The 109,298-nt window shown below is 64.1% G+C and carries 93 protein-coding genes, 2 pseudogenes and 1 riboswitch; of the genes and pseudogenes, 48 read left to right on the top strand and 47 right to left on the bottom strand.

Features of this window, described 5'->3' with window-relative positions:
* Nucleotides 1-114: 114 nt before the first annotated feature.
* Together M2S36_RS22580 and M2S36_RS22575 are read right to left on the bottom strand one after the other, a co-directional pair.
* Complete coding sequence (locus tag M2S36_RS22580) at nt 115-378, bottom strand: DUF3077 domain-containing protein (protein WP_019473937.1); 264 nt, start codon at nt 376-378, stop codon at nt 115-117.
* A gap of 1,089 nt (nt 379-1,467) precedes the next feature.
* The gene (locus M2S36_RS22575; protein ID WP_333957876.1) at nt 1,468-2,154 is read right to left on the bottom strand and encodes a hypothetical protein; all 687 of its coding nucleotides are present in this window, start codon (nt 2,152-2,154) and stop codon (nt 1,468-1,470) included.
* Between the two features lie 237 nt (nt 2,155-2,391).
* Here M2S36_RS22575 and M2S36_RS22570 point away from each other — a divergent pair, with 237 nt between their 5' ends.
* The 7 genes from M2S36_RS22570 (at nt 2,392) to yccS (ending at nt 13,562) form a co-directional block, all read left to right on the top strand.
* Nucleotides 2,392-4,194, top strand: a complete 1,803-nt coding sequence (locus tag M2S36_RS22570) for an acyl-CoA dehydrogenase (RefSeq protein WP_207828591.1) — start codon at nt 2,392-2,394, stop codon at nt 4,192-4,194.
* A gap of 31 nt (nt 4,195-4,225) precedes the next feature.
* A complete protein-coding gene (locus M2S36_RS22565) occupies nt 4,226-5,668 on the top strand; it encodes a TldD/PmbA family protein (protein WP_333957875.1) in 1,443 nt (480 codons plus the stop codon).
* A complete protein-coding gene (locus M2S36_RS22560; RefSeq protein WP_333957873.1) occupies nt 5,668-6,987 on the top strand; it encodes a TldD/PmbA family protein in 1,320 nt (439 codons plus the stop codon). Before M2S36_RS22565 ends, M2S36_RS22560 begins: the two co-directional genes overlap by 1 nt.
* A 127-nt stretch (nt 6,988-7,114) precedes the next feature.
* On the top strand, nt 7,115-8,542 hold the full coding sequence (mdtD, locus tag M2S36_RS22555) for a multidrug transporter subunit MdtD (RefSeq protein WP_207828585.1): 1,428 nt from the start codon (nt 7,115-7,117) through the stop codon (nt 8,540-8,542).
* Nucleotides 8,543-8,654: 112 nt separating this feature from the next.
* Complete coding sequence (gene dbpA / locus M2S36_RS22550; protein ID WP_233687397.1) at nt 8,655-9,992, top strand: ATP-dependent RNA helicase DbpA; 1,338 nt, start codon at nt 8,655-8,657, stop codon at nt 9,990-9,992.
* Nucleotides 9,993-10,113: 121 nt separating this feature from the next.
* Nucleotides 10,114-11,295, top strand: coding sequence for an NAD(P)/FAD-dependent oxidoreductase (locus M2S36_RS22545; protein WP_207828583.1), 1,182 nt, complete (start codon nt 10,114-10,116; stop codon nt 11,293-11,295).
* 83 nt (nt 11,296-11,378) lie between these two features.
* Nucleotides 11,379-13,562 (top strand): YccS family putative transporter, encoded by a 2,184-nt coding sequence (gene yccS, locus M2S36_RS22540; RefSeq protein WP_207828580.1) that lies wholly within the window; start codon nt 11,379-11,381, stop codon nt 13,560-13,562.
* Nucleotides 13,563-13,693: 131 nt separating this feature from the next.
* Here yccS and M2S36_RS22535 read toward each other — a convergent pair whose 3' ends face one another.
* From M2S36_RS22535 to tkt, 10 genes are all read right to left on the bottom strand, one after another.
* Nucleotides 13,694-14,431, bottom strand: a complete 738-nt coding sequence (locus M2S36_RS22535) for a substrate-binding periplasmic protein (protein ID WP_207828577.1) — start codon at nt 14,429-14,431, stop codon at nt 13,694-13,696.
* Between the two features lie 119 nt (nt 14,432-14,550).
* Entirely contained in the window at nt 14,551-14,847 is a 297-nt protein-coding gene (locus M2S36_RS22530; protein ID WP_016395304.1) for a winged helix-turn-helix domain-containing protein, read from the bottom strand.
* A 12-nt stretch (nt 14,848-14,859) separates the two neighbouring features.
* The gene (locus tag M2S36_RS22525) at nt 14,860-15,360 is read right to left on the bottom strand and encodes a M48 metallopeptidase family protein (RefSeq protein ID WP_207828575.1); all 501 of its coding nucleotides are present in this window, start codon (nt 15,358-15,360) and stop codon (nt 14,860-14,862) included.
* Between the two features lie 39 nt (nt 15,361-15,399).
* A complete protein-coding gene (locus M2S36_RS22520) occupies nt 15,400-17,526 on the bottom strand; it encodes a putative bifunctional diguanylate cyclase/phosphodiesterase (RefSeq protein WP_233694667.1) in 2,127 nt (708 codons plus the stop codon).
* Between the two features lie 323 nt (nt 17,527-17,849).
* A complete protein-coding gene (fba, locus tag M2S36_RS22515) occupies nt 17,850-18,914 on the bottom strand; it encodes a class II fructose-bisphosphate aldolase (RefSeq protein ID WP_016712383.1) in 1,065 nt (354 codons plus the stop codon).
* Between the two features lie 100 nt (nt 18,915-19,014).
* Entirely contained in the window at nt 19,015-19,344 is a 330-nt protein-coding gene (locus M2S36_RS22510; RefSeq protein WP_063911976.1) for an MliC family protein, read from the bottom strand.
* A 63-nt stretch (nt 19,345-19,407) separates the two neighbouring features.
* A complete protein-coding gene (locus M2S36_RS22505) occupies nt 19,408-19,659 on the bottom strand; it encodes a hypothetical protein (protein WP_025340881.1) in 252 nt (83 codons plus the stop codon).
* Complete coding sequence (locus M2S36_RS22500; protein ID WP_024087831.1) at nt 19,659-20,822, bottom strand: phosphoglycerate kinase; 1,164 nt, start codon at nt 20,820-20,822, stop codon at nt 19,659-19,661. The genes M2S36_RS22505 and M2S36_RS22500 overlap by 1 nt, the downstream gene beginning before the upstream one ends.
* 12 nt (nt 20,823-20,834) lie before the next feature.
* The gene (epd, locus tag M2S36_RS22495) at nt 20,835-21,896 is read right to left on the bottom strand and encodes an erythrose-4-phosphate dehydrogenase (RefSeq protein WP_207828569.1); all 1,062 of its coding nucleotides are present in this window, start codon (nt 21,894-21,896) and stop codon (nt 20,835-20,837) included.
* A gap of 180 nt (nt 21,897-22,076) precedes the next feature.
* A complete protein-coding gene (tkt, locus tag M2S36_RS22490) occupies nt 22,077-24,074 on the bottom strand; it encodes a transketolase (protein ID WP_207828567.1) in 1,998 nt (665 codons plus the stop codon).
* Between the two features lie 344 nt (nt 24,075-24,418).
* On the opposite strand from tkt, the gene M2S36_RS22485 reads away from it, so the two are divergent.
* The 3 genes from M2S36_RS22485 (at nt 24,419) to M2S36_RS22475 (ending at nt 27,271) form a co-directional block, all read left to right on the top strand.
* Complete coding sequence (locus M2S36_RS22485) at nt 24,419-25,411, top strand: ArsR/SmtB family transcription factor (RefSeq protein WP_207828564.1); 993 nt, start codon at nt 24,419-24,421, stop codon at nt 25,409-25,411.
* An 18-nt stretch (nt 25,412-25,429) separates the two neighbouring features.
* The gene (gene metK, locus M2S36_RS22480) at nt 25,430-26,620 is read left to right on the top strand and encodes a methionine adenosyltransferase (RefSeq protein WP_063911980.1); all 1,191 of its coding nucleotides are present in this window, start codon (nt 25,430-25,432) and stop codon (nt 26,618-26,620) included.
* Between the two features lie 258 nt (nt 26,621-26,878).
* The gene (locus tag M2S36_RS22475; RefSeq protein ID WP_207828561.1) at nt 26,879-27,271 is read left to right on the top strand and encodes a DUF1090 domain-containing protein; all 393 of its coding nucleotides are present in this window, start codon (nt 26,879-26,881) and stop codon (nt 27,269-27,271) included.
* 183 nt (nt 27,272-27,454) lie between these two features.
* Here the strand turns inward: M2S36_RS22475 and M2S36_RS22470 are convergent, their stop codons facing one another.
* Nucleotides 27,455-27,901, bottom strand: coding sequence for a c-type cytochrome (locus M2S36_RS22470; protein WP_025340887.1), 447 nt, complete (start codon nt 27,899-27,901; stop codon nt 27,455-27,457).
* Between the two features lie 119 nt (nt 27,902-28,020).
* On the opposite strand from M2S36_RS22470, the gene mltA reads away from it, so the two are divergent.
* Nucleotides 28,021-29,172, top strand: coding sequence for a murein transglycosylase A (gene mltA, locus M2S36_RS22465; RefSeq protein WP_207828559.1), 1,152 nt, complete (start codon nt 28,021-28,023; stop codon nt 29,170-29,172).
* Between the two features lie 111 nt (nt 29,173-29,283).
* On the opposite strand, the gene M2S36_RS22460 is transcribed toward mltA, so the two are convergent.
* Both M2S36_RS22460 and M2S36_RS22455 read right to left on the bottom strand, forming a co-directional pair.
* On the bottom strand, nt 29,284-29,670 hold the full coding sequence (locus M2S36_RS22460) for an MAPEG family protein (RefSeq protein WP_207828557.1): 387 nt from the start codon (nt 29,668-29,670) through the stop codon (nt 29,284-29,286).
* Nucleotides 29,671-29,700: 30 nt separating this feature from the next.
* Complete coding sequence (locus M2S36_RS22455; RefSeq protein WP_063911985.1) at nt 29,701-30,534, bottom strand: EamA family transporter; 834 nt, start codon at nt 30,532-30,534, stop codon at nt 29,701-29,703.
* Between the two features lie 190 nt (nt 30,535-30,724).
* On the opposite strand from M2S36_RS22455, the gene M2S36_RS22450 reads away from it, so the two are divergent.
* Nucleotides 30,725-31,960, top strand: coding sequence for a cation:proton antiporter (locus M2S36_RS22450; RefSeq protein ID WP_207828556.1), 1,236 nt, complete (start codon nt 30,725-30,727; stop codon nt 31,958-31,960).
* Nucleotides 31,961-32,012: 52 nt separating this feature from the next.
* Here the strand turns inward: M2S36_RS22450 and M2S36_RS22445 are convergent, their stop codons facing one another.
* Nucleotides 32,013-32,414, bottom strand: coding sequence for an acyl-CoA thioesterase (locus M2S36_RS22445; RefSeq protein WP_003257757.1), 402 nt, complete (start codon nt 32,412-32,414; stop codon nt 32,013-32,015).
* Nucleotides 32,415-32,592: 178 nt separating this feature from the next.
* Nucleotides 32,593-32,689: riboswitch (S-adenosyl-L-homocysteine riboswitch) on the top strand.
* A 20-nt stretch (nt 32,690-32,709) separates the two neighbouring features.
* Between M2S36_RS22445 and ahcY the strand changes: the two genes are divergently transcribed.
* The 5 genes from ahcY (at nt 32,710) to M2S36_RS22420 (ending at nt 39,340) form a co-directional block, all read left to right on the top strand.
* Nucleotides 32,710-34,119 (top strand): adenosylhomocysteinase, encoded by a 1,410-nt coding sequence (gene ahcY, locus M2S36_RS22440; RefSeq protein ID WP_207828553.1) that lies wholly within the window; start codon nt 32,710-32,712, stop codon nt 34,117-34,119.
* A gap of 149 nt (nt 34,120-34,268) precedes the next feature.
* Nucleotides 34,269-35,114: a methylenetetrahydrofolate reductase [NAD(P)H] gene (gene metF, locus M2S36_RS22435; RefSeq protein WP_085621759.1), complete on the top strand. Its 846-nt coding sequence runs from the start codon at nt 34,269-34,271 to the stop codon at nt 35,112-35,114.
* Between the two features lie 92 nt (nt 35,115-35,206).
* The gene (locus tag M2S36_RS22430) at nt 35,207-36,283 is read left to right on the top strand and encodes a hypothetical protein (RefSeq protein WP_207828551.1); all 1,077 of its coding nucleotides are present in this window, start codon (nt 35,207-35,209) and stop codon (nt 36,281-36,283) included.
* 165 nt (nt 36,284-36,448) lie between these two features.
* On the top strand, nt 36,449-37,237 hold the full coding sequence (locus M2S36_RS22425) for a substrate-binding periplasmic protein (protein WP_333957869.1): 789 nt from the start codon (nt 36,449-36,451) through the stop codon (nt 37,235-37,237).
* 219 nt (nt 37,238-37,456) lie between these two features.
* Entirely contained in the window at nt 37,457-39,340 is a 1,884-nt protein-coding gene (locus M2S36_RS22420; protein ID WP_207828545.1) for a DEAD/DEAH box helicase, read from the top strand.
* 158 nt (nt 39,341-39,498) lie between these two features.
* On the opposite strand, the gene M2S36_RS22415 is transcribed toward M2S36_RS22420, so the two are convergent.
* The 3 genes from M2S36_RS22415 to M2S36_RS22405 form a co-directional block, all read right to left on the bottom strand.
* Entirely contained in the window at nt 39,499-40,077 is a 579-nt protein-coding gene (locus M2S36_RS22415; protein WP_233687320.1) for a YceI family protein, read from the bottom strand.
* Between the two features lie 34 nt (nt 40,078-40,111).
* A complete protein-coding gene (locus M2S36_RS22410; protein ID WP_207828532.1) occupies nt 40,112-40,663 on the bottom strand; it encodes a cytochrome b in 552 nt (183 codons plus the stop codon).
* Between the two features lie 273 nt (nt 40,664-40,936).
* On the bottom strand, nt 40,937-42,802 hold the full coding sequence (locus M2S36_RS22405) for a flavin monoamine oxidase family protein (RefSeq protein ID WP_233694669.1): 1,866 nt from the start codon (nt 42,800-42,802) through the stop codon (nt 40,937-40,939).
* A 264-nt stretch (nt 42,803-43,066) separates the two neighbouring features.
* Here M2S36_RS22405 and M2S36_RS22400 point away from each other — a divergent pair, with 264 nt between their 5' ends.
* The gene (locus M2S36_RS22400; protein ID WP_333957868.1) at nt 43,067-44,473 is read left to right on the top strand and encodes an adenosylmethionine--8-amino-7-oxononanoate transaminase; all 1,407 of its coding nucleotides are present in this window, start codon (nt 43,067-43,069) and stop codon (nt 44,471-44,473) included.
* Nucleotides 44,474-44,603: 130 nt separating this feature from the next.
* Complete coding sequence (locus M2S36_RS22395; protein WP_207828526.1) at nt 44,604-45,323, top strand: 16S rRNA (uracil(1498)-N(3))-methyltransferase; 720 nt, start codon at nt 44,604-44,606, stop codon at nt 45,321-45,323.
* On the opposite strand, the gene trhA is transcribed toward M2S36_RS22395, so the two are convergent.
* The 7 genes from trhA to M2S36_RS22360 all read right to left on the bottom strand — a co-directional run bounded on the left by trhA (nt 45,324) and on the right by M2S36_RS22360 (nt 54,972).
* Complete coding sequence (gene trhA, locus M2S36_RS22390; RefSeq protein WP_063911994.1) at nt 45,324-45,941, bottom strand: PAQR family membrane homeostasis protein TrhA; 618 nt, start codon at nt 45,939-45,941, stop codon at nt 45,324-45,326. It lies immediately after the preceding gene.
* Between the two features lie 158 nt (nt 45,942-46,099).
* The gene (locus M2S36_RS22385) at nt 46,100-46,573 is read right to left on the bottom strand and encodes a chemotaxis protein CheW (RefSeq protein WP_207828523.1); all 474 of its coding nucleotides are present in this window, start codon (nt 46,571-46,573) and stop codon (nt 46,100-46,102) included.
* A complete protein-coding gene (locus tag M2S36_RS22380; protein WP_333957866.1) occupies nt 46,566-51,518 on the bottom strand; it encodes a hybrid sensor histidine kinase/response regulator in 4,953 nt (1,650 codons plus the stop codon). The genes M2S36_RS22385 and M2S36_RS22380 overlap by 8 nt, the downstream gene beginning before the upstream one ends.
* A 22-nt stretch (nt 51,519-51,540) precedes the next feature.
* Nucleotides 51,541-53,595, bottom strand: coding sequence for a methyl-accepting chemotaxis protein (locus tag M2S36_RS22375; RefSeq protein ID WP_207828510.1), 2,055 nt, complete (start codon nt 53,593-53,595; stop codon nt 51,541-51,543).
* Between the two features lie 11 nt (nt 53,596-53,606).
* Nucleotides 53,607-54,161, bottom strand: a complete 555-nt coding sequence (locus M2S36_RS22370) for a chemotaxis protein CheW (RefSeq protein WP_003257767.1) — start codon at nt 54,159-54,161, stop codon at nt 53,607-53,609.
* Nucleotides 54,158-54,523 carry a twitching motility response regulator PilH gene (gene pilH, locus M2S36_RS22365; protein WP_025340906.1) on the bottom strand — a complete coding sequence of 122 codons (366 nt, stop codon included), beginning with the start codon at nt 54,521-54,523 and terminating at the stop codon, nt 54,158-54,160. Before pilH ends, M2S36_RS22370 begins: the two co-directional genes overlap by 4 nt.
* A gap of 47 nt (nt 54,524-54,570) precedes the next feature.
* Nucleotides 54,571-54,972: a response regulator gene (locus M2S36_RS22360; RefSeq protein ID WP_003257770.1), complete on the bottom strand. Its 402-nt coding sequence runs from the start codon at nt 54,970-54,972 to the stop codon at nt 54,571-54,573.
* Between the two features lie 237 nt (nt 54,973-55,209).
* Between M2S36_RS22360 and gshB the strand changes: the two genes are divergently transcribed.
* The 14 genes from gshB (at nt 55,210) to M2S36_RS22290 (ending at nt 69,259) form a co-directional block, all read left to right on the top strand.
* Nucleotides 55,210-56,163, top strand: coding sequence for a glutathione synthase (gene gshB, locus M2S36_RS22355; RefSeq protein WP_333957865.1), 954 nt, complete (start codon nt 55,210-55,212; stop codon nt 56,161-56,163).
* Nucleotides 56,164-56,254: 91 nt separating this feature from the next.
* The gene (locus M2S36_RS22350) at nt 56,255-57,160 is read left to right on the top strand and encodes an energy transducer TonB (RefSeq protein ID WP_207828502.1); all 906 of its coding nucleotides are present in this window, start codon (nt 56,255-56,257) and stop codon (nt 57,158-57,160) included.
* A 171-nt stretch (nt 57,161-57,331) separates the two neighbouring features.
* Nucleotides 57,332-57,901, top strand: coding sequence for a YqgE/AlgH family protein (locus M2S36_RS22345; protein WP_207828494.1), 570 nt, complete (start codon nt 57,332-57,334; stop codon nt 57,899-57,901).
* Nucleotides 57,901-58,338: a Holliday junction resolvase RuvX gene (gene ruvX / locus M2S36_RS22340; RefSeq protein WP_013974530.1), complete on the top strand. Its 438-nt coding sequence runs from the start codon at nt 57,901-57,903 to the stop codon at nt 58,336-58,338. Before M2S36_RS22345 ends, ruvX begins: the two co-directional genes overlap by 1 nt.
* Before the next feature lie 49 nt (nt 58,339-58,387).
* Nucleotides 58,388-58,906, top strand: coding sequence for a bifunctional pyr operon transcriptional regulator/uracil phosphoribosyltransferase PyrR (gene pyrR / locus M2S36_RS22335; protein WP_063912001.1), 519 nt, complete (start codon nt 58,388-58,390; stop codon nt 58,904-58,906).
* Between the two features lie 12 nt (nt 58,907-58,918).
* Complete coding sequence (locus tag M2S36_RS22330; RefSeq protein WP_046613439.1) at nt 58,919-59,923, top strand: aspartate carbamoyltransferase catalytic subunit; 1,005 nt, start codon at nt 58,919-58,921, stop codon at nt 59,921-59,923.
* On the top strand, nt 59,920-61,191 hold the full coding sequence (locus M2S36_RS22325; RefSeq protein WP_207828492.1) for a dihydroorotase: 1,272 nt from the start codon (nt 59,920-59,922) through the stop codon (nt 61,189-61,191). The genes M2S36_RS22330 and M2S36_RS22325 overlap by 4 nt, the downstream gene beginning before the upstream one ends.
* A gap of 245 nt (nt 61,192-61,436) precedes the next feature.
* The gene (hslV, locus tag M2S36_RS22320) at nt 61,437-61,967 is read left to right on the top strand and encodes an ATP-dependent protease subunit HslV (RefSeq protein ID WP_207828483.1); all 531 of its coding nucleotides are present in this window, start codon (nt 61,437-61,439) and stop codon (nt 61,965-61,967) included.
* Between the two features lie 76 nt (nt 61,968-62,043).
* A complete protein-coding gene (gene hslU, locus M2S36_RS22315) occupies nt 62,044-63,387 on the top strand; it encodes an ATP-dependent protease ATPase subunit HslU (protein WP_015272084.1) in 1,344 nt (447 codons plus the stop codon).
* A 163-nt stretch (nt 63,388-63,550) separates the two neighbouring features.
* A complete protein-coding gene (locus tag M2S36_RS22310; protein WP_207828480.1) occupies nt 63,551-63,928 on the top strand; it encodes a gamma-butyrobetaine hydroxylase-like domain-containing protein in 378 nt (125 codons plus the stop codon).
* A 269-nt stretch (nt 63,929-64,197) separates the two neighbouring features.
* Complete coding sequence (gene phaC / locus M2S36_RS22305) at nt 64,198-65,877, top strand: class II poly(R)-hydroxyalkanoic acid synthase (RefSeq protein ID WP_087499673.1); 1,680 nt, start codon at nt 64,198-64,200, stop codon at nt 65,875-65,877.
* Between the two features lie 61 nt (nt 65,878-65,938).
* Nucleotides 65,939-66,790, top strand: coding sequence for a poly(3-hydroxyalkanoate) depolymerase (gene phaZ, locus M2S36_RS22300; protein WP_085587802.1), 852 nt, complete (start codon nt 65,939-65,941; stop codon nt 66,788-66,790).
* Nucleotides 66,791-66,948: 158 nt separating this feature from the next.
* Nucleotides 66,949-68,631, top strand: a complete 1,683-nt coding sequence (phaC, locus tag M2S36_RS22295) for a class II poly(R)-hydroxyalkanoic acid synthase (RefSeq protein WP_207828477.1) — start codon at nt 66,949-66,951, stop codon at nt 68,629-68,631.
* A 13-nt stretch (nt 68,632-68,644) separates the two neighbouring features.
* Nucleotides 68,645-69,259: a TetR/AcrR family transcriptional regulator gene (locus tag M2S36_RS22290; protein ID WP_063912008.1), complete on the top strand. Its 615-nt coding sequence runs from the start codon at nt 68,645-68,647 to the stop codon at nt 69,257-69,259.
* Nucleotides 69,260-69,389: 130 nt separating this feature from the next.
* On the opposite strand, the gene M2S36_RS22285 is transcribed toward M2S36_RS22290, so the two are convergent.
* The 3 genes from M2S36_RS22285 to M2S36_RS22275 all read right to left on the bottom strand — a co-directional run bounded on the left by M2S36_RS22285 (nt 69,390) and on the right by M2S36_RS22275 (nt 71,007).
* A complete protein-coding gene (locus M2S36_RS22285; RefSeq protein ID WP_207828474.1) occupies nt 69,390-70,178 on the bottom strand; it encodes a phasin family protein in 789 nt (262 codons plus the stop codon).
* Nucleotides 70,179-70,188: 10 nt separating this feature from the next.
* Nucleotides 70,189-70,608, bottom strand: coding sequence for a phasin family protein (locus M2S36_RS22280; protein WP_023663112.1), 420 nt, complete (start codon nt 70,606-70,608; stop codon nt 70,189-70,191).
* A 123-nt stretch (nt 70,609-70,731) separates the two neighbouring features.
* Nucleotides 70,732-71,007 carry a polyhydroxyalkanoic acid system family protein gene (locus tag M2S36_RS22275; protein WP_015272091.1) on the bottom strand — a complete coding sequence of 92 codons (276 nt, stop codon included), beginning with the start codon at nt 71,005-71,007 and terminating at the stop codon, nt 70,732-70,734.
* Nucleotides 71,008-71,131: 124 nt separating this feature from the next.
* Between M2S36_RS22275 and ubiE the strand changes: the two genes are divergently transcribed.
* The 13 genes and pseudogenes from ubiE (at nt 71,132) to M2S36_RS25180 (ending at nt 81,464) form a co-directional block, all read left to right on the top strand.
* A complete protein-coding gene (gene ubiE, locus M2S36_RS22270) occupies nt 71,132-71,902 on the top strand; it encodes a bifunctional demethylmenaquinone methyltransferase/2-methoxy-6-polyprenyl-1,4-benzoquinol methylase UbiE (RefSeq protein WP_013974541.1) in 771 nt (256 codons plus the stop codon).
* Nucleotides 71,902-72,525: a ubiquinone biosynthesis accessory factor UbiJ gene (locus tag M2S36_RS22265; RefSeq protein WP_233687315.1), complete on the top strand. Its 624-nt coding sequence runs from the start codon at nt 71,902-71,904 to the stop codon at nt 72,523-72,525. Before ubiE ends, M2S36_RS22265 begins: the two co-directional genes overlap by 1 nt.
* Entirely contained in the window at nt 72,522-74,141 is a 1,620-nt protein-coding gene (ubiB, locus tag M2S36_RS22260; RefSeq protein ID WP_233687314.1) for a ubiquinone biosynthesis regulatory protein kinase UbiB, read from the top strand. The genes M2S36_RS22265 and ubiB overlap by 4 nt, the downstream gene beginning before the upstream one ends.
* A gap of 72 nt (nt 74,142-74,213) precedes the next feature.
* Nucleotides 74,214-74,606, top strand: a complete 393-nt coding sequence (gene hisI / locus M2S36_RS22255; protein ID WP_013974544.1) for a phosphoribosyl-AMP cyclohydrolase — start codon at nt 74,214-74,216, stop codon at nt 74,604-74,606.
* A 1-nt stretch (nt 74,607) separates the two neighbouring features.
* A complete protein-coding gene (locus tag M2S36_RS22250; RefSeq protein ID WP_207828456.1) occupies nt 74,608-74,943 on the top strand; it encodes a phosphoribosyl-ATP diphosphatase in 336 nt (111 codons plus the stop codon).
* 154 nt (nt 74,944-75,097) lie between these two features.
* On the top strand, nt 75,098-75,370 hold the full coding sequence (locus M2S36_RS22245; protein ID WP_003259853.1) for a twin-arginine translocase TatA/TatE family subunit: 273 nt from the start codon (nt 75,098-75,100) through the stop codon (nt 75,368-75,370).
* A 3-nt stretch (nt 75,371-75,373) separates the two neighbouring features.
* Nucleotides 75,374-75,751 carry a Sec-independent protein translocase protein TatB gene (gene tatB / locus M2S36_RS22240; RefSeq protein WP_207828454.1) on the top strand — a complete coding sequence of 126 codons (378 nt, stop codon included), beginning with the start codon at nt 75,374-75,376 and terminating at the stop codon, nt 75,749-75,751.
* Nucleotides 75,748-76,536 (top strand): twin-arginine translocase subunit TatC, encoded by a 789-nt coding sequence (gene tatC, locus M2S36_RS22235; protein WP_013974546.1) that lies wholly within the window; start codon nt 75,748-75,750, stop codon nt 76,534-76,536. The genes tatB and tatC overlap by 4 nt, the downstream gene beginning before the upstream one ends.
* Nucleotides 76,533-77,240: a 16S rRNA (uracil(1498)-N(3))-methyltransferase gene (locus M2S36_RS22230; RefSeq protein ID WP_207828445.1), complete on the top strand. Its 708-nt coding sequence runs from the start codon at nt 76,533-76,535 to the stop codon at nt 77,238-77,240. The genes tatC and M2S36_RS22230 overlap by 4 nt, the downstream gene beginning before the upstream one ends.
* Before the next feature lie 101 nt (nt 77,241-77,341).
* Nucleotides 77,342-78,403: pseudogene (locus M2S36_RS25195) on the top strand (methyl-accepting chemotaxis protein); the annotation flags it as partial.
* Nucleotides 78,386-79,258 carry a methyl-accepting chemotaxis protein gene (locus M2S36_RS25190; protein WP_416774524.1) on the top strand — a complete coding sequence of 291 codons (873 nt, stop codon included), beginning with the start codon at nt 78,386-78,388 and terminating at the stop codon, nt 79,256-79,258. The pseudogene M2S36_RS25195 and the gene M2S36_RS25190, both read left to right, overlap by 18 nt.
* 262 nt (nt 79,259-79,520) lie before the next feature.
* Nucleotides 79,521-80,609: pseudogene (locus M2S36_RS25185) on the top strand (methyl-accepting chemotaxis protein); the annotation flags it as partial.
* Nucleotides 80,592-81,464, top strand: a complete 873-nt coding sequence (locus M2S36_RS25180) for a methyl-accepting chemotaxis protein (RefSeq protein WP_416774522.1) — start codon at nt 80,592-80,594, stop codon at nt 81,462-81,464. The pseudogene M2S36_RS25185 and the gene M2S36_RS25180, both read left to right, overlap by 18 nt.
* 111 nt (nt 81,465-81,575) lie before the next feature.
* On the opposite strand, the gene M2S36_RS22215 is transcribed toward M2S36_RS25180, so the two are convergent.
* From M2S36_RS22215 to pip, 7 genes are all read right to left on the bottom strand, one after another.
* Nucleotides 81,576-82,310 (bottom strand): amino acid ABC transporter ATP-binding protein, encoded by a 735-nt coding sequence (locus tag M2S36_RS22215; protein WP_063912406.1) that lies wholly within the window; start codon nt 82,308-82,310, stop codon nt 81,576-81,578.
* Nucleotides 82,303-83,265 (bottom strand): amino acid ABC transporter permease, encoded by a 963-nt coding sequence (locus M2S36_RS22210; protein WP_087499690.1) that lies wholly within the window; start codon nt 83,263-83,265, stop codon nt 82,303-82,305. Before M2S36_RS22210 ends, M2S36_RS22215 begins: the two co-directional genes overlap by 8 nt.
* A gap of 79 nt (nt 83,266-83,344) precedes the next feature.
* Nucleotides 83,345-84,142 carry a transporter substrate-binding domain-containing protein gene (locus tag M2S36_RS22205; protein WP_024087841.1) on the bottom strand — a complete coding sequence of 266 codons (798 nt, stop codon included), beginning with the start codon at nt 84,140-84,142 and terminating at the stop codon, nt 83,345-83,347.
* 252 nt (nt 84,143-84,394) lie between these two features.
* Nucleotides 84,395-86,968 (bottom strand): glucans biosynthesis glucosyltransferase MdoH, encoded by a 2,574-nt coding sequence (gene mdoH, locus M2S36_RS22200; RefSeq protein WP_207828402.1) that lies wholly within the window; start codon nt 86,966-86,968, stop codon nt 84,395-84,397.
* Nucleotides 86,961-88,673, bottom strand: coding sequence for a glucan biosynthesis protein G (locus M2S36_RS22195; protein ID WP_207828394.1), 1,713 nt, complete (start codon nt 88,671-88,673; stop codon nt 86,961-86,963). The genes mdoH and M2S36_RS22195 overlap by 8 nt, the downstream gene beginning before the upstream one ends.
* A gap of 263 nt (nt 88,674-88,936) precedes the next feature.
* The gene (gene dtd, locus M2S36_RS22190; protein WP_207828391.1) at nt 88,937-89,374 is read right to left on the bottom strand and encodes a D-aminoacyl-tRNA deacylase; all 438 of its coding nucleotides are present in this window, start codon (nt 89,372-89,374) and stop codon (nt 88,937-88,939) included.
* Nucleotides 89,371-90,342, bottom strand: a complete 972-nt coding sequence (gene pip / locus M2S36_RS22185; RefSeq protein ID WP_207828389.1) for a prolyl aminopeptidase — start codon at nt 90,340-90,342, stop codon at nt 89,371-89,373. Before pip ends, dtd begins: the two co-directional genes overlap by 4 nt.
* Before the next feature lie 152 nt (nt 90,343-90,494).
* Between pip and M2S36_RS22180 the strand changes: the two genes are divergently transcribed.
* Complete coding sequence (locus M2S36_RS22180; protein WP_333957857.1) at nt 90,495-96,023, top strand: dermonecrotic toxin domain-containing protein; 5,529 nt, start codon at nt 90,495-90,497, stop codon at nt 96,021-96,023.
* 59 nt (nt 96,024-96,082) lie between these two features.
* On the opposite strand, the gene hutG is transcribed toward M2S36_RS22180, so the two are convergent.
* The 7 genes from hutG to hutC form a co-directional block, all read right to left on the bottom strand.
* Entirely contained in the window at nt 96,083-96,886 is an 804-nt protein-coding gene (gene hutG, locus M2S36_RS22175) for an N-formylglutamate deformylase (RefSeq protein ID WP_207828386.1), read from the bottom strand.
* A 10-nt stretch (nt 96,887-96,896) separates the two neighbouring features.
* Entirely contained in the window at nt 96,897-98,102 is a 1,206-nt protein-coding gene (gene hutI, locus M2S36_RS22170; RefSeq protein ID WP_207828384.1) for an imidazolonepropionase, read from the bottom strand.
* 15 nt (nt 98,103-98,117) lie between these two features.
* Nucleotides 98,118-99,521, bottom strand: coding sequence for an amino acid permease (locus tag M2S36_RS22165; RefSeq protein WP_207828382.1), 1,404 nt, complete (start codon nt 99,519-99,521; stop codon nt 98,118-98,120).
* A 148-nt stretch (nt 99,522-99,669) separates the two neighbouring features.
* The gene (gene hutH / locus M2S36_RS22160) at nt 99,670-101,202 is read right to left on the bottom strand and encodes a histidine ammonia-lyase (protein ID WP_063912025.1); all 1,533 of its coding nucleotides are present in this window, start codon (nt 101,200-101,202) and stop codon (nt 99,670-99,672) included.
* 106 nt (nt 101,203-101,308) lie between these two features.
* Nucleotides 101,309-102,982 (bottom strand): urocanate hydratase, encoded by a 1,674-nt coding sequence (hutU, locus tag M2S36_RS22155; RefSeq protein ID WP_207828380.1) that lies wholly within the window; start codon nt 102,980-102,982, stop codon nt 101,309-101,311.
* 466 nt (nt 102,983-103,448) lie between these two features.
* Nucleotides 103,449-104,021: a HutD/Ves family protein gene (locus M2S36_RS22150; RefSeq protein WP_333957854.1), complete on the bottom strand. Its 573-nt coding sequence runs from the start codon at nt 104,019-104,021 to the stop codon at nt 103,449-103,451.
* Nucleotides 104,018-104,728, bottom strand: coding sequence for a histidine utilization repressor (gene hutC / locus M2S36_RS22145; RefSeq protein WP_177328482.1), 711 nt, complete (start codon nt 104,726-104,728; stop codon nt 104,018-104,020). The genes M2S36_RS22150 and hutC overlap by 4 nt, the downstream gene beginning before the upstream one ends.
* Before the next feature lie 145 nt (nt 104,729-104,873).
* Here hutC and M2S36_RS22140 point away from each other — a divergent pair, with 145 nt between their 5' ends.
* On the top strand, nt 104,874-106,238 hold the full coding sequence (locus tag M2S36_RS22140) for a formimidoylglutamate deiminase (protein WP_207828369.1): 1,365 nt from the start codon (nt 104,874-104,876) through the stop codon (nt 106,236-106,238).
* A 157-nt stretch (nt 106,239-106,395) separates the two neighbouring features.
* Here M2S36_RS22140 and M2S36_RS22135 read toward each other — a convergent pair whose 3' ends face one another.
* The 4 genes from M2S36_RS22135 to M2S36_RS22120 form a co-directional block, all read right to left on the bottom strand.
* On the bottom strand, nt 106,396-106,968 hold the full coding sequence (locus tag M2S36_RS22135; protein WP_207828367.1) for a lipocalin family protein: 573 nt from the start codon (nt 106,966-106,968) through the stop codon (nt 106,396-106,398).
* The gene (gene bamE / locus M2S36_RS22130; RefSeq protein WP_003249234.1) at nt 106,965-107,219 is read right to left on the bottom strand and encodes an outer membrane protein assembly factor BamE domain-containing protein; all 255 of its coding nucleotides are present in this window, start codon (nt 107,217-107,219) and stop codon (nt 106,965-106,967) included. Before bamE ends, M2S36_RS22135 begins: the two co-directional genes overlap by 4 nt.
* Before the next feature lie 224 nt (nt 107,220-107,443).
* Entirely contained in the window at nt 107,444-108,040 is a 597-nt protein-coding gene (locus M2S36_RS22125) for a DUF924 family protein (protein ID WP_063912031.1), read from the bottom strand.
* Nucleotides 108,041-108,043: 3 nt separating this feature from the next.
* Nucleotides 108,044-109,054, bottom strand: a complete 1,011-nt coding sequence (locus M2S36_RS22120) for a class 1 fructose-bisphosphatase (RefSeq protein ID WP_016712457.1) — start codon at nt 109,052-109,054, stop codon at nt 108,044-108,046.
* Nucleotides 109,055-109,298 lie beyond the last annotated feature (244 nt).

Below are 109,298 nucleotides of genomic sequence, written 5' to 3'. Positions count from 1 at the left end.
ATGTGGGAGCGGGCTTGCCCCGCGAAGCGCCGCGCGGGCGGCGCTCGATCTCATAGGCGCAGGAATTGTTGTGGCGAACACATGGCGGCCTTCATTCAACCTGAAGCCAAACCCTCACTGCTTCATCCCCAACTCAGCATCATCCATCAGTGCCTTGGCCATCGCACTCAGGTAATGGGCAGCCCAGATCATCATCGGCTTCTCATCCATCAGCCCGGTAATGGTCAATTCACGGACATAACCCATCAACTCCGAAGACTGCTCGCGGGCGTCCCTGCACGGGATGCCAGGCTCGATGCGGAAAAGCGGGTGTGTGCCATTCTCGCCCTGGTAGAAGGTAGTCTTGCCGACGGTGAATTGGGTGTCTTCTGTTGTCATTGTTCAATCCCCTGATAATTCTCGACTGCCTGGACCGGCCCTTTCGCGGGCACGCCCGCTCCCACAGGTACGGTGTAACTCTTGAAGCCTGTGGAGATCCTGTGGGAGCGGGTTTACCCGCGAAAGGGCCAGCCCAGGCGACGTATCAACGAAGCCGTACAGCAGGCATCGGGCTGCCTTCATGGAAAGGGGGATAGCGAGGTGGATCGGGGACATTCTTCAGCATTGGTATTTTTCTCGGTAAGGGCCACCACCATCTGCTGTCAAACAGGAGGGTGGCAGCTGTGCATGGGTTGACAGACCGGTAGAAAAATCCAAAAAGCCCGGCGCACGCGAGGTGCCCCATACACAGCCGCCATAAAGGCGAGAGCCATGAGAATTTTCTGGACGGCCTGTCAAAGCCGGTCACTGATTCGCCAGCGACCACCCGAGACTAGGGCCCTACCCAGAGCACCGCAATGACTAAAAGGGGGCTGGGAGTATGTTTGGGAAATGGACTACATGGAATAGGCAAAAACCTAAAAAACTGCCGGGGTGCTGACTGAAATGCGGTAGGGCTGGCAGGTCTCACCTCGCCCTTTGCAGCGCGCCTGTGCGACCGAGCGCCGCTCGGTCGCACAGATACAGAAAGAACCGAAGCAAGCCCCTTTAATGCCCTCGCTCATCCGAGCCTTCGCCAGAACCACCAAAGGCTTAGGATTTTAGCCCCTTCAGAAGCTGCGAAAAGGCTCAACCAAACCCACGTACTGGTATCTGGCAATAATAGAAACAAAGAAAACGACGGAACTATAAACAAGACACGAAATGGAAATTGAACGAAAGCCAGATAACGCCCTGATCTTCTCCCCATACAAAGCAATATGCTACTGGCAACAAGGGATACCTGGACAATCAGTCCCATCCACACCATGAACTCAAGCCCTCCCCCCCACTGTTCCATGTTTGCAAGGGCGGAATTGAAATCACTCACAAAGGGGGTCAAACCTCTATTCAGGCTACTGACCACAACGAAAGAAATGTAAAAAGCATCCATACCACCCCAAAACAAACCGACCAAACGCGTTGACCTTATCAAGCCGATGCTCCAGCTCATTTATCTTTTAACTCATATTCTTCATTTGCGATTACTGGTCGCCAATGCCATGAGGAGCCCGACACATCCCAGGCATCATCAGCCTCCACATAAATTTGGGCTACTTTGCGTTCCATTCCATATCTGTGGATTGCGGAGGACGGCGAAAAATTCTGCTCCTCTTCATCTAGCGGTACCCATTCCTGCGTAACTGTTCTCGTCGTATTCGCAAAATCTTTCCCTGACGACAAGAAGACTCGCCCCTCATCTCCTCTTGATGTAAGGAAATTCGCAACAAAGGCAGCACTCGAAGCAAGTTTATTAACACGCATAGCTGTTATCTTCCACTTGCCCGGCCCACTCATCGCAGAAACAGTGTTAATCAGAAAATCGCCACCGCCCCTCTCACGACAACTTCTCGCATACCAATTCTCTTCGAGATTTATCGGCTTGAATGGCCTATCTCTAATCAGCATCCACTCACCTGATGCAACCGGCCTAAGCGCTCTATCAATTTGATCACTCGCCAGTCTAACCGAGCCATACAAACCGCACTCCTTTAAGAGTTCTGTTACGCCGAATATTTCTTGTACGTAGCCCCTACTTTGCAAATAATCTCTAATTATCCCGGCCGAAAAGAATGGGGCTTCGACCCTACACAGGTCATCCGTTCGAACGTTCGTCCAGCGAGTGAGCTTTTCCATTGCCAATCCTCCATTCAGAACACCGACGTTTACATTCGCTAGATCAAAAAATCTGTAGGACCACTTCTGATAACGCTGTGGGAAATTTCTCTATCTTTCATGGAAAGCAACACCTGTACGGATGCCAGACCGCAGGTCTCATTACACTTTCTCAACCCATATCACCCAAACCTATTAACCTGTCGCCCACCCCACCACCCTCCTACACTCGCAGCATCCCGCCTCAGGACTGCGACCATGCCCGAGACCCTGCTCAGCCCCCGCAACCTCGCCTTCGAACTCTACGAAGTCCTCGACGCCGAAGCCCTGACACAGCGCCCACGCTTCGCCGAGCACAACCGCGAAACCTTCGATGCGGCGCTATCAACTGCCCGCACCATTGCCGAGAAGTTCTTCGCCCCGCACAACCGCAAGGCCGACGAAAACGAGCCGCGTTACGTCGACGGCCGTGCAGAGCTGATCCCCGAAGTAAAACCCGCCGTCGACGCCTTTCTCGAAGCCGGCTTCCTCAACGCCAACCGTGACTTCGAGGTCGGTGGCATGCAGCTGCCGAGCCTGGTCTCACAGGCCTGCTTCGCCCACTTCCAGGCCGCCAACGCCGGCACCACGGCCTACCCGTTCCTGACCATGGGCGCGGCCAACCTGATCGAGAGTTTCGGCAGCGAAGAACAGAAGCGCCTGTTCCTCCAGCCGATGATCGAAGGCCGCTACTTCGGCACCATGGCCCTGACCGAACCCCACGCCGGCTCGTCACTGGCCGATATCCGCACCCGCGCCGAACCCGCCAGTGACGGCAGCTACCGACTCAAGGGCAACAAGATCTTCATCTCCGGCGGCGACCACGAGCTGTCGGAAAACATCGTGCACATGGTCCTGGCCAAGCTGCCGGACGCACCGCCCGGGGTGAAGGGCATTTCGCTGTTCATCGTGCCGAAGTACCTGGTCAACCCGGACGGCAGCCGTGGCCCGCGCAACGATGTGCTGCTGGCCGGCTTGTTCCACAAGATGGGCTGGCGCGGCACCACCTCCACCGCGCTGAACTTCGGCGACAACGGCCAGTGCGTCGGCTACCTGGTCGGCCAGCCGCACCAGGGCCTGGCCTGCATGTTCCAGATGATGAACGAAGCACGCATCGGTGTCGGCATGGGCGCGGTGATGCTCGGCTACGCCGGCTACCTGTATTCGCTGGAATACGCCCGCCAGCGCCCGCAGGGCCGGTTGCCGGACAACAAGGACCCGCACAGCCCGGCAGTGCCGATCATCGAACACACCGATGTGAAACGCATGCTGCTGGCACAGAAGGCCTACGTGGAAGGCGCCTTCGACCTGGGCCTGTATGCCGCGCGCCTGTTCGACGACACCCAGACTGCCAGCGACGACAGCGCCCGCAAGCAGGCGCAGGAGCTGCTCGACCTGCTGACCCCGATCGTCAAGTCCTGGCCCTCGGCCTTCTGCCTCAAGGCCAACGAACTGGCGATCCAGATCCTCGGCGGCCACGGCTACACCCGCGAATACCCGGTGGAGCAGTACTACCGCGACAACCGCCTGAACCCGATCCACGAGGGTACCGAGGGCATCCAGTCGCTCGACCTGCTCGGCCGCAAACTGGCGCAGAACAATGGTGCCGGCCTCAAACAGCTGATCCGCCTGATCGCCGCCACCGGCGAGCGCGCCAGCCACCACCCGAACCTCGACCCACTGCGCCAGCCGCTGGAGCAACTGGTCAACCGCCTGCAAGGTGTGACCCTGGCCTTGCTGGGTGACCTGGCCCAGGGCAAAGTCGCCGGTACCCTGGCCAACTCCGCCCTGTACCTCAAGGCCTTCGGCCACTGCGTGATCGGCTGGCGCTGGCTGGAGCAGGCGATTCATGCCGAGCTTGGACTGCTCAAGGGCAACCCTGCCGACCGCGACTTCTACCTCGGCAAGCTACAGGCCGCGCGTTATTTCCTGACCTGGGAAGTACCGGGCTGCCATAATGAGCTGGCATTGCTCGAGGCGCGCGACGATACCTGCCTCGCCATGCAAGACGGGTGGTTCTAGGGGGAGCCACCGTGTACACGGAGGCTTCCGAATGTTCGATTCCAGCGCCCTGCTGCGCCAGCGTTTCGCTGCGCTGCGCAGTACGGCCGAGTTGTTTTCCCTGCGCCATGTGAAACAGTCGCACCAGGCGCTGTCGGTGCGCCGCAATGTCGCCGAACCGCCGCTGTTCAGCCAGGACGAAGGCGCCATGCTCACCGTGCGGCTCAATGGCGTGGAGGCCTACGCGGCCACCGCCGACCTGTCCCAGGCCGGCCTGCAGCGCGCCCTGGAGCAAGCCGAGGCGCTGGCCCGGCAGGTCGCCCGGCACAGCCTGCTGGACCTGCGCGAACAGCCCGTCACCAGCGCCCGCCATGACCACATCTCGCCCAACTTCGACCAGCCCGTACCTACCCTCGCCGATTGCCTCGGCCTGCTCGCGGCCGAATCGGCCAGCGTGCCCAAGGACAGCCGCCTGGTGGACTGGCAGGCCAGCCTGGGCCTGAGCCTGGTCGAGCAGACCTACCTGAACTCGGCCGGCGCCGAGTTGCGCCACGCCCAGCGCTTCCTGTTCCCGGGCCTGGGCGTGACCGCCAGCGACGGCCAGGACAGCCAGAGCCGCAGCCTGGGCCGCGACAACTTCGGCCAGCAGGGCGGCTTCGAGATCATCGAGCGCTGCGGCCTGGTCGGCGCGGCCCGCCGGGTGGCCGACGAAGCGCTACAGCTGCTGCTGGCACCGAACACCCCCAGCGGCACGCGCGACCTGCTGTTGATGCCGGACCAGATGATGCTGCAGATCCACGAATCCATCGGCCACCCGTTGGAGATGGACCGCATCCTCGGCGACGAGCGCAACTACGCTGGCACCAGCTTCGTCAAAGCCAGCGACTTCGGCCGCCTGCAATACGGCTCCAGCCTGCTGAACGTGACCTTCGACCCGACCATCGGCGAAGAGCTGGCCAGCTACAGCCATGACGACGACGGCACCCCGGCCAGCAAGCAGTTCCTGATCCGAAACGGCCTGCTGCTACGCCCGCTGGGTGGCGCGCTGTCGCAGTTCCGCTCCGGCCTGGATGGCGTGGCCAACAGCCGCGCCTGCGGCTGGAACCGTGCGCCGATCGACCGCATGGCCAACCTCAACATCGAGCCGGGCGACCAGAGCCTGGATCAACTGGTAAAGGGCATCGAACACGGCATCCTGATGCGCACCAACCGCTCCTGGTCCATCGACGATGCACGCAACAAGTTCCAGTTCGGCTGCGAGTGGGGTCAGCTGATTGAAAACGGCGAGCTCAAGGGCATCGTCAAGAACCCCAACTACCGCGGTATCTCCGCGCAGTTCTGGCGCAACCTGGCGGCAGTCGGCGACCGCAGTACCTTCCAGGTGCTGGGCACACCCAACTGCGGCAAGGGCGAACCCAACCAGGTGGTGCGGGTGGGGCATGCCTCGCCGGCCTGTGTGTTCCGCCAGATCGACGTATTCGGAGGAGATGCCTGATGAAACACACTTTCGAAGCCTTGGTCGGGGATGTGCACAAAGCCCTGCAAGCGAGCGAACAGTTCACCCTTGGCTACAGCGCCGAACAGTCGCAATTCGTGCGTTTCAATCACGCCAAGGTGCGCCAGGCTGGCGAAGTGAGCCAGGCCAGTGCGCAGCTACGGCTGATCCGCGATGGCCGCCAGGCAGAGCAACAGCTGACCTTGAGTGGTGACACGCAACTGGATAGCCGGCGCCTGATCGCGGCCCTGGAGCAACTGCGCCAGACCTTGCCACTGCTGGCTGTCGACCCCTACCTGCGTCTGGACGAAAGTGCCTGGCACAGCCAAAGCCAGCAGGCGCAGCCGCTGCCCGAACTGAGCGAAGTACTGGCCCTGCTCGACCGCGAGGCCGGCGACCTCGACTTGGTCGGCATCTACGCCGCCGGCCCCATCTGCCGGGGCTTCGCCAGCTCGTTCGGGGCCTTCGGCTGGCACCAGGCCAACAGCTTCAACTTCGACTGGAGCCTGTTCCACGAAAACGGCGAGGCGGTGAAGGCCAACTACGCCGGACAGGTGTGGAGCGCCGACGACTTCACCGCACGCCTGCGCCAGGCGCGGGAGCAACTGGGCTTCCTTGGCCGCCCGGTAGTCACGCTAAAACCTGGGAGCTACCGCGCCTACCTGGCCCCGGCGGCCATGGACGAAATAGCCGGCATGCTGTGCTGGGGCGGTTTTTCCGCACAGGCCTTGGCCACCGGCAACAGCGCCCTGCAGCGCCTGTACAACGGCGATGCGCGGCTGAGCCCGCTGGTAAGTTTCACCGAGCAGGTCAGCGGCTCGCTGAGCCCGGCGTTTTCCGATGAAGGCTCGCCGCGCCTGGATGTGCCGTTGATCCAGCATGGCACGGCCCTGCAGCGCCTGATCAGTGCGCGCAGTGCGGCCGAGTTCGAGTTGCTGGCCAATGGTGCCGACAGCTACGAGTCCCCGTGTGCGCTCAGCCTGGCAGCAGGCAGCCTGCCCAGTGACCAGGTCCTGGAGCGGCTCGGCACCGGGCTGTACATCAGCAACCTGTGGTACCTGAACTATTCCGACCTGCCGGCTGCACGCATGACCGGGCTGACCCGCTTCGCCACATTCTGGGTGGAGAACGGGCAGATCCAGGGGCCGGTGAGGACGATGCGCTTCGATGACAGCCTTTACAGCTTGTTGGGTAGCCAGCTGGAAGACCTGACCCAGGAGCGCGAGATGATTCTGTCGACCAGTACTTATGGACAGCGCAGTACCGGGTCGAGTCATTTGCCAGGTGCACTGGTCAAAGGCCTGACTCTGACATTGTGACTGGACTTGCCGGCCCTTTCGCGGCTAAAGCCGCTCCCACAGGAACTCCACTGCCCTTGAATGTAGTGATATCCCTGTGGGAGCGGGTTCACCCGCGAAGAGGCCGGCACTGACAAACGAGGAAGTCATGCCCGAACGCGCTCCGCTGGACCCTGTCACCGCCCGCTGGATCCCTTGGGTGGTGGCCATCGCCTTCTTCATGCAGTCTCTGGACGGCACCATACTCAACACCGCACTGCCGGCCATGGCCCGCTCGCTGGCCGAAGACCCGTTGCGCATGCAGGGCGTGATCATCGCCTACATGCTCACCGTGGCCCTGCTGATCCCCGCCTCGGGCTGGATCGCCGACCGCTTCGGCACCAAGCGCATCTTCTTCAGCGCCATCCTGCTGTTCAGCTTCGGCTCGCTGCTGTGCGCCGCCGCCAACAGCCTCGGCTTCCTGATCTTCGCCCGCGTCGTGCAGGGGCTGGGCGGTGCGCTGATGTTGCCGGTCGGGCGGCTGGTGGTACTGCGTGCCTACCCGCGCACCGAACTGGTGCGCATCATGAGCTTCATCACCATCCCCGGCCTGCTTGGGCCACTGCTGGGCCCAACGGTTGGCGGCTGGCTGGTGGAAATTCTGAGTTGGCACTGGATCTTCCTGCTCAACCTGCCGGTTGGCCTGATCGGCTGCTACGCCGTATGGAAGTTCATCCCCGACCTGCGCGGCGCCGAGCGCACCACGTTCGACGGCCCGGGCTTTCTGCTATTCGGCGCAGCAATGGTACTGATCACCATCGCCATGGAAGGCCTTGGCGAACTGCACCTGCCGCACCTGCGGGTGATGTTGCTGCTGTTCGCCGGCATGGCCTGCCTGGCGGCCTACTGGCTGCGTGCCGGGCGCGACCCGGAGCCACTGTTCTCGCCCAGCCTGTTCCGCGTGCGCACCTTTGCCATCGGTATCCTCGGCAACCTGTTCGCCCGCCTGGGCAGCGGCGCCCTGCCGTTCCTGGTGCCGTTGCTGCTGCAGGTGGCGCTGGGCTACTCGCCGGCCCAGGCCGGCATGAGCATGATCCCGCTGGCGGCGGCGGCGATGCTGGCCAAGTCCATTGCCCGGCCGCTGATCGAACGGTTCGGCTACCGCATCATCCTCACCGGCAATACCTTGCTGCTGGGCATACTGCTGGCCAGCCTGGGGCTGGTGGACGAGCAGACACCCTATTGGCTGTTGCTGGTGCAACTCGGTCTTCTGGGCGCAGTGAACTCCATGCAGTTCACCGCGATGAACACCGTTACGCTCATCGACCTCGACGACGCCAGTGCCAGCAGCGGCAACAGCCTGCTGTCGGTGGTCGCGCAGTTGGCCCTGAGCCTCGGCGTGGCATGTGCGGGTGCCTTGCTCGGCGGCTTCACCGCGGCGGGCAGCGCCGAGGGTGTGGAAACCACCTTGGGCGCGTTCCAGCTGACCTTCGTCACCATCGGCGTGATGGCCATGCTGGCGGCGGCGATCTTCCTGCAACTGGCGCCGACGGACGGAAGGCGTGCCCGTCGTCCGGAACAACACATGGAGTCGTAGGGCGAATGGCCACGAGGCTGGTAGACTGTGCGGCATTTTTCGCTTCGCACCGCAGGCCCGCCTCGTGACCACCGAATCCACCGCCTTTGCCACCTTGCCGCTGTCCACCGCCATGCTGGCCAACCTGGACGCCCTCGGCTATGCCTCGATGACGCCGATCCAGGCCCAGAGCCTGCCGGTCATCCTCAAGGGCCAGGACCTGATCGCCCAGGCCAAGACCGGCAGCGGCAAGACCGCCGCCTTCGGCATCGGCCTGCTCAACCCGATCAACCCGCGCTACTTCGGCTGCCAGGCGCTGGTGCTGTGCCCCACCCGCGAGCTCGCCGACCAGGTGGCCAAGGAGCTGCGCCGCCTGGCCCGCGCCGAGGACAACATCAAGATCCTGACCCTGTGCGGCGGCGTTTCGCTTGGCCCGCAGATCGCTTCGCTGGAGCATGGCGCACACATCATCGTCGGCACCCCGGGGCGCATCCAGCAGCACCTGGACAAGGGCACCCTGGTGCTCGACGGGCTGAACACCCTGGTGCTGGACGAAGCCGACCGCATGCTCGACATGGGCTTCTTCGATGCCATCGCCAGCATCATCGGCAAGACCCCGTCGCGGCGCCAGACCCTGCTGTTCTCGGCCACCTACCCGGCCGGCATCAAGCAACTGGCCGCTGATTTCATGCGCAACCCGCAGCAGGTCAAGGTCGAGAGCCTGCACGCCGACAACCAGATCGAGCAGCGCTTCATCGAGATCGACCCGCAACAACGCCTCGAGGCCGTCACCCGCGTGCTCGGCCACTACCGCCCGCAGTCCTGCGTGGCGTTCTGCTTCACCAAGCAGCAGTGCGAGGATGTGGTCGCCCACCTGACCGCCAAGGGCATCGTAGCCCAGGCCCTGCACGGCGACCTGGAACAGCGCGACCGTGACCAGGTGCTGACCATGTTCGCCAACCGCAGCAGCTCGGTGCTGGTAGCTACCGACGTGGCCGCGCGCGGTCTGGACATCGATGGCCTGGACATGGTCATCAACGTCGAACTGGCGCGTGATGCAGAAATCCATGTGCACCGTGTGGGCCGTACTGGCCGTGCCGGCGAGAAAGGTATTGCCGTCAGCCTGGTGGCTCCAGCCGAGGGCCACCGCGCCCAGGCCATCGAAGACCTGCAGAAGAGCCCGCTGCGTTGGGACCAGCTGGACAGCCTGAAGCACAAGGGCGGCGAGCCGCTGCTGCCGCTGATGAGCACCCTGTGCATCGCTGCCGGGCGCAAGGACAAGCTGCGCCCGGGCGATATCCTCGGGGCGCTGACCGGTGATGCCGGGATCCCGGGCAAGCAGGTGGGCAAGATCGCGATCTTCGATTTCCAGGCCTTCGTGGCCGTGGAGCGGCCGCTGGCCAAACAGGCCATGCAACGCTTGAACAGCGGCAAGATCAAGGGGCGTTCCCTGAAAGTCCGCATTATCTAAAGCCAGCCAAGGTCCCTGGGGAGCGGGTTTACCCGCGAATGCGATGGTGGGCTCACGGCCGCCTTCGCGGGTGAACCCGCTCCCACAGGGTTCTGTGTTTCTTTCTCATAAGGTTTACACCGTGCACTCCACCGACGTGATCATCCTCGGCGCCGGCGCCGCCGGCCTGATGTGCGCCCAGCTCAGCGCCCGCCGTGGCCGCCGGGTACTGGTGCTCGACCACGCCAACAAACCGGGCAAGAAGATCCTCATGTCCGGCGGCGGCCGCTGCAACTTCACCAACATGTATACCGAGCCAGCCAACTTCCTCTCGCAGAACGCACACTTCTGCAAGTCGGCCCTGGCCCGCTACACCCAGTGGGACTTCATCGAGCTGGTGTGCAAGCACGGCGTGGCCTACCACGAGAAGAAGCTCGGCCAGCTGTTCTGCGACAACAAGGCCAGCGACATCCTCGACATGCTGCTGGCCGAATGCGACGAGGCCGGTGCCGAGATCCGCATGCACACCAGCATCGAACAGATCGAAAAGACCGAAAGCGGCTACCTGCTGCAGACCAGCGGCGGCCAGTTCGCCTGCCAGTCGCTGGTGATCGCCACCGGCGGCCTGTCGATCCCGACCCTGGGCGCCACCGGCTTCGGCTACCAGGTGGCCCGCCAGTTCGGCCACACCTTGCTGCCGACCCGCGCCGGGCTGGTACCCTTCACCATCACCGAGCCCCAGCTCAAGGCACTGTGCACCGAGTTGTCCGGCACCTCGCTGGATTGCACCGCCAGCTGCAACGGCACCAGCTTCCGCGAAAACCTGCTGTTCACCCACCGCGGCCTGAGCGGCCCGGCGATCTTGCAGATTTCGTCGTTCTGGGAAGCCGGTGACACGGTCGAGATCAACCTGCTGCCCGACCGCGATGCACTGACCTGGCTGCAACAGATGCAGGCCGAACGCGCCAACGCCGAGCTGAAGACCGTGCTGGGCGAGGTATTTACCCGCAAGCTGGCCAACCTGCTGGCCGAGCAGTGGTTCGAGTCCCGGCCCATGAAGCAGTACACCCCGGCGGAACTGGCACAGATCGCCGAGAAGCTGGCGAACTGGCAAGTGGTGCCGGCCGGCACCGAGGGCTACCGTACCGCCGAAGTGACCCTGGGCGGCGTGGACACACGCGAGGTGTCGTCCAAGACCATGGAATCGCTGAAGAGCCCCGGTTTGTACTTCATCGGTGAAGTGCTGGATGTGACTGGCCACCTGGGTGGTTTCAATTTCCAGTGGGCCTGGGCATCGGCCAACGCCGCAGCGCAGTTCGTGTAGAGTAGAATCCATTCAGCAGCACGGAACGCTTCTTGCTGGCCGTGCTGCAATGCATTCATTCGCTCACTGCCTAGCAGGCCATCATGTCATCGAGCTCGTTCCGTCAGTCACTGCGTCGCCTGTGGGGCCAAGACAAGTTCAGCTACAGCATCCGGGTGACCATCGCCCTCACCGGCAGCCTGGCCCTGTGCTGGTACCAGAACGAGATGGCCCTGCTGATTCCACTGTTCCTCGGCATCATCGCCAGCGCCCTGGCCGAAACCGATGACAGCTGGCAGGGCCGCCTCAGCGCCCTGGCCGTCACCCTGGTGTGTTTTGCCATCGCCGCGCTGGCGGTCGAGTTGCTGTTCCCCTACCCCTGGATCTTCGTCATCGCCCTGGCCTTGGCTGCCTTCGGCCTGACCATGCTCGGCGCCCTGGGCGAGCGCTATGGCGCCATCGCTTCGGCGACCTTGATCACGGCGGTGTACACCATGATCGGCGTGGACCAGCGCGGCGGCCAGGTCACCGACTTCTGGCACGAACCGCTGCTGCTGGTGGCGGGTGCAGCCTGGTACGGGCTGCTGTCGGTACTGTGGCAGGCGCTGTTTTCCAACCAGCCGGTGCAGCAGAGCCTGGCCAAGCTGTTCTTCGAGCTGGGCAGCTACCTCAAGCTCAAGGCCAGCCTGTTCGAACCCATCCGCACCCTTGACGTAGAAGCCCGGCGTCTGGAGCTGGCCCAGCAGAACGGCAAGGTGGTGGCAGCGCTGAACGCGGCCAAGGAAATCATCCTGCACCGGGTGGGCAACAGCCAGCCCAACTCCAAGGTCAGCCGCTACCTCAAGCTGTACTTCCTGGCCCAGGACATCCATGAACGGGTCAGTGCTTCGCACTATCCCTACAACGCCCTGACCGAGGCTTTTTTCCACAGCGACGTGATGTTCCGCTGCCAGCGTCTGCTGCGAAAACAAGGCTCGTCCTGCCAGGAGCTGGCCCGCTCGATCCGCCTGCGTCAGCCGTTCGTGCTGGCCAGCGGCTATCCCGAAGCCCTCGAAGACCTCAACGCCTCGCTGGAGCACCTGCGCATCCAGAGCAACCCGGCCTGGCGCGGCCTGTTGCGTTCGCTGCGAGCGCTAGCCGCCAACCTGGCGACGCTGGACCGCCTGCTCAGCGCCGCCAGCAACCCGGACAGCCTGGCCGACGCCAGCGACAGTAGCCTGCTCGACCGCTCACCACGCTCACTGAAGGACGTGTGGACCCGCCTGCGCACTCAGCTGACACCGACCTCGCTGCTGTTCCGCCATGCCCTGCGCCTGCCGCTGGCGCTGTCGATCGGCTATGGCATGGTGCACCTGATCCACCCGACCCAGGGTTACTGGATCATCCTCACCACACTGTTCGTGTGCCAGCCCAACTACGGTGCGACCCGGCGCAAGCTGGTGCAGCGGGTAGTCGGCACCGCCGTCGGCCTGACGGTGGGCTGGGCGTTGTTCGACCTGTTCCCCAGCCCGCTCATCCAGTCGTTGTTCGCCGTGGTCGCCGGGGTGGTGTTCTTCGTCAACCGCACCACCCGCTACACCTTGGCCACGGCTGCGATCACCCTGATGGTGCTGTTCTGCTTCAACCAGATCGGCGATGGCTATGGGCTGTTCCTGCCGCGCCTGTTCGATACCCTGGTCGGCAGCCTGATCGCCATCCTCGCGGTGTTCCTGTTCCTCCCCGACTGGCAGGGGCGGCGGCTGAACAAGGCGCTGGCCAATACCCTGGCCTGCGCCAGCGTATACCTGCGCCAGATCATGCAGCAGTATGCCCATGGCAAGCGCGACGACCTGGCCTACCGCCTGGCCCGGCGCAATGCCCACAACGCCGACGCGGCGCTGTCCACCACCCTGGCCAACATGCTGATGGAGCCGGGGCATTTCCGGAAGGAGGCCGACGTCGGCTTCCGCTTCCTGGTGCTGTCGCACACCTTGCTCAGCTACCTCTCGGGGTTGGGCGCACACCGCGACACGGCTTTGCCGGCGGAGGTGCAGGAGCAGTTGATCGAAGGCGCCGGGCAAAGCCTGGCCCGCAGCCTGGACGAGATTGCCAATGGCCTGGCGGCGCGGCTGCCGGTGGCGATTCACAGTGATGCCGAAGAGGCGCTGGCCAATGCCCTGGAGCAGATGCCGGAGGAGCTGGACGAGCATCAGCGGTTGGTGCAGACGCAGTTGGCGTTGATCTGCCGACAGTTGGGGCCGTTGCGGACCTTGGCTGCACACCTGATCAAGGAAGGTGCGCCGGCCTGAGTTGTACTATCGCCTGTGCCGGCCTCTTCGCGGGTAAACCCGCTCCCACAGGTATCTCACAGGACTTGAGGCTTGTGGTGTTCCTGTGGGAGCGGGTTCACCCGCGAAGAGGCCGGCACAGGCTGTAGAAATCAGAAGCCATACTGGCGCAGCAACCGCGCAAAACTGCCATCCGCCTTCATTGCCGCAATCGCCTGCTCGAACCGCTCGACGATCCGCTCATGCTCCGGGTGCTTCAGGCTGACCAGGATATGCAAGGTGTTCTCTCCCAGCGGCGGCTCAACCAGCATCACCCCGTCGCGTACCTCCGGCAGCTCGCGTTGCAAGTTGTAACGGGCCACATACTCGTCCTCCACTGCCAGGTTCACCCGCCCTGCCGCCAGCATGCGTACCGCAGAGGAAAAGTTGCGCACCGGCACCTTGTGCAGGCGGGTGTCGCGGTCGAACTCGGGGGAATAGGCGTAATCCCGCACCACGGCGATGCTATAGGGATACAAGTCCGACAGGCTCTTGTAGCGGAACGCCTCGCCCTTGCGCTGCAGCAAGCGAATGCGGTTAGTCAGGTAGGCCGTGGAAAACTGCCCGATGCGGGCGCGCGAGTCGTTGTACCAGGCGTTGATCAGCACGTCATAGCGCCCTTCACTCACCCCCAGCAACGCCCGCGCCCAAGGCACTTCTTCGAACCCACTGGTGTAGCCGGCCCTGGCCAGCGCCGTGGTGACGATGCTGGTCGCCAGGCCGCCGCCCGGCATGCTGGCATCGGTAAACGGCGGCCAGCTGTCCGCCACCAAACGCAACTTGTCCTGAGCCAGAACAGGTGTTGCCAGCATCAATGCCAGAAATCCCAGAACACAAAGCAGTGGCCGCATGCTCACGTCCTTTCGCAATGGAGGGGCACACACTGCCGATGAGATTACACAAAGCCATTGCCGAGGGCAGCGGCCAATAGTGTCATTTTGCCTCTATTTTGGCCGCGATCGTAGATTGCTCACGGATACCCCAGCACTTCGCGAATCTGCCGCAGGTGCTGGATGATCCACTGCTTGTCGATCGCCCCCCAGTCATGAATGCGGTAATGCCCGGCGTGGTTACGCGCGCCTTCCTGCTGTTCGAACTCGCAGACGATATCCAGGTCGGCCAGCGCCGCAATGGTGTCCTGGGCGGTACGCCGGGGCATACCGGTGGCCTCCATCAGGGCGGGCACGCTGGTCGCGGTCTGGCTGTCGATCAGCCAGGCTACGTACAGGCGGCGGTAGAAGCTGCTCTTGGTCTTGCTCACTTCCATGCTGCGTGGTCCTTAACAGTTGCCCGGCAGCTCCCGATAGGTCAGGTAGACGCGCAGGTCGAATTCCAGTTGGTGATAGTCCGGCTCCATGTGCTGGCAGAGCTGGTAGAACGCCTTGTTGTGCTCGCGCTCGCGCAGGTGTGCCAGTTCGTGCACCACGATCATGCGCAAGAACTGCGGCGCGGCCTCCTTGAACAGCGAGGCAATGCGGATTTCCTTTTTTGCCTTGAGCTTGCCGCCCTGCACCCTTGATACCGCCGTGTTCAGGCCCAGGGCCCGATGGGTCAGGTCGAGACGATTGTCGAACAGTACCTTGTCCAGGTTTGGCGCGCTGCGCAGGTATTGCTGGCGCAAATCCTGGGCATAGCCGTACAACGCCTTGTCGCTCTGCACGTCATGGCGGTCAGGGTAGCGGCGCTGCAGGTACTCGCCCAGGCGGCCGCTGTCGATCATCTGCCGCACTTGCTGCTGAAGGTGCGGGGGGTAGGCTTGCAAGTAACGTAATACGTTCATGGCGCTGCATTCGGTGTAACGAACGCCGATTCTAGCCAATCATGGCCCTGGCCAGGAGAAAATCGCCGGGAAGGCACTGGCATCCGTAGCGGTCATCGGGTGAGCCACCAGGAAGCCCTGCACGTACTCACAGCCATTGGCCTTGAGCCAGGCCGCCTGGGCCGAGGTTTCCACGCCCTCGGCGATCACCGTGATACGGTAGTCGGCGCACAGGCTGATAACGCTGCGCACCAACGCCGCATCCACCGCCGAGTCGGGCAAGCGCGCCACCAGGTGGCGGTCGAGCTTGAGGGTATCGATCGGCAGGTCGCGCAACATGCGCAGCGAACAGTCACCGGCACCAAAATCATCCAGCGCCACCCGCACGCCCAGCTCGCGCAAACGGTGAATCTGTTTCACGGCCGCATCGATGTTGTACATCAGCGAGGTTTCCGCCACTTCCACTTCCAGCTGCGCCGGGTCCAGCTGGTAAAGCTGGATGACCCGATGCAGTTCGTCGACCAGGTTGGGCATGACGAACTGCGCGCGGCTCAGGCTGATACCCAGCACCAGTTCCGCCGGAAAACGCTGGCACCAGGCCTGGCGCTGGGCCGCGCCCTGGCGGTAGATCCAGCTGGCCAGGCGGTTGATCAGGCGCGCCTCTTCCAGCAACGGGATGAACAGCCCCGGCGGTACGTCGCCGACACTGGGATGCTGCCAGCGCAACAAAGCCTCGAAGCCACGCAGGCGGCCATCGTTGAAGCCAACCTGCGGCTGGTAAACCAACGTGAAGTCTTGCTGCTCGACAGCCGTGCGTACGCTGTCTTCAAGCATCAGCCGCGAACGTGCCCGGCCGTTGAGCTCCTGATCGTAGAAGCGATACTGCTGGCGCCCGGCCTGCTTGGCCGCGTACATCGCCGCATCGGCCGCACGCAGCAGGCCTTCGACATTGGCCCCGCAGTCCGGATAGGTGGCGATGCCGATGCTCACCCCAAGGCTCACATCCAGCCCTTCCACCTGGTGGCTGATGGAAATGCGTTCCAGCAACCGCTCGGCATAGCGCCCGGCCTGCTCCGGATAAGGCAGGCCGTCGAACAGCGCGGTGAACTCATCGCCGCCCATGCGCGCCAGCAGCGCTTCACTGCCCAGGCAATCCTTGAGCTGTTCGGCCACCCAGTGCAGCACCCGGTCACCCGCGTCGTGGCCGAGCGAGTCGTTGATGCGCTTGAAGCCATCCAGGTCCATGTACATCAGTGCCTGTGCCTTGTCCGAGCGCTCGTTGCGCAGCAACGCACCTTCGGCGGCCTGGTAGAAGCCGCGGCGGTTGAGCAGGCCGGTGAGCGGGTCGGTGACGGCCTGGTATTCCAGCTGCTGGTGCAGGCTGCGCACCGCCGACATGTCCAGTACGGTGACCACCATGGCCTGCTGGTCGGCCGGCAGCGGCGCGCAGGACAACGCCACCGGCACCAGTTCGCCGCCCTGGGTGCGCAGCTGGGCATCGTGCACACGGAAGATGCGCCGCCCCAGATAGGCCTGGTAGAAGTCCGACTCATTCCACAGGCTGGTACTGGTCAGTTGCACCAGGTCAAGCAGATGGGCGCCCTGCAACTGCTGCACCGACGCTGACAACAAACGGGAAATGGCCGGGTTGGCAAAGCTGATGACGCCTTGGGCATCCACCACCAGAATGCCCTCGGCGGCGTTCTCCAGGATTGAGGCATTGAACGCCCTGGCTGCTTCCAGCTCGCGGGTCAGGCGCTGCAGCATGCGGCGGTTGCGCTGCTGGTCGAGCAGGGCCTGGACCTTGGGCTTGAGGATTTGCGGGTCGAACGGTTTGAACATGTAGTCCACCGCGCCGCTGGCGTAGCCTTTGAGCACGGCCGCTTCGGACTGTTCGTTGGCGGTGAGGAAAATGATCGGGGTCAGCCGGGTGCGCTGGCTGCCGCGCATCAGCCGGGCGACTTCGAAGCCATCCATCTCCGGCATCTGTACATCCAGCAAAACCAGGTCGACATCGTGTTCGAGCAACGCGCTCAGGGCTTCCATTCCTGAGTTTGCCGTCAATACTTGCCAATCCTGACGGGCCAGCAATGCCCGCATGCTGATGAGGTTTTCGGGGTAATCGTCTACCACCAGAAGAACCGAGTTGCCATCCAGTGGCTGAGGGTGAGGGTGAGCGCCATCCATGCTGCTTCTCTATTTTGTGACCGACTTCAAGATACGCTTGGATCCACTTGTACTCTAGACCTGAGCGGGTAACACGCAATGCAATCAGAACGCTATCAATGCCTCAACTGTACGGTAGCCGACTAACGGTCGGTTTGCCGGGAATATGTGCCGCCCTCTTCGCGGGTAAACCCGTTCCCACAGGTTCATCACTGTTTTCCAGGCCAGTGAGTACCCTGTGGGAGCGGGTTTACCCGCGAAGAGGCCGGCACAGGCGGAAGGTTCCATCACCCGAAAATGAAAAAGCCCGCATCGCTGCGGGCTTTTTCATTAATACCGGAAGATCAGTTGACCTTGGCGGCCAGCTCACCTTTCAGGTAGCGCTGGTACATGCCTTCCAGGGAGATCGGCTTGATCTTCGAGGCATTGCCAGCAGTGCCGAAGGCTTCGTAACGGGCGATGCACACGTCACGCATGGCCTTGACGGTTTCACCGAAGAACTTGCGCGGGTCGAACTCGCTCGGGTTCTGCGCCATCAGGCGGCGCATGGCACCGGTGGAAGCCAGGCGCAGGTCGGTGTCGATGTTGACCTTGCGCACGCCGTACTTGATACCTTCGACGATTTCCTCGACCGGTACACCATAGGTTTCCTTGATGTCGCCGCCGTACTGGTTGATGATCGCCAGCCACTCTTGCGGTACCGAGGACGAACCGTGCATCACCAGGTGGGTGTTGGGGATGCGCTTGTGGATTTCCTTGATGCGGTCGATGGCCAGCACGTCACCGGTTGGTGGCTTGGTGAACTTGTAGGCACCGTGGCTGGTACCGATGGCGATCGCCAAGGCATCGACCTGGGTCTTCTTGACGAAGTCGGCGGCTTCTTCCGGGTCGGTCAGCATCTGGCTGTGGTCCAGCACGCCTTCGGCGCCGATACCGTCTTCTTCACCGGCCATGCCGGTTTCCAGCGAACCCAGGCAACCCAGTTCGCCTTCTACCGAAACGCCACAGGCATGTGCCATGGCAACGGTCTGCTGGGTAACGCGGACGTTGTACTCGTAGTCGGTCGGGGTCTTGCCGTCTTCACCCAGCGAGCCGTCCATCATGACCGAGCTGAAGCCCAGCTGAATCGAGCGCTGGCAAACGTCAGGGCTGGTGCCGTGGTCCTGGTGCATGCACACCGGGATATGCGGGAACTCTTCGATGGCAGCCAGGATCAGGTGGCGCAGGAACGGAGCACCGGCGTATTTGCGGGCACCGGCCGAAGCCTGGACGATCACCGGGGAGTCGGTCTTGTCGGCCGCTTCCATGATGGCGCGCATCTGCTCGAGGTTGTTGACGTTGAAAGCTGGTACGCCGTAACCGAACTCGGCGGCGTGGTCCAGCATCTGGCGCATGCTAATGAGTGCCATTGTGTATCTCTCTCCCGACAAGCGTCGTTTGTTTCGTGCAAGCCTGCCGCAGGGGCGGTTGCTGTTCAAGTAGTGTGGGCCACCCTCGCGGCCCGGCCAGTCACGGTGCCTTGCAGCCCCGCCCAATCAGATCGTTGGTTGCCACCCAGTACACCAGGCCTTCTTCGCCTTTGGTGTGAAAGGCCAGCATGCCATCGCTGTACAGCGCACCCGATGCCCCCGGCTCGGCCTTGAGCCGGTAGACCTGGTCGCCGCCACCAAGGCGCACATCGACCTGGTCGCGCTGCGCATCGGCGAAACGCCATAGCACTTCAGCCTGGGTGTCGCAGACCCAACGGGTCCAGTCGTCTGCCGGGGCGGGTTGCGCCGGCTGCAGCAGTGAGCATCCTGCCAGTGTCGCCAGGGCCGTCACGGCCAAAAGCGCTTTCATTACATATCCTCTAGATGACCACGCAGCGTCCGCTTGGTTGCCTGGCCCGACGAAATGTCGGGATCAAGGGCAACCCGGCGCCTTGCGCTGGTGGTCTTCGTCGTACTTTTCCAGGCCCTCCGGGCCCACGCGCTTGCTGATGACCGGCACGGTCTCGGCCTGCCACTCGGACTGGTAGCAACCGCCCTTGGGCGGCTGCGCCGGATCGGCATCCGAAGCCGGGCTGCCGGCGCAGGCGCTCAGCAGACCAGCCAGCATCATCACAGGCAATTGCTTGACCATCAGGCCACTCCCTTTGCCAAGCGCCGACGTCATCAGGCCTTGGCCCGCTCTTCCAGGATTGCCACGGCTGGCAGGACCTTGCCCTCGACAAACTCGAGGAAAGCGCCACCACCGGTAGAAATGTAGGAGATATCGGCGCCAACGCCATATTTGTCGATGGCTGCCAGGGTGTCACCGCCGCCGGCGATGGAGAACGCAGCACTGTCGGCGATGGCCTTGGCCAGCACCTTGGTGCCGTTGCCGAACTGGTCGAACTCGAACACGCCAACCGGGCCGTTCCACAGGATGGTCTTCGACGACTTCAGCAGCTCGGCGAAGTTGGCTGCGGTTTGCGGGCCGATGTCCAGGATCATGTCGTCAGCGGCAACGTCGGCAATGGCCTTGACGGTAGCTTCGGCGCTCTCGGCGAACTCCTTGGCAACCACCACGTCGACCGGCAGAGGTACGCTGACCTTGGCGGCGATGGCCTTGGCGGTGTCGACCAGGTCAGGCTCGTACAGCGACTTGCCCACCGGGTGGCCGGCTGCAGCCAGGAAGGTGTTGGCGATGCCGCCACCGACGATCAGCTGGTCGCAGACCGAGCTCAGGCTGTTCAGCACGTCCAGCTTGGTGGAGACCTTGGAGCCGGCAACGATGGCCGCCATCGGCTTGGCCGGGGCCTTCAGGGCCTTGCCCAGGGCATCCAGCTCGGCTGCCAGCAGCGGGCCGGCAGCGGCGACCTTGGCAAACTTGGCAACGCCATGGGTCGAACCTTCGGCACGGTGTGCAGTACCGAAAGCGTCCATGACGAACACGTCGCACAGGGCAGCGTATTTCTGCGCCAGTTCGTCGGCGTTCTTCTTCTCGCCCTTGTTGAAGCGCACGTTCTCGAACAGCACCAGGTCACCAGCCTTGACCTCGACACCGTCGAGGTAGTCGGCAACCAGCGGCACGTCGCGGCCCAGGGCCTTGCTCAGGTAGTCAGCGACCGGCTTGAGGCTGTTCTCGGCAGAGAACTCACCCTCGGTCGGGCGACCCAGGTGCGAGCAGACCATTACCGCCGCGCCCTTCTCCAGGGCCAGCTTGATGGTCGGCAGCGCTGCCAGGATACGCGCGTCGCTGGCTACCACACCGTCCTTCACAGGCACGTTGAGGTCTTCGCGGATCAGTACGCGCTTACCTTGCAGGTCGAGGTCGGTCATCTTCAACACGGTCATGAATGCAGTCCTTCAGGGCTGTTTGTTGCGGGTTGGGTGAACGACGTGCAGATAGTGTTCGGCAACGTCGAGCATACGGTTGGCAAACCCCCATTCGTTGTCGAACCAGGCCAGCAGGTTCACCAGGCGGGGGCCGGAAACACGGGTCTGGCTGGCATCGACGATCGCCGAATGCGGGTCATGGTTGAAATCACAGCTGGCATGCGGCAACTCGGTGTAGGCCAGCAAGCCTTTCAGCGGGCCTTCCAGCGCCGCCTCGCGCAGCACCCGGTTGACTTCGGCCGCGCTGGTATCGCGGGCGGTCTGCAGGGTGATGTCCAGGCACGAGACGTTGACGGTCGGTACGCGTACCGCTTTGGCCTGGATTCGCCCGGCAAGTTCCGGAAGCAGGCGCTCGATGCCACGCGCCAGCCCCGTGGACACCGGGATCACCGACTGGAAGGCCGAACGCGTGCGGCGCAGGTCTTCGTGGTGGTAGGCGTCGATCACCGGCTGGTCGTTCATCGCCGAGTGGATGGTGGTGATCTGCACGTATTCGATGCCGAACGCCTGGTCCAGCACACGCAGCAGCGGCACGCCACAGTTGGTGGTGCACGAGGCATTGGACACCAGGCGCTCGCTGCCCGTCAGGCAGGCCTGGTTGACACCGTAGACCACCGTGGCATCGACGTCGGCCTCGCTGGCCATCGGCTGCGAGAACAGCACCCGCGGCGCGCCGGCATCGAGGAAGCGCTGGCCATCGGCGCGGGTGTGGTAGGCGCCGGAGCACTCCAGCACCAGGTCGATGTCCAGGGCAGCCCAGTCGATGCCTTCGGGGGTGGCACTGCGCATCACCTTCACGCAGTCGCCATTGATATGCAGACAGTCGCCGTCGACCTTCACCTCACCGGGGAAGCGCCCGTGGGTGGAGTCGAAGCGTGTCAGGTATTCCAGGCTGGCCTGGTCGGCCAGGTCGTTCAGCGCAACGATCTCGAAACCGGCCTTTGCCCCCCGCTCGAACAGCGCGCGCAGGACACAGCGGCCGATACGGCCATAACCGTTGAGTGCAACTTTGTAGGGACGCAGGTGGGACATTCGTTGGCTCGCTAACGCATGATGGCTGTTGGGGCCGCGTTGCGGCCCATCGCGGCACAAGGCCGCTCCTACAAGGGGCTGCATGCGCAATACCCTGTAGGAGCGGCCTTGTGTCGCGATGGAGGGCGAAGCCCTCCCCCTTGCACGACCTGGAGGGCGTCACTGCCCTCCATATTTACATCAGTCTTCCAGCAGCTCTTCGGCAGTACCGAGGATGTTCTCCACGGTGAAACCGAACTCTTCGAACAGGGCCGAAGCCGGCGCCGACTCACCATAGGTGGTCATGCCGATGACGCGGCCTTCCAGACCAACGTACTTGTACCAGAAGTCGGCGTGGGCGGCTTCGATGGCGATGCGCGCCCCCACTTCCAGCGGCAGAACCGACTGCTTGTAGGCCGCGTCCTGGGCATCGAACACGCTGGTGCATGGCATGGAAACCACGCGCACCTTGCGGCCTTGCTCGGTCAGCTTGGCGTGCGCCTGCACAGCCAGGCCCACTTCGGAACCGGTAGCGATCAGGATCAGCTCAGGCTCGCCGGCGCAGTCCTTGAGCACGTAGCCGCCGCGGCTGATATCAGCGATCTGCTGGGCGTCGCGGTCCTGGTGCTGCAGGTTCTGGCGCGAGAAGATCAGCGCCGAAGGGCCGTCCTTGCGCTCCAGGGCGTTTTTCCAGGACACGGCGGATTCCACCGCGTCGGCCGGGCGCCAGGTGTCCAGGTTCGGCGTGCTGCGCAGGCTGGTCAGCTGCTCGATCGGCTGGTGAGTCGGGCCGTCTTCGCCCAGGCCGATGGAGTCGTGGGTGTAGACGTGGATCACGCGCTGCTTCATCAGCGCCGACATGCGCACGGCGTTGCGGGCGTATTCCATGAACATCAGGAAGGTTGCGCCGTAAGGTACCAGGCCACCGTGCAGGGCAACGCCGTTCATGATGGCGGTCATGCCGAACTCGCGCACGCCGTAGAACACGTAGTTGCCGCTGGCGTCGTTGGCTTCGACACCCTTGCAGCCCTTCCACAGGGTCAGGTTGGAACCGGCCAGGTCAGCCGAACCGCCGAGGAACTCCGGCAGCAGCGGGCCGAAGGCGTTCAGGGCGTTCTGGCTGGCCTTGCGGCTGGCAATGGTTTCGCCCTTGGCGGCCACTTCGTTGATGTAGGCCTGGGCCTTGGCGCTGAAGTCGGCCGGCAGCTCGCCGCTGGCACGGCGCTTGAACTCGGCAGCCAGCTCCGGGTAGGCCTTGGCGTAGGCGTCGAAACGCTGGTTCCACTCGGCTTCGGCCTTGGCACCGGCAGCCTTGGCGTCCCACTCGGCGTAGATCTCGGCCGGGATCTCGAACGGGCCGTGGTTCCAGTTCAGTTCCTTGCGGGCCAGGGCGATTTCGTCGTTGCCCAGCGGTGCGCCGTGGCAGTCTTCCTTGCCCTGCTTGTTCGGCGAGCCGAAACCGATGATGGTCTTACAGCAGATCAGGGTCGGACGATCGCTCTTGCGGGCGGTCTCGATGGCGGTCTTGATCTCGTCGGCGTCATGGCCGTCGACGTTGCGGATCACCTGCCAGTTGTACGCCTCGAAGCGCGCCGGGGTGTTGTCGGTGAACCAGCCGTGCACTTCGCCGTCGATGGAAATGCCGTTGTCGTCGTAGAAGGCGATCAGCTTGTTCAGGCCCAGGGTGCCAGCCAGCGAGGCGACTTCGTGGGAGATACCTTCCATCATGCAGCCGTCGCCGAGGAACACGTAGGTGTTGTGGTCGACGATGGTGTGGCCGTCACGGTTGAACTGGGCCGCCAGCACTTTTTCGGCCAGGGCGAAGCCCACGGCGTTGGCGATACCCTGGCCGAGCGGGCCGGTAGTGGTCTCGACGCCTGGGGTGTAGCCGTATTCCGGGTGGCCCGGGGTGCGGCTGTGCAGCTGGCGGAAGCCTTTGAGGTCATCGATGGTGACGTCGTAGCCGGTCAGGTGCAGCAGCGAGTAGATCAGCATCGAACCGTGGCCGTTGGACAGCACGAAGCGGTCACGGTCGGCGAAATCCGGGTTGCTCGGGTTGTGCTTCAGATAGTCGCGCCAAAGCACTTCGGCGATATCCGCCATGCCCATGGGGGCACCTGGGTGGCCGCTGTTGGCCTTTTGCACGGCATCCATGCTGAGGGCACGAATGGCGTTGGCACGTTCACGACGGCTGGGCATCGCTGATCTCCTGGGGGGCTTGAATAGGTGGTGTCACGAAAAAAGGCGGCCATTTTCGCCCACTGGGGGGGCTTGGGGCAATGACGTATGGTCGCAGTCGGGGGATTTTCCTCTGATTGGCACTCATTTCGGGGCAAAATCTGGAAATCGGTGCCGGCTTCTTCGCGGGTGAACCCGCTCCTACAGGGTCGCACCAAGCCTGAGGGCAGTGCTGAACCTGTGGGAGCGGGTTCACCCGCGAAGAGGCCAGAAAGGGCAACCCCGCACTCCGCCCATCAGTCAATATCAAAACTTTTTGATATTGACCTTGCGAGGGCAATGATACCTGCCTAGACTGCCGCACCATGAACCTCCGTGCGCAATCGATCCCCGAGCAACGCGAAGCATTGGCTGCCCTGTGCAAAGCCAGTGGCGACGAGTTGCGCCTGAACGTGTTGCGCGCCCTGGCCAACGACTCGTTCGGCGTGCTGGAGCTGGCGCAGATCTTCGACGTGGGCCAGTCGGGCATGAGCCACCACTTGAAGGTGCTGGCCCAGGCCGAGCTGGTGGCGACCCGCCGCGAGGGCAATGCCATCTTCTACCGCCGCGCCCTGCCCGACAGCCTGCGCCTGGGCGGCCGGCTGCATGCGGCGCTGCTCGAAGAGGTGGATGACCTGACCCTGCCGCCTGACGTGCAGGCGCGCATCGCCCAGGTGCAGCAACGCCGCGCGGCCACCAGCCAGGACTTCTTCCTGCGCGTGGAAGAGAAGTTCCGTGCCCAGCAAGACCTGATCGCCGGCCTGCCGCAGTACCGCGAAAGCCTGCTGGCGTTGCTCGACAAACTGAATTTCGACCCGGCCGCCAGCGCCCTGGAGGTCGGCCCCGGCGACGGCGGCTTCCTCCCCGACCTGGCCCGGCGCTTCGCCCAGGTCACCGCCCTGGACAACAGCCCGACCATGCTCGAACTGGCGCGTCAGGTGTGCCAGCGCGAGGGGCTCGACAACGTGAACCTGCAGTTGGCCGATGCACTGGGTGCAACGGATGTGGCCGCCGACTGCGTTGTGCTGAACATGGTGCTGCACCATTTCAGCGACCCGGCCCTGGCCTTGCGCCAGCTGGCCAAACGGGTGAAGGCAGGCGGCAGCCTGCTGGTCACCGAACTGTGCAGCCATGACCAGGGGTGGGCGCGGGAAGCCTGCGGCGACCTCTGGCTGGGCTTTGAACAGGACGACCTGGCCCGTTGGGCCAACGCTGCCGGGCTGGTCCCCGGGGACAGCCTGTACGTGGGCTTGCGTAACGGTTTCCAGATCCAGGTCCGCCATTTCCAGCGGACGGCTGGCGACATACACCATCGGTAAATTTCAGGAACCTTCGAGATGAGCGAATACTCCCTTTTCACCTCCGAGTCCGTGTCCGAAGGGCATCCGGACAAGATCGCCGACCAGATTTCGGACGCTGTCCTTGATGCCATCATCGCCCAGGACAAATACGCCCGCGTAGCCTGCGAAACCCTGGTCAAGACCGGTGTCGCCATCATCGCCGGCGAAGTCACCACCTCCGCCTGGGTCGACCTGGAAGAGTTGGTGCGCAAGGTCATCATCGACATCGGCTACAACAGCTCCGATGTCGGCTTCGACGGCGCCACCTGCGCCGTGATGAACATCATCGGCAAGCAGTCGGTGGACATCGCCCAGGGCGTCGACCGCTCCCGCCCGGAAGACCAGGGTGCCGGTGACCAGGGCCTGATGTTCGGCTACGCCAGCAACGAAACCGACGTGTTGATGCCGGCACCGATCTGCTTCTCGCACCGCCTGGTCGAGCGCCAGGCCGAAGCGCGCAAATCGAAACTGCTGCCATGGCTGCGCCCGGACGCCAAGTCGCAGGTCACCTGCCGTTACGAAAATGGCAAGGTGGTCGGCATCGACGCCGTGGTGCTGTCGACCCAGCACAACCCAGAGGTTTCGCAGAAAGACCTGCAGGAAGCCGTGATGGAGTTGATCGTCAAGCACACCCTGCCTGCCGAACTGCTGCACAAGGGCACCCAGTACCACATCAACCCGACCGGCAACTTCATCATCGGTGGCCCGGTGGGTGACTGCGGCCTGACCGGGCGCAAGATCATCGTCGACTCCTACGGTGGCATGGCCCGCCATGGTGGTGGCGCGTTCTCCGGCAAGGACCCGTCCAAGGTCGACCGCTCCGCCGCCTACGCCGGCCGCTACGTGGCCAAGAACATCGTCGCCGCCGGCCTGGCCGAGCGTTGCGAGATCCAGGTGTCGTACGCCATCGGCGTGGCCCAGCCGACCTCCATCTCGATCAACACCTTCGGTACCGGCAAGGTCTCCGACGACAAGATCGTCCAGTTGGTGCGCGAGTGCTTCGACCTGCGCCCGTACGCCATCACCACCATGCTCGACCTGCTGCACCCGATGTACCAGGAAACCGCTGCCTACGGCCACTTCGGCCGTACCCCGCAGCAGAAGACGGTCGGCGACGACACCTTCACCACCTTCACCTGGGAGCGCACCGACCGCGCCCAGTCGCTGCGTGACGCTGCCGGTCTGTAAGTTTCCTGCAGCGCCGGACGAAAGCCCCTGCCGAGCAATCGGCAGGGGCTTTTTTGTGTTTGCCGGCTCAGCGGCAAGGCCGGGCTCGACGGATTCAGGATCGACAGGCACAGCATCGAGCAATGAATTTTTACCAATTTGCCTGCAGGAAAAACCCGAGATTCAGCCGGAAAGCCCCAACAAGGGTTTCTAAATGGGCAAAACCAAGGCAGGATTTCCCCCAACTTTTGCTGCCCCGCCCCGTCAAGGAGGCTTTTCATGAAACGTATTTCGACCCTTTTCCTGCTCGCGACACTAGGCCTGGCCGCTGGCGCTGTACAAGCTGCCCAGCCGGATGCCGGCCTGACCGGTTGCGCCGCCAAGCGCAGCGCCATCGAGAACCAGTTGAAGATTGCCCGTGACCACGGCAACAACGACCAGGTCGCAGGGCTGGAGGAGGCGCTGCGTGGGGTCGATAACTGCACCGATGCCAGCCTGCGCAAGGAACGTGAGCAAAAGGTGCTCGAAGCCCGTCACGAAGTGGCGCAGCGGGAAAAGGACTTGAAGAAAGCCGAGAAGAAAGGCGATTCGGAGAAGATCAACAAGCGCAAGGACAAGCTGGCCGAGTCGCGCAAGGAACTGCAGGAAGCGGTGGAGGATCTGGATCGCTGACTTTCCCTGGTATGCGCCATTCCTGTGGGAGCGGGCGTGTCGAGGCGTCGAACCGCCGCGAAGCAAGCGCCGCGGTGGATGGCACGGGCTTCGCCCGTGTTCGCGGGCGCGCCCGCTCCCACAGGAATTTCGCCAGTTTGCAGAAATCGAGCAAGACAGCTGCTCCCCGCACGGGCAGTCAAGTCAGTGATTGCGGAATTCGGTATGACAAGCCTTGCAAGCCGCTTCGACCTTGTCCATCGGCGCCTTCAACTGCGCAGCGTCCAGCGGCTGGCCGCGGGTGACATCGACCAGTTCGCCAGTGACGCCTTCCAGCTGCCGGGCCAGGTCATGAAAGCGCGCCTGGCGCTCCCATACCTCGGCACGCGCGCTGCTGTCGCCACCATCGCGGGCCTGTGGAAAGTGCTGCCAGGGTTGGTGCGAAAGGTTGTCCAGTTTCAGTGCACCGTCGGCGAACTTCACCCCGTCGAACGGCAACCGGCCACGCAGCATGCCACCCAGGTCTTCGCTGGTCTTGAGCATGTCCTTGAAGATCACCTTGCGCTTGCCCAGCGGGGAGTTCGGGTCAACCCGATCGCAACCCCCCAGGGCCAGTGCTGCCAGCAGAACAACGGTCAATCGCTTCAACATCACGGTCACTTCGGCCTACGCAAATGGGCGGCCAGTATCGCTGCCCAAGGGCCAAAGACCAATAGCCACATAAAAAACAGGGGCGAATATTCATGTTCACCCATGACAGGAACGTACTCATGAAATCTGCCCTGCGCCATCTGGCCTGGACACTGCCGGCGCTGGCCCTGCTGGCCGGCTGCAACGGTGGCGAAAGTGCCAAACCCGAGCCGCACGCCATCGCCACCTACGCCAATGCCACCTGGCAGGACCTGCCCACCGTCAGCGACAGCGATCTGATAGCCGGCTTCCAGGCCTGGCGCAACGGCTGTGAAAAGCTTAAGCGCGACACCGTCTGGGCCAGCACCTGCGAAACAGCCGCCAGCGTACCCGACAATGCCCTGCAGGTACGCGCCTTCCTGCAACAGAACCTGCAGGTATACGGCCTGCGTTCGGCCGAAAACAATGCCAACGGCCTGATCACCGGTTACTACGAACCGGTCTACCCTGGCAGCCTGAGCCAGTCGGCGACCAACCATGTGGCAGTTTACGGCATCCCCGAAGACATGATCGTGGTCGACCTGGCCAGCGTGTACCCCGAACTCAAAGGCAAGCGCCTGCGCGGTCGCCTTGATGGCCGGGTGCTCAAGCCTTACGACACCGCCGAGGTGATCAACCGTGACGGCGTCAAGGCACCGGTGCTGGCCTGGCTGACCGACCCGATGGACCTGCAGTTCCTGCAGATCCAGGGCTCCGGCCGGGTACAACTGGAAGACGGCCGCCAGCTGCGCCTGGGTTACGCCGACCAGAACGGCCACCCCTACCGCCCAATCGGGCGCTGGCTGGTGGAACAGGGCCAGTTGAAGAAGGAAGAAGTGAGCATGGGCGCCATTCACGCCTGGGCCCAGGCCAACCCGCAGCGGGTGCCGGAACTGCTCGCCAGCAACCCCAGCTACGTATTCTTCAGCACCCGCCCGGACAGCAACGAAGGGCCTCGTGGTTCGCTGAACGTGCCGCTGACCGCTGGCTACAGCGTGGCCATCGACCGCAAGGTGATTCCGCTGGGCAGCCTGCTGTGGCTTTCCACCACTCGCCCGGACGGAACCCCGGTGGTACGCCCGGTGGGGGCTCAGGATACCGGTGGGGCAATTACGGGCGAGGTGCGCGCGGACCTGTTCTGGGGCACCGGGCCGGAAGCCGGAGAGCTGGCCGGGAACATGAAGCAGCAAGGGCAGATCTGGATGCTGTGGCCCAAGGGCAAGCCACTGCCTGAAGTACCTAAAGTGCCTTGATCGGTGCTGGATTCTTCGCGGGTAAACCCGCTCCCACAGGGACATCACCGCTCTCGAGAGCTGTGATGATCCTGTGGGAGCGGGTTTACCCGCGAAGAAGGCGACGCGGTCTCAGATCGAAACCACGAAGAACGCCACGATCATCGCCATCCCGGCAAACCACACCAGCGATCGCAAGGCAGCCCAGTCGGCCAGGTAACAGATGATGTAAAGCAGCCGACTGGTGATGTACATCACCCCCAGCACATCCTGGGTCACCTGCTCGGCATTGCCGACGATATCCGCCACCAGCACCGCCGCGGCAAATGCCGGAAAGGCCTCGAAACCGTTCTGCTGGGCAGCATGCGCGCGCCGCGGTAGCCCGGACAGGGTATCCAGGAACGCACGCGGGTCGTGGTTGTCGCGCAGGCGGAAGCGGCCACTGCTGACTTTGGCGATCAAACCACACAGTGGCGGCAAGACCAGCGCAATCAGGATGCACCACAGGGCAACGGTCATGGACAGGACTCCTTGTTCAGTCTTTTCGGGTCAAAGCTTCATTACCAGCATGCCGGCCAACACCAGCCCGCAAGCTAGGAGTCTCGGCCCGCCAAAAGGTTCTTTCAGGTAGCGCATGCCCAACAGCACCACCAGGATCACGCTCAACTCGCGCAGTGCCGCCGCCTCGGCCACCGACCCCAGGTGCATGGCCCACAGCACCAGCGCGTAGCTGAGCAATACGCACAACCCCACCGCCAGCCCCAGACGCCACTGCAGGCGCCAGAACAGCACGAACGGCGCACGTCGTGCCACGCTGGCCAGCAGCGGGAAGGGCCAGGCACTGAGCAAGGTCAGCCACACCAGGTAATCCCAGGGCTTGCCCCACAAGCGCACGGCCTGGCCGTCGAACCAGGTGTAGCAACCAATGCACAGGCCTATCAGGGCCACCACCGGCAGCATCGACCAAGGCAGCCGGTCACCGCCACCGCCCTGCCACAACAGGCAAGCCATGCCACAAGGGATCAGCAGGATGCCGATGATCTGCTGCTGGCTCAGCGACTCGCCGGCAAAGGCCAGGGTCAGTCCCAGCACCACCAGCGGCGACAGCCCGCGCATCAGAGGATAGACCAGCCCCAGGTCGCCCACGCGGTAGGCCTGGATAAGCAGGAAGCGGTACAGCTGCTCGGCCAGCGCCGAAGCCAGCAGCCAGGGCCAGATGTTGGCCGGCGGCACCTCGACGAAGGGCACCGCCAGCACCGCGAAGGCCAACGCCACCGTATCCATGCTGGCGATCACCAGCAGGCGCTCGCCGCTGAATTTGATCAGGGTATTCCAGGTCGCGTGCAGCAGGGCGGCGATCAGTACCAGGGAAGTTGCCAGCACGCCTTCTTATCCTTGTGGCTTTTCATGGCTGTGAATATATAGCGTTCGGGGGCCGCTGTGCGGCCCCTTGTACGGGAACGATTGGAACGAATCTGGTCAAACCTTGTGTCCCGAACCCCGCGCCAGGTCATCAAAGAACTGCCCGAGCCGTTCGGGTTACGACTTGGAAGCCACTGTTACAGGATTCGGGATGCTTGAACTCGTTGCTGCGTTTATCTGCCTCACTACCCTCCTCACCTATGTAAATTACCGTTTCATCGGCCTGCCCCCCGCCATCGGCGTAATGGTCACGGCCCTGCTGTTCTCCCTGATGCTGCAAGGCCTGAGCCTGATCGGCTTCCCTGGCCTGGAAGCACGCGTCGAAGGGCTGATGAACCAGATCGACTTCAACGACCTGCTGATGCACTGGATGCTGGCGTTCCTGCTGTTCGCCGGGGCCTTGCACGTCAACCTCTCCGACCTGCGCAGCTACCGCTGGCCCATCGGCCTGCTGGCCACCGTCGGCGTATTGATTGCCACCGTGGTCATCGGCTACCTGTCGCATTGGGTGTTCGCCCTGTTCGGCTGGCAGGTGCCGCTGATCTACTGCCTGTTGTTCGGTGCGCTGATCTCGCCCACCGACCCGATTGCCGTGCTTGGTGCACTACGTACCGCCAATGCCTCGAAACCGCTTAAAACAACCATCGTCGGCGAGTCGCTGTTCAACGATGGCACTGCGGTAGTGGTGTTCACCGTGCTGCTGGGCATCATCCAGCTGGGCGAGACGCCGAGCATGACCGACACCGCGATCCTGTTCGCCCGCGAGGCCATCGGCGGCGTGGTGTTCGGCGGCCTGATCGGCTACGCCACCTACCGCATGATCAAGAGCGTCGAGCAATATCAGGTGGAAGTGATGCTGACCCTGGCGCTGGTCATCGGCGGCTCGGCGATGTGCTACGAGCTGCACGTTTCGGCGCCGATCGCCATGGTGGTGGCCGGGCTGATCATCGGCAACCTGGGGCGCAACCTGGCGATGAACGACATGACCCGTCGCTACATGGACGGTTTCTGGGAGCTGATCGACGACATGCTCAACGCCCTGCTGTTCGCGTTGATCGGCCTGGAACTGTTGCTGCTGCCATTCAACTGGATGCACCTGGCAGCCGGTGGCGTGCTGGCGCTGGCGGTGCTGCTGTCGCGGCTGCTGACCGTGGCCCCGGCGATCGTGCTGCTGCGGCGCTGGCGCCCGGTGCCCAAGGGCACGGTGCGGGTGCTGACCTGGGGTGGCCTGCGCGGTGGGGTGTCGGTAGCCCTGGCACTGTCACTGCCACAGGGCGAGGAACGTGACCTGCTGCTGTCGATCACCTACATCGTGGTGCTGTCGTCGATCCTGGTGCAGGGGTTGAGTATCGGCCGGGTGGTGCGCAAGGTCAGCGCTCAGCCTTGAGATAGTTTCCGGCCTCTTCGCGGGCTTGCCCGCGAAGCGCCAAATGCTGAACTTATTCCACCGCGGAATCCGGGAACTGGTCCTGGATGTACTTGATCTCGGTCCGCCCATGCGCCGCCGGCAGCCCGTCCTCGCCAAGGTTGACGAAGACCATCTTGTCGACCGTGAGGATGGCCTTGCGGGTGATCTTGTTGCGCACTTCGCACTTGAGGGTGATCGAGGTGCGGCCGAACTCGGTGGCGGTGATGCCCAGCTCGATGATGTCGCCCTGGCGCGAGGCACTGACGAAGTTGATTTCCGATATGTACTTGGTCACCACACGCTGGTTGCCCAGCTGGACGATGGCGTAGATCGCCGCCTCTTCGTCGATCCAGCGCAACAGGCTGCCACCGAACAGGGTGCCATTGGGGTTGAGGTCTTCGGGTTTAACCCACTTGCGGGTATGAAAGTTCATCTGTACTCCTGACCTGCCTGACTAACGTGTAGCAATGATGGCAGAGCGGCCGCTGTCGCTCCATTGAACATCGACTATCGTCGCGATTAATCGACAGAAAACCTTGGGCAAGCCGACGGGCGCGGCTATAATCTCTGCCGCTTTACATGGCCGCCCACAGCGGCGCCATGCCCGCCACCCGTCCGAGGGGCGCTGCAGCAGGCTAGGCCTGTCAGGCTCGGATGGGGCGTTGCTCGCTCTCGCGGGCGCTTAACGCACAACGGCGCCCATTCGCACACTACGAATGGAGGCTCTCATGAGCGCTGCAAACATGCCTGCTGGTTTTACCGATTACAAAGTCGCCGACATCTCCCTGGCCGCCTGGGGCCGTCGCGAAACCATCATCGCCGAATCGGAAATGCCTGCACTGATGGGCCTGCGTCGCAAGTACCTGGCCGAGCAACCGCTCAAGGGTGCGAAGATCCTGGGCTGCATCCATATGACCATCCAGACCGCCGTGCTGATCGAAACCCTGGTTGCCCTGGGTGCCGAAGTGCGCTGGTCGTCCTGCAACATCTTCTCCACCCAGGACCAGGCCGCCGCCTCCATCGCCGCCGCCGGTATCCCGGTGTTCGCCTGGAAAGGTGAAACCGAGCAAGAGTACGAGTGGTGCCTGGAACAGACCATCCTCAAGGATGGCCAGCCATGGGACGCCAACATGGTCCTCGACGACGGTGGCGACCTGACCGAACTGCTGCACAAGAAGTACCCGCAAGTACTGGAGCGCGTGCACGGCATCACCGAAGAGACCACTACCGGCGTGCACCGCCTGCTGGACATGCTGGCCAAGGGCGAGCTGAAAGTCCCGGCGATCAACGTCAACGACTCGGTCACCAAGAGCAAGAACGACAACAAGTACGGCTGCCGTCACAGCCTGAACGACGCCATCAAACGTGGTACCGACCACCTGCTGTCGGGCAAGCAGGCCCTGGTGATCGGCTACGGTGACGTGGGCAAGGGCTCGGCCCAGTCCCTGCGCCAGGAAGGCATGATCGTCAAGGTCACCGAAGTCGACCCGATCTGCGCCATGCAGGCTTGCATGGACGGTTTCGAAGTGGTTTCGCCGTTCATCGACGGTATCAACAACGGCACCGAAGCCAGCATCGACAAGGCGCTGCTGGGCAAGATCGACCTGATCGTGACCACCACCGGCAACGTCAACGTGTGCGACGCCAACATGCTCAAGGCGCTGAAGAAGCGTGCCGTAGTGTGCAACATCGGCCACTTCGACAACGAGATCGACACCGCCTTCATGCGCAAGAACTGGGCCTGGGAAGAGGTCAAGCCGCAGGTGCACAAGATCCACCGCACCGGCGCTGGCAGCTTCGACCCGCAGAACGACGACTACCTGATCCTGCTGGCCGAAGGCCGCCTGGTCAACCTGGGTAACGCCACTGGCCACCCAAGCCGCATCATGGACGGTTCGTTCGCCAACCAGGTACTGGCGCAGATCTTCCTGTTCGAGCAGAAGTTCGCCGACCTGTCGGCCGAGAAGAAAGCCGAACGCCTGACCGTTGAAGTACTGCCGAAGAAGCTCGACGAAGAAGTGGCCCTGGAAATGGTCCGCGGCTTCGGCGGCGTGGTCACCCAGCTGACCAAGCAGCAGGCCGAGTACATCGGCGTCACCGTCGAAGGCCCGTTCAAACCGCACGCCTACCGCTACTAAGCGGCAAACTTGACGCTTCAAGCGGCAAGTTTGCCGCTTGCAGCTCAAGCATAAAGGATCTTGAACGATGCCCAAGCCAGGCCGGCCATAACCGATCTGGCTTTTACTTGCAGCCTGCCGCTTGCAGCTGGCTGCCAGAGGAACGCCTGATGTCCCAGGAACGCCGTTACAGTTTCGAGTTCTTCCCGACCAAGACCGATGCCGGTCACGAAAAGCTGATGGGCGTCGCCCGCCAGCTGGCCGCCTACAACCCGGACTTCTTCTCCTGCACCTACGGTGCCGGTGGCTCGACCCGCGACCGCACGCTGAATACCGTGCTGCAGCTGGAAAGCGAAGTGAAGGTACCTGCCGCACCGCACCTGTCGTGCGTCGGCGACACCAAGGCCGAACTGCGCACCCTGCTGGCCGAATACAAGGCTGCCGGCATCAAGCGCATCGTTGCCCTGCGTGGCGACCTGCCATCGGGCATGGGCATGGCCAGTGGCGAACTGCGCTACGCCAGCGACCTGGTCGAATTCATCCGCCAGGAAACCGCTGATCACTTCCACCTGGAAGTGGCCGCCTACCCGGAGATGCATCCACAGGCCCGCAACTTCGAGGCTGACCTGGCCAACTTCGTGCACAAGGTCAAGGCCGGTGCCGACAGCGCCATCACCCAGTACTTCTTCAACGCCGACAGCTACTTCTACTTCGTCGAGCGCGCGCAGAAGCTGGGCGTGGACATCCCGGTGGTGCCTGGCATCATGCCGATCACCAACTACAGCAAGCTGGCGCGCTTCTCCGATGCCTGTGGCGCCGAGATCCCGCGCTGGATCCGCAAGCAGCTGGAAGCCTATGCCGACGACACAGCCAGCATCCAGGCATTCGGCGAAGAAGTGATCACCCGCATGTGCGAACAGCTGCTGCAAGGCGGCGCACCGGGCCTGCACTTCTACACCTTGAACCAGGCCGAGCCGAGTCTGGCGATCTGGAACAATCTGAAGCTGCCACGCTGAAATTTTTTGCAAAATCTGTTTAAGATCTGATTAAGGCTTTGGTCATAGACTAAAGCCTTATTCATTTTCCGGTTACACAGGTCTTGCCTGCCATGCAGTCCCACCCGCCATCGCGTCCACAGCTCGTCTACCTGGCATTTGGCCCGGCAACCTACCATCAGGAAGCCTGCTTCAGCATCGTCAGCGCCCTCGCCCACCTGGGCACGGCAGCAGGCGAAGCCATGGACATACAGGTCTACACCGACAACCCGCAGCCCTATGCCGGCCTGCCGGTCACCGTACACCTGCTGGACGAGGCCACGCGCCAGGCCTGGAACGCCCCCCACGGTTATCACTTTCGCAGCAAGCACGTGCTGTTGCGCCAGGTGCTGCAGCAACACCCGCTGGCAGTGCTGATCGACACCGACACCTTCTTCCGCAAGTCGCCGCTGGAGCTGTTCGCCCGGGTAGCCCCAGGCCGCCTGCTGTGCAATGCCATCGGCGCGCGCTACGGCAGCAACCAGAAGTGCCTGCTGTACAAGAACCTGCTGGCCATCCTCGAATCCCGGGGCCTGGCCGATTGCCAGATGCCACTGGTCAACTCCGGGGTGATCGGCCTTACCGCCGAAGACGCCGGCACGCTGGACCGCTCCATCGCCATGATGGACGAGTTCCACCCCCTGGCTCGCGAAGCCTATACCCTTGAGGAGTTCTGCCTGGCGGTGGCGGCCTACCGCAGGCTGGAGCTGGCCGAATGCACCGATGTCATCCACCACTACTGGAGCCGCAAGGCGCAGTTCCGCGCCAAGATCCAGGCCTGGCTGCGCAAGCACGGCCATGACCCGCTGAGCCAGGCGGCGCTGGCCGACGTGCCCCTGGTCAATGACCAGCTGCCACGGCCGCCGGCCCTGCAACGGCTGGGTTACAAGGCACTGAGCATGACCCTGCCCAGCCACGAACGCCAGTTCGCCCGCGAGTTGCTGTATGGCTGCTACCCCTACCCCAACGAGTTCGACCGCGCCTGCGCGCCGGCCTGGTGGGACAAGGCCCTGGAAAACCTCAACGCCCGCCATGGCCACATGGAGCCCGAGCAACTGCGCCAGTGCCTGCGCCACCCGGGGTTGCGCCTGTCACTGGGCGAGCGGCGCAAAGATATCGAGGCACATCTGCTGAAGTCTTCCCACACTTGAGTGACCTGTACCGGCCTCTTCGCGGGTAAACCCGCTCCCACAGGATCTCTGCTGGCTTGCAGACTTGCGCAGTACTTGTGGGAGCGGGTTTACCCGCGAAGAGGCCGGTACAGGAGAACACCATCCCCACTGGCCTTGAACAGGCCGAGCGCGTAATCTCCGGCCATGCCACACGTCGCCCGTCTGTTCTGGATCCTGTTGCTCGCCTGCCTGAGCCCGCTGGCTCTGGGCGAGCGCCTGCGCCTGGTGACCGACGACTGGGCACCCTATGTGTACCAGCAGGACGGCCAGCCGCGCGGCATCGACTACGAAGTCACCACCCAGGTGTTCCAACGCCTTGGCGTCGAGGTGGAATGGCAGTTCCTGCCCTGGAAGCGCTGCCTGGCAATGATCGAGCAGGGCCTGGCCGATGGCATCATGGATATCTTCCAGGCCGAGTCGCGCCAGCCCTACCTGGTGTATGCCCCCGAGCCCATGTCGGAGGTCGAGTTCGTCCTGTTCCAGGCCCGCGCACGTCGCCATGCCGTCACGGCTCTGGATGACCTTGCCGGCCTCACCGTCGGCACCTCACCCGGCTACGCCTATGGTGCAACGTTCAACGAGGCCGCACATTTCAGGCGCGAAGCCGCGCCTACCCATGAAGCCAACTTCGGCAAGCTGATGCTGGGCCGCATCGACCTGGCAATCACCGACCGCAGGGTCGGCCATTACCTGCTGCGGCATCTGGGCCTGCAACAGCAAGTCGAGGAGCTACCGCTGGTGATCAGCCGCCAGGCGCAATACCTGGGGCTGGCACGCAAGCCGGGGCGGGAGGCACTGGCCCAGGCCTTCGCCGTGGAACTGCGGCGCTTCAAGCAGGAACCCGCCTACGCGGAGATCAGCAACCGCTACATAGGCAACATCGGAAACACTCTCAACGCCGTTGAGCAGCAGGAAAGCAGCACAGCGCGTTAGCTCTGTTATACTCGGGCCTTCCCGCCCGGCTCACGCCCGGACGCTCGGCCTCGCAACAGGCATCCCGATCGGCATCGACGCGCCTTCGCGTCCACCCTCCGTTACCCGGATGTGCAGTGAAAGCCCAGCTGGACCGGACGCGATCGCATCCCACCGATGCCCGTCGCGCCAGGCAGAACATCCCAAACGGGCCCAGCCCACACGAGAACAGGATTGCCCATGTCCTTTGCTTCCCTCGGTCTCTCCGAGGCTCTTGTCCGCGCTATCGAGGCTGCGGGCTATACCCAGCCGACCCCCGTGCAACAGCGGGCGATTCCCGCCGTGTTGCAAGGCCGCGACCTGATGGTCGCCGCACAGACAGGTACTGGTAAAACCGGCGGTTTCGCCCTGCCGATCCTCGAGCGCCTGTTCCCGGCCGGCCACCCCGACAAGTCGCAGCGTCATGGCCCGCGCCAACCTCGCGTACTGGTCCTGACCCCGACCCGCGAACTGGCAGCCCAGGTGCATGACAGCTTCAAGGTCTATGCCCGTGACCTGCCACTGGTCAGCGCCTGCATTTTCGGCGGCGTCGGCATGAACCCGCAGATCCAGGCCATTGCCAAGGGTGTGGACGTGCTGGTCGCCTGCCCGGGCCGCCTGCTCGACCTGGCCGGCCAAGGCAAGGTTGACCTGGCCCACGTTGAAATCCTGGTGCTGGACGAAGCCGACCGCATGCTCGACATGGGCTTCATCCACGACGTCAAGAAGGTCCTCGCCCGCCTGCCGGCCAAGCGCCAGAACCTGTTGTTCTCGGCCACCTTCTCCAAGGACATCACCGACCTCGCCGACAAGCTCCTGCACAACCCGGAGCGTATCGAGGTCACCCCGCCGAACACCACCGTCGAGCGTATCGAGCAGCGCGTCTACCGCCTGCCTGCCAGCCACAAGCGCGCGCTGCTGGCACACCTGATCACCCTGGGTGCCTGGGAACAGGTGCTGGTGTTCACCCGTACCAAGCATGGCGCCAACCGCCTGGCCGAGTACCTGGAAAAGCACGGCCTGACCGCCGCCGCGATCCACGGTAACAAGAGCCAGAATGCCCGCACCAAGGCCTTGGCCGACTTCAAGGCCAACAGCGTGCGCGTACTGGTCGCCACCGACATCGCCGCCCGTGGCCTGGACATCGACCAGTTGCCGCACGTGGTCAACTTCGAGCTGCCGAACGTCGAGGAAGACTACGTCCACCGTATCGGCCGTACCGGCCGTGCCGGGCGTTCGGGCGAGGCCATTTCCATGGTCGCGCCGGATGAAGAAAAACTGCTCAAGAGCATCGAGCGGGTCACCAGGCAGAAGATTCCGGACGGCGACCTGATGGGCTTCGACGCCAGCCAGGTAGAAGCCGAAAAGCCTGAAGTACGCGAGCGCCCGCAGAACAACGGCCGTGGCGGCCGCAACCAGCAGGCCCGTGGCGAAGGCGGCAAAGACGCCAACGGTGGCCGCAAGGACAAGGGCAAGGATAAAGGCAAGGCCAAGCAACAGGCTGCGGACAAGCCGGCCGACAAGGAAAAGAGCGGCGACAGGCAACAGCAGCAACGCAAGCCGCGTGACAAGAAGCCGCGCCAGCAGCAACAGCAGGCCAGCACCAACAGCGTGCCGAAAGTGCCTGCCGACCGTGATCCGGAAGAATTCCTCGACGACGATATCGACAACTTCGGTAACCGTGCCGACTATGTCAGCCCGTACCAAGGCAAAAACCAGGGCCGCAATCGCCGCCCGGGTGGCAATGCCGGCCAAGGTCAGGCTCAAGGTAGTGGCCAACGCAACAACGCGGGTGGCCAGGGTCGCAATGCTGGCCAGCAGCGCAGTGGCGGTGGCGAGAAACGCCCGGCCCGTGCCAACAACGGTGGCGGTGCCCGCCGTGATGGCGGCGGCCGTGGTCGCCCGGCCCGTGACGATGCTGCCCGGCAAGAGCCGGCCGTGCGCAACCCGCGCCAGCCGGAAAAACAGCCGGTGATCATCCGCAAGGAATCCAAGCTCGACCGTTACCCGACGCCGGAGCAGCTGGATGACCTGCCAAGCCGCCCACGCGGTGAGCGCCCGGCGCTGCTGACCCGCAAGGGCTGACAAAAAGCATGAGGGGGCCGCTTTGCGGCCCTTTCGCGACACAAGGCCGCTCCTACAGGTATTGCGCTGCAAATGAAAACTGCGCAAAACCTGTAGGAGCGGCCTTGTGTCGCGAAAGGGCTGCGAAGCAGCCCCCTCGGTCTTTCAGCTAAGCCGAATTACTTCTGCTTCACACCTTCAACACTGATATCCAGGTCCAGGGTCTGCGAAGTAGCGCCCGGGCCTTTGATGCCGAAGTCGTTCAGGTTCAGGGTAGTGGTGGCGTTGAAGCCAGCGCGCTCGCCACCCCATGGGTCCTTGCCTTCACCGTTGAAGGTGGCCTTGAAGGTAACCGGCTTGGTCACACCATGCATGGTCAGGTCGCCAGTCACGTCAGCGGTCTTGTCGCCAGTCGGCTTGACGCTGGTGGAGACGAACTTGGCTTGCGGGTACTTCTTCACATCGAGGAAGTCGGCGCTGGCAATGTGCTTGTCACGCTCGGCGTGGTTCGACCACAGGCTGGCGGTTTTCAGGTCGACGCTGATCTTGCTGGCTTCAGGCTTGGCGCTGTCCCAGGTGAAGTTGCCGTCGAAGTCCTTGAAGGTACCGTGGATGAAGCTGTAGCCCAGGTGGCTGATCTTCCAGTCAACGAACGCGTGCTGGCCTTCCTTGTCGATCTTGTACTCGGCAGCCATGGCCTGGCCGGCGGAGAGCAGAGCGGTACCGAGCGCCAGAGCGGCAAAAGTCTTTTTCAACATCCTTACTTCCTTCCTATGCAATTGAGGTTGAGAGTCAAGCTTTGCGGCCCAGCATGCGGGTCAGGGTCGCGTCACGATCGATGAAATGGTGCTTGAGCGCTGCCAAGGCATGCAGCACGGCAAAAATCACCAAGCCCCAGGCCAGCCAGAGATGAATCACGCCAGCCAGGTCTGCCTGGTCGGGCAGGTCGCTGACCAGTGCCGGCACTTCGAACAGGCCGAACACCGGAATGCCGACACCGTCGGCAGTGGAAATCAGGTAACCGGCGATCATTACCGCGAACAGCCCCAGATACAGGGCCAGGTGGCCCAGCTTGGCCGCCAGGCGGGTGAGTGCACCGTGGTTGGCCGGTGCCGGTGGTGGCGGGCTGATGAAGCGCCAGACCACCCGCAGCAGCATCACTGCCAACAGCACCAGGCCGATGCTCTTGTGCAGGTCCGGGCCGGCCTTGCGCCAAGGGCTGTAGTAGTCGAGACCGACCATCCACAGGCCCAGGCCGAACAGGCCGAACACTGCCAGAGCCACGCCCCAGTGCAGGACGATGCTGACCACGCCGTAGCGAGAAGGTGAATTGCGCAGTTGCATGTTGACGTGTTTCCCCGTGAAAGCTGTGCACAGACTAACGCGTAACGTATCGAATAAAAGCGGAAAAAATTGCTTTGGATTATCGAGAAATCCGATATTTATTCTGTAAGCTTCCCATTAAGGAAACATTAACGATAGACGGAGCGTTCGCGGTTGCCAGTGCCGGCCCTTTCGCGGGTAAACCCGCTCCCACAGGTCCGGCACAGGTATCAGAAACTGCGCCGACCCTGTGGGAGCGGGTTTACCCGCGAAAGGGCCGGCACTGCCAATAAATCAACCGGCCTTGGCTTGGGTATTGGCTACAGCTTTCTTGGCCGGTTCGGACTTGGCAGTCGCTTTCTTGGCCTCGGCAGGCTTGTGGGCCGGTTTGTGCGCCGGTGCATGCCTGGCAGGTGCAGCCTTGGTCGCAGCAGGCTTGGCCGCCGCTTCCTTGGCCACAGGCGCTGGCGTAACCGGGGCCGGCGCGGCTTGTGGCGCTGGCACAGGTGCCGGCACCACTTCCTCGGCCTTGGCAATCGGCTCGGCCTTCACCTCAGGCTTGTCCGCCCCGCCAAACAGGCGCTTGAAGAAGCCTGGTTTGTCCTGCTTGGCCTCATCGACCGCCTTCGGCTCAGCGTTGGCCGGGGCCTTGTCTGCCTTGTCGCGCTTGTCGGACGAGCCACCGAACAGGTTGGAGAAGAACCCGCCCTTGCTCTCCTTGGCCGCTACGGCGCCTGCCGCTGCCGCCGCCGCCACCGGTGCCGCCTTGGCCGGGTCGAACGACTTGCCGGCCAGCAGGTCCTGCACCTGGCTGGCCGCGCGCTGGCCACTGCGCAGGGCGCCTTCCAGGGTACCTGGGTAGAGGGCGTCGGTATGCTCACCGGCAAAGGTGATGCGCTGCACCGGGCGCTCCCACAGGCGCCAGTACTTGCTGATCTGCCCCGGGCCATAGGCCAGGTAGGCGCCGCCGGTACCGGCGTCGGTGCTGTAGCGCTTGACCTCGTAGCCGGTAAACGAACCACGGGCCTGTGGGTAGAACGCATGCAGGCGGATCAGCACCTGGTCGACCATCTGCTTGTCGCCAAAGGCCTGCAGCAGACGGGCGTTGTCACCGGACAGGTTGATCACCACGTTGGCGCCACCCTTGAGCGCAGGCTCGATCCACAGCATGCCCAAACCAGCGTTACTGAAGATTTCGCCCGACATGCGCGCGCGGCTTTCCCACACCGGCTTCTTGAACTTGAGCATCAGCTGGTCGCGCCAGCCATAGTTGGTGCCCTTCAACGCCGCCAGGTGCTGGCTGTCCAGGCCCGGGGTCATCTGGATCTTGGCCAGGGCGCGCAGGGGCACGGCCATGACCAGGTAATCCGCCTGGTAACCGACGCTGCCGACCTTGACCGTGACACCGTCCTTGTCCTGGACGATGGAGGTCACCGGCGAACTGGTCTTGATGGTCTTCAGTTGCTTGACGAAGGCCTGGGCCAGCACCGGGCTGCCGCCGGGCAGGCGTGCGGCACGCAGGTCACGGTCGCTGACACCGCGATACACGCGGTTCTGCTGGGCGAAGTACAGCAGCGACAGGCGTGATGGCTCATCGTAGCGGGTACGGATCTGCTGGTTGACCAGCTGACGGGCAGTGGTCGGCAGTTGCAGCTTGTCCAGCCAGGTGGAGACGTTGATCTGGTCGAGGGCGAACAGCGTGCTGTTGGCCTGCGGGTTCAGCGGGTCGTCGATCGAACGGGCCAGGTCGTCGAGGGTTTTTTCGTAACGCTTGAGCGCCTCGGCGGTGGCTGGCTGCTTGGTGGCCAGGTCGGTGGCGCTGAAATACTCGCCGTCGATCAGGTAACCGGGGGTACGCACGAACTCCGGTGCCGGCAGTGTTTCAAGTTTGAAACGGTCGAGGTACTGGTTGAGCACCGGCTGCGCCTTGGCGTTGCCGATCCACTCGCTGGTGGCCAGGCCCGAGCGCCCGCCCATGCCCGGTTTGGCTTCCAGCAGCGTCACCTGCCAGCCTTTGTTCTGCAGCTCGTAGGCGGCCGTCAGGCCCGCCAGGCCGCCACCCACGACGATCGCCGAGGGCGTCTTGTCCTTTGCCAGCGCAGCGCCGCTGGACACACCAATCAATACCAACGCGCACAGGCGCACCCAAGCAGCAGCCATGTCGGCGAACTCCGAGTCAGGGGTTACAGAAACGGGGAGAGGCAGGAATGCCCCGGGAGAGATGCGTTAAGAATACGTCAGGTCCGCCGGCCCTGCCAGCGCAGTGACATCAAGTCCTTTTGGCAACTGACATTTTTGCCTGCGGCCCTGCCACACGGTGGCAAGCGAAGCTGGCAAGCCGATGAACAGCAGCGGTTGTCCTGCCCTGCGGCATTGCTTAGGCTTACGCGGTCGAACCAAGCCGCGAAGCCAGGAGAAGTGCCCATGGGCCTCAATGATCAGTGGATGCAACGCGACCTCAAGGTCCTGTGGCACCCCTGCACCCAGATGAAAGACCACGAGCAGCTGCCGCTGATCCCGATCAGGCGCGGCGAAGGCGTGTGGCTGGAAGACTTCGAAGGCAAGCGTTACCTGGATGCGGTGAGCAGCTGGTGGGTCAACGTGTTTGGCCACGCCAACCCGCGTATCAACCAGCGCATCAAGGACCAGGTCGACCAGCTGGAGCACGTGATCCTGGCCGGCTTCAGCCACCAGCCGGTGATCGAGCTGTCCGAACGCCTGGTGGCCATGACCCCGGCCGGCCTCGACCGGGTGTTCTATGCCGACAACGGTTCGTCCTGCATCGAAGTGGCGCTGAAGATGAGCTTCCACTACTGGCAGAACGTCGGCAAACCGGGCAAGAAGCGCTTCGTCACCCTGACCAACAGCTACCACGGCGAAACCATCGCCGCCATGTCGGTCGGCGATGTGCCGCTGTTCACCGAAACCTACAAGGCGCTGCTGCTCGACACCCTGAAGGTGCCCAGCCCCGATTGCTACCTGCGCCCCGAGGGCATGAGCTGGGAGGAGCACTCGCGCAACATGTTCCAGGCCATGGAGCAGACCCTGGCCGAGCACCACGCCTCGATCAGCGCGGTGATCGTCGAGCCGCTGATCCAGGGTGCCGGCGGCATGCGCATGTACCACCCGGTGTACCTCAAGCTGCTGCGCGAGGCCTGTGACCGCTACGACGTGCACCTGATCCACGACGAGATCGCCGTGGGCTTTGGCCGCACCGGCACGATGTTCGCCTGCGAACAGGCCGGCATCCGCCCGGACTTCCTGTGCCTGTCCAAGGCCCTGACCGGCGGCTATCTGCCGCTGGCCGCCTGCCTGACCACCGACAAGGTGTACCAGGCGTTCTACGACGACTACCCGACCCTGCGCGCGTTCCTCCACTCGCACAGCTACACCGGCAACCCGCTGGCCTGCGCCGCGGCGCTGGCGACCCTGGACATCTTCGAGCAAGACAACGTGATCGAGGCCAACAAGGCCCTGGCCACACACATGGCCAGCGCCACCGCGCACCTGGCCGACCACGCGCATGTGGCCGAGATTCGCCAGACCGGCATGGCCCTGGCGATCGAGATGGTCCAGGACAAGGCCGGCAAGGTCGCCTACCCGTGGCAGGAACGGCGTGGCCTGAAGGTGTTCGAGCATGCCCTGACGCGTGGCGCCCTGCTGCGCCCGCTGGGCAGCGTGGTGTACTTCCTGCCGCCGTATGTGATTACGCCGGAGCAGATCGACTTCCTGGCAGAAGTGGCCGGCGAAGGCATCGACATTGCCACCCGCGATAGCGTCAGCGTGGCCGTACCGGCCAACTTCCACCCCGACTTCCGCGACCCGGGCTAGGTCCTACAGCCTGCCGCCTAACCCTGTGGGAGCGGGTTCACCCGCGAATGCGATAGTGGACTCACCGCCGCATTCGCGGGTAAACCCGCTCCCACAGGGTCACATGTTCCCTTTTCGTCCGAGCTGAACCATGAGACTGTCCCGCTTTTTCATCGACGCCCCCCTGAGCCTTGGCGAGCACGACCTGCCCGAAGCCCAGGCCCACTACATCGGTCGCGTGCTGCGCATGGCCCCCGGCGACGCCGTGCAGCTGTTCGACGGCAGCGGCCAGGAATACCGCGGCCAGTTGCTCGAAGTGGGCAAGAAAACCGTCCGCGTCAGCCTCGACCAGGCCCTGGCCGGCCAGGCCGATTCACCCCTGCACGTCCACCTCGGCCAAGGCCTGTCCCGTGGCGAGCGCATGGACTGGGCGATCCAGAAGGCCACCGAGCTGGGCGCGAACGAAATAACCCCGATCGTCAGTGAACGCTGCGAAGTGCGGCTGAAGGACGAACGCGCCGACAAGCGCCTGGCCCACTGGCGCCAGGTGGCGATCAGCGCCTGCGAACAATGCGGCCGCTCGACCTTGCCGGTCATCCACCCGCCAGTGACTCTGGCCGAATGGCTCAATAGTGCCAAGGCCGACCTGAAACTGGTCCTGCACCCGGTGGCCGAACCGCTCACCAGCCACGCCAAGCCTGCCACCCTGGCCTTCCTGATCGGCCCCGAAGGCGGCCTGAGCGAAGCGGAGGTCGAGCAGGCCAAGGCTGCCGGTTTCCACGCCGCACGCCTTGGCCCGCGGGTACTGCGCACCGAAACCGCACCGGTGGTGGCACTGTCGGTGGCGCAGCAACTGTGGGGCGACTTTTAACTAACGCACGTAGAGCGACACCGCCACGAAGTGCATGAGGCTGCCGGCGATCACGAACAGGTGCCAGATGCCATGCCAGTGGCGGAAGCGGCTGTCGAAGGCGAAGAAGATGATGCCGACGGTGTAGAACACCCCGCCGGCGGCAAGCCAGGCAAAGCCGGCGCTGCCGAGCGAGTGCAGCAACGGCTTGACCGCCACCAGCACGATCCAGCCCATCACCGCATAGATGATGATCGACAGGATGCGCGCCTCGGAGCGCGGCTTGATCTCCTGCAGCATGCCGATCACCGCCAGCCCCCAGACCACCCCGAACAGGCTCCAGCCCCAGGGGCCGCGCAGGCTGACCAGGCAGAACGGCGTGTAGCTGCCGGCAATCAGCAGGTAGATCGACAGGTGATCGAGCTTGCGCATGATCACTTTCGCCCGCCCGCGAGTGCTGTGGTACAGGGTGGAAATGCTGTACAGCAACAGCAAGGTGCCGCCGTAGATGGAGAAACTGACGATCTTCCACGGGTCGCCCTGCAGGCCCGCGACCACGATCAGCCAGATGGCACCGATACAGGCCAGGACGGCACCGACCAGGTGGGTCCAGGCGTTGAAGCGTTCACCGTGATACATGCAAACACAGACCTCCTGAGGTGGGCTGGGTTCCTGCGTCCTTCTGCTACGGCCTCTTCGCGGGTAAACCCGCTCCCACAGGTACGGCACCGCCCTCAGGCTTTTTGGGACCCCTGTGGGAGCGGGTTCACCCGCGAAGAGGCCCTGTGCCTTACATCCTAACCAAAGTCAGGTTGCAGTTCCGCGTCACGCACCAGCCGTTCCAGCCCGACCAGGTCCGGCACCCGCGCCACCTGTTCGCCCACCTGCACCGCCGCCAGCTCCAGGCGCCCCAGCGCCACGTCCACGTAATTAAGCTGGCTGTCGAGCTTGCACGAGCGCGGAATGTCCTGCAGCAACACTGCCAGGTAACGCAGCCCGGTATCACCCAAAGCATTGAGCACCACTACGCGCGCCCGCTCGCCGCAGGGTGTCTCGCCACCGCACGCGGCCTCGAAGCCGATCAGCGGCAGGCGCTGCTGGCGCCAGTCGATCCAGCCCAGGTGCCAGGCCGGCTCGCCGCGCTGGCACACCAGATTGCGCTGGCCACTCAGTTCGGCCACCGCCACGTTGGGCAACACCAGGGTACGGTCGCCCAATGGCAGCAAAAGCCCGGTCAGGCTGCTGCGCTGGCCGGCGATCAGTTCAAGCATGGGTCTGGCTCCAGTGGGCAATGCTCTGCAACAGAACCGACTCCTGGTACGGCTTGCCCAGGTATTCGTTGACGCCGATGGCCATGGCACGGTCGCGGTGCTTCTGCCCGGTGCGCGACGTGATCATGATGATCGGCAAGTCTTTCAGCCGCTCGTCACGGCGAATGCGTGTGGCCACCTCGAAGCCGTCCATGCGCGGCATCTCGATGTCCAGCAGCAATACATCAGGGCGGTGTTCTTCCAGCAGGGCCATGGCATCGACCCCGTCCTTGGCCGTCAGCACGCTCATGCCATGGCGCTCCAGCAGGCGGCTGGTGACCTTGCGCACGGTCACCGAGTCGTCCACCACCATGACCAGCAAGGCCCGCCGCGGCGCCGGGCCGAACACCTGGCGCTGGGCCCCGCCGCCGCCCGGCAGGCGCGCCAGGCGCCGCTGCTGGCCACGCAACTGGCCCAGCAGGTCGAGAATCAACACCACCCGGCCATCGCCCAGCAGCGTCGCCCCCGACAACCCGGCAACGGCAGCAAACTGCGGCCCCAGGCTCTTCACCACGATCTCGCGGCTGGGCGACAAGCTGTCGGCCTGGATGGCGAATGACTGCTCCTGGGAATGCACCAGCAGTACCGGTAGCGGCACGCTCTGTCCGAGCAATGCCGGGCGCGGCATGCCCTGCAGCAGTTCACCCAGGTAGCGCAGCTCGTATTCGTGGCCGGCGTACACATAACGCGGGGCGTCCAGCTGGTAGCACGCTGCCAGTTCAGCCGCCGGCACCCGGACGATGCCCTCGATGGTGTTCAGCGGAATGGCGTACTGCTCTTCGCCCAGGTGCACCATCAGCGCACGGTTGACCGACACGGTGAATGGCAGGCGGATCAGGAAGCGCGCGCCCTTGCCCTGGGCCGACTCGATACTCATCGAGCCGCCCAGCTGCTTGACCTCTTCGTGTACCACGTCCATGCCCAGACCACGCCCGGAAATCTGGGTGATTTTCTCGGCAGTGGAAAAGCCCGGGCGCAGGATGAACTGGAGGATCTCGTGATCGCTCAAATGCGCCTGTGGGTCCAGCAGGCCACGCTTGATGGCCTTGCGGCGCACCGCTTCCAGTGGCACGCCGGCACCGTCGTCGGTCATTTCGATAACGATGTCTGCGCCTTCGTGCAGTAAATTCAGGTGAATGGTGCCCTGCTCCGGCTTGCCGGCGGCCAGGCGCATTTCGCGGCTTTCCAGGCCATGGTCGACGGCGTTGCGCAGCATGTGCTCCAGCGGCGCCACCATGCGTTCGAGCACGCTGCGGTCCAGTTCGCCCTCGGCATTGCCGACCACCAGTTCCACCTGCTTGCCCAGCTCGCTGGCCACCTGCCGCACCACACGCTGCAAGCGTGGCACCAGGCGCTCGAAGGGCACCATCAGGGTGGCGGTCAGACCTTCCTGCAACTGGCTGTTCACTCGCGCCTGCTGCTGCAGCAGGCTGTAGGCTTCCTGGGCACGATGTGCCAGGGTTTCCTTGAGGTCGAGCAAGTCCGAGGCGGACTCGAACAGGGCCCGCGACAGCTGCTGCAGCTGCGAGTGGCGGTCCATTTCCAGCGGGTCGAAGTCGTCATAGGCATCGCCTTCGAACTGCTGCCGGCTGGAGATCCGCCCTTGGGTTTCGATGTCCAGGCGCAGCAACTGGTCGCGCATGCGCTCGAGGGTGGTTTCCATCTCGTTGAGGGTGAACTGCGCATCGTTGACCTGCTGCTCGATGCGCCCACGGATGACCGAGTGCTCACCGGCCAGGTTGCCCAGGTCGTCGAGCAACTCGGCATCGACCTTGACCATGTCGCCCGGTACCCGCTCCGGTGCCACCGCCGGCGCCTCAATGGTCGCAGCCTCGATCGGCCCCTGGCCGGCGGCGCTGTCGGCAAGGGCCGAGAAGCTGAAGTTGCGAATGTAGTCGATCAGCGCCGTGGCGGCATGCAACGGCTGCCCCAGGCGCACGGCATCGAGCATGTGCGCCAGGCGGTCATGGCAGTTCTGCAGCAAGGCGAACAGGGGCGCGCTCGGCGGCATGCGGCCAGCGGCCAGCAGCTCGTAGAGGAACTCCAGCTCGTGGGCCAGGTCGCCGATCGGCGCAATTTCGACCATGCGCGCCACACCCTTGAGGGTGTGCAGGTCGCGCATCAGGTTGTCCACCTCGACGCTGCTGCGCGGGTCGGCCTGCCAGCGCGCCAGGGCTGCGGCGGCGCTCTCGACGATGTCCGAGCTTTCTTCGAGGAAAACTTCCAGCAGCTCTTCGCCAGGGCTTTCCGGCTCTTCGACCAGCGGCTCAGCCACTGCCGGCAGCGAAGGGTTGTGCGCCAGCCCCAGGCCAAGGGTATCTGCCAGGTCCATGTCCGGGTGCAGCGGCGTGACCGTGTCGATGCCCACCAGGCCGGTGGCCTCCGCTGCCAGGGCCTGGCCCAGCAGGTTGCGCAGGCTGTCGACCAGCTCCGGCCGTGGCGGGATATCCTGCCCGGCCGCCACTTCGTCGAGCATGTCCAGCAGGGCTTCATGGGCCCGCTGCGCCTGGGCGAAGAAGCGCGCATCGGCGGGCAGGCTGCCCTCCTCCACGGCACCGTACAGGTCGAGCAAGGCTTCGCACACGTCATCCATCTGCCACAGGTCGGCCAGGTGCGCGGCGTGCCCCAGGGTGGTCAGTTCGTCGAGCAGGGAATCCAACGCATCGCGCTGGCCGGGCTGTTCCTGCCAGCGCGACAGCAACGACTCGGCATCCAGCAGGATATCCATGGCCTGGGCCAGGAAACTGGCGATCAACTGCGGGTCACGCTTGTTGCGCCGCGCATGCTGCGGGTCGTCATGCAAGCTGGCCAGGCGCCCATCCACCGCCTGGCCGACCTGCTCGATCAGCTCCGCGGCGCCCGGGATGGCCGCCAGCGGCGTGCTGTCGAGTTGCGCCAGGCCTAGATGGAACAGCGAATGCGCCGCTTCCAGCCATTCGATCTCGGCCATTTGCAGGGGCAGTTGGTGGCCCTTGTATTCACGAGCCAGGCGATCGAAGGCGGTGGCCAGTTCAGCGACCGGCATCACTCCGGCCATGGCGGCACTGCCCTTGAGCGTGTGCAGGGCGCGCTGCAGGCTATCGCTGACCGACGTGTCGTGGCCGTCGGCACCCTGCAGGAAAGCCTCCAGGCTGGCCAGGTGACCCTGCGCCTCGCTGCGGAAAATGTCGAGCAGCTGCGGGTCGAGGCCATCGATATCGGCCACTACGGGGGCATCGTTTTCGGCCAGGGCATGCAGGTGCCCGGCCAGTCGCTCGATTGCCGTCAGTTGCGGCAACTGGCCGGCGGCAAAGTCGGCCAGCAGGTCGGGCAGGTGGACGAACACCTGCTGCAGGGCCACTACGCCTTCCGGGCTGAGCACGCTGCGGCCCTCGAGTACCCGGTTCAACAGGTGCTCGGCGCCCCAGGCCAGCTCGGCCACCGCCTCGGCATGTACCATGCGGCCACTGCCCTTGAGCGTATGCAAGGCGCGGCGCACTTCTCCCAGTGCCTCGCGCTGCTGGTTGTCGGCACGCCAGCGCAGCCAGTGGCGCTCGATTTCCGGCAGCAGTTCACCGGCCTCGTCGAGAAACACTTCGCGCAACTCGTCATCGATGCCATCAGCGCTGCCATCGTGGCCTGCAGTGGCCTCGACCAGCGCGCAGTGCACGCCCAGCGTCGCCAGGCTGGCGCGCGCCATGTCGATGAACGGCTGGCCATCCGCCAATGGGTCCGCCACCCGCCATTGCAGGTAGCATTCGGCGGCGCTCAGGGCCTCGGCCAGGTGCCTCAGCTCGTCGGCCGGCGGCTCTACCTCCAGGTGCTGCAGCCAGCGCTGCACATAGCTGGCGCAACCGGCAAACAGCTCGGCCACAGCCGGTAGCATCAACATCGCCAGCGCCCCGCGAATCTGCTGCAACAACCCTGGCAAGGGTTGCAGGCGTTGCCGCGGCCAGTCGGACTCCAGGCAATCGCCGATCAGGTCCTTGGCCTGCTGCAGCACGTTCAGCGACTCGTTCAACACCAGTTGGCGGATCTCGGCCAGGTCCGAGCCCGGCAGGCCACCCTGGCCGTTTTCCTCCAGCGGGCCGACCATGCCATTGAGCGTGGCCTCCACATACAGCAGGGCCCCCGCTACATCCATCAACACCGCGTCATCCACCACCCGCTCGCCCTGGGCCAGGGCCTGCAGCGCCAGCACCTGGTCGATGATCACCCGGCGTGGCTGCTGGAAGCCCAGCACCGCCAGGGTGTCGGCCACGTGGCGCAGCGGTGCCAGCAGGGCATCGAGCTGCTCGCTGTGCTGGCGATCGCTGCGCACGAACTGGTCCAGGCGCTCCTTGATGCGCATCAGGTCATCGCACAGCGCGGTCACCACCGAGCGCAGGGCATCGCGGCCCGGCCCGGCCTGCAACTGCTCGCGCCAGTTGCCCAGCGACAGGTCGAGGTTGGCCAGGTCGTCGGCACCGGCAAAGCGTTGGGTGGCACCGCTGATCAGGCTGGCCTGGGCCAATGGCTCCTCGCCACGGCAGGCACGCAGCTGGTTGAGCAGCGGCAGCATCACCAGTGGCAGGTCGTGGCGGGCGCCGCGCAAGCGCTCCAGGTACGAGGGCAATTGCTCCAGGCCGCGGAACAACGCCCCCAGGCAATCACCACGGGGGCTGACCTGGCCATCGGCCAGGGCCTTGGCGAACAGCTCCAGTTCTTCGGCCAGGCGCGTGGCGCCGCGCAGTTCGAGCATGCGCAGGCAGCCGTGCACCTGGTGCAGGTTATCGACCACGAACGCCAGCATCGACAGGTCGCCCGGCTCGCCGGCAAAGCGCTCCAGCGCCTGGCGCGCCTGGCCCAGGCAGTCGAGGATGGCAGCCCTGGTCCAGGCCAGCGCCACCGTGTCGTGGCGCTCGGGGCTTACAGCAACTACAGCCATGGGCACTCCTCGGCGCTGCTCTTCAGTTGGGCTCTTTGGGTGGCGGCAGGGTAAACCCGGACACCGAACGGCGCATCTCGCTGGCCATGCGCGCCAGGTGGCGGATGCTGTCGGCGGTGGCGCCGGAGCCGGCGGAGGTCTGCGCGGTAATCTGCTGGATGACCGCCATGGTGTGGGAGATCTGCCCGGCCGACGAAGTCTGCAACTGGGCGGCATCGGAGATGCTGTGGATAAGGTCGGCGAGGTTCTGCGAAACACCCTCGATCTCGGCCAGCGCCACCCCGGCATCCTGGGCCAGGCGGGCACCGCGCACCACTTCGGCGGTGGTCTGCTCCATGGAGATCACCGCCTCGTTGGTGTCGGCCTGGATGGTGCGCACCAGCGCCTCGATCTGCCGGGTGGCCGACGACGAGCGTTCGGCCAGGCGCTGTACCTCGTCGGCGACCACGGCAAAACCACGGCCGGCCTCGCCGGCCAGCGAGGCCTGGATCGCCGCATTGAGGGCGAGGATGTTGGTCTGGTCGGCAATGTCGTCGATCAGGCTGACGATGTCGCCGATTTCCTGGGAGGACTCACCGAGGCGCTTGATCCGTTTGGCGGTGTCCTGGATCTGCTCGCGAATGTTGTCCATGCCGTTGATGGTGTTGTGCACCACCTCGTTGCCCTTGTTGGCGATCGCCACCGAGCGCTCGGCCACCTTGGCCGACTCGTAGGCGTGCGCCGAAACCCGGTCGATCGACTCGACCATGTCGCCGACCGCCTCGGACGCCTCGCTGATCTGCTCGGCCTGGTGCTCGGAGGCCTTGGCCAGCTGGCGTGCGGTGTTCTGCGTGTCCTGCACGGCGGCAGCGACCTGCATCGCGCTGTGGTTGATGGTGGCGACCAGGTCGCGCAATTGGTCCACGGAATAGTTGATCGAGTCGGCAATGGCGCCGGTAAAGTCTTCGGTCACCGATACGGTCACGGTCAGGTCGCCGTCAGCCAGCTCTTCGATTTCGTCGAGCAGGCGCATGATCGCCTGCTGGTTGCGTTCGTTCTTTTCCGCTGTCTCGCGCAGTTGACGGTTGGTGGTGCGCACCATGACCAGGCCGATGAGGATGATCGAAGCCAGCGCCAGCAGCCCCAGGGCATAGCCGCCGACGGTGTCGAGGGTGCGCCCGCCAGCCAGGTTCTCGAAGCCGTTGGCCAGGTACGAGGCCTCGTCGAGCAGGGTTTGCGACAGGCTGAAGATATTGCCCGCGGCCTCGCGCACGCGGAACAGTTCCGGCGAGGTTTCGAGGATTTCATCCACCGAGCCGGCAACGAACTGGAACAGCTCGGCAATTTCGGCCAGGCGCGCGCGGGCGTCGGCATCCTCGACACGGGTCACCTGGATCGCCCCGTTGCCACTGAGCATGCCCTCAAGCACCTGGCCGAAGCGCCCGGCATCGCGGCCAAAGGCGTCGGCCGCCTGGGCCGCGGTGTCGTCACCGGCCAGCACGGTGTTGACCGAGCCGAGGATGCGTTCGGCCAACAGCAGTTGGCGCTGGGCCACTGCCACCTGGTTGGCCGGGGCGCCGCTCTGCAGCAGGATCTCGACCACTTTCTCGTATTCCACCTGCAACTGCGGCACGGTCTCGGCCAGGGTTGCCGCCACCTGGTGCAGTGACAGCACGGTCTGCTCGCTGGCGAGGATGGTGTCGGTGTTCTTGCGCAGGCTTTCCCAGTCGCGGCGTACCGCTTCCATCTCGTCACGCACCGTGGGCGGCGCAGGCGGCAGGCCGGTGGACTTGTCACCCTCGCGCAGGTAGCCCCAGCGCCGTTCGAAATCGTTGCGCGCGTCCGACAGCAGCTTGAAGGCCAGGGCCTTGCCGGTGGCGGCTTCGGTGGCATTCTTGGCGATGCGCTGCGACAGCACCCGCAGTTCGCCGGCGTGGCCGATGTACTGCTTGTCGTAGTTGGACTGGGTGTTCAGGTAGGCGAAGTTGGCGAACAGCAGGATGATCGACAGGATCAGGATCAGGAACAGCACGGTGATCTGCGCGATGCTGCGGGTACGTGGGGTCACGGTAGTGACGGGGGTGGCAGGCTTGTTCACGTTCGCAGGTCCTATAACGCCACATCGAGAAAGCCCGGCGCCTGGGCCAGGGCGAAGGGGCTGAAGATCGCCCAGTTGCGTTCACGCGGGAAGTGCCCCTGCACGAAAGGTGCAGCGGCACGGATCAGGGGCTGTGGTGGCGACAGCTGCAGGCTGTCCAGGGCAAAGTGCTGCAGGCCCAGCACCTCGTCCACCAGCAAGCCGACGAACAGGTCCTCGTGGTCCAGCACCAGCACCCGCCGCTGCTTGCCCGGGGCGGCGTGGCCCAGGCCGAAGAAACTGCTCAGGTCCATCACCGGCAGCAGCCGGCCACGCAGGTTGGCCACCCCGCACACCCACGGCTGCACGCCAGGGACGCGGCTGCTGCGCGGTTCGCGCAGCACCTCGGCCACCTCGCCCATGGGCGCGACGAACCATTGCCCGGCAATGCGAAAACCGATGCCGCTCCACTGTTGCAGGCGGTTGTCTTGCGGCGGCTGGTCGGCGACCAGCAGGCGGCAGCGCCGGTCGATGTCCAGCAACAACTCGAAGGCGGTCAGCGACGCGCCCTGCGGGCGGGTGGTCAAGCCCCCAGCACTTCTTTGAGCTTGGCGATCAGCGCGTCCTCTTCCACCGGCTTGGTCAGGAAGTCACGGGCGCCCTGGCGCGTGGCCCAGATGCGGTCGGTTTCCTGGTCCTTGGTGGTGACCACGATCACCGGGATGGCGCTGGTTTCCGGGTCCTTGCTGAGCTGGCGAGTGGCCTGGAAGCCGTTCATGCCAGGCATGACGATGTCCATCAGCACCGCATCTGGCTTGTCCTGCCGGGCCAGGGCCACGCCATCGGCACCATTGTTGGCCTTGAGCACCTGGTAGCCGTGCTTTTCCAGCCACTCGGTCAATCGGTACATCTCTGTCGGCGAGTCGTCGACAATCAGAACTCGGGCCATGCTGGTTCCCCATCAGGAAAGAAAGACCGTGCCATGGCGGGGCGCGGTCAGGGTGCGTGTTGTTGGGCTGCGGCAAAACCGGGCACATGGGCGCGGATCGCATCGAGCAGCTCTTCCTTGCTGAACGGTTTGGTCAGGAACTGGTCGGAGCCGACCACCCGGCCACGGGCCTTGTCGAACAGGCCGTCGCGTGACGACAGCAGAATGACCGGGGTGTCCTTGAAGGCACTGTTGTGCTTGATCACCGCGCAGGTCTGGTAACCGTCCAGGCGCGGCATCAGCACATCGACGAAAATGATGCTGGGCTGGTGGTCGACGATCTTGGCCAGGGCATCGAAGCCATCGCTGGCGGTGATCACCTCGCAGCCCGCTTCACCGAGCAACATCTGCGCGGTGCGGCGGATCGTGCGCGAATCGTCGATCACCATCACCTTCAGGGGTTGTTCCATCTGTTGGGCTACCGTTTGCCGAAATTCCGGGGCCGTTGCGGGAGCGGCCTTGCGTCGCGAAAGGGCTGCGCAGCAGCCCCATGGGCCTGTCATTCAGCACTATGACTGGCATTTTTAGCACACTCCGGGTGGCCATTCCATCTGCCGCGCCCCTTGACCGGCAGCGTTCACAGCGCCACCCTGAGCCACTTTTCTTTCGATCCATCGCGGCCACGCGCCGCCAAGAGGAACCACCCCATGAGCGTTCGCCTCGGCATTGTCATGGACCCCATCGCGTCCATCTCCTACAAGAAGGACAGCTCGCTGGCCATGCTGCTGGCCGCCCAGGCTCGCGGCTGGAGCCTGTTCTACATGGAGCAGCGTGACTTGTACCTGGGCGCCGGCCAGGCCCGTGCGCAGATGCGCCCGCTGAAAGTGTTTGCCGACCCGACCCGCTGGTTCGAGCTGGGCGACGAGCAGGACAGTGCGCTGGCCGACCTGGACGTGGTCCTGATGCGCAAGGACCCGCCCTTCGACATGGAGTTCGTCTACAGCACCTACCTGCTGGAGCAGGCCGAGCGCGAAGGCGTGCTGGTGGTCAACCGCCCGCAGAGCCTGCGCGATTGCAACGAAAAACTGTTTGCCACCCAGTTCCCGCAGTGCATGGCGCCGACCCTGGTCAGCCGCCGTGCCGATATCCTGCGAGAGTTCGCCACCACCCACGGCGACGTGATCCTCAAGCCGCTGGACGGCATGGGCGGTACCTCGGTGTTCCGCCACCGCCCGGGTGACCCCAACCTGTCGGTGATCCTCGAAACCCTGACCCAGCACGGCGGCCAGCAGATCATGGCACAGGCCTACCTGCCCGAGATCAAGGACGGCGACAAGCGCATCCTGATGATCGACGGCGAGCCGGTGGACTACTGCCTGGCGCGCATCCCGGCCAGCGGCGAGACCCGTGGCAACCTGGCCGCCGGCGGCCGTGGCGAAGCACGCCCGCTGACCGACCGCGACCGTTGGATCGCCGCCCAGGTCGGCCCGACCCTGCGCGAGAAGGGGCTGCTGTTCGTGGGCCTGGACGTGATCGGCGACTACCTCACCGAAATCAACGTCACCAGCCCCACCTGCATCCGCGAGATCGATGCCGCCTACAACACCGATATCGGCGGCAAGCTGATGGATGCCATTGATCGCCAGCTGAAGGCGCGCTGACCGCCGACGCACGGCAACAACCCAGAGTGGGGTATGATGCGGGTCCTTTTTGCCTGGCCTGTTGCCCCGCCCTGCGGTTGCTGGATACCTGATGACGCTGCCCGCTGACATCCCCGCCGACCTGCTGCCCCCCCGAGTTCGCCCGGTGGACCGGCTCGGCTTTACCCTGTTCCTGGCTGCCCTGGTGCACCTGGCGCTGATCCTCGGCGTCGGTTTCAGCGTGGTCAAGCCTGCCGAAATCCGCCACACCATGGACATCACCCTGGCCACCTTCAAAAGCGAGAAACCGCCGCAGAAGGCCGATTTCCAGGCCCAGGACAACCAGCAGGGCAGCGGCACCCTGGACAAGAAAGCGGTGCCCAAGACCACCGAACTGGCGCCGTTCCAGGACAGCAAGATCAACAAGATCACCCCGCCACCTGCAGCCAGGCCCGAGGTTGTGCCGCCCCCTGCCCCGCAGAAGTCGGCGGTCGTGACCACGGCGCCCAAACCGCAGAAGGTCGAGCCCAAGCCCAAGGAAAGCAAGCCGCGGCCCAAGCCGGAAGCGCCGGCACCGGACTTCGACAGCTCGCAGCTGTCCAGCCAGATCGCCAGCCTGGAGGCGGAGCTGTCCAACGAGCAGCAGATGTATGCCAAGCGCCCGCGTATCCACCGGCTCAATGCCGCCTCGACCATGCGCGACAAGGGCGCCTGGTACAAGGAAGAATGGCGCAAGAAGGTCGAGCGGGTGGGTAACCTGAACTACCCCGACGAAGCGCGCCGGCAACAGATCTACGGCAACTTGCGCATGATGGTGTCGATCAACCGCGATGGCTCGCTGTACGAGGTGCTGGTACTGGAGTCGTCCGGGCAACCGGTGCTGGACCAGGCGGCGCAGCGCATCGTGCGGCTGGCGGCGCCGTTTGCACCGTTTACCGGGGACCTGGCCGAGTTTGACCGGTTGGAGATCATCCGCACCTGGCGCTTTGCCCGTGGGGACCGTCTGTCCAGTAACTGATTTGCGGCCTTGCGCGATCGCTGTGGGAGCGGGTTTACCCGCGAATGCGCCAGATCAGGCAATGATGCCGCCTGGTCGGACGCATTCGCGGGTAAACCCGCTCCCACAGCGATCGCGCAAGCCTCGTTGAGCACCTTGTCAGCCTCGCCACCTGGCGCCACACTATCCCCCATGAAAACCCACACGCCGAGCTACCTCAAGCATCAGTTCCTGATCGCCATGCCGCACATGGCCGATCCGAACTTCGCCCAGACTCTCACGTACATCGTCGAGCACAACGCCCATGGCGCCATGGGCCTGGTGGTCAACCGGCCGCAGGAGCTGAACCTGGCCGACATCCTCGAGCAGCTGCGCCCGGACGAAATGCCGCCGGCCAGCACCTTGCAGGTGCCGATCTACCTGGGTGGCCCGGTACAGACCGACCGAGGCTTCGTGCTGCACAGCAGCGAGTGCAGCTTCCAGGCCACCGTCGCACTGGAAGGGCTGTCGCTGACCACGTCGCAGGATATCCTGTTGGCCATCGCCGCCGGAGTCGGCCCGAAACAGAGCCTGATCACCCTGGGCTATGCCGGCTGGGAAGCGGGCCAACTGGAAGAGGAACTGGCCGACAACGCCTGGCTCAACTGCCCGTTCGACCCGGAAATCATCTTCGGCAAGGCCAGCGACCTGCGCCTGGAAGCCGCCGCCGCCAGCCTGGGGATCAACCTGAACCTGCTGACCAGCCAGGCGGGCCACGCCTGATGGCTGAACTGCACCCTGAACTACGTCTACTGCTGGGCTTCGACTACGGCAGCAAACAGATCGGCGTGGCCGTCGGCCAGGTGGTCACCGGCCAGGCCCGCGAGCTGTGCACCCTGAAGGCGCAGAACGGCGTGCCGGACTGGGCCCAGGTGGAAAAGCTGATTGCCGAATGGAAGCCCGATGCCATCGTCGTCGGCCTGCCGCTGAACATGGACGGCACCCCCAGCGAAATGAGCGCCCGCGCGGAAAAATTCGCCCGCCGCCTGAACGGCCGCTTCAACCTGCCCGTGCACACCCACGACGAACGCCTGACCACCTTCGAGGCCAAGGGCGAGCGCATGGCCCGTGGCGGCCAGCGCGGCAGCTACCGCGACAACCCGGTCGATGCCATCGCCGCCGCCCTGTTGTTGCAAGGCTGGCTGGAGGCCAATACCTGATCATCTTTGCCGCCGGGCCCGCCCGGCGCACCCTTCCGAGGAGCCCGCAATGAGCCTACCCAATCCCGCCGAGCTGATCCGGCAGATGGCTGACGACCTTCGCGCCCACCTGGCCCGCCGGGCAATTACCGAGCCGCGTTACATCGGCATCCGCACCGGCGGTGTCTGGGTTGCCCAGGCCCTGCAGGAAGCCATGGGCGACACCAGCCCCATGGGCACTCTGGACGTCTCGTTCTATCGCGACGACTTCAGCCAGAACGGCCTGCACCCGCAAGTGCGTCCGTCCGAGCTGCCGTTCGAGGTCGAGGGCCAGCACCTGGTGCTGGTGGATGACGTGCTGATGAGTGGTCGCACGGTGCGCGCCGCGCTCAACGAACTGTTCGATTATGGCCGCCCGGCCAGCGTCACCCTGGTCTGCCTGTTGGACCTGGATGCCGGCGAACTGCCGATCCGCCCGAATGTGCTCGGCGCCACCCTGTCGCTGGCTGCCCATGAACGGGTAAAATTGACCGGACCCGCACCGCTCGCCCTCGAGCGCCAGGACCTCGCCTCCGCTTCCGCCCTTTAAGAGTCCCCCGCGATGACGCCAATCGACGCCAAGCGCCCGCTGCAGCTCAATGATCAGGGCCAGCTGCGCCACTTCCTCTCGCTCGACGGTTTGCCCCGCGAACTGCTCACCGAGATCCTCGACACCGCCGACTCCTTCCTCGAAGTCGGTGCCCGGGCCGTGAAAAAAGTCCCGTTGCTGCGCGGCAAGACCGTGTGCAACGTGTTCTTCGAGAACTCCACCCGTACCCGTACCACCTTCGAACTTGCCGCCCAGCGCCTGTCGGCCGACGTGATCAGCCTGAACGTGTCGACCTCCTCGACCAGCAAGGGCGAGACCCTGTTCGACACCTTGCGCAACCTCGAAGCCATGGCCGCCGACATGTTCGTGGTGCGCCACTCCGACTCCGGGGCCGCGCACTTCATCGCCGAGCACGTGTGCCCGGAAGTTGCCGTGATCAACGGCGGTGATGGCCGCCACGCGCACCCGACCCAGGGCATGCTCGACATGCTCACCATCCGCCGCCACAAGGGCAGCTTCGAGAACCTGTCGGTGGCCATCGTCGGCGACATCCTGCACTCGCGCGTGGCCCGCTCCGACATGCTGGCACTCAAAGCGCTGGGCTGCCCGGACATTCGCGTGGTCGGCCCGAAAACCCTGATCCCGATCGGCATCGAGCAATACGGTGTGAAGGTGTACACCGACCTCGCCGAAGGCCTTAAGGACGTCGACGTGGTGATCATGTTGCGCCTGCAGCGTGAGCGCATGGCCGGCGGCCTGCTGCCCAGTGAAGGCGAGTTCTACCGCCTGTTCGGCCTGACCACCGCGCGCCTGGCCGGGGCCAAGCCCGACGCTATCGTCATGCACCCAGGCCCGATCAACCGTGGCGTGGAAATCGAGTCGGCGGTAGCCGACGGCAAGCACTCGGTGATCCTCAACCAGGTCACCTACGGCATCGCCGTGCGCATGGCCGTGCTGTCCATGGCCATGAGCGGGCAGAACGCGCAACGTCAATTCGACCAGGAGAACGCGCAGTGACCATCAGTATTCTCGGCGCCCGGGTCATCGACCCCAACAGCGGCCTGGACCAGGTCACCGACCTGCACCTGGACGGCGGCCGCATTGCCGCCATCGGCGCCGCCCCGGCGGGGTTCAGCGCCAGCCGCACGATCCAGGCTGATGGTCTGGTCGCCGCGCCCGGCCTGGTCGACCTCGGTGTGTCCCTGCGCGAGCCGGGCTACAGCCGCAAAGGCAATATCGCCAGTGAAACCCGCGCCGCCGTCGCCGGCGGTGTCACCAGCCTGTGCTGCCCGCCGCAGACCAAGCCGGTGCTGGACACCTCGGCCGTGGCCGAGCTGATCCTTGACCGCGCCCGCGAGGCCGCCAACAGCAAGGTCTACCCGATCGGCGCCCTGACCAAGGGCCTGGAAGGCGAGCAGCTGGCCGAGCTGGTGGCCCTGCGCGACACCGGCTGCGTGGCCTTCGGCAATGGCCTGAAGGAAATCCCCAACAACCGTACCCTGGCCCGAGCCCTGGAATACGCCGCCACCTTCGACCTGACCGTGGTGTTCCACTCCCAGGACCGCGACCTGGCCCACGGCGGCCTGGCCCACGAAGGTGCCATGGCCAGCTTCCTCGGCCTGCCGGGCATCCCGGAAACCGCCGAGACCGTGGCCCTGGCGCGCAACCTGCTGCTGGTGGAACAGACCGGCGTGCGCGCGCACTTCACCCAGATCACCAGTGCCCGTGGCGCGCGGCTGATCGAGCAGGCCCAGCAGCTTGGCCTGCCGGTGACCGCCGACGTGGCGCTGTACCAGCTGATTCTCACCGACGAATCGCTGCGTGAATTCTCCAGCCTGTACCACGTGCAACCACCGCTGCGTACCACCGCCGACCGTGACGGCCTGCGTGCGGCAGTGAAATCGGGGGTGATCCAGGCGATTTCCAGCCACCACCAGCCGCACGAGCGCGACGCCAAGCTGGCCCCGTTCGGCGCCACCGAGCCGGGCATCAGCAGCGTCGAACTGCTGCTGCCGCTGGCCATGACCCTGGTGCAGGACGGCCTGCTCGACCTGCCAACCCTGCTGGCCCGCCTGAGCAGCGGCCCGGCGGCGGCCCTGCGCCTGCCGGCCGGTGAGCTGAAAGTGGGTGGCGCGGCCGACCTGGTGCTGTTCGACCCGCAAGCCTCGACCGTGGCCGGCGAGCAATGGTTCTCGCGCGGCGAGAACTGCCCGTTCATCGGCCACTGCCTGCCGGGTGCAGTGCGTTATACCTTGGTCGATGGGCACGTCTGCCACGAGGCCTGAGTACCCCCTGTGGGAGCGGCCTTGTGTCGCGATAGGGCCGCAAAGCGGCCCCAGCAATCTATGCGTGATGCCGAGAACCTGGGGCCGCTGCGCGGCCCTTTCGCCACGCAAGGCCGCTCCCACATTGACCGCGTACAACCTTGAGCCTGCACCGACCATTCATCCCCCACGGTTGAAATCCTTCCCCCCACCCCCATATGAGTCTGCATCAGGCACTTTCGCCCCGCTGCGTGGAGACTCTCCCCTTGACCACCATCGTTTCTGTCCGCCGTAACGGCAAAGTCGTCATGGGCGGCGACGGCCAGGTATCCCTCGGCAACACCGTGATGAAAGGCAACGCCAAGAAGGTGCGCCGCCTGTATCACGGCCAGGTCATCGCGGGCTTCGCCGGCGCCACCGCCGATGCGTTCACCCTGTTCGAGCGCTTTGAAGGCCAGCTTGAAAAACACCAGGGCCACCTGGTCCGTGCCGCCGTCGAGCTGGCCAAGGAATGGCGTACCGACCGTTCCCTGAGCCGCCTGGAAGCCATGCTGGCCGTAGCCAACAAGGACGCCTCCCTGATCATCACCGGCAACGGCGACGTGGTCGAACCCGAAGACGGCCTGATCGCCATGGGTTCCGGCGGCGCCTACGCCCAGGCTGCAGCCCGCGCCCTGCTGGACAAGACCGACCTCTCGGCCCGTGAAATCGCCGAGACCGCCCTGAACATCGCCGGCGACATCTGCGTGTTCACCAACCACAACCTGACCATCGAGGAGCAGGACCTGGCCGACTGATCAGTGGTTCTGGCGTCCCATCCCGGTGATGGGACTTTTCCACGCTGATTCATTCCGCCCGAGGACCATTTTCATCATGTCCATGACCCCCCGCGAGATCGTCCACGAACTCAACCGCCACATCATCGGCCAGGACGACGCCAAGCGCGCCGTGGCCATTGCCCTGCGCAACCGCTGGCGGCGCATGCAGCTCCCTGCCGAGCTGCGTGCCGAAGTGACACCGAAGAACATCCTGATGATCGGCCCTACCGGCGTCGGCAAGACCGAAATCGCCCGCCGCCTGGCCAAGCTGGCCAATGCGCCGTTCCTCAAGGTCGAAGCCACCAAGTTCACCGAAGTGGGCTACGTGGGCCGCGACGTCGAGTCGATCATCCGCGACCTGGCCGATGCCGCGCTGAAGATGCTGCGTGAGCAAGAAATCATCCGCGTGCGCCACCGCGCTGAAGATGCCGCCGAAGACCGCATCCTCGACGCCCTGCTGCCGCAGGCGCGGGTAAGCAGCTTCGCCGAGGAAGCCGCGCAGACCAGCACCGACTCCAACACCCGCCAGCTGTTCCGCAAGCGCCTGCGCGAAGGCCAGCTGGACGACAAGGAAATCGAGATCGAAGTGGCCGATGCCGTGGGCGTGGAAATTGCCGCGCCGCCCGGCATGGAAGAAATGACCAACCAGCTGCAGAGCCTGTTCGCCAACATGGGCAAAGGCAAGCGCAAGGCGCGCAAGCTGAAGGTGAAAGAAGCGCTGAAGATGGTTCGCGATGAAGAAGCGAGCCGCCTGGTCAACGAGGAAGAGCTCAAGGCCAAGGCCCTGGAAGCGGTCGAGCAGCACGGCATCGTGTTCATCGACGAAATCGACAAGGTTGCCAAGCGTGGCAACGTTGGTGGTGCCGATGTGTCCCGTGAAGGCGTGCAGCGCGACCTGCTGCCGCTGATCGAAGGCTGCACGGTCAACACCAAGTTGGGCATGGTCAAGACCGACCACATCCTGTTCATTGCCTCGGGTGCGTTCCACCTGAGCAAGCCGAGCGACCTGGTGCCCGAGCTGCAAGGCCGCCTGCCGATCCGCGTGGAGCTCAAGGCCCTGACCCCGGAAGACTTCGAGCGCATCCTGCAGGAGCCGCACGCGTCACTGACCGAGCAGTACCAGGCCCTGCTGAAAACCGAAGGCCTGAACATCGAGTTCCTCGCCGACGGCATCAAGCGCCTGGCCGAAATTGCCTACCAGGTCAACGAGAAGACCGAGAACATCGGTGCCCGCCGCCTGCACACCCTGCTCGAGCGGTTGCTCGAAGAGGTGTCGTTCAGCGCTGGCGACCTGGCCAGCACCCATGACGAAGCGCCGATCCAGATCGACGCGGCGTATGTGAACAGCCACCTGGGTGAGCTGGCGCAGAACGAAGACCTGTCGCGTTACATCCTGTAAAACCGGCGTCGACTGCTTCGCGGGCACGCCCGCTCCCACAGGATCACCACAGACCCAAAGCATGTGGTGATCCTGTGGGAGCGGGCGTGCCCGCGAAGAGGCCCTTGAATCCCTCCATCATAAGCTGGAAGCTTGCTTCATCAGCTCCCGAGAGATTCCGCCCATGGCCCGCCTGCCCACCGCCATCAACCTGCACAAAGCCTCGAAAACCCTCAGCCTCACCTACGCCCCCGGCGAGGTCTACCACCTGCCCGCCGAATTCCTGCGCGTGCACTCTCCCTCCGCCGAGGTCCAGGGCCACGGCAACCCCATCCTGCAGTTCGGCAAGATCAACGTCGGCCTCATCGGCCTGGAACCTGCCGGCCAATATGCACTGAAACTGACCTTCGACGACGGCCATGACAGCGGTCTGTTCACCTGGGAATACCTCGAACAGCTGTGCCTGCGCCAGGAACAGCTGTGGGCCGAGTACCTCGACGAACTGCACAAGGCCGGAAAGTCCCGCGACCCCGCCGAGTCGGTGGTCAAACTCATGCTCTAGCGCAAGGCCTGCCGGGTTTAGAGCGCATTTTCTAAAATCATCTGTTTGAATGACTTACAGACAGCCCAGTGACGGGCTGTCTTGCGCATTACATGAAAGTCGGGTAACCAATGGGGGGTGGCAAGTTCCCTGCATCAAATGGCAGGTAGTCAGAACCCTCGCAGCACCGCTGTTCCTTATCACTGGTAACCCGAGTAGCAGTACCGGGCTCAGCACTGTGCACCCGCCACAGCAACCGGTACTCGTCTCAGGACAACGGAGCGTCGTAGATGAGTAACAAGAACAACGATGAGCTGCAGCGGCAGGCCTCGGAAAACACCCTGGGGCTGAACCCGGTCATCGGTATCCGTCGCAAGGACCTGTTGAGCTCGGCACGCACCGTGCTGCGCCAGGCCGTGCGCCAACCGCTGCACAGCGCCAAGCATGTGGCCCACTTTGGCCTGGAACTGAAGAACGTACTGCTGGGCAAGTCCAGCCTTGCCCCGGAAAGCGACGACCGTCGCTTCAATGACCCGGCCTGGAGCAACAACCCGCTTTACCGCCGCTACCTGCAAACCTACCTGGCCTGGCGCAAAGAGCTGCAGGACTGGATCGGCAGCAGCGACCTGTCGCCCCAGGACATCAGCCGCGGCCAGTTCGTCATCAACCTGATGACCGAGGCCATGGCACCGACCAACACCCTGTCCAACCCGGCAGCGGTCAAACGCTTCTTCGAAACCGGCGGCAAGAGCCTGCTCGATGGCCTGTCCAACCTGGCCAAGGACCTGGTCAACAACGGCGGCATGCCGAGCCAGGTGAACATGGACGCCTTCGAGGTGGGCAAGAACCTGGGCACCAGCGAAGGTGCCGTGGTGTACCGCAACGATGTGCTGGAGCTGATCCAGTACAGCCCCATCACCGAGCAGGTGCATGCCCGCCCGCTGCTGGTGGTGCCACCGCAGATCAACAAGTTCTACGTATTCGACCTGAGCCCGGAAAAGAGCCTGGCGCGCTACTGCCTGCGCTCGCAGCAGCAGACCTTCATCATCAGCTGGCGCAACCCGACCAAGGCCCAGCGCGAATGGGGCCTGTCCACCTACATCGATGCACTCAAGGAAGCAGTCGACGCGGTGCTGGCGATTACCGGCAGCAAAGACCTGAACATGCTCGGTGCCTGCTCCGGCGGCATCACCTGCACGGCGTTGGTGGGCCACTATGCCGCCCTTGGCGAGAACAAGGTCCATGCCCTGACCCTGCTGGTCAGCGTGCTGGACACCACCATGGACAACCAGGTCGCGCTGTTCGTCGACGAGCAGACCCTGGAGGCCGCCAAGCGTCACTCGTACCAGGCTGGCGTGCTCGAAGGCAGCGAGATGGCCAAGGTGTTCGCCTGGATGCGCCCCAACGACCTGATCTGGAATTACTGGGTCAACAACTACCTGCTCGGCAACGAGCCGCCGGTATTCGACATCCTGTTCTGGAACAACGACACCACGCGTCTGCCGGCCGCCTTCCACGGCGACCTCATCGAAATGTTCAAGAGCAACCCGCTGACCCGCCCGGACGCCCTGGAAGTGTGCGGTACGCCGATCGACCTGAAAAAAGTGCAGTGCGACATCTTCAGCGTAGCGGGCACCGCCGACCACATCACCCCGTGGCAGTCGTGCTATCGCTCGGCACACCTGTTCGGCGGCAAGATCGAGTTCGTGCTGTCCAACAGCGGCCATATCCAGAGCATCCTCAACCCACCGGGCAACCCCAAGGCACGCTTCATGACCGGTGCCGATCGCCCGGGTGACCCGGTGGCCTGGCAGGAAAACGCCACCAAGCATGCAGACTCCTGGTGGCTGCACTGGCAAAGCTGGCTGGGCGAGCGTGCCGGCGAGCTGAAAAAGGCGCCGACCCGCCTGGGCAACCGAGCCTATGCCGCCGGCGAAGCCGCCCCGGGCACCTACGTTCACGAGCGTTGAGCTGCAGCGCCGTGGCCCCTGCGGGGTGCCACGGTGTTCATTTCACCCAAGAGTCACGTGCATGCCGCAACCCTATATCTTCAGGACCGTCGAGCTGGACAACCAGTCCATTCGCACCGCCGTCCGCCCGGGCAAACCGCACCTGACGCCGCTGCTGATCTTCAACGGCATCGGCGCGAACCTGGAGCTGGTGTTTCCGTTCATCGAAGCACTGGACCCGGACCTGGAAGTCATTGCCTTCGACGTGCCCGGGGTCGGCGGCTCGTCCACGCCGCGCCACCCGTACCGCTTCCCCGGGCTGGCCAAGCTGACAGCACGCATGCTCGATTACCTCGACTATGGCCAGGTCAATGTCATCGGCGTGTCCTGGGGCGGCGCCCTGGCCCAGCAGTTCGCCCACGATTACCCCGAGCGCTGCAAGAAGCTGGTGCTGGCCGCCACTGCCGCCGGTGCGGTGATGGTGCCGGGCAAGCCCAAGGTGCTGTGGATGATGGCCAGCCCACGGCGCTACGTACAGCCGTCGCATGTCATCCGCATTGCGCCGACGATCTATGGCGGCGGCTTCCGGCGTGACCCGGAGCTGGCCATGCAGCATGCCGCCAAGGTGCGCTCCGGCGGCAAGATGGGCTACTACTGGCAGCTGTTCGCCGGGCTTGGCTGGACCAGCATCCACTGGCTGCACAAGATCCAGCAGCCAACCCTGGTGCTGGCCGGCGACGACGACCCGCTGATCCCGCTGATCAACATGCGCCTGCTGGCCTGGCGAATTCCCAATGCCCAGCTACACATTATCGACGACGGCCATCTGTTCCTGATCACCCGGGCCGAGGCCGTCGCCCCGATCATCATGAAGTTCCTTCAACAAGAACGACAGCGCGCCGTCATGCACCCTCGCCCGGCTTCGGGAGTGTGAGGGCGATTTGGGGCCCTGTGGGAGCGGGTTCACCCGCGAAGAATCCAGCTCGGTGCATGGCACCGGCTTCGCGGGTGAACCCGCTCCCACAGAGCCCCTGCCAAATCAATAAGTATGTTTAGTCATGAGGCACCAGGTCAGGACGAGGGAGTGTTGCCATGAAAGACAAACCGGCCAAAGGAACGCCAACGCTTCCCGCCACCAGCATGAACGTGCAGAACGCCATCCTCGGCCTGCGCGGCCGGGACCTGATTTCCACGCTGCGCAATGTCAGCCGCCAGAGCTTGCGCCACCCGCTGCACACCGCGCATCACCTGTTGGCTCTGGGCGGCCAGCTGGGCCGGGTGATGCTGGGTGACACACCGTATCAGCCGAACCCGCGCGATCCACGCTTCAACGACCCTACATGGAGCCAGAACCCATTCTACCGCCGTGGCCTGCAGGCCTACCTGGCCTGGCAGAAGCAGACCCGCCTGTGGATCGAGGAAAGCCACCTGGACGACGATGACCGCGCCCGTGCGCACTTCCTGTTCAACCTGATCAACGATGCGTTGGCACCGAGCAACTCGCTCCTCAACCCGCTGGCGGTCAAGGAGATGTTCAACAGCGGAGGCCTGAGCCTGGTACGCGGCGTGGCCCACCTGCTCGATGATCTGCGCCACAATGACGGCCTGCCACGCCAGGTCGACGAACGCGCTTTCGAAGTAGGCGGCAACCTGGCCGCGACCGCCGGCGCCGTGGTGTTCCGCAACGAGCTGCTGGAACTGATCCAGTACAAGCCGATGAGCGAAAAGCAGCACGCCAGGCCACTGCTGGTGGTGCCGCCGCAGATCAACAAGTTCTACATCTTCGACCTCAGCTCGACCAACAGCTTCGTCCAGTACATGCTCAAGAGCGGCCTGCAGGTATTCATGGTCAGCTGGCGCAACCCCGACCCGCGCCACCGCGAGTGGGGCCTGTCCAGCTATGTGCAGGCCCTGGAAGAAGCGCTCAACGCCTGCCGCAGCATCAGCGGCAACCGCGACCCCAACCTGATGGGCGCCTGCGCCGGCGGCCTAACCATGGCCGCGTTGCAGGGCCACCTGCAGGCCAAGCACCAACTGCGCCGGGTGCGCAGCGCCACCTACCTGGTCAGCCTGCTGGACAGCAAGTTCGAAAGCCCCGCCAGCCTGTTCGCCGACGAGCAAACCATCGAGGCCGCCAAGCGCCGCTCCTACCAGCGCGGCGTGCTGGATGGCGCCGAGGTGGCGCGGATCTTTGCCTGGATGCGGCCCAACGACCTGATCTGGAACTACTGGGTCAACAACTACCTGCTCGGCAAGACACCACCGGCCTTCGACATCCTGTACTGGAACGCCGACAGCACGCGCCTGCCCGCCGCGCTGCATGGCGACCTGCTGGACTTCTTCAAGCACAACCCGCTGACCCACCCCGCCGGCCTGGAGGTATGCGGCACCCCCATCGACCTGCAGAAGGTCGAGCTGGACAGCTTCACCGTGGCCGGCAGCAACGATCACATCACCCCGTGGGACGCGGTGTACCGCTCGGCCTTGCTGCTGGGGGGCGACCGGCGCTTCGTGCTGGCCAATAGCGGGCACATCCAGAGCATCATCAACCCGCCCGGCAACCCCAAGGCCTACTACCTGGCCAACCCCAAACTGTCCAGCGACCCGCGCGCCTGGTTCCACGACGCCAAGCGCAGCGAAGGCAGCTGGTGGCCGTTGTGGCTGGAGTGGATCACCGCGCGCTCCGGCCCGCTCAAGGCACCGCGCAGCGAGCTGGGCAATACCACCTACCCACCGCTGGGCCCAGCGCCGGGCACTTACGTGCTGACCCGATGAGCATGCCGACTGGATGAAGACTCGCGACCGTATCCTCGAATGCGCCCTGCAACTGTTCAACCAGCAGGGCGAACCGAACGTATCCACCCTGGAGATTGCCAACGAACTGGGCATCAGCCCCGGCAACCTTTACTACCACTTCCACGGCAAGGAGCCGTTGGTGCTGGGGCTGTTCGAGCGCTTTGAAGAAGCGCTGATGCCCTTGCTCGACCCGCCGCTGGAGGTACGCCTGGACGCCGAGGACTACTGGCTGTTCCTGCACCTGATCGTCGAGCGCATGGCGCAGTACCGTTTCCTGTTCCAGGACCTGTCGAACCTGACCGGGCGCCTGCCCAAACTGGCCCGCGGCATGCGCAGCCTGATCAACGCGCTCAAGCGCACGCTGGCGGCATTGCTGGCCAGCCTCAAGGGCCAGGGGCTGGTTGAGAGCGATACCCAGGCGCTGGGGCAACTGGTGGAGCAGATCACCCTGACGCTGATGTTCTCACTGGATTACCAGCGGGTACTGGGGCGCGAGGGGGATGTGGGGATTGTGGTGTACCAGGTGATGATGCTGGTGGCGCCGCATCTGCAGGCTCAGGCGCGGGGGGCGGCGGAGCAGTTGGCGGTGCGCTACCTGGAGGGTTAAGCCTGACAGGAATGTATTGCAGCAGCCGACGCATTCGCGGGTGAACCCGCTCCTACAGGTACGGTGCAGAGCTTACAAGCGGCGCACTACCTGTGGGAGCGGGTTTACCCGCGAAGAAGGCGACGCGGTATCAGATCAGGGTACCGGTGCCTGTCGGTGCCGACGGCGGGTTGCTGGCCGGAGCCGCGGTTGGTGCAGGAGCTGCGCTAGCGACCGGAGCGGCGCTGGCCGCTGGGGCTGCCGGCTTGGCGGCTGCCGGTTTCGCCGGTGCTTTCTTCACCGCAGGTTTCTTGGCTGCCGCAGGCTTGGCCGCTGCCGGTTTCGCCGCTGGTTTGGCTGCTACAGGTTTGGCAGCCGCCTTGGTGGCAGGTTTTGCCGCAGCAGTTTTGGCTGCCGGCTTGGCCGCCGCGGTTTTCGCCGCAGGCTTGGCCGCTGCCGTCTTGGCCAGTGGCTTGGCCGCCGCCTTGCTCGCAGCCGGTTTGGCCGCAGCAGTGCGCGACGAAATCGGCGTAACCGAAGCACCGGTCAATTTCTCGATCTGCTTGGTCAGGCTGTCCACCTGCTGGTGCAGGGCCTTGATCTCGTTGCGGCTCGGCACGCCAAGGCGCGAGATGGCGCTGTTCAGGCGTTTGTCGAAGGCCTCTTCGAGTTCGCTCCACTTGCCCAGCGCACGGTCCTTCACGCCCGACACACGCGAAGTGGTCGACGACTTGGCGGTTTCCGCCACGTCTTCAGCGGTCTTCTTCGCCTGCTTCTCGGCCTTCTCGCCATCCTTCACCAGCGAGTCGAACAGCTTCGGGCCGTCCTGGTCGATCTTCGAATAGATACCCAGCCCTGCCAGCCAGATCTTGCGGGAGTACTTCTCGATCCCGCCGACCCAGGAGCTGCCTTCTTTCTCGGAATTCTTCTTGCCAGCCATCCTGCTCTCCTTATGGTTTGTGCGCGACGCGCTCGAGCAGCTCGTGCAGCTGTTCAAGCTTGATGGACAACGCCTCAACGTCATGTTTAGACGGAATGCCCAGGCGATTCAAGGCGCGACCGACCCGCGCGTCGAAAGCTTTTTCGATCTTGTCCAGTTGAACTTCGACCTTGCCACGTACGCGGCTGACCTCCTGGGTCGCTTCGTCGATCTGGTTGTTGGCAGCATCGAGCTCTTTGTCGATGCGCTTCTTGCCACGCTTCTCGACGCCTTCGCCGGCCTTGACCAGCTCATTGAAGTAGTCGGAGCCTTCCTGGCCCACGCGCGCATAGGCGCCGATGCCCGCCAGCCAGATCTTGCGCGCGTAGCCGCGCACCTCGCCCAGCGTGCCCGGGGCGTCGTCCTTTTTCTTCACTGTCACTTTGGCCATGCTCTGTACCTCATGCTCATGAGTGGAGGAGGAACCGCCCATGGAGGTTGGGCTTGAGCACAAGGTAGAGAGGGAAATTAGAATCTTCACCCTAAGGTGAACGAGCATGGCCCCGGGGAGGGATCAGGCCAGGGCTTTGTCCAGCGCCCGCTCGATCTCGCCCTTGATGGTGCCGCTCATCATCGACAGCATCATGCCCAGCTTCAATTCGACGCGGATGCGGTCATCGAAGATGTGCACGCTGCCGTTGGCACCGCTGCGCGCCACGTCGACCCGGTCACCGTTCCAGGTGGCCTTGAGGTCGTATTCGCGAGTCAGTTTGTCGACCAGCGCTTCGGCCTTGGCACGGGCGGCATCACGGCCGAGGGAATGTTTGCGTTCGACGCTGATCTGGGTCATGCGGGTGTTCCTGAAGATGAAGACATAATGGGCATTATGCCCGCCCCTGCCCACTGGCACACCCCGCCAAGACAAATCCGCCCGTTCGCCCTAGAATGGCGGTAATTTTTTCCGGTGAAGCGATATGAACGACCAGCGCAAAGGCGACCACGCCGAACCCACCACCCATTTCGGTTACCAGGACGTCCCTGAAAGCCAGAAGGCGAAGAAAGTCGCCGAGGTGTTCCACTCGGTGGCGGCCAAGTACGACCTGATGAACGACGTGCTTTCCGGCGGCATGCACCGCCTGTGGAAGCGCTTCACCATCGAGCTGTCGGGCGTACGCGCCGGCAACCGGGTACTGGACATTGCCGGCGGTACCGGCGACCTGGCCGCCAAGTTCTCGCGGCTGGTCGGCCCGACCGGTCAGGTCGTGCTGGCCGACATCAACGAGTCGATGCTCAAGGTCGGCCGTGACCGCCTGCTCGACCGTGGCGTGGCCGGCAACATCGAGTTCGTCCAGGCCGACGCCGAGAAGCTGCCATTCCCGGACAACCACTTCGACTGCGTGACCATTGCCTTCGGCCTGCGCAACGTCACCCACAAGGACGAAGCCATCCGCTCGATGCTGCGCGTGCTCAAGCCGGGCGGTCGCCTGCTGGTGCTGGAGTTCTCCAAGCCGACCAACAAGCTGATGTCCAAGGCCTACGACGCCTACTCGTTCGCCTTCATGCCACTGGCCGGCAAGCTGATCACCAACGATTCGGAAAGCTACCGTTACCTCGCCGAATCGATCCGCATGCACCCCGATCAGGAAACCCTGAAAGCCATGATGGTCGAGGCCGGTTTCGACCGTGTCACCTACCACAACATGACCAGCGGCATCGTCGCCGTGCACCGGGGGATCAAGCCCTGATGCTGCTGGCCGGGCTGCTCGCCAGCGTCGAACATGGCCTGAACCGGGTCCTGCGCATGGACAGCACGGCCCTGCCGCGGCTGGCCGCGCTGGACGGCAAGGTCATCGAGATCGACTGCCGCCAGCCGGCCCTGCAGGTGTTCATCCTGCCCGATGAACAAGGCTTGATGCTCGCCGGCCATTGGCAAGGCGAGGTCGATTGCAGCCTGCGCGCCCCGGCCGGCAGCCTGGCACAACTGGCCCTGGCCAAGGACAAGACCGCCGTGCTGCACAGCCCGCAGGTCGAGCTGCATGGCGACAGCGCCGTGCTGCTCGACCTGTTCGGTGTGCTGCAGGACCTGGAGCTTGACTGGGAGCACGAGCTGCAACGCTGGCTCGGCCCGGTCGCCACGGCGCTGCTGGCCGGCCACATCCGCCTGCGCGCACGCTGGACCCGCCAGGGCCTGGCGCGCTTCAGCCAGAACCTTTCCGAGTACCTGGCCGAAGAGTCCCGAACCTTGGTTGGCAAGCGCGAAGCCGAAGCCGCCTTCAGCGAGCTCGATGCCCTGAAGCTCGATACAGAACGCCTCGAGGCGCGCCTCAAGCGCCTCTCCCGATCCCTTGATACCAGCGATAACGCATGAAGCTGCTCGCCGTCCGCCGTCTTTTTCGCATCCAGCGTGTGGTGATCCGCTACCGTCTCGATGACCTGCTGTTCGACCTGCCGCTGCCCTGGTGGCTGATGAGCCTGCGCCTGCTGATGCCATGGCGCTGGCTGCCGCGCAAGCCGAACGAGCTCAGCCGTGGCGCGCGCCTGCGCCTGGCCCTGCAGGACCTGGGGCCGATCTTCATCAAGTTCGGCCAGTTGTTGTCCACCCGCCGTGACCTGCTGCCCAACGACATTGCCGATGAGCTGATGCTGCTGCAGGACCGCGTACCGCCGTTCGACCCCAAGCAGGCCGTGGCGCTGATCGAGGCACAGCTGGGCGCCCCGGTGACGCAACTGTTCAGCCGCTTCGACGTCGAGCCGCTGGCCTCGGCCTCGGTGGCCCAGGTGCACGCTGCGCGCCTGAAAAGTGGCGAGGAAGTGGTGGTCAAGGTGGTACGCCCGGGCCTGAAGCCGGTGATCGCCCAGGACCTGGCCTGGCTGTTCCTGATTGCCAAGGCCGCCGAACGCGCTTCGGCCGACGCCCGCCGCCTGCACCCGGTGGAAATCGTCGGCGACTACGAAAAAACCATCTACGACGAGCTCGACCTGCTGCGCGAAGCGGCCAACGCCAGCCAGCTGCGGCGCAACTTCGAAGGCTCCGAGCTGATGTATGTGCCCCAGGTGTACTGGGACCTGTGCCGCCCCAAGGTACTGGTGATGGAGCGTATCTACGGCGTGCCGGTGACCGACATGGCCACCTTGGCCGACCAGCGCACCGACATGAAGCTGCTGGCCGAACGGGGCGTGGAGGTGTTCTTCACCCAGGTGTTCCGCGACAGTTTCTTCCATGCCGACATGCACCCCGGCAACATCTTCGTCAGCACGGTCAAACCGTGGAGCCCGCAGTACATCGCCATCGACTGCGGCATCGTCGGCAGCCTGACCGCCGAGGACCAGGACTACCTGGCGCGCAACCTGATCGCTTTCTTCAAGCGTGACTACCGCCGCGTCGCCCAGTTGCACATCGACTCGGGCTGGGTGCCGGCACACACCAAGGTCAACGAGTTCGAAGCGGCAATCCGCACCGTGTGCGAGCCGATCTTCGAAAAACCGTTAAAGGATATTTCCTTCGGCCAGGTGCTGATGCGCCTGTTCCAGACCGCCCGGCGCTTCAACATGGAAGTGCAGCCGCAACTGGTCCTGCTGCAGAAGACCCTGCTCAACATCGAAGGCCTGGGCCGCCAGCTGTACCCCGACCTGGACCTGTGGAGCACCGCCAAGCCATTCCTCGAGCGCTGGATGCGCGACCGCATGAGCCCCAAGGCCGTGCTCGGCAACATCCACAGCCAGGTCGAGCAACTGCCGCACCTGGCCGACATGGCCCGCGACCTGCTCGAACGCCTGTCGCAACCGCACCTGCACGATCCGCAACTGCCGGAGCGGCGCCGCCAGGGCGACCGCTGGGCGCTGCGCCTGCTCGGCGCCGGCCTGCTCGGCGGAGGCGCGGTCCTGGCCGCTGGCGCCGCCGCAGCCGCCAGCCTGGCCGCCCCTGCCGCCTGGCCGGCCTGGCTGATGCTGGCTGCTGGCCTTTACCTGATCGTGCGCCAATAGCCAGCCGCGCCCATGGCTGGCACACTAGCGCAAAGGGCCCGGCACAGGAGCGGGCCCGCTTTGGAGTCGACGATGAAAGACTGGCTGGACGAGATCAAGTGGAACAGCGAAGGCCTGGTACCGGCGATCGCCCAGGACCACAAGACCGGACGCGTGCTGATGATGGCCTGGATGAACCGCGAATCGCTGGCCCTGACCGCCGCCGAGCAGCGCGCCATCTACTGGTCGCGTTCGCGTGGCAAGCTGTGGCGCAAGGGCGAGGAATCCGGGCATGTGCAGAAGCTGCATGAAATGCGCCTGGACTGCGATGCCGACGTGATCATCCTGATGGTCGAGCAACTGGGCCATATCGCCTGCCATACCGGCCGTGAAAGCTGCTTCTACCGCGTCTTCGAGGACGGCCAGTGGAAAACCGTCGACCCGGTCCTGAAAGACCCGGATGCCATCTACAGCGCAGGACACTGACATGAGCGACACCCTCAACCGCCTGGCCGCAGTGCTTGAAGAACGCAAGCAAGCGGCGCCCGACAGCTCCTACGTGGCCAGCCTGTACCACAAGGGCCTGAACAAGATCCTCGAAAAGCTCGGCGAAGAGTCGGTCGAGACGATCATTGCCGCCAAGGATGCTGCAGTCAGCAAGGATTACAGCGATGTCATCTACGAAACCGCCGACCTGTGGTTTCATAGCCTGGTAATGCTCAGCGCGCTGGGCCAGCATCCGCAGGCCGTGCTTGACGAGCTGGAACGCCGTTTCGGGCTTTCCGGGCATGACGAGAAGGCCGCACGCCAGCCTTCGGCCTGACGTATTTTCGGGCGCCTGTGGGAGCGGGCGTGCCCGCGAAGAATGCGCCGCGGTGCATGGCACCGGCTACGCCGGTGTTCGCGGGCATGCCCGCTCCCACAGGGGCCGTGTTGCCGGATCGATTTGCTGTACACACATTTTTCAGGAGTACGAAATGGGTATCTTTGACTGGAAACACTGGATCGTCCTGCTGGTGGTCGTGGTCCTGGTGTTCGGCACCAAGAAGCTGAAGAACTTCGGCAGCGACCTGGGCGAGTCGATCAAGGGCTTTCGCAAGGCCATGAGCGATGAAGAGAACAAGCCGGCCGAGCAGACCCCGCCGCCAGCCCAACCCGTTCCACCGGTGCAGAACACTGCCCAGCAGAACCAGGGCCACACCATCGAAGGCCAGGCCCAGCCGGTCCAAGAGCCGCAGCGGAAAGACTGACCCATGTTCGGCATCAGTTTCAGCGAGCTGCTGCTCGTCGGCCTGGTCGCCCTGCTGGTGCTCGGCCCCGAGCGCCTGCCCGGTGCCGCGCGCACGGCAGGCCTGTGGATCGGCCGGCTCAAGCGCAGCTTCAACAGCATCAAGATGGAAGTGGAGCGCGAAATCGGCGCCGACGAAATCCGCCGCCAGCTGCACAACGAGCACATCCTGCAGATGGAAGAGGAAGCCAAGCGCATCCTCAACCCGATGACGCCACCGGCGCAGCCGCCCGTCACCACCGCCACCGTGCAGCCCCCCGCCGGGCTCGAAGCCAGGCCAGCCGAAACAGCTGCCACCCCGGCCACGCCTTCTGAACCGCCTCAACCGCCGCGAGCCCCATGAGCGAGAATCCGGAACACGACCAGCCAATGCCGCTGGTTTCGCACCTGACCGAACTGCGCACTCGCCTGTTGCGCTGCGTTGCCGTCATTTTCCTGATCTTTGCCGGGCTGTTCTCCTTTGCCCAGCAGATCTACACCCTGGTCTCCGCGCCGCTGCGCGAGCACCTGCCGGCCAATGCGACGATGATCGCCACCGACGTGGCCTCGCCGTTCCTCACGCCGTTCAAGCTGACCATGATCGTCTCGCTGTTTCTGGCGATTCCGTTCATCCTCCAGCAGATCTGGGGCTTCATCGCGCCCGGGCTGTACCGCCATGAAAAGCGCATCGCCATTCCACTGCTGGTGTCGAGCATATTCCTGTTCTACGCCGGCATGGCCTTCGCCTATTTCCTGGTGTTCCCGCTGATCTTCGGCTTCTTCGCCAGCGCCACGCCGGAAGGCGTGTCGATGATGACCGACATCGCCAGCTACCTCGACTTCGTGATGACGCTGTTCTTCGCCTTTGGCGTGGCCTTCGAAATCCCGGTGGCGGTGGTGCTGCTGGTATGGATCGGCGTGGTCGACGTGAAGTACCTGAAGAAGATTCGCCCCTACGTGATCATCGGCTGCTTCGTGGTCGGCATGGTCCTTACCCCACCGGACATCTTCTCCCAGACCCTGCTGGCCGTACCCATGTGGCTGCTGTTCGAGATCGGCGTGCTGTGCGGCAGCCTGATTCGCAAGCGCAGCGCCCACGATGAAACCGCCAACGACCACAACGACCAGCCACCAGCGACCCAACCGTGAACCTGTTGCTCCTTGAAGAGGCCGACTTCGTCTCGGCCGACCGCGTCGTTCTCGCTGACCGGCGCTTCACCCACATGCAGGACATCCACCGCGTGGCGGTGGGCGACAACCTGCGCGTGGGCCGTATCAACGGCCTGATGGGCAAGGCCACGGTGCTGCGCCTGGAAAAGCACGAAGCCGAACTGGAAGTCGCCTTTGACCAGCAGCCACCGGCCAAGCTGCCGCTGACCCTTGTGCTCGCCGTACCCCGGCCGAAGATGCTGCGCCGGCTGTTCCAGACCGTGGCCACCCTCGGCGTGTCGCGGCTGATCCTGGTGAACAGCTACAAGGTCGAGAAAAGCTTCTGGCAAACCCCCTTCCTGCACCCGGACAGCATTCGTGAAAATCTCATCCTCGGCCTGGAACAGGCGCGCGACACCGTGCTGCCCGAGGTGATCATCGAGAAGCGCTTCAAGCCCTTCGTCGAAGACCGCCTGCCCGCCATCGCCGCAGGCACCCTGGGCCTGGTCGGCCACCCCGGCCCCTACCCCGCCTGCCCGCGCGCAGTGGAGCAAGCCGTGACCCTGGCCATAGGTCCCGAGGGTGGCTGGATCCCCTATGAGGTCGACCTGCTGGGCAAGGCAGGCCTGGCACCGGTGCAACTGGGCGAGCGTATCCTGCGGGTCGAGACTGCTGTAACGGCGCTGCTTTCGCGCATTTTCTGACGTAAACGCCGCATTTTCGCCCATCAAGTTTCCTTCTCCCTGGCCGATGGCCTTGGCAACACAACAACTATTTGTGCTGCCACGCCGCCAGGGAGTCGTATATGTATCAATGGTTCGCCCAATCGTTGGGCAATGTGAGCGTCAACCGCAAACTGGGGCTGGGCTTCGGCCTGGTGCTGCTGTTGACCCTGGCCATTACTCTGGTCGGCTGGCACGGTATGGACAGCATCATCGAACGTGGCGACAAGCTGGGAAACATCTCGGTCATCCAGCAGTACACCCAGGAACTGCGCATCGCCCGCCAGCATTACCAGCGCCAACGTGACGAAGCCTCGGTGGCTGAGCTTGAAAAAGCCCTGGGCAACCTCGACCGCCAGGTGCAGCTGATGATCGGACAGATCGAGCAACCCACTGACCGCCAGCGCCTGGAGCAACAACGCGAGGCCGTGCGTACCTACCAGCAGGCGTTCAACGAACTGAAGCAAGCCGGCCAACGCCGCGAAGCCAGCCGTGGCGTGCTGGGCGACAGTGCCGACAAGGCCGCGGAACTGATCGGCCGGGTACAGCGGGGCCTGCTGCAAGGTGGCGATATCAACCAGTACCAGTACGCAGTGGAAGTCAGCGCCCTGCTCCAGCAGGCACGCTTCCAGGTGCGTGGCTACACCTACAGCGGCAATGCCGATTTCCAGCAAACGGCGCTCAAAGCCATCGACCAGGCTCTGGCCGAACTGCGCGCGCTGCCGGCCAAAGTACCGGCTGAACATGCCGCCAGCCTGGACGATGCCGCCACCGCCCTGGCCGGCTACCGCGATGCGGTCACCCAGTTCGGCAATGCCCAGGTCGCCAGTGAACAGGCCCTGCAGCACATGGCCGAGCAAGGCACGGTACTGCTGCAGACCAGCCAGGCGATGACCATCTCACAAACCGCTGTGCGTGACGCCGGCGCAGCCCAGGCCAAGACCCTGCTCGCCGTGGCCACCGTGCTGGCCCTGGCCCTCGGCCTGCTGGCAGCCTGGGCCATCACCCGGCAGATCATCATCCCGCTGCGCCAGACCTTGCGCGCAGCCGAGCGCGTGGCCAGTGGCGACCTGACTCAAGCGCTGCAGGTACAACGCCGTGACGAACTGGGCCAGTTGCAAGCCAGCATGCAGCGCATGACCCAGGGCCTGCGCGAACTGATCGGCGGCATCGGTGATGGCGTCACGCAGATCGCCAGCGCTGCCGAGGAGCTGTCGGCGGTGACCGAGCAGACCAGCGCCGGGGTCAACAACCAGAAGGTCGAGACTGATCAGGTAGCGACCGCCATGAACCAGATGACCGCTACCGTGCATGAAGTGGCGCGCAATGCCGAGCAGGCCTCGGAAGCCGCGTTGATGGCCGACCAGCAAGCCCGCGAAGGCGACCGTGTGGTGGGCGAAGCGGTGGCGCAGATCGAGCGCCTGGCCGGTGAAGTGGTCAACTCCAGCGAAGCGATGAACCAGCTCAAGGCCGAGAGCGACAAGATCGGCAGCGTGCTCGACGTGATCAAGTCGGTGGCTCAGCAGACCAACCTGCTGGCCCTCAACGCGGCGATCGAAGCGGCCCGTGCCGGCGAGGCCGGGCGTGGCTTTGCCGTGGTGGCCGATGAAGTGCGCAGCCTGGCGCAGCGCACCCAGCAATCGACCGAAGAGATCGAAGAGCTGATTGCCGGCCTGCAAAGCGGCACCCAGCGCGTGGCCAGCGTGATGGACAGCAGCCGCCAGTTGACCGACAGCAGCGTCGAACTGACCCGCCGTGCCGGCAGCTCGCTGGAAACCATCACCCGCACCGTCTCGTCGATCCAGGCGATGAACCAGCAGATTGCCACTGCCGCGGAAGAACAGACAGCCGTGGCCGAGGAGATCAACCGCAGTGTGATGAATGTGCGGGACATTTCTGACCAGACCTCGGCAGCCAGTGAAGAGACGGCCAGCTCCAGCATGGAGTTGGCGCGGTTGGGTACCCATTTGCAGGGGTTGGTGGGGCGGTTCAGGCTCTAGGCTGATAGGTGGGTCGCCTGTGCCGGCCTCTTCGCGGGTAAACCCGCTCCCACAGGTACTGCACAGCTCTCAACACCTGTGCAGTACCTGTGGGAGCGGGTTTACCCGCGAAGAGGCCGGCACAGGCAGAATCCTCCCACATGCTGCGGTGAAATTTCCTACCTGATTATCAGGTCAAGTCCTACAACTCCGCTGCCGATTGGCAGAGGTGTGATGCCGGCAATACGCCCGCCTCCCTCTCTCAATCGCACGGAGACCTCCCATGCTCGGCTACCTCAACCGCAAGCTCGGCAACATCAGTGTCGGTGCCAAACTGGCTCTCGGCTTCGCCGTGGTTCTGCTACTTACCCTGGCCACCACCATCAGCGGCTGGCGTGCACTGGATGGCGCTATTGTCCGTTCACAGCAACTCAGCGAAATAGGCCAGATAAACGATCTGACCAAGGACCTGCGCGCAGAGCGCATCACTTACCGCGTGCTGAACGACAACGCCAGCAAGTCACGCATCATCACTATCCTCGATCAACTGAACAGCATGCTTGCCACGCTGCAACAACGCAGCAACGTCGATGAGTCACGGCAGATGCTGACCGACAAACTGGCACTGCTGCAGCGCCTGCGCGATGACTTCAGCGAACTGCAACGCACCGTCGCCAACCGTATCGCCCTGCGCGAGGCCATGCAGGCGCAGGAACAGAAGCTCAACGAGGCGATCGACGAACTGCAGACCCAGGCCTTGCTGGAGATGCCTGCCGACAGTCAGCAAGGCGGTGTGCTGAGCCTGATGGATACCCTCAGCCGGCATATCGACGGTGCCAACCAGCAGAGCTTGGTGCCGGCCTACACCTTCACCCCTGTCGAGGACTTCGCCAAGGTCGGCGACAGCGCCCTGGACGCTGCCGATACCAGCCTGGGGCAACTGCTCAAGAGCCTTGCTCCGCTGCGCCTGTCGCGCGCCGTCACCGAGCAGCCCGGAATCGAGCTGGCCAAGTACCGCACCAGCCTGGACCAGTACCGCCACGCCGCGGTGCAGGTCGAGCAATTGCAGAACAACCTGGAAAAGATGGGCAATGAGTTGCGCGCGGTAAGCCTGGAGCTCGGCAAGCGCAAGGTCGAGCAACGCGACAGCGAAGCCCTGGCTGCCCGCTCGCTGCTGACCAGCGTGGCGCTACTGGCGCTGGCGGTGGGTGTGCTGGCCGCCTGGCTGATCACCCTGCAGATCACCCAACCCTTGCGCCAGACCCTGGCCGTGGCCGCACGCATCGCCAAGGGCGACCTGAGCCAGGTCGAAACGGTGCAGCGGTGCGACGAGATGGGCCAGTTACAGACCAGCATGCGCGAAATGACCTTGAGCCTGCGCGAGCTGATCGGTGGCATCGACCAAGGCGTCGGGCAACTGTCACAGGCAGCCTCGGAGCTGGCAACCAGTAGCGAGGACACCAAACTGCGCATCAACCAGCAGCGCGAGGAAACCGACCAGGTGGCAACTGCCATGAACCAGATGAGCGCCACCGTACAGGAAGTGGCGCAGAACGCCGAACAGGCCTCGCTGGCCGCGACAAACGCCGACCAGCAGGCGCAGATGGGCGACCAGGTAGTGGCCGAGGCCATCGGCCGTATCGAACAACTGGCCAGGCAGATGGACCATTGCCTGGCGGCCATGCAGCATCTGGCAGGCGAGAGCCAGCGTATCAGCGGCATCCTCGATGTGATCAAGTCGGTGTCCGAGCAGACCAACCTGCTGGCCCTGAACGCGGCGATCGAAGCGGCACGGGCCGGTGAAGCCGGGCGCGGTTTTGCCGTGGTGGCGGACGAAGTACGTGGGCTGGCGCAGCGCACCTCGACGGCGACCGAGGAAATTGGCCAACTGATCGACAGCCTGCACAACGGGACTGATGAAGTGACACGGTTGCTGGACAGCAGCAAGAGCCTGACCGAACAGAGCGTGGAGCTGAGCCGCAAGGCAGGGCATGCGTTGAGCCAGATCACCGATACGGTGTCGAACATCCAGGGCATGAACCAGCAGATTGCCACGGCCAGCGAAGAGCAGAGCGTGGTGGCCGAGCAGATCAACCGCAGCGTGCTGAATGTGCGCGATGTGTCGGATCAGACCAGTGCGGCCAGTGAGCAGACGGCGGCGTCGAGTGGCGAACTGGAGCAGTTGGGGCAACAGTTGCGGGGGATGGTGGGGCGGTTCAACATCTAGACAGGAGTCGCCTGCTTCGCGGGTAAACCCGCTCCTACAAGTACCTCGCCGCTCTCAAAGTCGGTACAGTACCTGTGGGAGCGGGTTTACCCGCGAAGAGGCCGGTGCAGGTTAAAGCACCTGGCGCAGAAACGCCTGCGCGCGCGGATCCTTCGGCGCGGCAAAGAACGCGGCCGGGGCCGAATCCTCCAGCAGCTTGCCATGGTCGAAGAACAACACCCGGTCAGCCACTTCACGGGCGAAGCCCATTTCGTGGGTAACGCAGACCATGGTCATGCCTTCCTGGGCCAGGGTCTTCATCACGTCCAGCACCTCGCCGACCATTTCCGGGTCAAGCGCCGAGGTCGGCTCGTCGAACAGCATCACCTTCGGGTCCATGGCCAACGCGCGGGCGATCGCCACCCGCTGCTGCTGGCCGCCGGACAGGCGCGACGGGTATTCGTTGGCTTTCTGCGCAATACCCACCTTCTCCAGCAGCGCCCTGGCCTTGGCCTCGCGGTCGGCCTTGTTACGCTTGCGCACCACCTTCTGCGCCAGGCACAGGTTTTCCAGCACGGTCATGTGCGGGAACAGGTTGAAGTGCTGGAACACCATGCCGACTTCACGGCGGTAGGCGTTGATGTCGGTCTTCGGATCGGCCAGTTGCAGGCCATCGATGGCCACATGGCCTTCGTCGAAATGCTCCAGGCCGTTGAGGCAGCGCAGGAAGGTCGACTTGCCCGAACCCGACGGGCCGAGCACCACCACCACTTCGCCCTTGGCGACCTGGGTGGTGACGTTGTCCACAGCCCGTACCACGTGGCCACGGGTGTCGAAGACTTTCAGCAGATCACGGACTTCAATCACTTTGCGCAAGCCTCCGCTCGAGCCGGCTTGCCAGGTGCGACAGCGGCAGGTTGATCAGCAGGTACAGGCCTGCCACGCAGAACCAGATCTCGAAGGTCGAGAACGAGGTGGTGATGGCCTCGCGGCCGCTCTTGGTCAGTTCGGTGATGGCGATCACCGAGACCAGCGAGGTGTCCTTGACCAGGCTGATGAACTGGCCGGCCAAAGGCGGCAGCACGCGTTTGAACGCCTGCGGCAGGATCACGTGGCGCATCGACTGGCCCGCGTTCAGGCCCAGCGAGCGGGCCGCTTCGTTCTGGCCCTTGGCGATGGACTGCACGCCGGCACGAACGATTTCAGCCACGTAGGCGCCGGTGAACAGCGCCAGTGCGGCCACCCCGGCAAACTCGCGGGACAGGTTGAGCACGGTACCGATGAAGAAGTAGAAGATGAAGATCTGCACCAGCAGCGGGGTACCGCGCACCAGTTCGACATACACCGTCGTCAGGTCACGCAGGGTGGGGTTGCTGGACAGCCGGCAGAGGCCGGCGAACAAGCCGATCAGCAGGCCCAGGGCACCGGAAACCACCGAAATCCACAGGGTGGTCCACAGCCCCCAGACCAGCGGGCCGGCCGCCCAGTGGCGGGTGACGCCAATCTGGTCGCCTTCGGCCACATCGTCGCCGCGGGCCAGCTGCAGGCTGTCCTTGGCCACGTCGAGTACCTGCTCGGCACCGTTCTCATCTTTCAGCGTGACACGGGCATTGTCGCCCGAGATGACGATCTCCTGCACGGTGCCGTAACCGGCGGCGCGCTGTGCTTCCTCGGCCTTGTAGGCGAAGTACTGCGGTACGCGGTTCCAGCGCCACTCGTAGGAAATCATCGAGGTGGCCATATACAGGCTGAACGCCAGGCCCACCAGGACCAGGGCAGTCAAACCGTGCCAGGGCCACTGGGCTTTCTTGTGTTTGATCACGTGGGGTACTTCCGTAAATGCGAACGCGCAGGGTTTGCCTGCGCGTCGGGGTCATAAAGCCGGGCTTGTGGCCTGGGCCTTATTCCATTTCCTTCAGCCAGTCCTTGTTCTTGAACCACTTGTCGTGAATACGATCGTAGGTCCCGTCATGCTTGATCTGGTGCAGGAAGTTGTTGATGAAGTTGATGCTGTCGTAGTCGCCTTTCTTCAGGCCGAAGGCCAGCGGCTCGTAGGTGAAGGGTTCTTCGAGGAACAGCAGCTTGCCGGCACCGGCCTTGTCCACTGCCACCACGTTGTACGGTGCGTCGTAGACGAAGGCATCAGCCTTGCCATTGACCACGTCCATCACCGCTTCCTGCTCGTTGTCGTAGCCGTGGTACTTGGCCTTGGCGATCAGCTTCTTGGAAACCATTTCGCCGGTGGTACCGAGCTTGGAGGTGATGCGGTACTTCTCGTTGTTCAGGTCCTTGTACGACTTGATCTCGCCCGCCAGCTCCTTGCGGATCAGCAGGGTCTGGCCAACCACGATGAAAGGTTCGCTGAAGTTCAGGCGCAGGTTGCGTTCCTGGGTCAGGGTCATGCCGCTGCCGATCATGTCGAACTTGTCGGTCAGCAGTGCCGGGATGATGCCGTCATAGGCGGTGGAAACCGGCTCGAACTTGACGCCCATGGACTTGGCCATGGCTTTGAGGATATCGACTTCGAAGCCGATGATCTCGCCACGCTTGTTGGTCATCTGGAATGGCATGTAGGTCGGGTCCATGCCCACCCGCAGGGTGCCGCGCTTGACCGCGTCATCGATAGCACCCGCCTGGGCCGCCGTCACGGCGACCAGGGCGGTGACACCGACCAGCAGTCGCGAAAGGTATTTCTTGATCATCACCAAGTCCCCTAGCAAGAAAAGTAGCGAATCTTATTGTTGGCATGGCCGTAGCGGCCGATGCGTCATATCGGAGAGGGATGCTAACGCATGGCGGCTCGGGGACCTAGAGCCGGGGGGGACTTTGTTGGCCAAAATCGAGGGAGGGCCCTAAAAGCTTCGCGGGCACGCCCGCTCCCACAGGTACAGCGCATGCCTCAAAGGCTGTGAAGTACCTGTAGGAGCGGGCGTGCCCGCGAAGAGGCCCGATCAGGCGCCGACGAGTGCCGGTTGGCCTTCATTCTCCGGGTGCAGCGGCAACAGCGGCGAATGCGGGTCGTTCTTGATCGATGCACGCCACACGTTGATCCACGCCGCATTGTGCTCGGCCCACACCTGCTCGTGCAGGCGGGTCAGCGCCACCGGGTCGCTGAGCAGGGCCAGGCGGGTATTGAGGTCCAGGCCTTGCGGCCCGACTTCCATCGCCTTGGCCACACGCTCGACGCGCAGTGCCTCGATCGGTGCCGCCTGGCCATGACGGGCAGTGGCCATGGCACAGGCCAGGGCGTTCTGCCGCGGGTCGACCACGGCCCGCACGAAGCCGTCATGCAGGGCATGCCAGCGGTTTTCGTGGGTGTACCGGTCGGTGGCCAGCAGCTCTTGCGGGGTGGCGTATTCCTCGGGGATGAGGAACAGCTTCTCGTCCTTGGCCGCCAGGCCCAGGCGGGTGCGGCTGGAGATCACCGAAACCGGGATCGACAGCACCAGCGAACCGACGATTGGCGCCAGCCACCACAGGAAGCTCGGGTTCAGCCAGGCCACCAGCGCCGCCCAGGCAATGCCCAGCAGGGTCTGCGGGCCATGGCGGCGCACCGCTTCGCTCCACGGCGTGGAGTCATCGTCACGCTGCGGCGAATTCCAGGTCGCGGCCCAGCCGAGGAACGCAGCCAGCACGAAGCGGGTGTGGAAGATCATGCGCACCGGTGCCAGCAGCATGGAGAACAGCATCTCCATCAACATCGACAGGGTGACCTTGATGCGCCCGCCAAACTCGGTCGCGCCCTTGGCCCAGATCAGGATGACGCTGAGCAGCTTGGGCAGGAACAGCAACACGATGGTGGTGGAGAACAGCGCTACGGCCTTCTCCGGGTGCCACTGCGGCCACAGCGGGTAGAGCTGGTACGGCTCGATGAAGTACTGCGGCTCCATCAGCGTGTTGGTCGCCAGCAGCGCGGTCGACAGCACCAGGAACAGGAACCACAGTGGCGCCGACAGGTACGACATCACCCCGGTGAGGAACACTGCACGGTGCACCGGGTGCATGCCCTTGACCAGGAACAGGCGGAAGTTCATCAGGTTGCCGTGGCACCAGCGGCGGTCGCGCTTGAGCTCGTCGAGCAGGTTCGGCGGCAGTTCTTCGTAGCTGCCCGGCAGGTCGTAGGCAATCCACACGCCCCAGCCGGCACGGCGCATCAGCGCGGCTTCGACGAAGTCGTGGGAGAGGATTGCACCGGCGAACGCGCCCTTGCCCGGCAACGGCGCCAGGGCGCAGTGCTCGATGAACGGCTTCATGCGGATGATCGCATTGTGGCCCCAGTAGTGCGACTCGCCCAGTTGCCAGAAGTGCAGGCCGGCGGTGAACAGCGGGCCGTACACGCGGGTGGCGAACTGCTGCAGACGCGCATACAGGGTGTCCATGCCCGAGGCTTTAGGCCCGGTCTGGATGATGCCGGCGTCCGGGTTGGCCTCCATCAGGCGCACCAGGCTGCTCAGGCACTCGCCGCTCATGACGCTGTCGGCGTCGAGTACGACCATGTACTTGTACTCGCCGCCCCAACGACGGCAGAAGTCGTCGAGGTTGCCGCTCTTGCGCTTCACCCGGCGCCGACGGCGACGGTAGAAGATGCGGCCAAAGCCTTTGGTTTCGCGGCACACGTCCAGCCAGGCCTGTTGCTCGGCCACGGCGATGTCGGTGTCGTTGGTGTCGCTGAGCACGAAGAAGTCGAAGCGGTCAAGGTTGCCGCTGGCAGCCACCGACTCGAACGTTGCGCGCAGGCCGGCGAACACGCGTGGCACGTCTTCGTTGCAGATCGGCATCACCAGCGCGGTACGCGCCTCGGGCGCGATCGGCTCGTTGCCTGCGCTGCTACCGGAAATCTTGTACTTGTCACGCCCGGTGAGCAGCTCGAGGAAGCCCATCAGCGCGGTCCAGAAGCCCGCCGACACCCAGCAGAACAGAATGCCGAAGAGGATCAGGATGGACGTCTGCAAGGCATACGGCCATACCTGCACCACGGTGTCCCAAAGCGGCTGGTTGACGACTTCGTCAAAGTCCACGAACGACCAGCCCTGATACGGCAGGATGCCCTTCATGTACCAGCCGGCGACGATGGTCTGGCCGATCATCAGCGCCAGCAGGATGTAACGGCGGATCGAGCCGACCGTGCGCCAGCGGGCCGGCGGCAGCTCGCGCTTGGGCGGCTGCGGCGCGTTGGTACGGCCGGTCATGCGCCGCCACATGCGGATCAGCACGTTGGTGCGCCATGGCTCGGGCACGACCTTGGTGCGCTTGATCGGCGGGGCGATCTTCAGGCACAGGCGGCCGCTGCCGTCGACGCCAAGCATTTCGGCGTCTTCCAGCTCGGCGGCGCTGCCTACGGTCAGGCGCGGGCCCACCGAGGCCTGCACGGCCTCGGCAGAGCTGGCGGCCGGGTTGGCCGCCAGGCGTTGGTGCAGCTCACTGAATGACGTGCAGCTGGCGAGTTCCGCCCGTTGCTCGTCGCTCAGTGGTAGGTGGGCCAGGTACTCGCGAAGCGATTCCGGCCTTGCGCTTGAGTTACTCATCGGCAGGCAACTGATAGCTCCAGGTCTCGGTCAGCACCTTCTCGGTGGTGGCCGGGGTCCCGTTGGTGGGCGCCGCATCGGCGGCAGGTTGTTCGGCCTTGGCGGTTTTCTCGGCCTTGGCTTGCTTGGCTGCAGCCTTGTCCTGCTTGGCAGGTTTGGCGGCTTCGACCGGCACGTCACGCACCAGCGCGGCACGCATTTCGGTCGACTTGTTGGCTTCCTTGACCTTCAAACGCAGGGTCAGGCGCCAGCCCTTGGTCTCAGGGTTATAGCGCAGGTTGTTCTCGACCACCTCGGCGTTGTCGGCCACGCTGATCTGGCTGCGCACGGCGGTGTCTTCCGGCAGGGCGGCCAGTGCCGGGCCGGCGAAGTCGACCAGGAAGGCCACGCTGCCGTCTGGCTGGCGGATCAGGTTGGACTGCTTGACGTCGCCAGTGGAACGCAGGGTCTGCTTGACCCAGCCCAGCTCGGGGGCCTGGAACTTCGGCTCGTCGATAGTCCAGTGCAGACGGTAGGCGTACTCGAATGGCTTGCCTGGCTCAGGCAGCTTTTCCGGGCTCCAGAAGGCCACGATGTTGTCGTTGGTTTCGTCGGCAGTCGGGATTTCGACCAGGTCGACGGTACCCTTGCCCCAGTCCCCCTTCGGCTCGATCCAGGCGCTCGGGCGCTTCTGGTAGTTGTCGTCGAGGTCTTCGTAGTCGCTGAAGGCGCGCTGGCGCTGCATCAGGCCGAACCCACGCGGGTTCTCGACGCTGAAGTTGCTCACGGCCAGGTGTTTCGGGTTGTTCAGCGGGCGCCACAGCCACTCGCCGTTGCCGGCATGGATCGACAGGCCTTCAGAGTCGTGCAGGGCCGGGCGGTAGTTGAGGACCTTGGACGGCTGGTTGGGGCCGAACAGGTACATGCTGGTCAGCGGGGCGATGCCCAGGCGGCTGACATGGTCACGCAGGAACACGCGGGACTGCACGTCGACCACGGTGTCGTTGCCCGGGCGCAGGGTCAGCTTGTAGGCGCCGGTGGAACGCGGCGAGTCCAGCAGGGCGTAGATCACCAGATGCTTGTCGGTCGGCTTGGGCTTCTCGACCCAGAACTCGGTGAAGCGCGGGAACTCCTCGCCCGACGGCAGTGCGGTGTCGATGGCCAGGCCACGGGCCGACAGGCCATATACATGACCCTTGCCGACCACGCGGAAATAGCTGGCGCCAAGCAGGGTCATGATCTCGTCCTGCTTGTCGGCCTTGTTGATCGGGTACAGCACGCGGAAACCGGCGTAACCCAGGTTCTTGGTGGTTTCCGGGTCGTGGGGCACGTCACCGAATTCGAAACGGCTCGGGTCGTACTTGATTTCCTCGACCTTGGTGGCGGTGACCTCGTTGATCTTCACCGGGGTGTCGAAGTGCATGCCCTGGTGATAGAACGACAGTTTGAACGGAGTCTTGTCCTTGGCCCACTCGGCCTTTTCCTGCAGGAAATGAATCTTCTGGTAGTCCGCAAACTTCATGTCGCGGAATACGGCTGGCAGGTTGCTTTTCGGTGCGTCGTACTTCTGGCCGGCCAGATCCTTTGCCTTGGCTGCAACATCGTCAAGATTGAATGCCCACAGCTGGCCCGCGCTCATCAGGCCGATCAGTGCCACACTGGCCATCAGGGCCTTGCGTAGCCCGGTTCCGGGGATTCTTGATGCTTTTTGGGGACTAACAATCACGAGCAACCCTCGCCGAAAACAGATCATGAAACCAACGGCCAGCGACAAATGCCGGGTTGGCGAGCACTGTTCGGACCCCGTGAGGGCGTAATGATTCCCCAAACGGATCCAGACAATGCTCGAGTCAGAGTGAAACGAACCTGCGAACGCAGGTCCATGCAGCGCGCGATTATCCAGCAGGTCGCGTGACAACGCATCAGGCTGGAACAACTATTTATCGTACAAAACCCCTTGTTTTCTTGTGAACAAGGGGTTTTTTGCCCTCACATTTGTAACATAAATGTTACGGGGCCATCATTGACCAGGTGCACCTGCATGTCTGCGCCGAATTGCCCGCTTGCCACGTCGGCGTGCCGAGCCCTGGCTTGCTGCAAAAGATAGTCGAACAACTCGGCGCCGAGGGCCGGTGGCGCTGCCGTCGAGAAGCTCGGGCGCATGCCGTTGCGGGTGTCTGCCGCCAGGGTGAACTGCGACACCAGCAACAAACCACCCCCGACATCCTTGAGCGACAGGTTCATCTTGCCCTGCTCGTCACTGAACACCCGGTAGTTCAACAGCTTGTGCAGCAGCTTGTCGGCCTGCTCACGGGTATCTTCAGGCTCGACGGCCACCAGCACCAGCAAACCTTGGTCGATGGCACCTACCACCTCCCCCGCTACTTCCACCCGTGCGCCGCGCACACGTTGCAGCAGGCCCCTCATGCTTCTTCCAGGGGCAGATCGAGCAAACGTCGGGCCATCTGATCGGCAGCACGCACCAAGGCATCGGTGATGCCCGGTTCGGAAGCCGCGTGGCCAGCGTCACGGATAACCTTCAGTTCGCTGTTCGGCCAGGCCTGGTGCAGCGCCCAGGCGTTGTCCAGCGGACAAATCACATCATAGCGGCCATGCACGATCACCGCCGGCAGATGAGCAATTTTCGGCAGGTCGCGAATCAGCTGATCCGGCTCGAGGAAAGCATTGTTCATGAAGTAGTGGCATTCGATACGGGCGATCGACAGCGCGCGCTGCGGCTCGGAGAAGCGATCGACCACCAGCGGGTTGGGGCGCAAGGTGGCAGTACGGCCCTCCCAGGTGGACCAGGCCTTGGCCGCGTGCATCTGGGCGATCTGGTCGTTGCCGGTCAGGCGCTTGTGGAAGGCCGATACCAGGTCACCGCGCTCTTCCGGCGGGATCGGCGCGATGTAGTCCTGCCAGTAGTCGGGGAACAGGCGGCTGGCGCCTTCCTGGTAGAACCACTGGATTTCCTGGGGGCGGCACAGGAAGATACCGCGCAGGATCAGGCCATGTACCCGCTCGGGGTGGGTCTGGGCGTAGGCCAGGGCCAGGGTGGAACCCCACGAGCCGCCGAACAGCACCCATTTATCAATGCCCAGGTGCTCGCGGATGCGCTCCAGGTCCTCGACCAGGTGCCAGGTGGTGTTGTTCTCCAGGCTCGCGTGCGGCGTGGAGCGACCACAGCCGCGCTGGTCGAAGGTGATGATGCGGTACAGGGTGGGGTCGAAGTAGCAGCGGCTCTGGGCGTCGCAACCGGCGCCCGGGCCGCCGTGGATGAATACCACTGGCAGACCTTCTGGCGAGCCGCTTTCATCGACATACAGCACATGCGGCGCTTCCACGGCCAGATCGTGCCGGGCGTAGGGTTTGATCTGCGGGTACAGGGTCTGCATTGCGCACTCCGTGTGAGGATTATTCAGCCGTGGGCCATCATAAACCTGAATTGCGCTTTGAGCACTGCCCCTGAAGGGCACATATATCTACCTCCCACAGCCCGGACAGGCCAGCGATAGTCCCTTGCCCCAAATCAAGCAAGGGCCTCGCCATGCCAACTGCAGTCACTGCCGCGCCTAGTGTTCACTACGCCACCATCGAGCGCAAAGTCCCCACCTGGCTCAAGCAGGCTCCGCCAGAAACCCACCGCGCGATGCGCAACTGGCTTCAAACCCCTGCCTGGCTGGCAACGGCACTCCAGCAACAACCGGAAGTCGCCAAGGCATGGCAGGAGGAGCATGCACGCCACCGCGAACACCAGGCGCAGGTGCACAAGCTGTTCGAACAGCTTCCAACCCTGGAAACCTACGCCACCCAAGCACTCACCGAAGCCGTCAAGCAGCAATTCGGGCTTGACCTGGATGTGCGCAACACCTACCTCATCGATGCCCGCCTGATCGAGGCGACCAGTGCCATCGACAGCCGCCAGGCCATCGACCGGGCTACGCGCTCGCTGCTGCATTGCGCCTTGCACAACTTCGACCTGCCCGCCACCACCGAACATGGCATGGACGCGCCCGCTAGCCTGCTGAAGAAGTCGGTCATCGTCGATCATCGGCGCTTCATGGGTACCGTGCCGATCATCAATGCACTGGACATCGCCGCCGAAGACTTCGCCGACTTGTGTCGCACGCTGGATATCGGCGGCAAGTACCATGAGCGGGTACATGCCATCTACTATCCGGCGGCCACGCCGCCGCTCAGCGCCGATGAAACCGCACTGGCCGTTTATGAAACCCTGGGGCGTGCCGAGGTCTCGGCATTCCGGCAATCCCTGCATTTCGCCCGCCTCAAGGGCGACATCAGCGAAACGCTATATACCGCCGCTCTAGCCGCGCCACTTGACCAGGCGCCGTCGCCCTCCTCACCGATTACCTTCAGCTTGCTCGACTTGTGGGAAGCCGAACTGACCGGGGTTGTGCTCATCACCCTGCAAGCCGCAGGGCATCAGGCCGTGGCCCTGTATATTCCTGAAGACAGCACGACGCCACTCAAGGAGTTCACCAGCCAGAAAGCCCTGCACGACGAATTGCGCGACAGGCTCCAGGCCGATATCGGCTACCTGGACAGGCACCTCGCCGACCGCGACAAGGCGCCCATAATCACCCGCCTCAAGGACCGGCTCACCCCCCTCGCCTGGAGTGTTCGCGGCCTGCAGGAACGTGTTCCGGACCCGCACGCCACCCTGTACCCGGTCAAAAGGCCTTTCAGCCACGCATTCCAGGGCGTGATGGCCTTCCAGAAGGCCCAGCGTCATGAGAAGGATGTGCTGTTCCACGCCACGCCGACCGAAATCGTCGACCGGCGCACCGCACTCGCCCACCGGGAACTGATTGCCAGCCGCGTACTGACGGGCTTGAACATCGCCGGCTTCTTCGTGCCGGGGCTGGGCGAAGCGATGCTTGCCGTGTGCCTGGCCCAGCTGGCCCATGAGGTGTATGACGGTATCGACGCCTGGGAAAACGACGAGCGTGATACAGCCTATGGCTACCTGGTCGATGTGATCGAAAACATGGCGATCATGGCCGCCCTCGGCGCGGCAGCCAAGGCATTGGGAGGTTCACGGGGCGGCGAAGCCGGCAACGCGCTGGAAGGGCCGGAGATCGAAGAGCCAGCGGATGAGGCGCCAGAGCTGGCACGTATTCCTGTGGAAACGCCTTCCTTCATCGAAGAACTGGAAGACGTGGAAACACCCGATGGCCAGACGCGCCTGTGGAAACCCGACCTCACGCCCTACCAAAGCACAGAGACACTGCCCGACGACCTGGTACCGGACGAACTGGGCCTACGGCATCACCAAGGGAGACGCTGGCTGGTATTGCAGGGCAATCAGTACATCGTCACACCAGCGCCAACGACCGGTGAGTATCGTCTGCAACACCCGGCAAATCCTCGCCGCTACCAACCGCCAGTGCGGCACAACGGTGCCGGGGCATGGTTGCAGGTAACGGACAAGCCACTGAGTTGGTCGGGCACGACGCTATTGCGCCGTATCGGCCACTTGAGCGCGCACTTCGACGAGCCGACACTGCAACGGATTTTCGCCGTCAGCGGCATACACGAAGACGAGCTGCGCCGGGCCCTGGCCGACAGCCAACGGCTGCCGGCCTTGCTGGAAGACACCCTGCAACGCTTCAAGCTGGACGAAACGATCCGCCAACTGCCGGATGCCAGCACTCGCCCAGCTGAGTTTTCCAAGGCCTATGCCAGCCTGCCGCTCAGCCTGGCGCCGGGCGCCGAGGCCATACAGCGGGTGTACCCGAAACTGCCGGTAGCAGTCGCCAACGAGCTGGCGCGCGGCGCCAGTACCGACGAGCTGCAAATGCTCGACAACGGCAAGGTACCACTGCGCCTTGGCGAGGAGGCCCGCGTCTACCAGCAACACATCCGCCTGGCCCGCGCCCGTGAAGGGCTGTACCTGTCCAGCGTGCCAAACTGGGACAGCGACCGGTTGATCATGCACACCCTCGAACGCCTGCCAGGCTGGCCCACAGAAGCCAGGCTCCGGCTGCTCCAGCGTGTGTCCTGGCCGACCCAGGACCATGCCATAGGCCCGCTGGACGACCACCCGTACAAGACCATCACCCACGCCCGGGCAGGGTACATCGTTCACGACGAAAACCTGTCGAGTGCGGTGGTCACAACCCACCCAAGCCTTTACGCCGCCTTGTACGAGGCACTGCCAGCGGCCATGGCACAAATGGATGTCGCCGCCCCGCAAGCGCTGCAGCGCCTTGTACAGGAAAGCCCGTTGCTGCCTCGCCCGGCCCTGAGGGTGCTGCTGGGCATGCAGCCCGTACGCCCTGGCTATCGCTCCCCCATGCGCCTGGCCGACGGCCGCCTCGGCTACCCGCTCAGTGGCGGCGGCCCGGCCACGCAAGGCGTCACCCGCCAGCGCCTGCTCGAAGCTGTCGAAGCCACAGGCCTCGCTGCACGTACCGGCCGCTCCCCGGACCAGGTGCTGCTGGCACTTGCCGGTCACGGCCGTACACCGCTGCAGATATTCGAACATTTGCAGACACTGCTGGAGCAGCGCAACGAGCTGCAAAGCAGGCTGGACGACTGGAGCGAAGCCATTTCGCCGGCAACCGACCAGGCAGCACACGACTACGACAGCCTGCGTGACTCGATCATGCAACATTGGTACGACGCCGCACTGGACGACAGCGCCGGGCCTGGCACCGAGCTGCGTATCGCCCGTGTGCCCCTGGCCGACATCCCCCTGACCTTGCCCGATTTCTTCAACGCACGGGTGCGCAGCCTGAGCCTGATCGACCTGCCTTCAGGAACCCTGGCAGGCTGGGCGCAAAACGAGCGCCTGCTGCAACGCCTGCTCAGGCAGATGCCACAGATCGAGTCGCTGGAAATCAGCCGGCCGTTCGACCCCAGGGCAACGCCCTCGTCCTTCCTGTTTTGCATTCCCACCATCACCGAACACTTGCCAGGGTTGCAACGGCTGGTGATCACCAACCAGAACATGGCGCTTTCCGAAAGTGACCTGAACCTGCTGGCAGGGCTTCGCCAGTTGAGATACCTGGACCTGAGTGGTAACCGTCTGGCGCAGGGCAACAGGCCAAGTTTCCATGAACTGACCCTGGACTACCTGGGCCTGGACCAGATGCAGCTGGCCCAATGGCCAATCGGGATTGGCAGCGACGCCTTGGCGCGCATTGCCCGTCTGTCGTTGCGCCACAACAACCTCAGGTCGTTGCCCTCGTTCCTGCTTCACGAAACAGACACGCTGACAACCCCACCGGTGATCGCCCTGGAAGGCAACAGCATCAATGAATCCCACCTGCAGCGCTTGCTGCTGAATGAGCGTTTCGACACGTCGGGTATCACCACGGACCAGCCCGCAGCACTTTCCGAACAGCTCGCCCGCATTCGCGAGGAGCGACAACAGATGCGCGAAGCGATCGATGGCTGGGCCCAGGCGTCCAGCTCGAGCAACCCCTTGACCCAGGCCGCGCTGGCAGACAGGCAGCGCATCGAGTCGGCGATCAGTCAATTCTGGGAACAACAGGAGCAGGGCCAGTCATACCTTCGCTTGCAACTCGAGGAGGTGGCCATCGAGCATTTCCCCAGGCGGCTTCCGGCGTTCTTCGGTGCGCGCGTGCGTGCACTTGGCCTGACGCGGTTACGGGGCAGCGCCTCGCAGCTCGATGAACTGCTCAGGCGGTTCCCGAACGTCACCCGACTGACCATCGACGAGCACCAGGCCGCCACCCCCGCGCTGGCATCGGCCCTGGCTCGCCTTCCCCAGCTCGCCTACCTGGAGTTTCGCAACATGGGGCTGGAAGTCGACCAGGCCATGCTGGATATCTTCGCAGGGCTGCAACACCTGACCTCGCTGGACCTGTCAGGCAACCGTGTGGGCAGCATCGAGCGGGTACCCGCATCACTGTCCAGCAGCCTGCAGTCACTCGCACTGACCAACATGAACCTGCAAGCCTGGCCTAGCTGGTGTGACAGCTTGCTGCCGCTGGAGCTGCTGGACCTGAGCTCGAACAACATTACCCAGTTGCCCGAGCACATCCTCTCGAACCTGAACAACCCCATGCCGATCTCGTCGATCGCCCTGTTCGACAACCCGCTGCCGCTTGAAACCATCCTGCGGGTACGCGCGTTCTCGGACAGCAGCCAGCACAGCTATTCCTTTGCCCTGGATATTCCGGGCAACCTGATGGCCGTCGATTCTTCGAGCGAAGGGTCACTCGACCACCCTCACTTCCCCCTGCTGGGCGACGATACGCCCAGGCTGGAGGACTGGATGCTGGGCAGCGAGGCGCAGAACGAGGCGCTGCAGGACTGTTGGGAACAACTGGAAGGCAGTGACCTGTTGCGTCTGGTGGGCCGTTTGCACAATGCCGCCCCATACGTTGACCCGAATACGCGAACCACCTTCTGCGAACGGGTACGCATGATGCTGGTGGTGGCTGCAAGCAACGAATCCGAACGACCGATCATGGAGAGCATCGCCGCAGCAGCGTTGCCAGACCCGGAAACCGGCTCGCAGACCTGCCATGATGGCGCGCTGCAGGAGTTCAACAACATTGAACTGTACCTGATGAGCCAACGCCTGTTGATCGACGCCGGCGATACCCTGCAAGCACTGCGACATCGCCTGTTGCAGCTTTTCCGGATCGAACGGCTGGAGTTACTGGCCAACCAACGGACTGGCACGGGTGACCGGGTCTCGGTGCGCCTGGCCTACCGTCGCGAACTGGCCAGGGAACTGGACCTGCCGATCGCCGACAGCATGCGTTTTCGAGGGGCTGCGAACCTCGCGCGCGATGAGCTATCCAACGTGCTGGAAAAGGTCCGTAAAAGTGAACTGAGCGATGCACTGGTCGACTACATGCTGGCGAATCCGGATTGGAGCATGCGTCTGCGAACCGAATATGCCGACCGCTTCGCCGAAATAGAGGCCCGTTTCCGCCTGCGCGTGCTCGAACTGGCCAGCAAGGACCACTCGCTTCAGGATGAGTTGAACTTGCAGCAAGGCCTGCAGGATGACAAGGATCAGGAAGAGCAGGAGCTACTGCGCGAACTCACCATCAAGCAGATCAACACCAACTGACCCGCAGTGACTGGCGACGCGCATGACCTGCATCGCGTCGCCATTCTCGTTGGCGAGCTTCACCGCGCGTAACGCGCCTCGCCCCAGTCCAGCAGCGCCTGCAGAAGCTGTTTCAACACCTCCTGTGTCGGCCGGGCCAGGTCTTCGCGGTAATCGAACGGCTCGGTTTCCTCCATGTAGGTGCTCTGCGCCAGCTCCAGCTGCACCGCATGGATGTGGTTGGCCGGGTCGCCATAATGCCGGGTGATATGCCCGCCCTTGAAGCGGCCATTGAGCACATGGCTGTAGCCCTGGGCCTGGGCGCAGACCCCATTCAGCTGTTCGGCCAGAACCGGGTCGCAGCTGGCGCCGTTGAAGGTGCCCAGGTTGAAGTCTGGCAGCTTGCCGTCGAACAGGTGCGGGATCAGCGAACGGATCGAGTGGGCGTCCCACAGCAGGGCGTAGCCGAACTGCTCGCGCAGCCGCGCCAGCTCGCGACGAATCGTGTCGTGGTAGGGGCGCCAGATCTGCTCCAGATACTGCTTGCGTTCCTCGCCAGTCGGCTCCAGCCCGTCCTTGAACAATGGCTCGCCATCGAACAGCGTGGCTGGGTACAGGCCAGTGGTGGCGCCGGCGTACAGCGGCTTGTCGTCATCCGGGCGGTTCAGGTCGATGACGAAGCGCGAATACTCCGCTGCCACCACACTGGCGCCCATCTCGCGGGCAAAGTCATACAGCCGTGGAATATGCCAGTCGGTATCCGGCAGGCTGCGCGCCTGGTCGACCAGGCCATCTCGTACAGCCGGCGACAGTTTCAGGCCGGCATGGGGCATGCTGATCAGCAGCGGCAGGCGGCCCTGGTGAAAACTCAGTACCTTGTCCATCGTGCCTCTCTCAGTTGGAAATCTCGTGGCCCTTGCGCACCACGCGCTTGGGCAGGTCACCGCCCAGCCAGTAGGCCAGGTCGGCTGGGCGTTCGATCCGCCAGGCGACGAAGTCGGCGACCTTGCCCACTTCCAGCGAGCCATGGCTGTCGCCCAGGCCCAGCGCCGTGGCCGCGTGCACGGTGACACCGGCCAAGGCTTCTTCCGGGGTCATGCGGAAGCAGGTGCAGCCCATGTTCAGCATCAGACGCAGCGACAGCCCTGGCGAGGTGCCGGGGTTGAGGTCACTGGCCAGGGCGATCTTCACGCCGTGGCGGCGCAGCGCGTCCATCGGCGGCAGCTGGGTTTCGCGCAGGAAGTAGAACGCGCCCGGCAGCAGCACGGCGACCGTGCCAGCGTTTGCCATGGCAATGGCGTCGTCCTCGGTCATGAACTCCAGGTGGTCGGCTGACAGCGCCTGGTAGCGCGCCGCCAGGCTGGAACCGTGCAGCGAGGACAACTGCTCGGCGTGCAACTTGACCGGCAGGCCCAGCTCGCGCGCCTTGATGAACAGCCGCTCGACCTGGGCCGGGGAGAACGCCAGGTGTTCGCAGAAGGCATCCACGGCGTCCACCAGGCCTTCGGCGGCCAGGGCCGGCAACATTTCGTCGCAGATATGCGCGATGTAGTCGTCAGCCCGGCCGGCGTACTCCGGCGGCAAGGCGTGGGCGGCCAGGCAGGTGGCGCGCACCGCCAGCGGCAACTCGTCGGCCAGGCGCCGGGCCACGCGCAGCATCTTGCGCTCGTTGGCCAGGTCCAGGCCGTAGCCGGACTTGACCTCGATGGTGGTCACGCCGTCACGCATCAGCGCCTGGACCCGCTGACGAGCACTGGCGAACAACTCGTCCTCGCTGGCCGCGCGGGTGGCCCGCACGGTGCTGGCGATGCCACCGCCCTGTGCGGCGATTTCGGCATAGCTCACGCCCTGCAGGCGCTGCTCGAACTCACCGCTGCGGTTGCCACCGAACACCGCATGGGTGTGGCAGTCGATCAGCCCCGGGGTGACCCAGGCGCCGCCCAGGTCCACCGTACGCTCGGCCTCGACCGACGCAAGCTCGGTGCGTGGGCCGATCCACTCGATCAGCCCGGCGTTGGTGACAATGGCCGCGTCCTCGATGGCCGAGTAACGGCCCTCGGCCATGGTTGCCACATGGCAGTGCTGCCAGACGGTTCTCATACATTTACTCCTGTACTAGCGGTGCAGCTCGGCCGGTTGCGCTGCCGGCTGGCCCTGCCCTGCGCGCGGCTTGCACCACAGCAGGTAGGACGCCACCAGGAACACCACCCAGACCACGCCGACAAGCAATGCCGCCTGGGTATCCGGGAAGTAACCGAGCACGCCAAAGATGAACACCATGAACGCAATGGCCATGGCCGGGCCGTAAGGCCAGAACGGTACCGGGAACTGCAACTGGGCCACCTGCTCACGGCTCATGCTGCGGCGCATGGCCACCTGGGTGACCAGGATCATCAGCCACACCCACACGGTGGCGAAGGTGGCGATCGATGCGATCAGCAGGAACACGTTCTCCGGGATCAGGTAGTTGAGCAGCACACCGATCAGCAGCGCAGCACCCATCACCACCACGGTCATCCATGGCACGCCGTGCTTCGACAGCTTGCTGAAGCCGCGCGGGGCATGGCCTTGCTGAGCGAGGCCGTACATCATGCGACCGGCGCCGAAGATGTCGCTGTTGATGGCCGAGATCGCGGCGGAAATAACCACGACGTTCAGCACGGCGGCGGCGGAACCGATGCCCAGGTTGCTGAAGATCTGCACGAACGGGCTGCCCTGGCTGCCGATTTGTGGCCATGGGAACAGGCACATCAGCACGAACAGGGTGAGCACGTAGAACAGCAGGATGCGCAACGGCACGGCGTTGATCGCCTTGGGGATGACCCGCTGCGGGTCCTTGGCCTCACCGGCGGTGACGCCGATGATCTCGATGCCGCCGAAGGCGAACATCACCACGGCAAAGGAGGCGATCAGGCCACCCACGCCATTGGGCATGAAGCCACCGTGGTCGAACAGGTTGCTGACACCCACGGCTTGCCCGGTGCCTACCTGGCTGAAGCCGAATGCCATGATGCCGAGGCCGGCCAGGATCATCGCCACGATGGCGCCGACCTTGAGCAGCGACAGCCAGAATTCCATTTCGCCAAAGACCTTGACGTTGCACAGGTTGAGGCCGCCGATCAGGAAGACGATGCCCAGCACCCAGATCCAGCGGGCCACTTCCGGGAACCAGAAGCCCATGTAGATACCGAAGGCGGTAACGTCGGCGATGGCGACGATGACCATCTCGAAGGCGTAGGTCCAGCCGAGGATGAAGCCGGCCATGGGGCCGAGGTAGGTGCTGGCGTAGTGGCCGAACGAGCCGGCAACCGGGTTGTGCACGGCCATTTCACCGAGCGCGCGCATGACCATGTACACGGCGGCGCCACCGATCAGGTAGGCCAGCAGCACGGCTGGGCCGGCCATCTGGATGGCCGAGGCGGAGCCGTAGAACAGGCCCGTGCCGATGGCGGAACCGAGGGCCATGAAACGGATGTGGCGGGCACTCAGCCCGCGCTTGAGACCTTGAGCTTGTTGCATGTCACGTCCTTGAATTGTTTTTGTGGTCGTGAGATCGAGGGGGCCGCCATGCTGCCCAATCGCGAGCAAGCTCGCTCCTACAAGGGAATGCGTTGCCTTTGTAGGAGCGAGCTTGCTCGCGATGGGCCGCAACGCGGCCCTAGGGGCATTACAGGCTTGGCAGCACACCCGCCGGCAGCAGGCCGGTCAGGCTACCCTTGGCCAACAGTTCCACGGCCTTTTCGATGTCGGGCGCGAAGAAACGGTCACGGTCGTAGTGCGGCACTTCGCTGCGCAGCGCCTGGCGCGCCTGCTCCAGCTTGGCGGAAGTCTTCAGGCCCTTGCGCAGGTCCAGGCCCTGGCAGGCGCCCAGCCATTCGATGGCCAGCACGCCACGGGTGTTTTCGGCCATTTCCCACAGGCGCTTGCCGGCAGCCGGGGCCATCGACACGTGGTCTTCCTGGTTGGCCGAAGTTGGCAGGCTGTCGACGCTGTGCGGGTGCGACAGGGCCTTGTTCTCGCTGGCCAGGGCAGCAGCGGTGACCTGGGCGATCATGAAGCCGGAGTTGACCCCGCCGTTTTCCACCAGGAACGGCGGCAGCTGGGACATGTGCTTGTCCATCATCAGCGAGATACGGCGCTCGCTGAGCGAACCGATTTCGGCGATGGCCAGGGCGATATTGTCGGCGGCCATGGCCACCGGCTCGGCGTGGAAGTTGCCGCCGGAAATCACGTCACCCTCGGCAGCGAACACCAGTGGGTTGTCCGATACGGCGTTGGCTTCGATGCCCAGTACCTCGGCGGCCTGGCGCAGCTGGGTCAGGCAGGCGCCCATGACCTGCGGCTGGCAACGCAGCGAGTACGGGTCCTGGACCTTGTCGCAGTTCTTGTGCGACAGCGACACTTCGCTGGAGTCGCCCAGCAGGTCACGGAAGCAGGCAGCAGTGTCGATCTGGCCACGCTGGCCGCGCACTTCGTGGATGCGCGCATCGAACGGCGAGCGCGAGCCCAGTGCGGCTTCGACACTCAGGCCGCCGCAGGCGATGGCGGCGGCGTACAGGTCTTCGCCCTGGAACAGGCCACGCAGGGCATAGGCGGTGGACGCCTGGGTACCGTTGAGCAGGGCCAGGCCCTCCTTGGCGGCCAGGGTCAGCGGCTCGAGGCCGGCCACAGCCAGGGCTTCGGTGGCTGGCAGCCACTGGCCCTTGTAGCGGGCCTTGCCTTCACCCAGCAGCACCAGCGACATGTGCGCCAGCGGGGCGAGGTCACCGGAAGCGCCCACCGAACCCTTCAGCGGGATGTGCGGGTACACTTCGGCGTTGACCAGGGCGATCAGCGCGTCGATGACTTTGCGGCGGATGCCGGAGAAGCCACGGCTGAGGCTGTTGATCTTCAGCACCATGATCAGCCGCACCAGGTCGTCATCCAGCGGCGCGCCGACACCGGCGGCGTGGGACAGTACCAGCGAGCGCTGCAGGTTTTCCAGGTCGTGGCTGGCGATGCGGGTCGAGGCCAGCAGGCCGAAACCGGTGTTGATGCCGTAGGCGGTACGGTCTTCGGCAATGATCTGCTCGACGCAGGCAACGCTGGCGTCGATGGCCGGCGCGGCGCTGGCGTCCAGTTGCAGGCGCACGGGCGCGGCATGGATGGCGCGCAGCTGGGCCAGGGTCAGGGTGCCGGGCTTGAGGGTCAATTCGGTCACTTCACTACTCCAATCGCGTGGAGCCGCAGGCCCGTTTTCTGGTGCCTGCGCGCCCCTTCTTGTTGTTCAGTATCACCCTTGTGGGGTGCGATCCAAAGCGTGGCGATCAGCCAGTGATCATCGGCAGGTCCAGGCCCTGCTCCTTGGCACAGTCGATGGCGATGTCGTAACCGGCATCGGCATGACGCATTACACCGGTCCCTGGGTCGTTGGTCAGCACGCGCGCGATACGCGCGGCGGCTTCATCGGTACCGTCGCAGACGATGACCATGCCCGAGTGCTGGGAGAAGCCCATGCCCACGCCACCACCGTGGTGCAGCGAAACCCAGGTAGCACCGCCGGCGGTGTTCAGCAGGGCGTTGAGCAGCGGCCAGTCGGAGACGGCATCGGAGCCGTCACGCATGGCTTCGGTTTCACGGTTGGGGCTGGACACCGAACCGGAGTCCAGGTGGTCACGGCCGATCACGATCGGTGCCGACAGCTCGCCGCTGCGTACCATTTCGTTGAACGCCAGGCCCAGCTTGGCGCGCAGGCCCAGGCCAACCCAGCAGATACGTGCCGGCAGGCCCTGGAAGCTGATGCGCTCGCGGGCCATGTCCAGCCAGCGGTGCAGGTGGGCGTCGTCGGGGATCAGTTCCTTGACCTTGGCGTCGGTCTTGTAGATGTCTTCGGCATCACCGGACAGCGCCGCCCAGCGGAACGGGCCGATGCCACGGCAGAACAGCGGGCGGATGTAGGCCGGCACGAAGCCCGGGAAGTCGAAGGCATTGGTCACGCCTTCTTCCTTGGCCATCTGGCGGATGTTGTTGCCGTAGTCGAAGGTCGGGATACCCTGCTTCTGGAAGTCGAGCATGGCTTGAACATGTACGGCCATCGACTGCTTGGCGGCCTTGACCACGGCAGCCGGTTCGGTCTGCGCACGGTCGCGGTATTGTTCCCAGGTCCAGCCGGCCGGCAGGTAGCCGTTCAGTGGGTCGTGGGCGCTGGTCTGGTCGGTGACCATGTCCGGGCGCACGCCACGCTTGACCAGCTCTGGCAGGATTTCGGCAGCGTTGCCGTGCAGGGCAATGGAGATGGCCTTGCCTTCGGCGGTGTACTTGGCGATGCGTGCCAGGGCGTCGTCGAGGTCAGTGGCCTGCTCGTCGACGTAGCGGGTTTCCAGGCGGAAGTCGATGCGGCTCTGCTGGCATTCGATGTTCAGCGAGCAGGCACCGGCCAGGGTGGCGGCCAGAGGCTGCGCGCCGCCCATGCCACCCAGGCCGGCGGTCAGTACCCACTTGCCTTTCAGGCTGCCGCCGTAATGCTGGCGACCGGCTTCGACGAAGGTTTCGTAGGTGCCCTGGACGATGCCCTGGCTGCCGATGTAGATCCAGCTGCCGGCGGTCATCTGGCCGTACATGGCCAGGCCCTTGGCGTCCAGTTCGTTGAAGTGTTCCCAGTTGGCCCAGTGCGGCACCAGGTTGGAGTTGGCGATCAGCACGCGCGGGGCGTTGCTGTGGGTCTTGAACACGCCGACCGGCTTGCCCGACTGTACCAGCAGGGTTTCGTCGTCTTCCAGGCGGGTCAGGGTCTCGACGATCTTGTCGTAGCAGGCCCAGTTGCGCGCGGCACGGCCGATACCGCCGTACACCACCAGTTCTTTCGGGTTTTCCGCGACCTGTGGATCGAGGTTGTTCATCAGCATGCGCAGTGGCGCTTCGGTCAGCCAGCTTTTGGCAGTCAGCTTGTTGCCACGTGGGGCACGGATCTCAACGTCACGGTATTTGTTGTTGTCGGTCACGGGAAAGGTCCTCTACGGTCGTCCGCGGGCGGGTATGTCGTGGTAGATATACAAACACATCTTTACTTGTATGTACAAGCACGGACAACCAAAATAATCGGACCTTTCCGCCGAATGGTTTGGTGCATGCGTTGATTCTTTCTGCGCCAGTGAGATCGAGCGCCGCCCGCGCGGCGCTTCGCGGGACAAGCCCGCTCCCACATTTGTTGCAACGTGCCGAACCTGTCAGGCCATGGTTGCCTGCCTTGGTGCATGTCTTGAGACTGGTGAGGCGGCGGCAGCGCCAGCCGAGAAATTGAGTCAGACCAACAAGGCTGACAACCATGGCCTGACAGACATGGCCACGTTGCAACAAATGTGGGAGCGGGCTTGTCCCGCGAAGCGCCGCGCGGGCGGCGCTCGATCTTACAGGCGACAAAAAACTACAGGCGAACTTACAGGAGACAAAAACCTACAGGCGAACCCCTCAGCGCCCCACCAACTCGATCAGGCAGAACCGCCCTTGAACCTCGAGCCCCAGCAACTGGTCATTGCCCTCCAGCCGCAAGCAGTCATACAACCCCAACCGCTGCGTCTCACGCCCGGCGATGCCAACCTCGACCTGGCTGCTGGCTGCGAACAGCAACACCGTCGACGCCGAGGTGTACAAGCGGCTGGTGCCATCGAACCACTGCAACCGCGCCCGGTAGCGCTGCGGTGCATAGATCAGGTTGAAATCGCGGATCGCCCCGCCCAGCAGCTTGCAGCTGACCTGGCTCTCGCCGCTGAAGGCAAAGGCATCGAACGGCAGCAACGGCCGGCTGGCCTGGCCGTCGACCAGCAGGCGCATACCGTCGCCCTGCAGCACGGTGATGATCCGCTGGTAGCCGGCGAAGGTGGAAAAGCCGCCGGACTCCTCGATATCGGCAATCGACAGGCGCCAGCCAAAGCCGTCCAGGCCCTCGCCACTGTCGCGGGTAATTTCTTCGGTGAAACCGCCACCGTTCTTCCACGGCATGCGCGGGTAGTCCTGCGCACGCAACAACTGCAGCTGACTCATTTACTGAAACGTCCTTCCAGGCGATGACGGGAACCGGGGTGGATCAGCCGCGCGGCGGTCACCGGCTGGCGGCCGGACCAGGTGCGACGGCGGATAAGCAGGCAGGGCTCGCCCCGCTCGATCTGCAACAGGCGGCATTCTTCCGGCTCGGCCAGGATCGCCTCGACCACGTGCTCACCCTCGGTCAGCGGCGCCACCTGCGACAGATAGGCGTAAGGCGTCTGCCGGGTGAAGTCCTGCTTGAGGTACTCGGGGGCAATCGCCGCATTGACGTAGCGGTCCTCGATCTGCACCGGCACGCCATTCTCGAAATGCACGATCAGCGAGTGGAACACCCGCTGGCCTTCACGCATGTCCAGGGCCAGGGCCCGCTCGGAACCGGCCGCTTCCTCGGTGAGGGTGATCACCTGGCAGCTATGCTGGTGGCCACGCGCGGCAATTTCGTCGGCGATGTTGTTGACCTCGAACAGCGCCGAACGCCCCTTGGGCTCGGCCACGAAGGTACCGACCCCTTGCATGCGCACCAGCAGGCCTTCGGCGGTGAGTTCGCGCAGAGCGCGGTTGATGGTCATGCGGCTGAAGCCCAGCTCGCTGACCAGTTCGCTCTCCGAGGGTACCCGGTGATGCGGTGGCCAGCTGCCATTGTCGATCTGCTGGATGATCATCTGTTTGACCCGGGCGTACAGCGGCGCCGGGCCCTCGCCCATCTGGGCAACCAGCGCGGAGACAGGAGGTGTCGGCACGGCGTTGGATCCTTGTGCAAATGGAATGAGCGGTAGCTTGCCGCAGTTTACCCGGCAGGCAAACACCTGTATATGTATATACAAGTTACCAATAACAGGATTTTCACCGATGTCCGCCTACTTTGCCGAACGCGCCCTGCTGCCCACGGGCTGGGCCAGCCATGTCCGTATCGAGGTCACCCGCGATGGCCACGTGGCCCGCATCGAGCCGGGCGCCTCGGCCGAGGGCGCCGAGCGGCTGGCCGGCCCGCTGCTGCCCGGCATGCCCAACCTGCACTCGCATGCCTTCCAGCGCGCCATGGCAGGGCTGGCGGAGGTCGCCGGCAACCCCAATGACAGTTTCTGGACCTGGCGCGACCTGATGTACCGCCTGGTCGGCCAGATCAGCCCGGAGCAGCTGCAGGTCATCGCCCGCCAGCTGTACATCGAGATGCTCAAGGCCGGCTATACCTCGGTCGCCGAATTCCACTACGTGCACCACGACCAGGCCGGCAAGACCTATGCCGACCCGGCCGAACTGTCCCGCCGCATCAGCGCAGCCGCAGCCGACAGTGGCATTGGCCTGACCTTGCTGCCGGTGCTGTACAGCCATTCAGGCTTCGGCGGCCAGGCCCCGAATGACGGGCAACGGCGCTTCATCAACTCCACCGAGCAATACCTGCAACTGCAAGCGCAACTGGCCCCGCTGCTGGCCGCACAACCTGCCCAGCAACTGGGATTGTGCTTCCATTCGCTGCGGGCGGTGACGCCCGGGCAGATCGCCGAGGTGCTGGCAGCCAGCGACAAGCAATGCCCGGTGCATATCCATATCGCCGAGCAGCAGAAGGAAGTCGACGACTGCCTGGCCTGGAGCGGCCTGCGCCCGTTGCAGTGGCTATACGAACATGTGGACGTGGACCCACGCTGGTGCCTGGTGCATGCCACCCATGCCGAGCCGGATGAAGTTACTGCCATGGCTCGCAGCGGCGCGGTAGCCGGGCTGTGCCTGACCACCGAGGCCAATCTGGGCGACGGGATTTTCCCGGCAGTGGACTACCTGGCACAGGGTGGGCGCATGGGCATTGGTTCGGACAGCCATGTGTCGCTGAGCGTGGTGGAGGAGCTGCGCTGGCTGGAATATGGCCAGCGGCTGCGCGACCAGCGGCGTAACCGCCTGTATCGCGGCGACCAGCCGATGGTCGGGCGCACGCTGTATGACGCTGCGCTGGCGGGCGGTGCACAGGCGCTGGGGCAGGCGGTCGGGGAGCTGGCTGTGGGCAAGCGCGCCGACTGGCTGGTGCTCGACGGGCAGGACCCCTACATCGCCATGGCGGACGGAGATGCCATTCTCAACCGCTGGCTGTTTGCCGGGGGCGATCGCCAGGTGCGGGATGTGATGGTGAATGGGCAGTGGGTGGTGCGCCAGGGGCGGCATGCGCAGGAAGAGGAAAGCCGGTTGGCGTTTGCCGAGGTACTGCGGCAGCTTTTGGGCTGATCTACCGGCAGTTCTCTCGCATTCGCGTGTGAACCCGCTCCCACAGGTGAGGCGCTGAACTCAGATGCGGTGAGTACCTGTGGGAGCGGGTTNNCGGCGAAGCCGGTGCCATACATCGCGGTTGCGGGTAGGCCCACACCCACAACCACTCTGAACCTCAGTGCCTCTTGACGATCTGCTGGTCCGACGCGCGCCAGATCAGGCGGCTGGTGTCATACCCCTGTTGCCGTGCCCTGGACATCAGGTTCTCGCGCTCCCAGGCCGGTAGCGTCGGCGTACGCGAAAGGATCCACAAGTGCTTGCGATCCGGGCTGCCGACCACCGCCGTGCGGTAGCGTTCATCCACATACAGAATCCAGTACTCGCCCCTGGCCACACCCGGCACCAGCTTGGTGAACCAGTTGTCGAACTCGACCCACAACTTGTCAGTGTGCCCCGGCTCCTGGATGCTCGCATGCCCTTCGGCGCGCAGCCATTCGTCACCCATGGTGCGGCAGCGGTTGAGCACGCCGAGGCTACCATCCAGTTTGAGGTTGTAATGCGCCTCGGACTGTTCGCAGCCGGTCTGGTAGCGCATGGGCAGGCGCGCCAGCTCGTACCATTTGCCCTGGTAGCGCTTGAGGTCGATGTGGCCAGCGGTTTTCGGCGCCAGCGGATCGTGCACGGAGCCGGCACAACCACCCAGCAGCAACGCCAGGCATACCCCCATCAGCAGATACAGACGCCTCATTTGAGACCCTGCCCTGAATACATCAGTACCTTGTCTGCAGCGTACTGCACGCTGATGAAGCTCTTCTCGTCCCCCCAGGTGCAGCTGCTCATGCCCAGTGCGCCAGAGCACTCGGTCGGCGTGCCGAGCAACTGCTCGACCTCGGCCTTGTTCATACCGGCCTTGATCTTGGAATAGTTTTCCTGGTTGATCTTGCTGCAGGCAGTCAGGACGACGCACAGCGACAACAGGGCGAGGGAACGCAACGACATGAAGGACACTCCTGAAGAGGGGATACAGGCGAGTGGCCTGTAGTGACCTTCGACGATAAAAACCCTCCCAGGTTCCCTGCCCTCCCTCCTCTACCCCTACGCCATTGGTCGGATGGCCACTACTGTGCGATTAATCACAAAGGAGTATCCCGACCAAACAAAAAGGCCGCCCCGTGCAGGGGCGACCTTGCGTCGCGATGGCCTGCGCAGCAGACCACGAAACCTCAGAATCTGGAGCCTGGCTCCAGCAAAAAGTCCATTTCTTCACTGGTGCTCGGCCGCTCCAGCACCAGGTTGCGGTGCGGAAAGCGCCCAAACCGGGCAATCACCCGTTGATGCTGCTCGGCATAGTCGAGGAAGCCTTCGAACAGCCGGCGGTTGGCTTCAGGCTGCTCGTCCAGCAGCAACTGGTAGCGCTCGACGCACAGGTTCTGCCAGTCAAGCACTTCGGCATGCTCCAGCACCAGCAGCACGAACACCCGCTGGATCGGCAGCAACTGGTAATCCCAGTTCTTCTGCAAACCCTGCATCGCCACCACCTGGGCACGCCGGTCGCCCTCGAAGGCGCGCGGCGTGTCGCGGTAGATCATGCGTGGCAGCTGGTCCAGCAGGATCAGCAGGCCCAGCCAGCCCTGCGGGCTTTGCTGCCACTCGTCGAGCCCACCCGCCAGGGCGTGCTCGACCAGCTCGCCAAACAGCGCATGGGCCTCGGCATCGTGATGCTTGCCGAACCACAGCGTGCTCTTCTCGTCAGCCACGGCCTGGGGACTGGTGCCCCAACCGAACCACCACTCCAGCAACGGCTGCCAAGGTGCGAGCATGACTTACTCCTTGTGGTAGGCGGTGACGCGCTCGACCTCTTCCTTCGAGCCGAGGATTACCGACACACGCTGGTGCAGGCTTTCCGGCTTGATGTCGAGGATGCGATCGTAACCGTTAGTGGAGGCGCCGCCGGCCTGTTCGATGATGAACGACATCGGGTTGGCTTCGTACATCAGGCGCAGCTTGCCCGGCTTGCTCGGCTCGCGGGCGTCACGTGGGTACATGAACAGGCCGCCACGGGTCAGGATGCGATGCACGTCGGCCACCATCGAGGCGATCCAGCGCATGTTGTAGTTCTTCTTCAGCGGGCCGGTCTCGCCTGCCAGCAGCTCGCCCACGTAACGCTGAACCGGGGCTTCCCAGTGGCGCTGGTTGGACATGTTGATGGCGAACTCGGCGGTGCTTTCCGGCACGCGGATGTTTTCGTGGGTGAGGACGAAGCTGCCCAGTTCGCGGTCCAGGGTGAAGCCCTTGACGCCGTTGCCCAGGGTCAGGATCAGCATGGTCTGCGGGCCATAGATGGCGTAACCGGCGGCGACCTGCTGGGTGCCTGGCTGCAGGAAGGCATTTTCGTTCAGGGTTTCGTTCTGGCTCAGGTACTCGTTAGGGCAACGCAGTACCGAGAAGATGGTGCCGACCGAAACGTTGACGTCGATGTTGGACGAGCCGTCCAGCGGGTCGAAGACCAGCAGGTAGGCGCCTTTCGGGTACTTGCCCGGAATCTGGTAGGCGTTGTCCATTTCTTCGGAGGCCATGCCAGCCAGGTGGCCGCCCCATTCGTTGGCTTCCAGCAGGATATCGTTGGAAATCACGTCCAGTTTCTTCTGGACTTCGCCCTGCACGTTTTCAGTGCCCATGCTGCCCAGCACACCGCCGAGGGCGCCTTTGGACACGTGATGGCTGATTTCCTTGCACGCACGCGCCACCACTTCGATCAGGAAGCGCAGATCGGCAGGGGTATTGTTGCTGCGGGTCTGCTCAATCAGATAGCGACTCAGGGTAACGCGGGACATGTATGGCTCCGAAAGGATTGGGGGATGAAAAACCCACGCAGTTTACAGGGAGAGTTGCGGGCTAGCGAGTGATGAGACTCGCCACGGCTCTCAGACGGCACAATAGGTCGGTAGTTCAGCGTGCGCCAGGCCGGTGGTCTGGTTGTAGGCCTCTTCGCGAGCACGCCCGCTCGGTACAAACCGGAGACATCGTTTACATTTCAAACCGGGGACATGGTTTACAGGCTAATACGCATGATCAGGA

Source organism: Pseudomonas sp. SF2, assembly GCF_036858055.1.
Classification (GTDB): Bacteria; Pseudomonadota; Gammaproteobacteria; order Pseudomonadales; family Pseudomonadaceae; genus Aquipseudomonas.
Note: the sequence above shows the minus strand (reverse complement) of the source record. Positions and strands in the feature narration are given on the sequence as shown.

What these genes read in the sequence shown, in the direction of transcription:
- M2S36_RS22580 (WP_019473937.1), bottom strand. Translation starts at nt 378, where the DNA reads ATGACAACAGAAGACACCCAATTCACCGTCGGCAAGACTACCTTCTAC.
- M2S36_RS22575 (WP_333957876.1), bottom strand. Translation starts at nt 2,154, where the DNA reads ATGGAAAAGCTCACTCGCTGGACGAACGTTCGAACGGATGACCTGTGT.
- M2S36_RS22570 (WP_207828591.1), top strand. Translation starts at nt 2,392, where the DNA reads ATGCCCGAGACCCTGCTCAGCCCCCGCAACCTCGCCTTCGAACTCTAC.
- M2S36_RS22565 (WP_333957875.1), top strand. Translation starts at nt 4,226, where the DNA reads ATGTTCGATTCCAGCGCCCTGCTGCGCCAGCGTTTCGCTGCGCTGCGC.
- M2S36_RS22560 (WP_333957873.1), top strand. Translation starts at nt 5,668, where the DNA reads ATGAAACACACTTTCGAAGCCTTGGTCGGGGATGTGCACAAAGCCCTG.
- mdtD (WP_207828585.1), top strand. Translation starts at nt 7,115, where the DNA reads ATGCCCGAACGCGCTCCGCTGGACCCTGTCACCGCCCGCTGGATCCCT.
- dbpA (WP_233687397.1), top strand. Translation starts at nt 8,655, where the DNA reads ATGCTGGCCAACCTGGACGCCCTCGGCTATGCCTCGATGACGCCGATC.
- yccS (WP_207828580.1), top strand. Translation starts at nt 11,379, where the DNA reads ATGTCATCGAGCTCGTTCCGTCAGTCACTGCGTCGCCTGTGGGGCCAA.
- M2S36_RS22535 (WP_207828577.1), bottom strand. Translation starts at nt 14,431, where the DNA reads ATGCGGCCACTGCTTTGTGTTCTGGGATTTCTGGCATTGATGCTGGCA.
- M2S36_RS22530 (WP_016395304.1), bottom strand. Translation starts at nt 14,847, where the DNA reads ATGGAAGTGAGCAAGACCAAGAGCAGCTTCTACCGCCGCCTGTACGTA.
- M2S36_RS22525 (WP_207828575.1), bottom strand. Translation starts at nt 15,360, where the DNA reads ATGAACGTATTACGTTACTTGCAAGCCTACCCCCCGCACCTTCAGCAG.
- M2S36_RS22520 (WP_233694667.1), bottom strand. Translation starts at nt 17,526, where the DNA reads ATGGATGGCGCTCACCCTCACCCTCAGCCACTGGATGGCAACTCGGTT.
- fba (WP_016712383.1), bottom strand. Translation starts at nt 18,914, where the DNA reads ATGGCACTCATTAGCATGCGCCAGATGCTGGACCACGCCGCCGAGTTC.
- M2S36_RS22510 (WP_063911976.1), bottom strand. Translation starts at nt 19,344, where the DNA reads ATGAAAGCGCTTTTGGCCGTGACGGCCCTGGCGACACTGGCAGGATGC.
- M2S36_RS22505 (WP_025340881.1), bottom strand. Translation starts at nt 19,659, where the DNA reads ATGACGTCGGCGCTTGGCAAAGGGAGTGGCCTGATGGTCAAGCAATTG.
- M2S36_RS22500 (WP_024087831.1), bottom strand. Translation starts at nt 20,822, where the DNA reads ATGACCGTGTTGAAGATGACCGACCTCGACCTGCAAGGTAAGCGCGTA.
- epd (WP_207828569.1), bottom strand. Translation starts at nt 21,896, where the DNA reads ATGTCCCACCTGCGTCCCTACAAAGTTGCACTCAACGGTTATGGCCGT.
- tkt (WP_207828567.1), bottom strand. Translation starts at nt 24,074, where the DNA reads ATGCCCAGCCGTCGTGAACGTGCCAACGCCATTCGTGCCCTCAGCATG.
- M2S36_RS22485 (WP_207828564.1), top strand. Translation starts at nt 24,419, where the DNA reads ATGAACCTCCGTGCGCAATCGATCCCCGAGCAACGCGAAGCATTGGCT.
- metK (WP_063911980.1), top strand. Translation starts at nt 25,430, where the DNA reads ATGAGCGAATACTCCCTTTTCACCTCCGAGTCCGTGTCCGAAGGGCAT.
- M2S36_RS22475 (WP_207828561.1), top strand. Translation starts at nt 26,879, where the DNA reads ATGAAACGTATTTCGACCCTTTTCCTGCTCGCGACACTAGGCCTGGCC.
- M2S36_RS22470 (WP_025340887.1), bottom strand. Translation starts at nt 27,901, where the DNA reads ATGTTGAAGCGATTGACCGTTGTTCTGCTGGCAGCACTGGCCCTGGGG.
- mltA (WP_207828559.1), top strand. Translation starts at nt 28,021, where the DNA reads ATGAAATCTGCCCTGCGCCATCTGGCCTGGACACTGCCGGCGCTGGCC.
- M2S36_RS22460 (WP_207828557.1), bottom strand. Translation starts at nt 29,670, where the DNA reads ATGACCGTTGCCCTGTGGTGCATCCTGATTGCGCTGGTCTTGCCGCCA.
- M2S36_RS22450 (WP_207828556.1), top strand. Translation starts at nt 30,725, where the DNA reads ATGCTTGAACTCGTTGCTGCGTTTATCTGCCTCACTACCCTCCTCACC.
- M2S36_RS22445 (WP_003257757.1), bottom strand. Translation starts at nt 32,414, where the DNA reads ATGAACTTTCATACCCGCAAGTGGGTTAAACCCGAAGACCTCAACCCC.
- ahcY (WP_207828553.1), top strand. Translation starts at nt 32,710, where the DNA reads ATGAGCGCTGCAAACATGCCTGCTGGTTTTACCGATTACAAAGTCGCC.
- metF (WP_085621759.1), top strand. Translation starts at nt 34,269, where the DNA reads ATGTCCCAGGAACGCCGTTACAGTTTCGAGTTCTTCCCGACCAAGACC.
- M2S36_RS22430 (WP_207828551.1), top strand. Translation starts at nt 35,207, where the DNA reads ATGCAGTCCCACCCGCCATCGCGTCCACAGCTCGTCTACCTGGCATTT.
- M2S36_RS22425 (WP_333957869.1), top strand. Translation starts at nt 36,449, where the DNA reads ATGCCACACGTCGCCCGTCTGTTCTGGATCCTGTTGCTCGCCTGCCTG.
- M2S36_RS22420 (WP_207828545.1), top strand. Translation starts at nt 37,457, where the DNA reads ATGTCCTTTGCTTCCCTCGGTCTCTCCGAGGCTCTTGTCCGCGCTATC.
- M2S36_RS22415 (WP_233687320.1), bottom strand. Translation starts at nt 40,077, where the DNA reads ATGTTGAAAAAGACTTTTGCCGCTCTGGCGCTCGGTACCGCTCTGCTC.
- M2S36_RS22410 (WP_207828532.1), bottom strand. Translation starts at nt 40,663, where the DNA reads ATGCAACTGCGCAATTCACCTTCTCGCTACGGCGTGGTCAGCATCGTC.
- M2S36_RS22405 (WP_233694669.1), bottom strand. Translation starts at nt 42,802, where the DNA reads ATGGCTGCTGCTTGGGTGCGCCTGTGCGCGTTGGTATTGATTGGTGTG.
- M2S36_RS22400 (WP_333957868.1), top strand. Translation starts at nt 43,067, where the DNA reads ATGGGCCTCAATGATCAGTGGATGCAACGCGACCTCAAGGTCCTGTGG.
- M2S36_RS22395 (WP_207828526.1), top strand. Translation starts at nt 44,604, where the DNA reads ATGAGACTGTCCCGCTTTTTCATCGACGCCCCCCTGAGCCTTGGCGAG.
- trhA (WP_063911994.1), bottom strand. Translation starts at nt 45,941, where the DNA reads ATGTATCACGGTGAACGCTTCAACGCCTGGACCCACCTGGTCGGTGCC.
- M2S36_RS22385 (WP_207828523.1), bottom strand. Translation starts at nt 46,573, where the DNA reads ATGCTTGAACTGATCGCCGGCCAGCGCAGCAGCCTGACCGGGCTTTTG.
- M2S36_RS22380 (WP_333957866.1), bottom strand. Translation starts at nt 51,518, where the DNA reads ATGGCTGTAGTTGCTGTAAGCCCCGAGCGCCACGACACGGTGGCGCTG.
- pilH (WP_025340906.1), bottom strand. Translation starts at nt 54,523, where the DNA reads ATGGCCCGAGTTCTGATTGTCGACGACTCGCCGACAGAGATGTACCGA.
- M2S36_RS22360 (WP_003257770.1), bottom strand. Translation starts at nt 54,972, where the DNA reads ATGGAACAACCCCTGAAGGTGATGGTGATCGACGATTCGCGCACGATC.
- gshB (WP_333957865.1), top strand. Translation starts at nt 55,210, where the DNA reads ATGAGCGTTCGCCTCGGCATTGTCATGGACCCCATCGCGTCCATCTCC.
- M2S36_RS22350 (WP_207828502.1), top strand. Translation starts at nt 56,255, where the DNA reads ATGACGCTGCCCGCTGACATCCCCGCCGACCTGCTGCCCCCCCGAGTT.
- M2S36_RS22345 (WP_207828494.1), top strand. Translation starts at nt 57,332, where the DNA reads ATGAAAACCCACACGCCGAGCTACCTCAAGCATCAGTTCCTGATCGCC.
- ruvX (WP_013974530.1), top strand. Translation starts at nt 57,901, where the DNA reads ATGGCTGAACTGCACCCTGAACTACGTCTACTGCTGGGCTTCGACTAC.
- pyrR (WP_063912001.1), top strand. Translation starts at nt 58,388, where the DNA reads ATGAGCCTACCCAATCCCGCCGAGCTGATCCGGCAGATGGCTGACGAC.
- M2S36_RS22330 (WP_046613439.1), top strand. Translation starts at nt 58,919, where the DNA reads ATGACGCCAATCGACGCCAAGCGCCCGCTGCAGCTCAATGATCAGGGC.
- hslU (WP_015272084.1), top strand. Translation starts at nt 62,044, where the DNA reads ATGTCCATGACCCCCCGCGAGATCGTCCACGAACTCAACCGCCACATC.
- M2S36_RS22310 (WP_207828480.1), top strand. Translation starts at nt 63,551, where the DNA reads ATGGCCCGCCTGCCCACCGCCATCAACCTGCACAAAGCCTCGAAAACC.
- phaC (WP_087499673.1), top strand. Translation starts at nt 64,198, where the DNA reads ATGAGTAACAAGAACAACGATGAGCTGCAGCGGCAGGCCTCGGAAAAC.
- phaZ (WP_085587802.1), top strand. Translation starts at nt 65,939, where the DNA reads ATGCCGCAACCCTATATCTTCAGGACCGTCGAGCTGGACAACCAGTCC.
- phaC (WP_207828477.1), top strand. Translation starts at nt 66,949, where the DNA reads ATGAAAGACAAACCGGCCAAAGGAACGCCAACGCTTCCCGCCACCAGC.
- M2S36_RS22290 (WP_063912008.1), top strand. Translation starts at nt 68,645, where the DNA reads ATGAAGACTCGCGACCGTATCCTCGAATGCGCCCTGCAACTGTTCAAC.
- M2S36_RS22285 (WP_207828474.1), bottom strand. Translation starts at nt 70,178, where the DNA reads ATGGCTGGCAAGAAGAATTCCGAGAAAGAAGGCAGCTCCTGGGTCGGC.
- M2S36_RS22280 (WP_023663112.1), bottom strand. Translation starts at nt 70,608, where the DNA reads ATGGCCAAAGTGACAGTGAAGAAAAAGGACGACGCCCCGGGCACGCTG.
- M2S36_RS22275 (WP_015272091.1), bottom strand. Translation starts at nt 71,007, where the DNA reads ATGACCCAGATCAGCGTCGAACGCAAACATTCCCTCGGCCGTGATGCC.
- ubiE (WP_013974541.1), top strand. Translation starts at nt 71,132, where the DNA reads ATGAACGACCAGCGCAAAGGCGACCACGCCGAACCCACCACCCATTTC.
- M2S36_RS22265 (WP_233687315.1), top strand. Translation starts at nt 71,902, where the DNA reads ATGCTGCTGGCCGGGCTGCTCGCCAGCGTCGAACATGGCCTGAACCGG.
- ubiB (WP_233687314.1), top strand. Translation starts at nt 72,522, where the DNA reads ATGAAGCTGCTCGCCGTCCGCCGTCTTTTTCGCATCCAGCGTGTGGTG.
- hisI (WP_013974544.1), top strand. Translation starts at nt 74,214, where the DNA reads ATGAAAGACTGGCTGGACGAGATCAAGTGGAACAGCGAAGGCCTGGTA.
- M2S36_RS22250 (WP_207828456.1), top strand. Translation starts at nt 74,608, where the DNA reads ATGAGCGACACCCTCAACCGCCTGGCCGCAGTGCTTGAAGAACGCAAG.
- M2S36_RS22245 (WP_003259853.1), top strand. Translation starts at nt 75,098, where the DNA reads ATGGGTATCTTTGACTGGAAACACTGGATCGTCCTGCTGGTGGTCGTG.
- tatB (WP_207828454.1), top strand. Translation starts at nt 75,374, where the DNA reads ATGTTCGGCATCAGTTTCAGCGAGCTGCTGCTCGTCGGCCTGGTCGCC.
- tatC (WP_013974546.1), top strand. Translation starts at nt 75,748, where the DNA reads ATGAGCGAGAATCCGGAACACGACCAGCCAATGCCGCTGGTTTCGCAC.
- M2S36_RS25190 (WP_416774524.1), top strand. Translation starts at nt 78,386, where the DNA reads ATGCAGCGCATGACCCAGGGCCTGCGCGAACTGATCGGCGGCATCGGT.
- M2S36_RS25180 (WP_416774522.1), top strand. Translation starts at nt 80,592, where the DNA reads ATGCGCGAAATGACCTTGAGCCTGCGCGAGCTGATCGGTGGCATCGAC.
- mdoH (WP_207828402.1), bottom strand. Translation starts at nt 86,968, where the DNA reads ATGAGTAACTCAAGCGCAAGGCCGGAATCGCTTCGCGAGTACCTGGCC.
- dtd (WP_207828391.1), bottom strand. Translation starts at nt 89,374, where the DNA reads ATGAGGGGCCTGCTGCAACGTGTGCGCGGCGCACGGGTGGAAGTAGCG.
- pip (WP_207828389.1), bottom strand. Translation starts at nt 90,342, where the DNA reads ATGCAGACCCTGTACCCGCAGATCAAACCCTACGCCCGGCACGATCTG.
- M2S36_RS22180 (WP_333957857.1), top strand. Translation starts at nt 90,495, where the DNA reads ATGCCAACTGCAGTCACTGCCGCGCCTAGTGTTCACTACGCCACCATC.
- hutG (WP_207828386.1), bottom strand. Translation starts at nt 96,886, where the DNA reads ATGGACAAGGTACTGAGTTTTCACCAGGGCCGCCTGCCGCTGCTGATC.
- hutI (WP_207828384.1), bottom strand. Translation starts at nt 98,102, where the DNA reads ATGAGAACCGTCTGGCAGCACTGCCATGTGGCAACCATGGCCGAGGGC.
- M2S36_RS22165 (WP_207828382.1), bottom strand. Translation starts at nt 99,521, where the DNA reads ATGCAACAAGCTCAAGGTCTCAAGCGCGGGCTGAGTGCCCGCCACATC.
- M2S36_RS22150 (WP_333957854.1), bottom strand. Translation starts at nt 104,021, where the DNA reads ATGAGTCAGCTGCAGTTGTTGCGTGCGCAGGACTACCCGCGCATGCCG.
- hutC (WP_177328482.1), bottom strand. Translation starts at nt 104,728, where the DNA reads ATGGGCGAGGGCCCGGCGCCGCTGTACGCCCGGGTCAAACAGATGATC.
- M2S36_RS22140 (WP_207828369.1), top strand. Translation starts at nt 104,874, where the DNA reads ATGTCCGCCTACTTTGCCGAACGCGCCCTGCTGCCCACGGGCTGGGCC.
- M2S36_RS22135 (WP_207828367.1), bottom strand. Translation starts at nt 106,968, where the DNA reads ATGAGGCGTCTGTATCTGCTGATGGGGGTATGCCTGGCGTTGCTGCTG.
- bamE (WP_003249234.1), bottom strand. Translation starts at nt 107,219, where the DNA reads ATGTCGTTGCGTTCCCTCGCCCTGTTGTCGCTGTGCGTCGTCCTGACT.
- M2S36_RS22125 (WP_063912031.1), bottom strand. Translation starts at nt 108,040, where the DNA reads ATGCTCGCACCTTGGCAGCCGTTGCTGGAGTGGTGGTTCGGTTGGGGC.
- M2S36_RS22120 (WP_016712457.1), bottom strand. Translation starts at nt 109,054, where the DNA reads ATGTCCCGCGTTACCCTGAGTCGCTATCTGATTGAGCAGACCCGCAGC.